The organism is Pseudomonas marginalis, assembly GCF_900105325.1.
In the GTDB taxonomy this organism is placed as follows: Bacteria; Pseudomonadota; Gammaproteobacteria; order Pseudomonadales; family Pseudomonadaceae; genus Aquipseudomonas; species Aquipseudomonas marginalis.
Map to the genome: position 1 here is coordinate 227048 of NZ_FNSU01000001.1, position 113784 is coordinate 340831.

Here is a 113784-nt window from a genome sequence, read left to right on the forward strand (position 1 = left end):
GGCACACTCGGCATTCCACGCTGCTGGGACAGTTCCTCTTCCAGTCGCCTATGCAGACGCGCAACTACAGCTCCATAGGTGTCTTGGCCCTGGGCGATTTTGTCCAAATCGCGCTCCAGCTCCCGCGTAAAATCGAGCTCCACAAAACTGAAGAAACCTTCCAGCTTGGCGATTGTTTCCTCACCAAGTGGGGCCGGTACCAGTTTGCGGCTTTTTTCCTCGATCAGGCCTTTGCTGGTGATGTTCTTCAAGATCGAGGCGAACGTACTGGGACGGCCAATACCGCGGCGCTCCATTTCCTTGATCAAACTGGCCTTCGTGTAGCGCGAAGGCGGCTGGGTTTTCTTCTGCAGCAGTTCTCCGTTGTGCACAGCGAGAATCTGTTTAGGTGAGAGTGCAGGCACTGGGTTGCTGGCTGTTGCATCTTCCTCATCGTCAGTGTCATCGCCTTTCAGCAGTTTTCGCCACCCGGGATGGAAGAGGGTTTCACCTGTTGCATTGAATCGCAGCGTCTTACCATTTGGGCCAACCGCGAGCAGTTTTACGGTACGCACATCGAACACTGCTGCTTCAAGCTGGCTGGCAAGAGCCCGGACCCATATCAACTTGTACAGGGCGAGCTCCTCGTCGTTTTCACCAGCCTTGGCATCAGCCCAATGCGTCGGTGTAATTGCGGGGTGGCCTTCCTGAGCACCTTCGGCGGACTTAAATGTACGTCGCACGTCCACAGCCTCCACCCCGATAGATCTGGCCACGGTTCTAATATCCCCCATGGCTTCGTCTGGAACGTTGGGGTTGTCCGTCCGGTGGTAGGTGATGACGCCTTGCTCGTACAACCGCTGGGCGACCTGCATGGTCTTATCCGGGTCCCATTTCAAGGCGTTGCTCGCCGCTTGCTGAAGCGTGGAAGAGATGAAAGGCGCAGGAGGGTTACGTTCGGCCTTGCGGTCGTCACAGGATTCGACAACGACATTGCGTGTGCTGGCAACTAGCTGCGCCAGATTCCCGTCCTGGACGTAGGGGAAATCCTTGGTCGCGAAGTCAGGCACGGGTTGCCAGTCTGCGTACCAGTCTCCCATAGGTCCCTGGAAGTTGAGCCGCACACCAAAGTAATTGATGACGCGGAAGGTGCGAATCTCGCGCTCGCGCAACACCACCAGGTAGACAGCCGGTGATTGGACTCGTCCCGCAGAAGTGGGTTTGCCCATGAGGCGGCGAAGCTCCTGTGTCACCAGGTAACCCACCAGACGGTCCAGTACACGCCGGCACTCTTGCGAGGCGACCCTGTTCAGGTCAATTTTGCGCGGGTTGGCCAGGGCTTCTTCAACACGCTTCAGAGTGATTTCGTTGAAGGTGATGCGTTGGTAGTCCTTGACGCCCAGCACCTGTTGGATATGCCAGCTGATGCTTTCGCCTTCACGATCCGGGTCTGTTGCAAGGTAGATTTCGGTGGCTTGTTTCGCTGCCGCCTTGATGTTCCCCACGGCCTTGGTGCTTTTATCCAGGATCTCATACACCGGCGTGTAATTTTTGCGTACGCCGGTGGTGATCATGTTTTCGTCCTGCCCTCGGGCCGGTAGGTCCCGGATGTGCCCACCACTGGCAACCACCTGCCAGTCTTCGCCTGGGCGCAGCTTCTTCATCATTGGCTGGAGCTTTTTCAGCTTACCTGGTGCCTCGATGATTAATAGCTTCATGGGGTGCCCTCTCAATTATCCAGAGTGGGACTCTCGCGTCAGGGGGGTAGGGCTTCAATGGGAAATGCTCAATGAGCAAGAAAGGGCTTTCAGCTGCTAGAGGTCGAGCGATAGCTGCTGTTCCTGGGCAAAGCCCTTTAGCCACGACGCGCGCATGGCGGGGTGATGGTAAGGGCAGTCATACACCCGTAGCCCTTTTCGGGCGGCCTCCGCACCGGCAATTTGCACAGCGGCGTGGGGGTTATTGAATTGCCGCCTATCTGTTGGCTTTAATTCTGGATGGGTTGACGCCATCGGAGGCGGTCCTCGAAGAGCTGATCAAACAGGCAGTAGCTACATAAGTTGATTTTGTTCGAAAAATTCTACAGATTGAAAATCAGTGCTTAAGTTTGCCGATATATGGGTTATTTAAATCAAAAAATTCACGGATTACGCGATTTTTTCAGATTGAATGGTTGGTTGTTCCGGCAAGTTTGGGGCCGGTTCGTCCGACCAAGCCGCGCTCCAAATCCACTCTATAAAGGCCTCTGTGGATTGCCCGCTTTGAACGCGCAGGCACTCTAGACTACCGTAGAGCTGTTCAGTGATCTCTCCATCATCGTCGAAGTCGACGCTGTATTCCGTATCCAGGCGAAACCCATCGAGTAGCTTGTCAAGAAATCGGCGAGCTTGCCAGGAATCGAGGTCGGTCTCCTCACGTCTGCCCATCTGATGCTCACCTTTGCGCCAGCCGAGTGGGGCCCATGATGCGCGGTTCAAATCCAAAGTAAGCCCGTAGTAGTCGGGTGCATTCACTTCACTTTCATCGAAGTAAGCCCAGTAAACACGACCTAAAACCGGATGCTCTGCAACTACGACAACGTACCCGGTTGGTTCCCTCAATTCTTCACCCATCGGTGCCTCTGCGACTTTGCAACTGTTCCAAAAACAGGTTAGGGGAAACGAGGAGCCGTATCCCCCACCACCGGCAGCCTCACGAATGGGGCCGAAAATTAAGCCCCAGGTTTTCAGAAGTTCGGAGGATCAGATTCTGGATATTCATCAGGACCTGGTGCCGGCTGCTGCTGCGATTTTGGTCCGTTGGACTGTTGCGAGTTCTGGCTCTGTGAAGGCGCTAGATTCACCATGGTCACGCGGTGTGGCAGCATGCCAATACGGCTGGCCTGAATTTTCAGGGCTTCGAATTCGCCCTGGTCGTTCTCCCAGCGGTCCATAACGGCGCGGCCGGAAACGATCACGCGCATGCCTTTCTGAAACAGCTGCGAATAGTGTTCCGCGTCCTTGTGCCACCATTCGACGTTTGCCCAGAATCCGCCACGGTCTTCATAACCGCCTTTACCGTCCGGAATCGAATTGTCGAAGTAGACGTTGATCCGCATGAGTCGACGTGGATCCTTGTTACCGTTGGGGAATTCTTTGAACTCCGGTGTCGAGCCGATGTTGCCTTCCCAGCCTTGTACTGGCGTACCCATGAGTGTTCTCCGAGGTTATTGGTGTTGCATTGGTTTGGTTAGCTGCTGCAAGCGAGCCATGTACACGGCCTCCGCCTGGCCCATTTTTTCTGCACATTCGGCGGCCTGTTTGGCGATGGAGTGGACCAAGCTCATCTGCATGTTTAACGTGATCCGCTGAAGCTCCATCGCATACAGGTCCTGCAGCATGGATTCCGGTGTTCTGGGGGAGCCCATCATGTCCGCCCAAACCCCAACGCCCATTCGGCGATCTGTCACCTGTTGCCATCTCAGAAATTGCGTCCCGGCTTGAGTGTTTTGCTCGGTGAGCCGAACAGGCACCAAGGTGAACGGATACCGTCGGGCTTGTTCCAGTACCCCCTGGGCAAGGGCTTTCAAACCCGACTCCTGATCTCGGCATAGCGCTGCAAATTGGGTCAGCTCCCCCTTACCTTTAAAAGGCTTTAAAAGGCCTTTTAGTGAGGCAGCCTGTTGCAGTTGCTGAAAGGCATCCTGTTGCAGTGGCCGAAAGGCAGTCTGTTGCAGTACTCCATCGTCGGATTTTTGCTGGCCCATGTGCTTCAACCCTCTTCGGCCTCATCGAAGTGATCTTCCACCTCGGTTTGTTGCTGGCCGCGAATGATGGGTGGAGCGAAGTTCGAACGGCGGGTGCCTTCCAGGATGTCCTGTGGCAGTTCTCCATAACGCTCGTACATTTTGCGGGCTGCATCAGCTTTGGCATTGTTGGCGGCGAAGTCATCGCGTGCAGCACCTGAGTATTTGTAGTTCTGGGCCAGTCCAAAAAGCCTCCTCAGTACCGCTGCCCCCTCATCTATCCAGGTTTCCATATCATGGCGCCCTACGAGGCCAACATGCTGGGCCAGTAAAATACGCCTGACTATTTCGTCGTAGTTGGTCAGCAGGAATACGGCCTGAAAGCCGAGAGGGTTGGAGATATAAAGTGGGAGGCTGACTGGCTGAATTGAAAGGTTCTCGCTGATGCTGATGGCCGGGGGCAGTGAGGCCATGGCAGTATCCAAGCGTTCTTCGATGGTTTTCAGTGCTTGCTTGGAATCGTTGATTTTCTCTTCAAGAAGAATCATCCACCAATCGGAGTACGGATCGTCCTGTTGGGCGCCGCGAGACATGCGATTGACGACACTACAAAAACCCGACAAGCCGATGATGCCAACTTTTAGATCGTTTTTTGGACGTCCCATCCAGATACGGGCGGCGTGGTGAGTGTGAAGGGTGAGCTTCACATCGCTACGCAGTGAACCGATGTTCAGCCGGAAATTATCAGCCATGGTGCAGTTTTTCCTTGAGGGGAGGAGTGACGTGCCCATGCTGCAATCTGGCTATAAGAGGCGCACCAACAAATCCATTACCCGATGGAAGGGGATTTGTTGATTTTTCTTTATATATGGAGAGATCAGGCCGCCCGCTTGGTTGAGTGCAGTTATCGATGACGGGTCCTGACATAGTGATGCGGGCCGCATAGCTCTGATATGCATAGTTCGATTGGCCACTGCCGATATTGGAACTCTGTCGAGCTATGCAGGCCGCATAGCTCTGATATGCATAGTTCGATTGGCCACTGCTGATATTGGAGCTCTGACGAGTTATGCGGGCCGCATAGCTCTAATATGCATAGTTCGATTGGCCACTGCTGATATTGGAGCTCTGATATGCATAGTTCGATTGGCCACTGCTGATATTGGAGCTCTGATATGCATAGTTCGATTGGCCACTGCCAATATTGGAACTCTGTCGAGCTATGCGGGCCGCATAGCTCGGCTTGCTGTCCATGCTGATACCTGGATCTGCCAAGTAGATTGGGGCCGAGCTAACTATCCGGGTTGTTATCATGGATGCGTACCCCGATTGGGTCTGAGCAGATGCAACATTCCGCTGAGTGTGTTTCTAGCGGTTTGTACCGACTCAGGACTGCGGGTTTCTGCAACCGTTTTAGCCGGTTGAGTGGCATTGGATGGAGGATTTGCAGCTCCCTGGCGTGAGGGGCTGGATCTTGCTTTGTCATCAGGATCCCAGTGGCTGTTGAAGTCTCCACGGACAGCCATGCCGACAAGTGTCATCAAATAGCCCAGCGGGTTTCGTATCCCTCCTGAGTCACAGCGGTGCACCCATTGTTTGATGAGCGCTGGCTTCAGCTCTTCTGGGACTTTTTGCAGCGCCACCACCGCGCTCTGTTTTTGATCAGCCGGTAGCCGATGCAGTGCATCGAGCAAATCGGCGGCCATGTCGGTCGAAGTCAGCGGTACATGTACAGAGCTTTTACAAACATCTTTGTGTGTATCTGTATACGTACTATATGAGTTCGGATGCCGAACTAAGTCCGAACCCATTGATTTTTGGCTGAGTTCGGCATCCGAACTCGGCTCAAAAGCGATTCGCTCGCCGCTGTGTCCACTGAGTTCGGCATCCGAACTCAGTGGCAACTGTGGTGTATTTTGCTGAGTTCGGACTCCGAACTCAGTCGCTTTTAGAGGTATTGGCGTGCGCGCCGTTGTCCAGGACTGGCTGTTCAAACGAGACTCGATGACGTCCAATCGGCTTGGTAAGCGCTGACCAACGTCTGGGTCGGCAGCGAATTCTTTCCAGGCAATCTGCGCGACTTCACGGATCACCTTGGTCTGATGCTCCATGGACTGCGCAAGTAGCTGTAAATAATCCTTATCGAATTCTATGGCTTCGGCTGGTGTGACCGATTCGTCATGAAGCAAGTAGACGTTACCTTGAACTTGTCCACTCAGGTCATTGCGCACACGGCGGCCCAGGCTAAGCCAGCGTGTAAGCCGTAGAGTGACCAATGCTTTTGATACGGTTTCTCGCGAGGCTGGCCTGCCGGGTTGCATGCCCAGATATGGCCGTAGTTGGTCATAGGTGGGGAACGCCGTAAGGCCGTCGTCATTGATCAGTAGCCGGAACACCTGCCAGGTGTTTCTTTCAAGCGGGGTCAGTCGGTCATCCAGAAGCAATCTGCGAGGCACCGTCTCGTGTGGGTTCCCGCTGAATATGATTCCGGAGTAGGGGGCAGAACCTTCGATCCCCGGAGGCGCCGACTCTTTTTTCTGAAGCAAGTGAGCTTCAAGGTGGCCCGAGGCCGAGTCTAAAAGCGTCGACAATGGGAGCCGAGACAACCTCATAGTACGGGATCACCTTCCGCCGGTGTCGCTGCAGGCTGAGCCAGTCGATGAGAAGACACCAGCTGTAGCTTTCTCGGGAGGCCCGTGCTTGTTGCAGGGGGATAAAGCCCCTCCTTTATCCAGGACTGAATGCGATGCCAGATGATTGCTAGACTGAGGTTCTCGGAGCTTTCATCTGCATGGGTGTCCTGGGGGGTGTTGAGCTCTTCGGCGACCAGCATGGCGATATCCAGCAAGGCGAGGCTGTCTTCAAGCTCAACCTGATGTTCCTGCATCAGGTGCGTCCATCTGTACCAAAGGTGAGCGTCCATCTCCTCACTGAATTCTCGCCACCGGCCTCGACGTGCCGTTACACCGATCATTAAGCGTTGAAGGGCTACGTCCTGGGGTGATAGCCCGAAGAACTGTTGCAGCATCTGAGTGGTCGCGCCTAGTCGAAGCGCACGTTCGATCGTGCGCACTTCTTCATCGGACCGCTGCGCCCCTATCAGCAGTTTTTTCACCATCTCTCCATCGATGGTGACGTTGCACCAAGAGACTGGAGTGTTGAGCAATAAGCTCAGGACTGACGGTTGTTGGAGCTGGGCCAGGATTTCAGGCTCCAAACCCATCTCGATGCAACGCCGAAGTTGGCCGTTGCGCATGTGATGAAGCACCTGAGACAGGATGGCTTCGTTGATTGGTATCTTGGACATGACGACTCCCCTCGTAGTGGTCCTGTTTTAGCTGGCTTGGTTCGCACTATCGCCGGCAGTTAACTTGACCTCTAAATCAATCAAACGCCTTGCGAGTCGAATTATTCGGAAGAGCTTCACCAGTGCGCCGTCGCTGAGGCGGCCTTCAGTCTCTGGGGGGTTGTCTTTCGTATAAGGCTGGCCAAGTAAGAGCTGCCCAAGCCCAGCTGCGAATTCGAAGTCGGTCAAAGCGTCGACCTGCAGATCTGGCTGCTCCTGAATCATTTTCAGAACGATGGCCACCGAACCGCTTAAAGACTGAAGAAGCGTCAACGTATGCTGGGCTGTAGCAGTGATTTCCACTTCTCCTTCCGCATCGGGGTGTCGATAGCTGAAACCCACGCCACCTTCGATATCGATAAATTGACCTGGTGCTTTTACCGAGCTGGCAATTTCACGAGCCAATTGCGCGATGTGCTGACGCAGGGTCATGGCATTGTCGATTTCACGCTCGATGTACCAAAGGTCAGATATGGGGTTGAGACCACCAGCTTGAACAGGGATGGCCACTAAGGCGTTGGATGCAAAGTCGGGTAATACTTCACCATCAAGCGCAGCGAGCTCCCGTTTCATCTTGTCGACTTTGGGGGAGCTTTTCACTGGACTTGCAATGTGCCCATCAATGCGCTTTTGGCGCTCTTGCGGGCTCATTTGCTCTTGAGGGGGAGGGGCCAGCTTATGTTGGCCAACTGGATGGGGAGGGCTCGCCGTGGTCAAAGTTGGCTTAGGCGTGCCCTCAGAAACATGAGTTGATGGTAATTGTGACGGGTTCTGATTTGACTCAATGCTATTGTTTTGGGGACTCGACTGAGGCAACCCCTCAAGTTGCGAGACAGGATGCTGAGGCATCTCAAGTACTGGTGTTGATCGGCGTAACTGGTCCTGGTTCTGAGTGATTTCCAGCAGTATTTTCTCGTAACCGAGATTTAACGGCTTTTTGAGCTGATCAATCAGCTCGTCCTGGAAGCGCTGGAACAGAAACTCCTCGGCGTCTCCCTCAAACTGGGAAAGGACATCTTGAAAAATCGTATCAAACTCTAGGTGCTGCCCTTGTTCTTGATAATTGCGCTCCCAGCACTGAAGTGCTGTCTTGCGCAGTGCAAGAAGCTTAGAAATTCGATCAACGCCGAGGCCGGAATATAGCACTGCCGGAATTGCTGGCAATAAGTACCGAAGAGTGTCCTGCATCCGACTGATGTGAGGTTGAGAAACAGGGTAGCCATCAGCTTTCAAACGTCGAGAAAGCTCACTTTGAGAAATAGCCTCACCAGACTCCTCCTCATACAAAGCTCTGGCCTTGTCGACGCCAATAGCCCGCTCAATGAACAGGAGTTGACCCTGCAGATCGTTTTCGGCCAGGTGCCCGGTGAGCGAGATGATCTCCCCACGAACGGTGTCCCATGGACGGAACAGGCAGTGGAACTTGAAGAACTTCTCGTCCCCGGTCTCACGGTACAGCTCGTTTAGAATGGCCAGGCGCGTGTTGCCACCGTTCCGGATCCGGTACTTCTCCTCACCAGGTTTGCGCGTGACGGGAGGGGGAGTGTCGAGACCTCGATTGCGTATGGACTCTTTAATTTCATCGTACTTCGGGTTTCGAGTTGTCCGTGGGTTCTCGTCATACGGCAATGTTTCATCGAGCGTCAACAGCATAGGGGTATCGACGATTGGATCGCTCATGCGCGCTGCTACTGGCGAATTCGATTGAAAGGCTGGCTGTTGCAGTTTCTCTTTCATAGTCTGAGCCAAAGACTGTTTCATACTCTGGCTCCAGGCAGCTCACAGGCTGGTGCTGCTGCCAAAAGTTGATCAATGATTTTTAGTGCACGATCAAGCGCCGCCTCAAGCTCGACTGAAGTCTCCAGGCGATGGACAATTTCCGAGTTCATTGAACGGGTGTTTTCACGCGCGCGCAGCGCGATCCGTTCACGCATCCCATCGGGAAGTCGGACGACGAATTTTTCTTCCAGCTGACGTTTTGGTTGGTTGCTCATGGTGGGCTCCGATGCCTTGGGTTTAAGGTTTGTGTTCAGCGACGTTTCAACTGATCAGTGAGTTGGGTGGGCAACCCCTTGATGATTAACGTGCTGGACGCCTCGTCGTACTCAATCTTGTCCCCTAGCAGGTGCGCTTCAAAACTGATGGACAAGCCTTCGGCACGGCCGGTGAACCGACGGAATTGGTTGAGAGTGCGTTTATCCATAGGGATTTCCGGTGACAGACCGTAGTCCTTGTTTCGGATGTGATCGAAGAACGCCTTGGGCCGATCTTCATCAATCAAGCCCGACAGCTCTTCAAGGCCCATGGGCTCGCCGAGCTTGGCCTGGCTGCTGGCGTAATCGACCAGGGTCTTGGTTTTTTCGCGGGCGGATTCGTCCGGCAGGTCTTCGCTTTCGACGAAGTCGCTGAAGGCCTTGAGCAGGGTGCGCGTCTCGCCCGGGCCGTCGACGCCTTCCTGGCAGCCGATGAAGTCGCGGAAGTATTCCGAGACCTTCTTGCCGTTCTTGCCTTTGATAAACGAGATGTACTGCTTGGACTGCTTGTTGTTCTGCCACTCGGACACGTTGATACGCGCTGCCAGGTGCAACTGGCCCAGGTCCAGATGGCGCGACGGGGTGACGTCCAGCTCGTCGGTTACCGCCACGCCTTCGCTGTGGTGCAGCAGGGCGATGGCGAGGTAGTCGGTCATGCCTTGCTGGTAGTGGGCAAACAGCACGTGGCCGCCGGTGGAGAGGTTGGACTCTTCCATCAGTTTTTGCAGATGTTCGACGGCGGTGCGGCTGAACGTGGTGAAATCCCGGCCACCCTCGAAATATTCCTTCAACCAGCCGCTGAACGGGTGCGCGCCGGATTCGGCGTGGAAGAAACCCCAGGCCTTGCCTTGTTTGGCGTTGTAGCTCTCGTTGAGGTCGGCAAGCATGTTCTCGATGGCGGCCGACTCGGCAAGCTCGGAGTCGCGGGCGTGGAGAACTGCAGGTGTGCCGTCGGGGTTTTTGTCGATCAGATGAACAATACAATGACGGATAGGCATTAGATTGCCTCCTGAGTGTGTTGGGTTTGAGCTCGATCGGCGCGGCGCATGCGAGCTTTGGCGTTGAGGGCCGCGCGGTAATCGCTTGCGGTCGACGATGTGTAGATTGATCCAAGGCCGGGCTTAGTAAACTGGATGTGGCCACCTTGAGTCCGCGACACAGTCCAACCATTGGCCCTGGCAAATTCCACCAGGTGGCGAAGGTTCTCGTGCTTTCCGCGTATGAGGTTGGTCGTCATAGCTCTGCGTCCTTGTCTGCTAAAACGTTCCCTGCCTGAATCGCGATGATTTCGGCCTGGTCACCCGGGAATTTGCTGCCGAGCTCATGCAGAAAATTACGAGTTGCCTCGCGCGAGCCAGGCACGCGGAACACGACGGTGCAGTGCTGCACTGGCGCGGGGTGTTGCAGGTGAGCCATGACCGACACTTTCAGTGAGCAGCTTTGGAGGTGCCGGGGGACCCAAACCGACCAGAAGTAACTTGATAACAAGGCGCCTGCGCACAGCAGTTCAACGGAGATGGTTGCGCTGAGCGTGTCGGCCAGCTCGACGTAGCCGAGCTTCTGAAATTCCAGCAGGTCCTCGCGCATGCTCACTGGGACCACGGTGCTGTGGTCACGAGTAAGACGGCCGACTGCTTGAGCTAGAGCATCAAGTTCTACTGGGTTGACGCCCGTTTTGTGGGCGTGAACCACGGCAGAGGCTTCGAAGACTTCACCGGCTTGAATGCTTGGAAAAAGCGCAGCGTTACTGTGCATCTGACGCCTCCCGAATCTCCTCGATGTCGTAGCTGTTGCAACTGGGACAAATCAGAATGTCCACTTCACCATTCAGAGCGGTTGGAGCAGGCACGCAGTGCTGGACTTGCTGCAATACATGATGTGAATCGCAGTTGCGGCACCAATGGGTGACGGCAACCGGAGCGAGGGGGCTCATAGGTGTGCTCCTTGCCAGCTACTGCTGGCACTGAGGTTTGCAAAGCGGGTTTGGTGCGCTATGAACGCCGTGCGAACGGTGCCTGTAGGACCGTTGCGAGCCTTGCCGATGATGATCTCGGCTATGCCTTTGTGTTCGGTCTGTGAGTGGTACACCTCGTCCCGGTAGACGAATATGATCAGGTCTGCGTCCTGTTCGATGGCGCCGCTATCACGCAGGTCTGCGTTGATCGGACGTTTGTTTGGGCGGCGCTCCAGCTCCCGGTTGAGCTGGGAGAGCGCTACCACCGGGCAATTCATCTCCTTCGCCAGGGCCTTGAGGCTTTGGGATATAGCGCTGATTTCGTTGGCCCTGTTTTCCTGACCTGGGCAGCGCATGAGCTGCAGGTAATCGATCAGGATCAAGCTCGGGTGTCCGAAGCGACGGGCTGCTCGACGAGATTTGGCCCTGATAACGGCAGGTGTGAGCGCTGATGAGTCGTCGATGACCAGCCGCTCGCCGTATGCATTGATACGCGAAACGGCTGCAGTCAGCTTCGGCCAGTCTTCGTCATCGAGCTTGCCCTTCAATAGCTTCCCAAGATCGATATGGCCAAGAATTGCCATCAACCGATAGAGCAGTGCTTTGGCCGGCATTTCCATGCTGAAGACTTGAACCGTACGATCAAGCTTTGCCTGCAGAGCCGTATCGATGAAGTTCAAGGCTAGGGACGTTTTTCCCATCGATGGACGTGCACCGAGAATGATCAGGTCGGCTTCTTGAAAACCCGACGTGAACTCGTCCAAATCTTCCAGGCCTGAAGGCACGCCGGTCACGGTGATATTGCCGTTGAAATGTTCGTCAATTTGCTCGACGACAGTAGTCAGGCACTGGTTGATGTCGACGAATTCAGATGCGCTCTTGCCTTCGCCAAGCGCGAACAGTTGTTGTTCAATGGTCTCTTGAACATCTTCCGCGTTGGCCAGTGGATCCGTGGCATCGCGAGAGCATTGGTAGCCAAGAGACATGAGTTGTCTGAGCCTGGAGCGATTACGCACGATGGATGCGTAATGCTCAATGTTGGCTACAGACGGCGTATTCTTGGCCAGCTCGCCCAGGTAGCTCAGCCCTCCGGCTTCGTCTGGATCCTCCAGCGCGTTGAAGACGATGACGATATCGAATGGAGCGGACTTGTCAGCAAGGCCGGCTATTGCCCGAAACAGCAACCGGTGGTCATGCCGAAAAAAGTCAGACGCATCCAGTTTGTCCGCGACGAGATCCCAGGTGTTGTTGTCGAGCAGTAGCCCACCTAACACACCTTGTTCAGCCTCAACGGAGTAGGGCGGTGAGAGGTCAAGGTGATTCATTTCCCGGACTCCTCGCCGATCTGGATAAAACCAGTGCCGTTGATTGCGCCCAGAGCTTTAACCATGTCGACTTCAACCTTCGCTGAATTGATCATGACCTGAGCAACCTCGGCGACGGCTTTGGCCCGGTCGATTTCCATAGGCTTGTCTGGATCCAGGAGGCCCTCAATCGCGACGAACAGATGATTACGTAGATCTTCAATCTTGTTCTTCATGTGCAACCTCCCGGATGGTGCGCTTGAGTTTGCTGATCGCTCGCATTGCGGATTTGAGCTCTTCTGGATAGCGATGGATGGTGTTGCGCCGCATGCGCTCCGCACGGGTGATCAGTTCCAGATTGCCGATGGCGATGTTGGATTTGTTTTCATCCTTGAAGCACACGCAATGAGTTGTGGGGGCAGGGCCAAAGTGTTCTTCCCAGAGCAGCACGTGCACGCCTTTCCAATCGACAGGGGGGTAACCGGTGTCGGTGATTTTTCTCTGGAGATAGCCGTCAGGAGTCGTGCGCAAGCTGCCAATAGGTAGCCAGTTCCCCGGTTTATTGCCCGTCTTAAACTGCGTCTGAGTCATACGGCCAGAGGAGGGGAGCCCCTTAAGGCCCTTATTCCATGGGACGGAACCCTTGGAGAAGCGGAATTCAGCGCCCAACTTGCCGTCAAGCCGGCCACAGAGACTACTGCGAAGAAACTCGGAGCTTTTGCTCAATCCCAGCCGTTTGGCTTTGGCATAGATCTGATAGACGCTGAGTCCCAATTCGGCGGCTAGGACCTGAGTCGGTTCATCGGGATAGCGGGCAATGAGCATGCGCTCTTCAGTCTCACTCCAAACATGGTGTTTATGAGCCGGGGCAAGCCCAAGTTGGGATCGGGCTTGTTCCAGCGCCGCTATGGCCAAAGGTGAAAGCGAATGAGTTCTCATTGGCTCCCCCCATGCCCAAGGGCTTCTCGTGACTGCTGTCCAACACCACGATGTAGCCTGGCATGCTTGCCCTGGTCCCATCCCGCTCGCAGAGACCGAGTGTCGTGACCTTTGGCTTCGATGGGTTTGATGATGAATTGCTTGAGGTTAGGGTGGTGCAATTCCAGGTAGGCCTGGATCTCCTGCGCCGTGGTTTCGTCTACCCCGCCTGCAAACTGGTTCACTTTCGATGCGACGGCATTCAGCCAACCCTCGGCAAAGAGTTGGCCCCGGTGACGCTTTGTCTTGAGTTGGCAGCGTTTCTGCTGAGCAACATGAGCTCGACGGGCTGCTACGAGTTGGTGATGCAGCGTTGAATAGGTGTGAGCGGCCAGCTCGGGCGAAATACCCTTCCCCAAAAACTTGAAGGACCAGCCTGCCAGCGGATGAAAATACGCCAAGTGGCTGCAGTCGAAGGCTTGGGAGCAGATTGTGGCCAGGTTGTGCAGCCAATCCTGCGGCGAACGCCGGGTCTTGGTGCCCACGCTGGCCTCTTCGATTGCATGAGCAACAACCTCGGTATGTTCGAGGTTGTACTGCTTCATCAAATGGCGCGCTTGGCGAAGTGCAATTTCCACTTCGTTGGGGGCAGCGCCTTGCGATTTGGCCAGCGCCATGAGTTTGGCGACCTTGCTGAGGACTTTTTGCTTGTCCATCATTCACCCCCTTCCTGTTGGTTACGGGGGGAGAGCGCCTCTGACCAAAGTCGCAGTGTTTCCTCTTCATCAGCAGAGAGGTGAATCCGGGAAAGACAATCCGCAACCTTCTGTTTCAAGGCATCAAGACGATCCTGAACACTTGAGCCGTCGTCGTAAGCAATCTCCTGCTCAACAGCTTGTACAAAGTCATTACGCACAGAGAGAACGATGCTTATCCAAAAAGCATTTGGGCTGGTCCAGCCAATTAGCTTTCGAGTTCGGTCTGGCGATAGGTAATCACGGAGCCTGAGATTGAACTCCCTAGGGGAATAACCATTACTGATAACCCCTGCACGATTGAGCGTCAGCGCTGTTTGAAGAATTTCTAGGAGAGGCTCCAGAGCCGCTGGCTCAGAGACAAAAGTTTTTAGATATGTTTCAGCTACCAGACGCTTGGCTTCGGCATATCGAGCTTGCTGACGCTGCTTGGCTTGGCTTTCGTCACGGCCGCGCTTTTCCTTCGCGTGTTTTATGTTCGAGTTCACGGACTCAATAAGCTTCGCAGCGTCCTGCAAAAGCTGACGCTGTTCAAAGCTCAACTGAGCGCCTATTCGACCTGCTAAGTGGCTACCGCTTGTCAGGGAGCGTATTTCTCGTGCGGATCCACTTAGCTTTGCTTGCAAGCTGCGCAATTGCTGAGCGCTGTAGTACTTGCCAACCTCTAGGATGACATCGGCAGTAATACTGCGGGCATCGGTGATGGAGGGCTTCGCCATTTCAACGATCCTCCCTCACCAACTTTGCTACCTTCTCCTCGGTCATGGCCTCAAAACGGTCCCGCCATTCTGGAAAGAGCTCTATGGCCAATTGGCGGATGACGACAAGGGCTGCAGGGGATATGCGGTTGGAAGGCTGCCGGTATTCCAGGCGATGTACTGGGAGGCCCTGGGATGCAGCGCTACGAAAGACCACAGCGGTGGGGATGATGCTTTCCAGAACGCTGATCTCGTCATTGTCCTGAAATATTTCCCGTACTGACTGCTCGATCATCTGCGCGTCGGTGGTTTGGTCGAGGTTGTTGACGACGATCCGCACGGGAGGAATTTTCATGCCCAGGCGCCCATAGGCGCGAAGGCCGTCTAACATCTGCATGGTTCCCCGGCTGAACTCCCGTGCAGCGAGCATGTTGGGTGGAAGTGGAGATATGACCAAATCAGAGGCTAGGACCACCATTTCGAGCATGGCCGATCTGGCGCCCTGAGTGTCAATCAGTACCAAGTCAAAATGATCTTTGAATGCGGGCATCAGGTTGGCGAGGCGCAACCGTCCGTCGGGAGCCTGCAGGAGGAGGCTGTTCAGCTGGTTGTTGATGTCATTGGAGATCACCAACGACAGGTTTGGAATCGCGGTGCTGGATATGATCTTGGCTGAGTCGGTGATATTGAACGCGAGCAGATCGTAGATGCCGCCTTGGGCTTCATCTACCAATTGGTAATACGAAGAAAGGGAGGGCTGAGCAGGATCCAGGTCGATAAGGAGTGTGCGAAGGCCCGCGTCCGCGCAGAATGCGCCGAGGTTGGCCTCAATAGTGGTTTTGCCTACGCCGCCCTTGGTCGAAACGACCGCAGTGATTTTCATGGTTTGGAGCCTCTAATGTGGGTTCATTAGAGGCTGCGAGGCCACGGAAATAGCTATGTGTAGCGAACACGATCCTGAGCTTTGAAGCACTAGAACCAATTGTCTTTTAACCAATTGGTCGTAGGTTCGAATCCCACACGACCCACCATTTTTGAGACCAGTTAACGCTGGAATCGAATCTTAAGATCAGAGGCCAAAAGCGCTGATCGAAGAAGGCGACTGAAAGGTCGCCTTTTTTTTACCGGGGTATAGCGCAGTCCGGTAGCGCGCCTGCTTTGGGAGCAGGATGTCAGGAGTTCGAATCCCCTTACCCCGACCATATTAAAAATCCTCGTATCGAAAGATACGGGGATTTTTTTTGCCTTAAATTATCTCAACTCCAACACAATACTAATGTGGAAGGGAGCAAGCCCCTCCCACATTGACCGAGTCCCACCAGGGACTCTGTTGTCAGTGAAGTTTCAGGCGCGGCTCAGTCCCGCGTCCAATCTTGCTGCCCAGCATCAGCATCGCCGTGCGGAAGAAGCCATACAGTGCCATCTGGTGCATGCGGTACAGCGACACATAGAACATCCGCGCCAGCCAGCCTTCCAGCATCACGCTTCCGGTCAGGTTGCCCATCAGGTTACCCACCGCCGAGAAACGCGACAGCGAGATCAGCGACCCATAGTCGGTGTACTTGTACGCCGGCAGGTCCTTGCCCTCGATACGCAGTTTCAATGACTTGGCCAGCAACGAGGCCTGTTGGTGCGCGGCCTGGGCCCGTGGCGGCACATTGCGGTCGGTGCCCGGTTGCGGGCACGCGGCGCAGTCGCCAAAGGCGAAGATGTTTTCATCACGGGTGGTTTGCAGCGTCGGCAGCACTTGCAGTTGATTGATGCGATTGGTTTCCAGGCCATCGATGTCCTTGAGGAAAGCCGGGGCACGAATCCCGGCGGCCCACACCTTGAGACTGGCAGGAATCACCTGGCCACTGCTGGTGATCAATGCGTCGGCGGTCACTTCGCTGACCGCTGAGTTGGTCAGCACCGTCACCCCGAGCTTTTCCAGGGTTTTATGCACAGGCCCGCCAATCCGCTCCGGCAAGGCAGGCAGTACACGAGGGCCGGCTTCGATCAGGGTGATGTGCATGTTTTCCGGCTTGATGCGGTCCAGGCCGTACGCCGCCAGTTCGTGGGCCGCGTTATGCAACTCTGCGGCCAGTTCGACGCCCGTTGCACCCGCACCGACGATGGCGACGCTGATCTTTTCCACCACATCGGTCTGCCCGGCATGGGCGCGCAGGTAGTGGTTGAGCAGCTGTTGGTGGAAACGCTCGGCCTGCTTGCGGGTATCGAGGAACAGGCAGTGCTGCGCCGCGCCCTCGGTGCCGAAATCGTTGGTGGTGCTGCCTACCGCAATCACCAGGCTGTCATAGCCCAGCACGCGTGCAGGCACCAATTCGCGGCCTTCTTCGTCGAGGGTGGCGGCCAGCTGGATTTTCTTCTGTTCGCGGTCGAGCCCGCTCATGCGCCCCAGTTGGAACTCGAAGTGGTTCCATTTGGCCTGGGCGACGTAATTGAGTTCGTCTTCCGAGGAGTTCAGTGAGCCGGCAGCGACTTCGTGCAGCAAAGGCTTCCAGATATGGGTGAGGTTGGCGTCCACCAGCGTGATGCTGGCGGTGCCGCGCTTGCCCAGAGTCTTACCCAGGCGGGTAGCCAACTCCAGGCCGCCGGCGCCGCCGCCGACGATAATAATACGATGGGTCATGGGGGTATCTCGCAAGGCTAAAGGAAATCGGAGCAGTTACCCCCGCGAGCGCCAGGCAGCTCATAGCGTCAGGTAACTCAAAAGGCGGCTGAGCAGGCCGAGCCCGATCACCACCACCAGCACCACACCAAGGAGCAGCCACGGCCGGAAAGGCTTGCGCTCGACTCGGTTCTGGGAGAGTTGCAGGTACTCTTCGACATGCTGTTGGTCGTCGGGGTTCAGGCGGCTGGTCATATAAGGCCTCGTCAGGTAGACGTTGCAAAAGGGCGCCACGTTACAGTGGGGGATCAGAGGCTGATGCCCACATCGAACACTATGCTGCGCCCCAGGTTGTTGCGCAAGAAATCCGGCGCGTCCGGGTGGGCGAACAGCACCCGGGCAAATGTCGGCCCCACCAGCGACAGCGAGCGCCAGCCCTGGCGCAAGTATTCGGTGGGTGGGGGGAAGTGGCTGTTGAGGTCGAGCACTTCGCGCTTGAGGCTGGTGAACGCGACGATATCCAATTCGCCCAGGTCCATCCCGCGCTCTTTGTAGTTATGGGCCTTCTTGCGCAACGTGGGCGCCAGGCGCAGCAGGAATTCATGGGCGGGGATACGCCGCGGCTTGGCTTCGCGCCGCACCAGCTGGCTCAGGGAGAATGCACTGCGTCGACGCAACAGCTCGTCACGCCATTCGTCGTTCAGGCGGCGCCCTTCATCGAGTACGAAAAACACCTCGAAACTGGCATCGCGAAACAGCACGTCGGGCGGTTCTTGCCCGGCGGGGTGAAACTCTTCGGCGCGGTAGGGCACATTCAAGCCTTGCAACAGGCGCTGGCAGACCCAACGCTCACGCTCCCATTTGCGGGCATTGGACAGGAACGCATTGGCTTGTTCGGCTGCTACGGTGAGCAGGCGCAAATAATCTGAGTCATCCATGCCTGCAGCTTAGCGTCCAAATGATGACCGCAGGAAGTCCTGCTGCAAAAGCCAGGGTGTAGACTGGCCTTTCAAGCGTAATTCCCCCGAATGAGGAGCGTGCAGTGAAGTGTCTGGTGGTGCTGTTGCTGAGTCTTTTGCCGGTATGGGCACAGGCTGTTGAAGTGGGCGAACGCCTCGCTCCCTGGACCTTGCTCGATCAATTCGACCAAGCCTATACCCTCGATAACCAGGCACGGATTCTGTTGGTGGCGCGCAGCATGGACGCGGCCAAGCTGGTCGACGCGGCGCTGCAAGGCCAACCTGCAGGCTACCTCGAAGCGCGGCATGCCGTGTTCGTCGCTGACATCCAGCGCATGCCTCGACTGATCGCCAAATTGTTTGCGGTGCCGGCCATGCGATCCTACAACTACCGCGTCATGCTGGACCGTGACGCACGTATCGCCCCGCGTTATCCCGCGGCGGCGGATAAAGTGCTGTGGCTGCAGTTGGATCACGGTACGTTGGTTTCTCAACATGAATACGGCACTGCTGCCGAACTGCGCCAGGCCCTGGAGCAGGTGAAGCCGTGATCAGTGCCGCAGTGCTGGCGCCCACAACCCTCGGCATCGGCTGGCTGTTGTATGCACCGGTGCTGCTATGGGCGATCCTGCGCTCGCCATGGGTGGAGTTGTTTGCCGACCGGCGGCGCCAGCATTTGTTGTTCGGTACGGTGTTCGCACTGTTCATGTTGTGGCTGGTACGACGGGATTTCGACACCGGTGTGTCCTAACACTTTATCGGTATGACCGCCGTAACCCTGCTGTTGGATTGGCCCCTGGCCATCGTCGGTGGTTTTGCCGCCCAGTTCGGGTTAATGCTGCTTGGACGCCAGGACCTGGCAGCCCTTGGCGTCAACGGCCTGCTGCTGATCGTGCTGCCGGTGCTGATCACCGAAGGCTGTGCGCTTGTGGTCGAGCGAGCGCAGCCGCGCAATCCCTTCGTGTATATCTTCTGCTCCGGTTTTTTTGCTGCCGCGTTGTCGGCCTTGTTTTGCCTGCTGCTGGGGCTGGGGTTGCTGTGGTTCGACGGTCGTTTTGCCATGCCTGAATGGCTGGAGGATTTCGTTGGCTACCTGTGGCTGATCATCTTCCCCGAAGCCTTTATCAACGGCATGGTGATCAGCGCCCTGGTGGTGTTTTGTCCGGAATGGCTGGAGACATTCAACCGCACACGCTACCTCTCGGCGCCCTGGAAGGATGACGAATCGCAGCGTTGACCCAGATCAAATCCCGCGCAGCCGAGCAGGCCCATGCTCTGCGAAATTTTCCTAGGCAAGGCGGGAGCACGAATCATGAGTGTGTACGAGTGGGCACGGCAGGAGTTGCGCAGAAGCCAGGATGCGGCACAGGAAATCGGTTTCGACCCGGGCTTGACCCTGCGCGCCATGCTCAGCGCGGTGGTGCAGCAGAGCAAGGGCGTACGCAGTTTCGAAGACCTGGCCGACGAGCTGCAATACCTCGCAGAAAACCTCGACGACCAGCAGGAATACGCCTTTATGCGGCCTTAGTGGCGCGGCGGCAAGTCTTCGGAAAACAGCTCGTCTTCGGCATCCGGCGCCACGGGAATCTTGTGTTCCTCGGCGGCCCACGCGCCCAGGTCGATGAGTTTGCAACGGTCCGAGCAGAACGGCCGGTTGGGGTAGGCTGCATTCCATTCCACGGGTGCACCGCAGGTTGGGCAGTCGACGGTCAAGGGTTGGCTCATGATCGGCCTCCACGCAAAGTAAGGTAAAAGTGGTGCAGTCGCTCGACCTCGCTGTGCAGCCAGGCGAGATCCTGGTCATTGACCAGCACGTCATCGGCATGGTTCAGGCGGTCTTCACGGCTGGACTGTGCCTTGAGAATTGCCTGAACCTGTTGTTCGCTGATGCCGTCGCGCTGCAGGGTACGCTGAATTTGCAGCGATTGCGGCACGTCGATCACCAGGATGCGCTGGGTCATGCTGTACTGGCCGGATTCGATCAGCAGCGGGGACACCAGGATCGCGTAAGGCGAGCGGGCGCGAGCCAGGTGACCGCGAAGCTCCTCGCCAATCAACGGGTGCAGCAAGGCTTCCAGCCAGCGGCGCTCTTCGGGCACCTCAAAGATCAGCTTGCGCAACGCGGCGCGGTCCAACTGGCCGTCGGGCTGCAATACGCCAGCACCAAAATGCTCGGCGATGCGGGCCAGCGCCGGCCGGCCGGGTTCGACCACCCAGCGCGCGGCGTGATCGGCGTCCACCAGGTCAATGCCCAGGTCGATAAAGTGCTGGGCTGCCGCACTTTTACCGCTGCCGATGCCACCGGTGAGGCCGAGAATCCAAGGTGTTGTAACAGGAGTGGTCATCTGAAACCGACAGACTGCAAATAGAAGTCGGTTATTTGACCACCCCAGAGCAATGCAATCCAGCCGGCAATTGCCAGATACGGACCAAACGGCATCGGCGTGGACGCCAGGGTCTTGCGCAGGCGCATCAGGATCAACCCGACAAACACCCCTACCAGCGACGACATCAACAGTGTCATCGGCAATATCTGCCAGCCGCCCCAGGCGCCGAGCAAGGCCAGCAACTTGAAATCACCGTGGCCCATGCCGTCTTTGCCGGTGACCAGCTTGAACAGCCAGAACACGCTCCACAGGCTCATGTAGCCGATCACGGTGCCCCATAGTGCGTCGGGTAATGTCGTCAGTAATCCAAAGCTGTTGACGATCAGCCCCAGCCACAGCAATGGCAGCACCAGCACATCAGGCAGCAACTGGTGGTCTGCGTCGATCAGGCTCATTGCCAGCAACCCCCAACTCAACACCAGCACCGCTGCGGCCTGCCAGCCAAAGCCGAAATGCCAGGCAACCCAGGCCGAGATCAACCCACAGGCGAGTTCCGTGAAAGGGTAGCGGGGGCTGATGGCTCCCTGGCAATGGGCGCAGCGCCCCCTGAGCATCAGGTAGCTGAGCAGTGGGATATTTTCCCACGGCCGGATTGGATGATCACAGTGTGGGCAGCATGAGTTGGGGTGCATCAGGTTGTAGGTCGGCCCGCCAGGTTCGGCAGGCAAGCCGAGCACTTCATGGGCCTGGTCACGCCATTCCCGTTCGAGCATTTTTGGCAGGCGCCAGACCAGCACGTTGAGGAAACTGCCGACGATCAGCCCCAGTACCAGCGCGATGGTGACAAAGGCCAATGGGTGCTCGTTCAACAGCAGGCTCAAAATGCACTCCCCAGCTGGAAGACCGGCAGGTACATGGCGATGACCAGCGCGCCGACGATGCCCCCCAGCACCACCATGATCAATGGCTCCATCAGGCTGGTGAGGTTGTCGACCTGGTTGTCCACGTCAGCCTCATAGTGGTTGGCGACCTTTTCCAGCATGTGTTCCAGGGTGCCTGACTCTTCGCCGATCGCCGTCAGTTGGATCGCCATGCCGGGAAACAGGCCGCTGTTGGCCATGGATTGATTCAGTTGCATGCCGTTGGATACATCGTGACGCATATGTTCGATTGCCTGTTTGAACGGGCCGTTTCCCACGGCGCCGGCGACTGAATCCAATGCCTGGACCAGTGGAACACCGGCGGCGAAGGTCGTGGAGAGCGTGCGGGCGTAGCGGGCCACGGCGGATTTTGTCAGCAGTTTGCCTGCCAGGGGCGCTTTCAACAAACCTGTGTCCAGCCAGTAGCGAAAGCCCGACGAAGCCCGATAGGCCTGGCGCAGCCCAGCGGCTCCCGCGACTATGCCCAATACCAGCATCCACCATGCGTGCTGCATGAACGCCGACAGGGCGATCACGTGCAAGGTAAATGCCGGCAGTTTGCCGTCGACTCCGGCGAACAGGGCCTGGAACTGCGGTACCACGTGGACCAGCAGTATGCCGGTGACCAGGCTGGCAACCACCAGGACAGCAATGGGGTAGGTCATGGCCTTTTTGATCCTGGCCTTGAGCTGTTCACTCTTTTCCCGGTGGATCGCCACCCTTTCCAGCAGTGTCTCAAGCGCCCCGGCCTGTTCGCCGGCGGCCACCAGGTTGCAGTACAACTCATCGAAATAACGCGGTTGTTTGCGTAATGCCTCAGCCAGGCTGCTGCCGGCGGCGATCGCCTGTTTAAGTCCCAGCACCTGCTCACGCACAGCGCGATTGTCGACGCCTTCGCTGATGATGTCGAAGGCTTGCAGGAGTGGAACCCCAGCCTTCAGCAACGTCGCCAGTTGGCGCGTGAGCAGCGTGATGTCAGCCGCTTTGACTGATGGGGTGAGGCTTGGCGGCAGCGGGGATTGCTTGCGCACACGACCGGGGCTGATCCCTTGCTGGCGCAGTTGTGCCTTGACCAGGGCAGCGTTGTGCCCCTTGGTTTGCCCGGACACCCTGCGCCCTTTGCGGTTGATGCCTTCCCAGGCGTAAGTCGTTGAAGCGTTGTCCATGTCGCGGTTCCGCATACAGGCTGTCGAAGATTTATAGCTTAGTCAGGTGACGGATTCGGGCATGCCGATGGCGCGGGATAAAAATGTCAGAATGTGCGTCTTGAGCGCGATTGGCCGCTTGCGGGTGAGTACACTGGCGCCGTTGCAAAAACGGGGTGCAGGACGCGCCTTGTCATGAGTTCTATTCTGGAGAGTGAATGTGATACGTCAGAAAGGCTTTACCTTGATCGAGTTGTTGATCGTCGTGGCAATCATCGGCATTTTGGCCACCATCGGCCTGCCCATGTACACCACCCACCAGGCCAAGGCCAAGTTCACTGCCGGCCTGGCTGAAATTGCCGCGTTGAAGGCTGGTTACGAAGACACCATGAACCAGGGCACCGTACCTACCGTGGCCTTGATCGGCGGCACCAGCCCTACGGCCAACTGCAAGATCGACGTGGCAGGCGATGTGGCCACGGGGGCGGGCTCCATCAGCTGCGAAATACTCGACGCACCGGCACCGGTGCTGGGCAAGACCATCACCCTGGTCCGCAGCGCCGCCGGCTGGAAGTGCGCGACGACCGCTGAAGCGAAATATGCCAGCAAGGGCTGCGGCGCCGACGGCGCATAACTGCTAAACCATCCACAGGGAAGTAGAGGTGGCCGATGGTGTTATCCGTACAGCAGCGAGGCGGTGTTTTCCTGGTAGCAGCGGTGTGCCTGTTGAGTGTCGGCATCTGTGCACCGTTCGGCGGGCATGATCTACAGCGTGTCATGCAAATTGCCATCGGGTTTTGCGCGGTGCTGTATGGGTTGTCGGTTACCTCCACTGAACCCTGGGTAGACAGGCCCACTGCCTGGGGCGTGGTGCTGGTTGTGGGGCTGGGCCTGCTGTCGTCGACGCTGGCCCATCAGCCCCTATGGGCGCTTACCGAAGTGGCGCTGTTTGTCAGCTGCGCGGCGATTGCCGTCGCCTTTGCCCTGCTTCGTCGTCACGGCGGCGAGCCTCTGGATCGCGTGCTGATCCTGGTTGTGGTGTTGCTGTGCCTGATCAAGTCGCTCCAGTATCTGTATGCCGGTACGCTGGCGTTCACCAGCGGCGAGCGCATGCTGGATCCTGACCGACTGCTCTCCGGCTTTTCCAACAAGCGTTTCTACGGACAGTTTCAGACATTTACCTTGCCATTGCTGGCGCTGCCTTTGCTGATACCCAATGTCTCCCGCGCCTTGCGGGGGATGGTGTTTGCGTTGCTGTGTGTCTGGTGGCTGATAGCAATCAGCGGCGGTACGCGGGGTACCTGGCTTGGCATGGGCGTGGCGGGCGTGGTGTTGGCGCTGCTTGGGCCATGGGGGCGTCGCTGGCTGGGCTGGCAATTGGTCGCGGTGTTGGTTGGGCTGTTACTGTATTGGCTGATATTCACGGGGCTGGCGGATTACCTGGGGATTGAACTCACCAGTGATGCCGCGGATCGCCTCACCACTTCGCTGTCGGGACGGGGCCCGATCTGGTGGCAGGCGTGGCATATGCTCGTCGAGCGACCGTGGCTTGGTTACGGACCGATGCATTTTGCCGATATTGCCAACAGGATTGCCGCTCATCCCCATCAGGCGATCCTGCAATGGGCCAGCGAGTGGGGTGTACCCTCGGCGCTGTGCGTGGCGGTGTTGGCATGGCGAGGCGGCTGGACCACCTTGGCTGTGCTACGCGAGCGAGCGCTGTCCGCCGCGCGGGTTGACCTGCTGCGCTTGTGCCTGTTTGCGGCGTTGGTGGGGACGCTGGTGCAGGCCATGGTCGATGGCGTGATCGTGATGCCCAACTCCCAGGTCTGGTTGGCGCTGGTGGTGGGCTGGCTGATGGCGCTGCATGAGTTGCGCGTGCCAGCAAGCGCTGTGCTGCCGTTGGCGCGGAACCTATGGAAAGCCTTGGGTGTGTTGGCCGTTGGTCTGTTGGTATTTATCGCGGTGCGCGATGTGCCTCACCTCCAACAAGCCCAGCAGCAGTACCAGGACCGCAAAGGTAATTACCTGCAACCACGCTTCTGGGCTCAGGGGGTGATTGCTCGTTGAAGGGTGCAAGTTGCCGGGCGCCCGATGCGGTGCTAGCTTTAGTCCACCGCCCGTGTAGCTCAGTTGGTAGAGCAGCGCACTCGTAACGCGAAGGTCGCAGGTTCGATTCCTGTCTCGGGCAAAAAGGCAATACTGTTTCAAAGGCAATGTTTTCAGATGATCCCAGAATGGTTCTGAAGGCCAGACGAGTTGGCACGTGTGCCGGCTCTTTTGTATCTGCGCAACCTTGATGACCCAGATGCATCCCCATTCCTCGATCTAAGAGAACGACATGACCACGACTGAAATGACCCAGGAAGTTCGGCATCAAGCAGCCCTCGAAAAATACCTTGAGGAATCGCCGCAGCTTAAAGAAGAGATCAAGGACCTGAGCGCCGATGATCAGCGCGACCAGATCCAGTGGGCGTTTGAGGACGAGGCCGAGAGCCAGGGCTTCCAGCCTTGGGAACTGACCCTCAAGTACACCTCGACGCCGGAAGAGTTCGAAGCGGCGCGGCTGGCCTTGCACAAAGAGGCGGCCGAGGTGCTGGGTGTCGAATGGGAAGAATACTGCGAGATGAACGACCTGGTCGTTTAGACGCAGCTTGTAGGAGCGAGCTTGCTCGCGAAAATCGCTAACGATGACGCGGGCTGCCTGGTTCCCTGCGGCGTTCTCAGGTTTTTCGCGAGCAAGCTCGCTCCTACAGTTAAGGTGCTCAGATACTGAGGCGCATCGACAAATCCACCGCCTTCACATCCTTGGTCATCGCACCAATGGAGATGTAGTCCACCCCCGTCTCTGCGATAGGCAGCAGGGTGCTTTCATTGATCCCGCCGCTGGCTTCCAGCTTGGCCTTGCCGCCGTTCAGGCGCACGGCTTCCCGCATGTCTTCCAGGCTCAATTCATCGAGCATGACGATGTCGGCGCCCGCCGCCAGCGCTTCGCGCAGTTCGTCCAGGCTCTCCACTTCAATTTCCACCGGCTTGCCGGGTGCGATCTTGTGGGCGGCGCTGATGGCCTGGGCAATCCCGCCGCTGGCAGCGATGTGGTTTTCCTTGATCAGGAAGGCGTCATACAAACCGATACGGTGGTTGTGGCAGCCACCGCAGGTCACCGCGTACTTCTGCGCGAGGCGCAGGCCGGGCAGGGTTTTTCGAGTGTCCAGCAGCTTGACCTGGGTGCTGGCGACAAAATCCGCCAGGAACCGGGCGCGTGTGGCGACCCCGGAGAGTAACTGCAGGAAGTTCAAGGCAGAGCGCTCGCCACTGAGCAGCGAACGCGCCGGCCCCTCCAGGTGGAACAGTGCCTGGTTGGGGCTGACGCGTTCGCCGTCGGCCACCTGCCAGTGCACGGCGACCCGTGGGTCCAGTTGGCGGAATACGGCATCCACCCACGCAGTGCCGGCGATGACGGCGGCGTCGCGGGTAATGATGGTGGCCGTGGCCAGCCGTTCGGCCGGGATCAACTGTGCGGTGATGTCGCCGCTGCCGATGTCTTCCAGGAGCGCGCGGCGCACGTTGGCTTCGATTTCGGCGGTGAGGTCGGCTAGACGGAGGTTCGGCATATCAGGCTCCACAAACAAAGTGTCCCGATTATAGGGGCAGCGTGCGTTTGAACCCAGGCTCACCACTCATTTACAGCGCAATGTCAGAGTTTGCTGGCGCAACGGCACTCATTTGCAAGATAATCTCGCGCCTTGCAATTGGCGTCATAGCTTTGACGTCCTGGTGATAACCGGTTATCCACAGCCTTATTGGGCCTGTACCCGATCTTTCCCCAACGCTTTACCGCCGTTTCAGGAGGCCAGGATGCACAATGACGGAAAGGTGGTGCCAATCAACAAGGCACAAGCCACGCCATCGCCGCTCGCGCGCCTGCCGGTGGTGCTGCTGCAGGTTCGCGACAAGGCGGCGCAGCAGTTGCAGCAGGGTTTACAGGAACTGTTCGATAACGCCGACGACACCTTGTTCGAAATGGCCGACAAGGCCCGCAACAACGTGGACCACCATATCTTCTTTGAAGCCATGCGCGACCTGCGCCTCAAGCGCAAGAATTTCGAGCGTGTGTTCATGGAGCGGCTGTTCGAAGCCTTTGGCAACCTGGGGCTGGCGGGCCGTGGTGAACTTCAGTTGGTGCCGGTGGTGTCCTATGACGCGGCCTCAGGCACGTCCAAGGATGACCTGGAAAAAGCCGTCGCGCTTGAAGCCATGCTGGGCCGGGTGCGCCACCGCGACGGCCTGGCGCTGTCGCAACTCACGGCACGCCTGAGTGTCTTGCTCGGCAATCGCCTGGACGACTGTGAAAACCCCCTGGGTCCGGCGCTGCTGTGCGAGTTTTTCCTGCGTGCCGGGCGTAGCCTGGGCGTGGAGATCCGCGTCAAGCTGATCATGCTCAAGCTGTTTGAAAAGTACGTACTCAGTGATGCTGACCAACTGTACGGTGAAGCCAATCAGCTGCTGGTCGCGACCGGCGTGTTGCCGGAACTCAAGGCCGCGCCGTCCCGCCGCCCCTGTGGCCGTGCCGCCCGTGATCATCAGCGTGAAGAGGTATTGCCGAGCACCGACCAACACGTCGACGAAAATGGCCAGCAAGCCTTCAGCGCCTTGCAGGCGCTGTTGACCGTCGTGCGTGGTAGCGTGTCGCCTACCCTTGAAGCCAGTGCCGAACCCCAGCCTATCGCCACCCGCGACCTGCTGCGGCTGTTATCCCACTTGCAGCAGTACGTCCCGGAGCCGGAAGCCGAGGATGATTTCGACCTGTGTAACCAACTCGAGCAGTTACTTACCCGTGTCAGCGTCAAGAGTGGCAAGTCGCGGGTGGTGGAGGATGCGGATGAAGATGTGATCAACCTGATCGCCCTGCTGTTCGAATTCATCCTCAATGACCGCGCAGTGCCGGACGCCTTCAAGGCCTTGATCGGCCGTCTGCAGATCCCGATGCTGAAAGTGGCGGTGCTGGACAAGAGTTTTTTCAGTCGCCCCGGTCATCCGGCGCGGCGCCTGTTGAATGAAATCGCTACCACCGCCATGGGCTGGAGTCCGGTCGATGACTTCCAGCGCGACAGCCTGTACCTGCGCATAGAGCAGGTGGTTCAGCGTTTACTCAATGATTTTGTTGAAGACCCGGCGATTTTTTCCCAATTGCTGACTGAATTCACTGCGTTCACCGCCGATGAGCGTCGTCGCAGCGAATTGCTTGAACAGCACACCCGCCATGCTGAAGAAGGGCGCGTGCGCACAGAAGCGGCGCGGGCACGGGTGGCCGAGGTACTGAATCGACGGATGCTGGGCAAGGTTTTGCCGCAGGCGGTGGTGCAGTTCCTGCAACAGGCCTGGAGCCAGGTGCTGTTGCTGGCCAGCCTCAAGCACGGCGAGCAGTCGGTGCAATGGCAAGCAGGGCTGCGCACCATGGATGAGCTGATCTGGAGTGTCAGCCTGCCGGCAGACACTGAAGCCGGGGTGCACTTGCTGGAGCAGTTGCCTGGGTTGCTCAAGGCACTGCGCGACGGTTTGACCAGCGCTGCATTCGACCCCTTCAGCACCCGTGATTTTTTTGTGCGCTTGCAGACCCTGCATGTCCGGCCGCCGGAGGGGGGCGATGGATGGCTCGAAGTGCGTGAACCCTTCGTGTTCAGCGTACTGCCGCTCGATCCCGTCGAGGGCCTGCCGGAGGATGATCCGGACCTGGCCAAGGTGCACCAATTGCGAGTCGGTGACTGGATCGTGTTCCAGCAGGGCCCGGCAGGCACCCTGCGGTGCAAGCTGACGGCGATCATGGCGCCGGCCAACACCTACGTTTTCGTCGGCCGTACCGGGCTCAAGGTTCTGGAGAAAAGTGCGGGCCAACTGGCAATGGCGCTCAAACGTGGCGCGCTGCATCACCTCGACGACGAGCCGCTGTTCGAGCGGGCGCTGGCGGCGGTGGTGGGCAAGCTGCGTCAACTCAATCGCGGCAAGTGATCGCAACCACGGGGTCGAACGCGGCATACTGGTCACACTTAGTCACGTTCAAGGATCCTGTATGCAGTTGGACCCCGCCAGCGGCTGGTGCCAGGGCATTCGCCATTGCCCTTCACCCAACTTCAACGAGCGCCCGGCAGGCGAAATCTCACTGTTGGTGGTGCATAACATCAGCCTGCCACCCGCGCAGTTCGCTACCGGCAAAGTGCAGGAGTTTTTCCAGAATCGCCTGGACGTCACGGAACATCCCTACTTTGAAGGGATTGCCGACCTACGGGTGTCTGCGCATTTTCTGATTGAGCGCGATGGCACCGTGACGCAGTTTGTGTCCTGTATAGACCGGGCCTGGCATGCCGGGGTCTCGTGCTTCGAAGGGCGTGAGACCTGCAATGACTTTTCCTTGGGGATAGAGCTTGAGGGCACGGATGATTTGCCGTTCACCAACCCCCAGTATGTATCGCTGATCGACCTGACACGGCAGTTGCTGGCAGCCTACCCAGGTATTACGCCGCAACGTATTTGTGGCCATAGCGACATCGCTCCGGGGCGCAAGACCGATCCCGGCCCCGCTTTTGATTGGGCGCGCTTTCGCAGCGCCCTGCAGGATGGAGGACACGCACGATGAGTTTTCTGGTGTTGGTGTTGGCCGTGTGGATCGAGAAGTTCTCGGCCCTGCGCCAGCGGTTGCAGCGTGATGGCGGCTGGTTGCGCGAATTGGCCAAGTTGGAGTCGAGCCCGCGCATGGGCAAGCAGCCGTGGCTGATTCTGGTCCTGCTGGTGTTGCTGCCGGTGGCGTTGCTGGCGTTGTTGCTGCTGGTGCTGGAACCGGTGGCCTATGGTTTGTTGGCGCTGCCGGTGCACTTGCTGGTGGTGATCTACAGCCTGGGCCGTGGCGATCTATTGGCTGGGCTGGGGCCATTTCGCGATGCCTGGCGCCGTGGTGACCTGCAGGCGGCCGAACATGTGGCCGAGCGTGACCTGAAGTTGGGCGCCGACAGCGGCGAGCAACTGTTGGAGCGCGTCCAGGGCCATCTGTTGTGGCAGGCCTACCAGAGCTTCTTTGCCGTGATTTTCTGGTACTTCCTGTTGGGGCCGGTCGCCGCGCTGGCCTATCGACTGCTGGCGCTCGCCAGTGAGCACAGCCAGAACCCTCTGGTGGCTGAGCGCGCCGGGCAGCTGCGTCACGCGTTCGACTGGCTGCCGGTGCGCCTGCTGGCGGCCAGTTTTGCGCTGGTGGGCAACTTCGTCGCGGTCAGCCGTGTCATGCTCCACGAGTTGCTGAGCTGGGACATCAGCGCCGCGCAATTGGTGGAAAAAGTCGGCCTGGTCGCCGCTGAAATCCAACCGCCCGTAGTGGGTGCAGACGGTATCAACAGCCTGGATCGCCTGTGGGAACTGCTGCTGCGTGCGGCGGTGCTGTGGTATGCCGGGTTTGCGATCTGGACCGTGCTCCCCTGATTCCTGTGGTGAGCGGGCTTGCCCCGCGACGGGCTGCGCAGCAGCCCCCTGCCACCCTCACTCGTTAACTTTACGTTACAAAACTCCCTTTCAAATTGAGCTATACAGACAGAGCGCCAAATAGTGGCTTTCTGCCGCCGCCCTGCGCCCGAATAAAAATAAAACAAAGAAAAGGGAGGTCACCTGTGAAGAGCTTGCTCTATCCCGCCGTCGCGCTGATGAACCGTCTTAGCTTCGGCCTGAAGTTCAGCCTGATCAGCGTGCTGTTCCTGCTGCCGATGCTGGCCACCAACTATTACCTGGTGCGTGATTCCTGGCGCGAATTCCAGGGCACCCGTGTCGAGCTGCAAAGCCTGGATTTGCTCGGCAGCAGCCTGGTCCTGCGCCGTGACCTGGAAACCCTCAATAACCAGGTGCAGATCAACGCAACGCTCGGTCAGTCCGGCAAGGCCGCTGACCTTGAGGGCAAGATCAGCGCCTTGGAGCAGAGCGTGCTCGCCCGTCTGCAAGGCCTCAACCCGATGGCTGCCGAACCTGAGCAAATCGCTGCCTTTGAAGGTAAGCGTGACGAACTGATCACGGCCTTCCAGGCCCAGCAACAGGAAAGCTCGCTGCAGAGCAAAAGTGCGTTGATCGGCAAGTTGCTCAACAAGGCACAGATGCTCAGCCAGATCATTGCCAGCCAGTCCGGCTTGAGCCGCGACCCCCAGAGTGACTTGCGCCAGCTCAGCGAGCTGATCACCAGTGTCACCCCGCAGGTCACCCAGACCCTGGGAGAAGGCCGGGCGATGGGGGCCTACTCCCTGGGCCAGGGTTTTCTCAACTCATCTTCCAGTACCCGCTTCGACGAACTGCTGCAACAGTTGGAAAAGCTCCAAGGCGAATACGCCTTGAAATTGCAGGACGTCCTGGGCTCCAGCAACGCCGCGCACGCGGCGCTCGACAGCCTGGCCAAGGCCAGCAACGCCAGCCTCAAGCACGGCAGTGAATTGTTTGAAGAGCAGGTGGTGATGGCCGAAACCCTTGACGCGCCGTGGCAGGGTTTCTATGACAGCGTCAGCCAATTGATGGAGCACACCTATCAGCTCGATGACGCCACCCTGACGTTCCTCGGGCAGCAGCTGGAGCAGCGCCTGGCGCAGAACCGTACGCACATGGTGGTGCTGGTCTCGGCGCTGACGGCGGTGTTTTTGCTGATCTTCTACCTGTATGCAGGGTTCTACGCGTCTACGCGCACCACGTTACGGCGCCTGGGGGCCATGATGGACAAGGTGGCCGCCGGCGACATGACCGTTACCTTTGTTGCCCAAAGCCGCGATGAGTTGGGCGACCTCGGCCAAGTGTTCAACGGCACCGTGGCGAAAATCCATGATTTGATCGAGCGCGTCGGGCATACCGTCAGCCAGGTCGAGTTGCAGGCCGGCCAAGTGGAAACGGTCTCGGCCCGGAGCAATCAGGCGGTCTCTGGCCAGCGCATGCAGATTGAGCAGGTGGCGACGGCCATGAACCAAATGTCCTCCACCGCCCAGGAAGTGGCGCGCAGTGCCGCGGCGGCGGTCAGCAGTGCCCACAGCGTCAACGATGAAACCGTCAATGGCCGTGGCCTGGTGCAATCCCAGCAGGGCAGCATTGCGCGGCTGGCCTCGGAGATCGACCAGTCGGTTAGGGTGATCAACCAGTTGGCCACCGACAGCCAGTCCATCAGCAGCGTCCTGGAGGTGATCAAGAGCATCGCCGAGCAGACCAACCTGCTGGCACTCAATGCGGCCATCGAGGCCGCACGGGCGGGTGAGCAGGGACGCGGCTTTGCCGTGGTGGCCGACGAGGTGCGAACCCTGGCCCGGCGGACCCAGCATTCCACCGAAGAAATCGAGCAAATGATCAGCCGCCTGCACAGCGGCGTGGCCGCAGCCGTGAAGGCCATGGGCACCAGCCATGAAATGGCCAGCGGCACTGTGGAACAGTCGGACAAGGTCCAGCAAGCCCTGGAAAATATCCTCGGTGCCGTGGGCATGATCGTCGATCAGAATCAGCAGATCGCCGCAGCGGTGGAGCAGCAGACCGCCGTCGCCCATGACATCGACCAGAATATCGTCGAAATCAATCGTGCCGGCGAGCATGCTGCCCAAGGCGCGCATCAGACTGAAGCGGCGAGCCGGCAGCTGTCGATACAGGTGATCGAGTTGAAGCAACTGATCGGGGCCTTTCGTGTGTAAGGCGGTGGTGTAGGATTGGTCTTGGGTTGGTGTAGTGCCTGTCCTGATTTCCTGAAGTACCTTTTTTGCGCGGGTGAATGAGTGAAAATTTGTGTCACTCAATCAAGGTCCAAGGGAGGCATGACAATGACCATTGCAGTCGGCGTCAAGGGGCACTGCGCCCATTGCGACATCACGTTCGAACTCAAGCCTTGGCAGTTAAATGCCATCGCCATTGAAGAACCCTTTGATTGCCCGTATTGCCAGCGCGTCCTGGAGCTGAACTGCCCCCGGCAGTTGCGACATTTCAAGGCGCTGGACCATTGGGCGCTGGTACGCCCGAGCATGGCCGTGCTGACGTGTGTGGTGCTGATCGTGGCGCTGGTGACGGAGTGGATTGGCCTGATCAGTGTGGTCGGGCAGCTCAACGTGTCATTGATGGTGCTGCTGGTGCACTTCCTGGTGCTGCGCTATGTCCGTCATCGGCAGCGAATGACCTTGAACCTGCAAGCGGTGACCCCGGTACTACCAATTGAACAGCTCGCACGCATTGCGTGTGCTCGCCTCGGCCAGCGCTAGGGGGCTGGTGCCCATGCGCTCGGCCAGGGCGGTGCAGATCGCCGGCAGGTGCTGCGGGCTGTTGCGCTGGCCCGGGTACATGGCCGGCGCCATGTCGGGGGCGTCGGTTTCCAGTACGACCGCGTTCAGCGGCAGCTGTGCCAGCACCTTATGCATGCGCAGGGCCTGGGGCCATGTGGCTGCGCCGCCCAGGCCGAGCTTGAACCCGAGCTTGATGTATTCGTGGGCTTCTTCCCGGCTGCCGGCAAACGCGTGGATGATGCCGCCCCGTGGCAGGCGGATGCGCTTGAGCGTGGCGATCACGGCCGCGTGGCTGCGGCGTACGTGGAGCAGCGCCGGCAGTTGGAAGTCCACCGCCAGTTTGAGCTGGGCTTCGAACAGGCCTTGCTGGCCTTCGCGATCCAGCTGTTCAACAAAGTAATCCAGGCCGATCTCACCTACCGCGCAGAGCTGTCGATGGCCGTGGAGGCGGGTCAACCAGTCTCCCAACTCCGTCAGGTCGGCGGGCTTGTGCTCATCAAGGTACACCGGATGCAGGCCAAAGGCCGCGAACAAGCCGGCATCCGCCTGCACCAGATCCCACAGCCGCTGCCAGTTCTGCTGATACACCCCCAACACCACCATGCGCCGCACGCCCAACTCACGGCTGTGGGCGAGGACTTCCCGGCGATCGCTGTCGAAGTCCGGGAAGTCCAGGTGGGTGTGGGTGTCGATCAGTTCCACGCTCAGGCCTCGTGGATACGCTGCTTGAAGGTCCGGCCGATGGCGTGCACGCCCGGTTGGTACTGTTCTTCTTCAATGGCGGCCAGGGCCAGGCGCAGGGCGGTGTCGGCAATCAGCTGATGTTGCTGGGCCATGGCGTTGACCGGCAGCGGCAGGAAGTCCAGCAACTGGGTGTCACCAAACGTGCCCAGGCGCAGCGGGCGTGACTTGAGCGGGAAGTCATGCAGTGCGTCGAACACGCCTTGCAGCAGCACGTAGGACGTGGTCACCAAGGCGTCAGGCAAGTGCCCCAGTTGATGCAGAAGTTGCTCCATCAGCTGTCGGCCACAGTCGCGGCTGAAGGCTTCGCCGTGTTCGACGATGACCTCGCCGGTGAAACCGTCAAGCGCTTCACGGAAACCGGCCGCACGCTCCTGGCTGATGCTCAGCTCGGGCCGCGCGCCAATCAGCACGATCTGCTTGGGCAACGGTTGCAGCAAGCTGCTGGTCAGTTGCTGGCAGGCCTGGCGGTCGTCGCTGACCACCGAGCAGAACTGGTCCGCCCCCATCACCCGGTCGATGGCAATCACCGGCAAACCCTTGGCTTGCAGCTCGCGGTAACTGTCATCGCTGGCCGGCAGGCAGCTGGCGACGAACAGCGCGTCGCAACGGCGGGCGCGGAACAGTTGCAGCAGTTGGCGCTCGCTCTCGGCTTCATCGTCTGAACTGGCGATCAGCAACTGATAGCCGCGGGCCCGTGCACCTTGCTCCAGCAGCTTGGCGATGCGTGCGTAACTGGGGTTTTCCAGATCCGGGAGGATGAACCCCAGGGTACGGGTATGCCGGCTGCGCAGCCCGGCGGCCTGGGGGTTGGGCGTAAAGCCATGGGCTTCAACCACGGCACGCACGCGCTCGACGGTCGCGCTGCTGATGCGTTGCTGTGCGGCTTTGCCATTGATGACATAGCTGGCGGTGGTCACGGACACACCGGCCAGACGTGCGATATCACTGAGTTTCAAACCGGGATTTCCTTGTTTTTTGGAGCTCGCCCCGACATTTTGTCCAATCGTAACCGATTCCTGCACACGACTAATGTCTCAGCTCAAGTGCCGAGTGGTCCTTCAAGGATGCGCAATTAACGCGTAACCTGCCATAAATTCTAGATTAAACGTTTCAGCCAGCGTATTTTTACGACGTTAGCCACTGAGTGCCTACTGCCAATTGACTACTCAGTCAGCTGTCCCGGAACACCATTACACTGTTTTATTCAAAACAATACCTAGTGCGTCCATCGCACTAACTAGGAGAACGGCATGCTTGAGCTCACTGTAGAGCAGATTTCCATGGGCCAGGTGGCTGTGGATAAATCTGCTGCCCTGCACCTGCTCGCTGACAAACTGGTGGCTGATGGGCTGGTCGCCGAGGGGTATCTCAGCGGCTTGCAAGCCCGTGAAGCCCAAGGCTCGACCTTTCTTGGCCAAGGTATTGCCATCCCCCATGGCACCCCCGAAACCCGCGACCAGGTGTTTTCCACTGGCGTGCGCCTGTTGCAGTTCCCCGAAGGCGTGGACTGGGGCGATGGGCAGATTGTGTACCTGGCCATTGGTATTGCCGCCAAATCCGACGAACACCTGCGCCTGCTGCAACTGCTCACCCGCGCCCTCGGTGAAACCGACCTGGGCCAGGCGCTGCGTCGCGCCGGCACGGCTGAAGCCTTGCTGAAACTGCTGCAGGGCGCACCCCAGGAGCTGGCGCTGGACGCGCAGATGATCAGCCTGGGCGTGTCTGCCGATGACTTCGAAGAGCTTGTCTGGAGAGGCGCACGCCTGCTGCGCCAGGCCGATTGCGTCAGCAATGGGTTTGCCGCAGTGCTGCAACAGGTCGATGCGTTGCCCCTGGGTGATGGCCTGTGGTGGCTGCACAGCGAGCAGACGGTCAAGCGCCCGGGCCTGGCGTTTGTTACGCCCGACAAGCCCATGCGCTATCTGGGCCAGCCCCTTAACGGCCTGTTCTGCCTGGCCAGCCTGGGTGAAGCCCATCAGGCCTTGCTTGAACGCTTGTGCGCCTTGTTGATTGAAGGCCGTGGCCAGGAATTGGGGCGCGCCACCAGCAGCCTCGCGGTGCTCGAAGTGCTCGGCGGTGAGCTGCCACCTGACTGGCCCAGCGCCCGCATCACCCTGGCTAACGCCCACGGCCTGCACGCACGGCCGGCGAAGATCCTCGCGCAATTGGCCAAAAGTTTTGAAGGCGACATCCGCGTGCGCATCGTTGACGGCCCGGTAGGCGCCGTGTCGGTGAAGAGCCTGAGCAAGCTGCTGAGCCTTGGCGCCCGGCGTGGCCAGGTGCTGGAATTTGTTGCTGAACCGACGATTGCCGGCGATGCGTTGCCCGCGCTGCTGGCCGCCGTCGAAGAGGGCCTGGGCGAAGAGGTCGAGCCACTGCCGACCGTGAGCGCACAGCCCGAAGCCCTTGATATTGCGCCAGTGATCAGCGCGCCACAGGCCGGCAGCCAGCTCCAGGCCATCGCCGCGGCGCCGGGCATTGCCATTGGCCCTGCACATATCCAGATTCAACAGGTGTTCGATTACCCCTTGCGCGGCGAGTCCTCGGCCATTGAGCGCCAGCGCCTGCAAGATGCCCTGGCCGATGTGCGCCGGGATATCCAGGGCCTGATCGAACGCAGCCAGGCCAAAGCCATCCGCGAGATTTTCATCACCCACCAGGAAATGCTCGACGACCCGGAACTCACCGACGAAGTCGACACCCGTCTCAAGCAAGGTGAAAGCGCACAAGCGGCGTGGATGAGCGTGATCGAAGCCGCCGCCAAGCAGCAGGAATCGTTGCAGGATGCCTTGCTTGCCGAGCGCGCCGCCGACCTGCGCGACATCGGTCGCCGGGTGCTGGCGCAATTGTGCGGCGTTGAAACCGCCCAGGAACCGAGCGAAGCCTACATCCTGGTGATGGACGAAGTCGGCCCTTCCGACGTCGCGCGCCTGGACCCGGCCCGCGTCGCCGGCATCCTCACCGCCCGCGGCGGCGCGACGGCCCACAGCGCTATTGTCGCGCGGGCCCTCGGCATCCCCGCGTTGGTAGGTGCCGGCCCGGCGGTATTGCTGCTGGCCGCCGGCACGCCGTTGTTGCTGGATGGCCAGCGCGGTCGCCTGCATGTAGACCCCGATGCAGCCACCCTGCAACGTGCCACCGTCGAGCGCGATACCCGTGAGCAACGCTTGCAGGCCGCCTCGGCCCAGCGCCACGAACCGGCGCTGACCCGTGATGGTCACGCCGTGGAAGTGTTCGCCAATATCGGCGAAAGCGCCGGTGTGGCCAGCGCCGTGGAGCAGGGCGCCGAAGGCATTGGTTTGCTGCGCACCGAACTGATTTTCATGGCCCACCCCCAAGCCCCGGACGAAGCCACCCAGGAAGCCGAGTACCGTCGTGTGCTTGACGGCCTCGGTGGCCGCCCGCTGGTGGTGCGCACCCTCGATGTGGGCGGCGACAAACCGCTGCCGTATTGGCCGATTGCCGAGGAAGAGAACCCCTTCCTCGGCGTACGCGGTATTCGCCTGACCCTGCAACGCCCGCAGATCATGGAAGCGCAATTGCGCGCACTGCTGCGCTCGGCGGATAACCGCCCGTTGCGCATCATGTTCCCCATGGTCGGCAGCGTGGATGAGTGGCGTGCCGCCCGCGACATGACCGAACGCCTGCGCCTGGAAATCCCGGTGGCCGACCTGCAACTGGGGATCATGATCGAAGTGCCGTCCGCCGCACTGTTGGCGCCGGTGCTGGCCAAGGAAGTGGACTTCTTCAGTGTCGGCACCAACGACCTGACCCAGTACACCCTGGCCATCGACCGTGGCCACCCGACCTTGTCGGCCCAGGCCGATGGCCTGCACCCGGCGGTATTGCAACTGATCGACATCACCGTGCGTGCGGCCCATGTCCATGGCAAATGGGTCGGCGTGTGCGGCGAACTGGCGGCGGACCCGCTGGCGGTGCCGGTGCTGGTCGGCCTGGGTGTGGATGAGTTGAGCGTGTCGGCCCGCAGCATTCCCGAAGTGAAGGCGCGGGTGCGTGAATTCAGTCTGAGCGAGGCCCAGGGCCTGGCGCAAAAAGCACTGGCGGTGGGTTCGCCCGCCGAAGTGCGTGCCCTTGTGGAGGCCGTGTAGATGGCAAGGATTCTGACCCTGACGCTGAACCCGGCGTTGGACCTGACGGTACGCCTGGCGCGCCTGGAACCGGGTGAAGTCAACCGCAGCGAAACCCTGCTCACCCATGCCGCCGGCAAGGGCGTGAATGTGGCGCAAGTCTTGGCCGACCTGGGCCATCAAGTGACCGTGGGCGGTTTTCTCGGCGAGGACAATCCCCAAGCCTTCGAGGCGCTGATTGCACAACGTGGTTTTGCCGACGCGTTTATCCGCGTGCCCGGCGAAACCCGCAGCAATATCAAGATTGCCGAGCAGGACGGCCGGGTCACCGACATCAATGCGCCGGGGCCGTTGGTCAGTGAGCAGGCGCAGCAAGCGTTGCTCGACCAATTGACGCGCATTGCGCCGGGCCATGATGCGGTGGTCGTCGCCGGCAGCTTGCCGTGTGGCGTCAGCCCGCAGTGGTTGCAGGGGCTGTTGGAACACCTGAAGCGTCTGGGCTTGAAAGTCGCCCTGGACACCAGCGGCGAGGCGCTGCGTGCCGGTCTCAAGGCGGCCCCGTGGTTGATCAAACCCAATACCGAAGAGCTCGCCGATGCCCTGGGCAATGCCACCAACGTCATCAGCCAACTGCATCAGCAGGGTGTTGAACATGTGGTCGTCTCCGACGGTGCCGCGGGCGTGAGCTGGTACAGCCGGGCCACCACCCTGCATGCCACGCCGCCCAAGGTGACGGTGGCCAGTACGGTAGGTGCCGGCGATTCGCTGCTGGCCGGGATGCTCCATGGTTTGCTTGAGTCTGAAGCGCCTGAACAAACCCTGCGTCGCGCCACGGCAATTGCCGCCATGGCGGTGACACAGATCGGTTTCGGCATCCGCGACGCCGCGCAGCTGGCGCGTCTTGAAAGCGGCGTCGCTGTACGCCCGCTGACAGAACAATAAGAGGGATTGTCATGAAGTTAGCCATTGTTACTGCCTGCCCCAACGGCATGGTCACCAGTGTGCTGTGCGCCCGCTTGTTGGACGCCGCCGCTCAACGCCAGGGCTGGAGCACCAGCGTCGAGGTGGTGGATGTACAGCGCCCGGAGCGCCAGTTGTCCCAGGCCACCATCGACGCCGCCGAATGGGTGTTGCTGGTCAGCAGCACGGCGGTGGATATGCAGCGGTTTGTCGGCAAGCGGGTGTTCCAGAGCACACCGGCCCAGGCGCTGGCGGATGTCGAGGCGGTGTTGCGCCGGGGCGCTGAAGAAGCCCAAGAGTATGTCGTCAGCCAGGCAGCGGCTGCGTCGAAGCATGCCCCGCGCATCGTCGCGATTACCGCATGCCCGACCGGCGTGGCCCATACCTTCATGGCCGCCGAAGCCTTGCAACAGACCGCCAAGCGCCTGGGCTATGACTTGCAGGTCGAGACCCAGGGCTCGGTCGGTGCGCGCACGCCGTTGAGCCCGGAGGCCATCGCCGAGGCCGACGTGGTCCTGCTGGCGGCCGATATCGAAGTCGCTACCGAGCGCTTCGCCGGCAAGAAGATCTACCGTTGCGGCACCGGTATTGCGCTCAAGCAATCCGAGGCGACCCTCAACAAAGCCCTGGCCGAAGGCGCAGTGGAAAGTGCGGCCAGCGGTACCGTGGCCAAGAAAGAAAAAACCGGCGTCTACAAACACCTGCTGACCGGTGTGTCGTTCATGTTGCCGATGGTGGTGGCGGGCGGTTTGCTGATCGCCTTGTCATTCGTGTTCGGCATCCATGCGTTTGAGCAGGAAGGCACGTTGGCGGCCGCGCTGAAAACCGTCGGCGACCGCGCCTTTATGCTGATGGTGCCGCTGCTGGCGGGTTATATCGCGTACTCGATTGCCGACCGTCCGGGCATTGCCCCCGGCATGATTGGTGGCCTGCTGGCGGGTACGCTGGGGGCCGGTTTTATCGGCGGGATCTTCGCCGGGTTTCTCGCCGGTTATTGCGTCAAGCTGATCACCCGTGTGGTGAAGTTGCCGCAGAGCCTGGAAGCACTCAAGCCGATCCTGATCATTCCGCTGCTGGCAAGCCTGTTCACGGGCCTGGCGATGATCTACCTGGTGGGACCGCCGGTGGCGCGCATGCTCACGGGCCTGACCGATTTTCTCGCGACCATGGGCACCACCAATGCGGTGCTGCTGGGCATCCTGTTGGGCGGCATGATGTGTGTCGACCTGGGCGGGCCGATCAACAAGGCGGCGTATGCGTTTTCCGTCGGCTTGCTGGCGGCACAGAGCGGCGCACCGATGGCCGCGACCATGGCGGCGGGCATGGTGCCGCCAATCGGCATGGGCATCGCCACGTTCCTGGCGCGACGCAAGTTCGCCCAGACCGAACGCGAGGCCGGCAAGGCCGCGATGATCCTGGGCATGTGCTTTATCTCCGAGGGCGCGATCCCGTTTGCCGCCAAGGACCCGCTGCGCGTGATCCCGGCCAGCATCGCCGGTGGCGCGTTGACCGGGGCGCTGTCGATGTACTTCGGCTGCAAACTGGCGGCGCCCCACGGCGGCCTGTTTGTGCTGGTGATCCCGAATGCGATGAACCATGCGCTGCTGTACCTGCTGGCAATCGTTGCCGGTAGCCTGCTGACCGGTTTGGTGTATGCGCTGATCAAGCGTCCGGAAGTGGTGGAGCTTGCTGTCGCACCGGTGTCATAAGCGCATGCTTTAGTGGCCCTTTTGATACTCAAGAGGGCACCTGCATGAGCCACTTCGATCTCGGCCGTCGCCGTGTGATGCAAGCCGTCGGCGCCGGTCTGCTGCTGCCGGGCCTGGCCCCGGCGGTGATCGCGTCGATCAAGGACCGGCCGCAACTCACCGACGGCGTGCAGTCCGGCGACCTGCTCGGTGATCGCGCGATGATCTGGAGCCGCAGCGACCGCCCGGCGCGCATGGTGGTGGAGTGGGACACCCGCAGCGTGTTCAGCAACCCGCGCAAATTCGTCTCGTCCCTGGCCGACAACCGCACCGACTTTACCGCCCGCGTCGAACTCACCGGGCTGCCCGCCGACCAGGCGATTTTCTACCGCGTGCACTTTGAGGACGCCCAGACCGGCGTCGCCAGCGAGCCGTGGTTCGGCCACCTGCGCAGCGTGCCGCAACAACGCCGCGACATCCGGTTTGTGTGGAGCGGCGACACCGTCGGCCAAGGCTTTGGCATCAACCCGGACATCGGCGGTATGCGCATCTACGAAGCCATGCGCCTGCGCCTGCCGGACTTCTTTATCCACAGCGGCGACACCATCTACGCCGACGGCCCGGTGCCCGCGCAGTTGCCCACCGAGGGCGGGCGCATCTGGCGCAATATCACCACCGAAGCCAAGAGCAAGGTCGCCGAAACCCTCGACGAGTATCGCGGCAACTACCGCTACAACCTGCTGGACGAAAACGTGCGTCGCTTCAATGCCGAGGTGCCGCAGATCTGGCAGTGGGATGACCATGAAGTGGTGAATAACTGGTCGCCCGGCAAGCAACTTGACGAGCGCTACCAGACCAAGGACATCAACACCTTGGTGAGCCGCGCACGCCAGGCCTGGCTTGAGTATTCACCCATGCGCCGGCAAAGCGCAGACGGCGGCGGGCGGATTTATCGCACGCTCAGTTATGGCCCGTTGCTGGATGTATTCGTGCTCGACATGCGCAGCTATCGCGGCCCCAACGATGACAACCTGGGCGGTGAAAAACCCTTCCTCGGCCGCGAGCAGTTGAACTGGCTCAAGCGCGAACTCAAGGTCTCCCAGGCGCAGTGGAAGGTGATCGCCGCCGACATGCCCATCGGCCTCGGCGTGCCCGACGGCGAAGTCAGCCCCGGCGTGCCGCGCTGGGAAGCCATCGCCAATAATGATCCAGGCCCGGCGCAAGGCCGCGAGCTGGAAATCGCCGAATTACTCGGCTTTCTGCGCGCGCAAAAGGTACGCAACCATGTGTGGTTGACGGCGGATGTGCATTACTGCGCGGCCCATCACTACCACCCGGATCGGGCGGCGTTCCAGGATTTCGAGCCGTTCTGGGAGTTTGTCGCCGGGCCTCTGAATGCGGGCAGCTTCGGTCCGAATCCCTTGGATAAAACCTTTGGCCCTGAGGTGGTGTTCGAGAAGGCCCCGCCTGCGCAGAACACCTCGCCGTTTGCCGGGTTTCAGTTTTTTGGCGAAGTGCAGATTGACGGGCAGACAGCGGAGTTGACCGTGATTTTGCGCGACCTGGATGGGGTCTCGGTATTCGAACAGAAGCTGCAACCGGTCTGACCTGAAATGCAATGCAAATGTGGGAGGGGGCTTGTCCTAAGCCAGTCAGTTAAGGAGGAACACTGTAACTGTGGTGAGCGGGCTTGCCCCGCGTTGGGCTGCGCAGCAGCCCCAAAACACAGCCCCGGACCTGCCTGGCACACTGCAGCGCTCTTATTGGGGCTGCTGCGCAGCCCAACGCGGGCGGTGCGACGATTCGACAAGCCCGCTCGCCACAGGTTACTGTTTGCCCGTTCTATCTCTTAACTGATCGGCATTAGGACAAGCCCCCTCCCACATTGGATCACATCAGTAGACATCCCGGCGGTAGCGCCCCTGTTCGATCAAGCGCTCCACTGCCTCACTCCCGAGGATGTCGACCAGCGCCTGGTCCACACCCGTCGCCATCCCCTGCAAGCTGCCGCACACATAAATCGCCGCGCCGTCCGCGAGCCATTTACGCAGGACATCGGCGGATTCACGCAGGCGATCCTGCACGTAGATTTTCTCCTCCTGATCCCGGGAAAACGCCAGGTCCAGCAGGGCCAGGTCACCACTGGCCAGCCAGCCTTGCAGCTCGTCCCGGCACAGGTAGTCGTGGGCGATGGTGCGTTCGCCGAACAGCAGCCAGTTGCGCTGCTGGCCATCGGCAATGCGCGCCTTGAGCAAGCTGCGCAAACCGGCCAGGCCGGTGCCGTTACCCAGCAGGATCAATGGCACCGGCGCCTCCGGCAGGTGGAAGCCACTGTTACGGCGCAAGCGCAGGCTGATCGCCGAACCAATGGCCGCATGCTCGGTGAGCCAGCCCGAGCCCACACCCAGGCTGCCGTCGGGGTGGCGTTCCTGGCTCACGATCAATTCCAGCAAGCCGTCGCTGGCGATCGAGGCGATGGAGTATTCGCGCATGCCCAGGGGCGCGAGCGCGTTCACCAGCGCTTGAGCGTGCAGGCCGACCAGGTGCGCCCGGTTGTCCGGCAGTTGGCGGGTCGCAAGGGCCTGGTTGAGTGTGTGTGGCAGGCCGTCGATCAGCACGCCGTCGGTGCCGATCAGCCCCAGGCCTTCGAGGAAGTGCTCGATGGCCCACGGGCAATTGCGCGGCAGGATTTCCACCAGGTCGCCGGCCAGCCAGTTTTGTTTCGATGGCGATGTGAGGCCCAGCAGGTAGACGTCCGAGCTGGCGCTGCCGGGGTTGAGCAGGGTGCGCTGGCTCAGCGTCCAGTTTTCATACTGGGCGGTCGGCCAGGCGGCGGCGGGTGCCTGGCCCGTCAGCTGTCCAAGCTGTTGTTGCCAGTGCAGCAGGGCGGCACTGTCGCCGCTGTCCACTTCCACCGGCGCGAACAGTGGGTTACCGCCCTGGTGGGTCAGCCAGAAATGCAGGCGCCGGGCAAAGCCACAGAAGTGTTGGTACTGGCGATCACCCAGGGCCAGTACCGAGTAGTTCAGGCCTTTGAGTGACAGATCCTGGCCGAGCACGCTGCGCTCGAAACTGCGGGCGCTGTCGGGCGCTTCGCCGTCGCCGAAGGTGCTGACTACGAACAGCGCATTTTCCGACTGGCGCAAGTCGTCCTGGCTGACACTGCCCAGAGGCTGCACCTTCACCGGCAGGCCGGCCGCCTGCAATTGCCCGGCGGTCTGCCAGGCCAGTTGCTCGGCAAACCCGCTCTGGCTGGCAAAGCCGATCAGCCAGGCCGGGGCATCACTGTGGTTGGCACTGAGGCCTTTGCGCGCGTCGCGCACCTGGCGCTTTTTGCGGCGACGGTCCAGGTACAGCAGCCAGCCGGTGATGAAGAACAGCGGCATGAGCAGCGAGCTGACAGTGAGGATAATGCGCCCCGCCAGGCCGAAATAACTGCCGGTGTGCAGCGCGTAGATGCTGGTGAGTAACTGCGACTTGAAAGTTTTGCCGGCGTACGTGTCATGGGATTTGACCTCGCCGGTGGCCGGGTCCAGGTTGATCTGGTTCAGTGCGCGGTCGTGGGGGGAGTCTTTGAGCAGGTAATAGACGATGGCGGGTTGCCCGGCGACGGCTGGCATGCGGATGTTATAGGCACTCAAGCCTGGGCCGGCGTTGCTGTAGATGCTGCTCCAGATCGCGTCGTAGTTGGCCACCGGTGCCGGGCCTGCGGGCGGTGGGCCGCGCTTGCGCATCCGTTCATTCTGCGGCGCGTCGGACAGCAGTTTGGTCAGGCCCTGGCTGTACCAGTCGTAGGACCAGGACAGGCCGGTCAGCGCCGCCAGCAGGTAGGCCAGCAGGCACCAGGTGCCGAACACCGAATGCAAATCCCAGTTGAAGCTGCGGCCCTTTTTGCGCCAGTCCAGCGTCAGCCAGGCACGCCAGTTGGCGACCTGGCGCGGCCAGCGCAGGTACAGGCCGGACAGGCAGAAGAACACCAGGATCAGCGTGCAGGCGCCGGTGATCTGCCGGCCGGTTTCGCCCATGGCCAGGAAGCGGTGCAGTTGCAGGATAAAACCGAGTACATCCTGGCCGACCGCGTCGCCCATGTAGTCGCCGGTGTAGGGGTCGAAATAGCGCATCTGGCCACGGCGCTCGCCCGGCGGCGGGGTGAAGAACACGCGGGCGGCATTGCCGCTTTCGCTTTCCACCCACAGCATGGACACGGCCTTGCCTTCGGTGGCTTCCAGCTTGCGCACCAGCTCGGCGGGCGGCAGCACGCCGGCTTCGCGTTTCTCCACGCTCAACACGCTCGGGTTGAGCGCCCGCAGAATCTCATCCTGAAACGAGACCGCAGCCCCGGTGATCCCCATCAAGGCCAGCACCAGCCCGGCAGTGATGCCGAAGAACCAGTGCAACTGGAACAGGGTTTTCTTCAACACGTCGGACCGCCTCGTCTATCTGAATATGTAGGGCACGGCGCGCATTATGCCGTGGGTTGTCGAGAAACATTCTGTTTGACATGCAAAAGCCCCACGCATCCGATGCGTGGGGCTTTGTGGGCTGCTGACCGTTTAGAAGTGGAAGCTTGTGGACAGCAGCGCCGTGCGGCCCGCCGCCTGGTTGGCGAAGTGCGAGGCGTAGGCTTTGTCGTAATAGGTCTTGTCTGTCAGGTTCTGCACGTTCAATTGCAGGTCGACGTTTTTGCTCAGCTTATAGCTGGCCATGGCGTCGTAGCGGGTGTAGGAGGGCACATACACGGTGTTGGCCGCATCGCCGTAAACCTGATCGACGTAGAACGCGCCACCGCCGATGGTCAGCTTCGGGGTCACGTTATAGGTGGTCCACAGGCTGAACGAGTTCTCCGGCGTGTTGGGCATTTGGTTGCCTTTGTTGGAACCGGCCTGGACGACGCCCTGGCGGTTGCCGTTTTTGCCTGGGTCAACCAGTTCGGCTTTCAGGTAGCTGTAGCCGGCGAATACTTGCCACTGTTCGGTGATCTTGCCGCTGGCGGACAGTTCCAGGCCATCGACCCGCGATTCGCCTGCCGTTTCGTAGGTGTTGGAGTCCACCAGGATGCGGGTGTTTTTCTTCTCGGTACGGAACACTGCGGCAGACAGGGACAGACGGTTGTGGAACAGGTCCCACTTGGTGCCCAGCTCGTAGTTGATGGTTTCTTCGGGCTTGAGGTCGCTGGTGTTGATGCCGGTAGGAATCGCATTGCTGTCGACTCCTTCGCCCACCAGTCCACCTGCCGGTGAGGCCGAGGTCGCGTAGGAGGTGTAGATGCTGCCGTTCTCCAAAGGCTTCCAGACCAGGCCGGCCTGCCAGTTGAAGAACTGGCTGTCGTCCTTGACCTTGCTGCGCGCCCTGACCGTCGAGGTTGGTACGGCGTTGGTGTTGGCTTCGGTGTCGAAGGTGTCGTAGCGCAGGCCGACGTTCAGCAGCCATTTCGGATCGAGTTCGATGGTGTCGAAGACGTAGGCGGCACGGCTGGTGGCCTTGGTGTTGGTGCCGTTGTAATTGCGCGCGATGCTGCCGGTCCAGGCGTCGTCCGGATTCGGGTTGCTCAGCGAGGTGCACTGTCCACCGCGGCCGCCGCCGGCCACGGTGCACGTCGGGTTGCTGTTCGGTGTGACGGTGTAACCGCTGACGCGGGTTTCTTCGCCGGTGAATTCCAGGCCGGTGGAGTAGCTGTGCTTGAAGCCAAGCGCCTGGAAATTGCCGAACAGATCTGTCTGGTTGGTGGTGGTCGTGGTGGTGGAGACGCGAGTGTTCGCGCGACGCCACACGGTGCCGAAACGGTTGACGTTGCGTTGGCTATCGTCCGGCTGCGTGAGCACGTAGTCCTGGCCGGTGCTGCCATGGCGCAGGGTGTTTTTCAGCGTCATGTCGTCGTTCAGGTCGTGCTCGATGGAGAACGTGCTGATGTCCGCGCGGGTCTTGCGGAAGTCGCGGTCCTTGAGACCGTAGAAGTTATTGCTGTCGCCGCCGTCGGTGGGTTTGTCGTGCACGTGAGTGGTGGCGGTCGAAGAGCTGTAGCCATACGGAATGCCCGAGTCCGGCAGGTCATTGCTTTCCATATGGTAGTAGCTGAGGTTGACGCGGGTCGGCGTGCCCAGGCCGAAGGTCAGCGATGGGGCCACGCCCCAGCGGTCGTAATTGACCGCGTCACGGCCAGCCACGTTCTGTTCGTGGCTCATCAGGTTCAGGCGGAACGCGGCGCTGTCGTCGAGGAACTGACGGTTCACGTCGAGTACATAGCGGCGGGTCTGGTCGGAACCGTAAGTGAAGCCGCCGTTGGTGAAGTCCCGGGCTTGCGGGGTCTTGCTCACCAGGTTGAGGCTGCCACCGGCCGAGCCACGACCGCCGAAGGAGGAGTTCGGGCCTTTGCTGACTTCGATGGACTCGATGTCGAAAATCTCACGGCTCTGGCCGCCGGTATCGCGCACGCCGTCCAGGTAGGTGTCGCCCTGGGCGTCGAAACCACGGATGAATGGACGGTCGCCCTGGGGGTTGCCGCCTTCGCCGGCGCCGAAGGTAATCCCCGGTACGGTGCGCAGGGCATCCTGCAGCGAGGTGGCGGCGGTGTCCTTGAGGACTTGTTGTGGCACCACGGTCACCGAGCGCGGCGTGTCCACCAGCGGCGCGGTGTATTTTTGCGACGAGGCTTTTTCGACCTGGTACGCGGTGTTGTCCTGTTCTTCGCCGGTGATGCTGGTGGCGCCGAGGGCGATGCTGTTGCGCTGGCCTTTTTGTTCAGTGTCTTCGGCCGCCTGCGCCAGATGGGCGACAGAGCTGGCGCTGAGCGCAACGCCGATGGCCGAAGCCAGCATACGGGGTGAGCCAACAGGTGTTTTTGTGGTGGTGCGCGACATGACGTGTCCTTTCCCCAAGGAGGTGAGGCGGCGGAATATAGGGCGAACAAGACTTTCTATCAATTGCGATACATTACTATTCGCACTGAATTTACATTCTTTACACTTTTGCCTTACGGTTTTTACGTTCTCGTTCGTCTCCGGCGTTTTACAGGGAGGATAAGAATCAATACCATTGGCGCCTCTTTGCCTACAGGTATTGCCCCATGCTGCTGCACATTCCCGGCCTGTTCTCTCGCGAGGAAGTGCAGCGCATCCGCCACGCCCTGGAAACCGCCGATTGGGCCGATGGCAAAATCACCGCCGGGCACCAGTCCGCCAAAGCCAAGCACAACCTGCAATTGCCCGAAGGCCACCCGCTGGCCAAGGAGATCGGCGCGGCAATGCTCGAACGGTTGTGGAAAAATCCTCTGTTTATGTCAGCGGCGTTACCGCACAAGGTCTTCCCGCCGCTGCTCAATTGCTACACGGCTGGTGGCAGCTTCGATTTCCATATCGACAATGCCGTGCGCCAGGCCAGGGGCAGCCATGAACGGGTGCGCACGGACCTGTCGTCCACGCTGTTCTTCAGCGACCCGGACGACTATGACGGCGGCGAACTGGAGATCCAGGACACTTTCGGCCTGCAGCGCGTGAAGTTGCCGGCCGGCGATATGGTGCTGTATCCAGGCTCCAGCCTGCACAAAGTCAACGCCGTGACCCGAGGTGCGCGCTATGCCGCGTTTTTCTGGACCCAAAGCCTGGTGCGTGAAGACAGCCAGCGTACGCTGCTGTTCGAGATGGACGGCGCCATCCAGCAATTGAGCCGTGATGTCCCCGACCACCCAGGGCTGATCCAGCTCACCGGCACCTATCACAACCTGTTGCGTCGCTGGGTCGAGGTCTGACATGGGCTTTTTATTGCGCCGCGAAGAAGTGCTCAACGTTGAGCAATTGCAGGGCATGCTCGACGACTCGCCGGTGCGTGCGGCCCAGGCGATTCTGATCGCGGCCAAGGAGGGCGTGGTGGATGCCCAGGCCTTGCTCGGGCAAATCCTGCTGGAAGGCCGCGGTATTGCGCGCGACGAAGCGCTGGCGCTGCGGTGGTTCCAGATTGCGGCGCGGGGCGGGCATTTAATGGCGCGCAATATGGCCGGGCGTTGCCTTGAGCATGGCTGGGGGTGTGCCATCGACGAAGCGGCGGCTGCGCGGGAATATCGTTTGGCGGCAGACGCGGGATTGGATTGGGGCCAGTACAACTATGCCAATCTGCTGGCGACGGGCCGGGGTGTTGCCGAGAACCCGCAGCACGCGCTGGCCCTGTATCGGCAAGCCGCAGAACAGGGGCATGCCAAGTCGATGAACCTGCTGGGGCGCTACCTGGAAGACGCTCAGGTTTGCCCGAGGGACCTGGAGGCGGCTGTGGAGTGGTATCGACGCTCAGCCGAGGCCGGGGATTTTCGCGGGCAGTTCAGTTACGCGGCGGTGTTGGCCGACAGGGGCCAGGTCGAGGCGGCGCTGGAGTGGTTGCGCAAGGCGCTGGCGGGCGGAAATCTCAAGTTCCTGCGAACAGCCCACAAGGCCTTGGCGGCGGCGAGTGATCCGCGGGTTCGAGCGCTGGCCGAGGCCTTCCGCCAACGGGCCGCGAGCCTTGCCTGAGGCATAAAAAAACCCATGACATGTCATGGGTTTCTTGTGCGCGGGCGTCTTACACGTAGAACGACTTCAACGGCGGAAAGCCATTGAACTCAACCGCGCTGTAGCTGGTGGTGTAGGCACCGGTCGACAGCCAGTACAAGCGATCACCGATCGCTAGGTTCAGCGGCAGGCCGTACTTGTAGTTTTCGTACATGATGTCGGCGCTGTCGCAGGTCGGGCCGGCGATGACCACTTCTTCCATCTCGCCTTTCTTCTCGGTCCAGATCGGGAACTTGATGGCTTCGTCCATGGTTTCGATCAGGCCGGAGAACTTGCCCACATCCGTGTACACCCAACGCTCGACGGCGGTACGGGATTTACGTGCAACCAATACCACTTCACTGACCAGGATGCCGGCGTTGGCGATCAGCGAACGGCCTGGCTCGAGGATGATTTCCGGCAGGTCATCGCCGAAGTCTTCCTTGAGGAAGCGGATGATTTCTTCGGCGTAGGTTTCCAGGCTGTTGGTGCGGGTGATGTAGTTGGCCGGGAAGCCGCCGCCCATGTTGATCAGCTTGAGGTGGATGCCGTCTTCTTCCTTCAGGCGCTCGAAGATCACCTTGACCTTGGCGATTGCCGCGTCCCACACGCTGATGTCGCGTTGCTGCGAGCCAACGTGGAACGAAATGCCGTAGGGCACCAGGCCGAGGTCACGAGCGAGGATCAGCAGGTCCATGGCCATGTCGGTCTGGCAGCCGAATTTGCGCGACAGAGGCCAGTCAGCCGTGGTCGAGCCTTCGGTGAGGATACGTACATACACTTTCGAACCCGGAGCGGCCTTGGCGATGTTGCGCAGGTCGGCTTCGGAGTCGGTGGAGAACAGGCGCACGCCCTTCTCGTAGAAGTAGCGGATGTCCTTGGATTTCTTGATGGTGTTGCCGTAGCTGATACGGTCGGCGCTGACGCCGCGGTCCATGACCTTGTCCAGCTCGTAGATCGAGGCGATATCGAAGCTCGAGCCTTTGTCTTTCAACAGGTCGATGATCTCGACGGCCGGGTTGGCCTTGACCGCGTAATACACCTTGGCGAATTCGAAACCGGCGCGCAGGTCATCGTAGGCCTGGCTGATCATCGCGGTGTCGATCACCACGAACGGGGTTTCCTGTTTGTCGGCGAACGCCTTCATTTTGTCAAAAGTGGCGCGCGCGAAATAATCTTCGACGTTGATCGACATGCTGGGAACTCCTAAGGGCAAACTAAATTGATCAATGGGTGCAAATGAACGTCCTCCGTATCCCCACTTTGGTTCGCCTACTTCCCAAGGCATGTCGCCGAAAGCAAAAAGGCCATGGGAATAGTCGCTTCCCTTGGCCTTGCTGTCTCGTCGTCAGTACTTGAGCCGGATGGATCGTTTCCAGCATGGACGTTCGGCGCGAACTTTAGGACGTGAGGGGCCATAGATCAACTAAAAATGTCGCGTTTTTGCACGCGTTCGTCGCGCGATGGCGTGCAGCTACTTATGTAACCGACAGGTGTGACGGATTGATGTTCCCCGCTGAGTGGTAATCGAGGCGATTTCCCTGACTCACCGAAGGGGAAATGTGGGAGGGGGCTTGCTCCCGATGGCGGTGTGTCAGTCACTTCATCTGTCACTGATCCACCGCTATCGGGAGCAAGCCCCCTCCCACATTTTTTACCGCGTTGTGTCAGGCCAGTGCGGTCTCGGCAGGCGACACGATGCTGGTCTTGCCTCCACGGGACTTACCGGAACTCAGGTACTCGGCAATCGACTCCTGGGTCACTTCACCCAGGAACACCCGTTCCGCATCCATCACCGGCAACCACGAGCGGTTGAACTCGTACATGCGCGACAACAGGATGCGCAAATGCTCGTCATACGCCGCCGTGGCGTTGAACTCGCGCAGGTACTGGCCGCAAGTGCCGGTCTGACGGTGCAGGTCGCGACGGCGTACATAGCCCAGCGCTTTGTTCTCGGCACAGGTGACGACCACATAACGGCGGTCGGTTTCGTCCATCAGCTCCAGGGCCTCGGCCACCGGAGTCTCTGGGCTCACCGATGGGGCGTTGTCCGCCGCATCTTCAGCCTTCACCAGCAACAGGCGCTTGAGGGTGCTGTCCTGGCCCACGAAGTTGCTGACGAACTCATCGGCTGGATGGGCCAGCAGGGTGTCCGGGTGGTCGATCTGCAGCAGCTTGCCAGCGCGGAAGATGGCGATCTTGTCACCCAGCTTGATGGCTTCGTCGATGTCGTGGCTGACCATGATCACGGTCTTGTTCAGCGCACGTTGCATCTCGAAGAACTCGTTCTGGATCATCTCGCGGTTGATCGGGTCGACCGCGCCGAACGGCTCATCCATCAGCAGCAGCGGGGCGTCGGCCGCCAGTGCGCGGATCACGCCGATCCGCTGTTGCTGGCCGCCCGACAGTTCACGCGGGTAGCGATGCAGGTACTGCTTGGGTTCCAGCTTGATCATGCTCATCAACTCGCGGGCGCGGTCGTGGCATTTCTGCTTGTCCCAACCGAGCAGCTTGGGCACGACCACGATGTTTTCCTCGATGGTCATGTTCGGGAACAGGCCGATCTGCTGGATCACATAGCCGATGTTGCGACGCAGGGTCACTTCATCGAGGTCGGTGGTGTCTTCGCCGTTGATCAGGATCTTGCCCGAGGTCGGCTTGATCAGGCGGTTGATCATTTTCAGCGTGGTGCTCTTGCCGCAGCCCGAAGGGCCAAGGAACACGCAAATCTCGCCTTCATTGACGGTCAGGCTTACGTCGTTCACGGCCGAAACAGTTTTGCCGTTGCTTTGAAAAGTCTTGGTCAGGTTTTGAAGTTCGATCATTTGAGCAGTCCTTTTGGAGTCAGCGAGCGTTGCAGCCATTGCAGAAGCAGGTCGGCGAAGATGGCCAGGAGACTGACCAGCACGGCGCCGACGATCAGCATCGACATGTCGCTGCGGCTGATGGAAGCCAGAATAAGTACACCCAGGCCACCGGCACCGATGGTGGCGGCGATGGTCATGACGCCGATGTTCATCACCACGGCGGTACGCACACCGGCGAGGATCACCGGCACGGCGATGGGCAACTCGACCATGCGCAGGCGCTGGCCGAAGGTCATGCCGATGCCTTTGGCGGCTTCGCGAATGCCCGGTTCAACGCCGGTGAGGGCCAGGTAGGTGTTACGCATGATCGGCAGCAGGGAGTAGAGGAACACGGCGGTGATCGCCGGCATCGGCCCCAGGCCCTGGCCAAACTTGGAGTAGAACGGCAGCAGCAGGCCGAACAGGGCGATGGACGGCACGGTCAGCAGCACCGTGGCGCTGGCTTGCAGGGGGCCGGCGAGGGTCGGGAAGCGGGTCATCAGCACGCCGAGGGGCACGCCGACGACAATCGCCAGGATCACCGCGATACCGACCAGGGTGATGTGCTGCCAGGTCAGGTGCAGGACCTGGGCCCAATCAAGATGGGAAAAGGCGTTCAGGAATTCCATGTCTTCTCCTTCTTAGTTGATCGGATGTTGGCGCAGGAAATCGGCGGCAACAGCGGAGGGGCTTTCATGGTCGACGTCGACCCGCGCGTTCAGCTGACGCATGGTTTCGTCGTCGAACAGATTGGCCAGCGGCTTGAGCTCAGCAGCCAATTGCGGGTGCTTGTCGAGGTATTCCTGACGTACCACCGGCGCGGCGGTGTAGTCCGGGAAGTAGTGCATGTCATCCGCCAGCAGCTTGAGCTTGAAGGCGTTCAGACGACCGTCAGTGGTGTAGACCAGGCCCGCAAACACCTGGCCATTACGCAGGGCGGTGTAGACCAGACCGGCGTCCATCTGCCGGGTGTTTTTGCGCGTGAGGTTCATGTCGTACAGCTTGACCATGCCGGCCAGGCCGTCGGAGCGGTTGGCGAACTCGGTGTCCAGGGCCACCAGGCGGTGTTCCTTGGTATCTGCCGCCATGGCCTTGGTGAGGTCGCTGATGCTGTTGATCTCGGGATGTTCTTCAGCGACTTTCTCCGGCAGTGCCAGGGCGTAGGTGTTACTGAAGCGCGACGGCGACAGCCAGACCAGGCCTTTTTTCGCGTCGAGTTCTTTCACTCGGGCGTAGGACTGTTCGCTGTCGAGCTTCTCATCGACATGGTTGTAGGCCACGAGCGACACGCCGGTGTATTCCCAGATCAGGTCCAGTTGCCCGCTTTCCTGGGCACTGCGCGCCAGGTTGCTGCCCAGGCCGCCGGTCACCCGGGTGTCATAGCCCTTGGTGCGCAGGTACTGGGAGGTGATTTCGGCCAGCAGGGTCTGTTCGGTGAACACCCGCGCGCCAATGCGGATCACGGGTTTTTCGGCAGCTTGCGCAAAACCTGCAAACAGCAGGACGCAGCTCAGTATCAAGGTGATTTTTTTCATGTGTATTCCTTTGCCAAGCCTTAAGACGGACGCAACCCGCGTTCCAGCCAGAGGCGGCTGGCCATGGTCACCAGGCCGTCGAGCAGCAACGCCAGCAACGCGGTGCATGCGGCACCCAGCAGCAATTGCGGCTGATTGTTCAGGGCGATGCCGGGGAAAATCAGGCTGCCCAGGCTGTTGGCACCAATCAGGAACGCCAGCGGCGCGGTACCCACGTTGATCGCCAGGGCCACGCGCACACCGCCGATGATGATTGGCACGGCGTTGGGCAATTCGACGCGAAACAGCACCTGCCGCGGGGTCATGCCGATGCCGGTGGCGGCTTCTTTCAACGAGCCTTGAACGTTTTTGAGGCCTTCGTAGGTGTTGCGCACGATGGGCAACAAGGAGGCGAGGAACAGCGCGAAGATGGCCGGGCCACTGCCGATGCCGAGGACGCCGAGGGCGATGGCCAGTACGGCCAGGGGCGGGACGGTGTTGCCGATGTTGAAGATCTGCATGAAGCGTTCTGCGCGCCCGACCATGTTTGGTCGGCTAAGCAGGATACCGGCGGGGATGCCCACGACGAGGGCGGCCAGCATGGAGACTAGAACCAGGATCAAATGAGCTTGCAGGTAAAACAACAAATCGTCGCGGTACAGTTCGATCGTGTTGATGCCGATCCAGTGGACCAGCAGGGCCAGGAGAGCGACGACAACCACTCCTCCTATCAGCCCTTTGCCATAGCGAATAGCCACAGGCGGACTCCTTTTTTCTTTTGTCGGCGAACACATTTCCGAGCGGCAGTGCCATTCCTGGCTGTCGGCAAATGTGGTCGCGAAAAGCAGCTCGCCAATACCGGCAACGCGGTATCAAATCGAGCCATGAGCGCAGCCTCGTCAGGCTAACTTGCTGATTTATCAGCCCCTGTTCCGAGTGCGGTAGCAGGGGAGTGGACGTCTCTACCTTTTAAAAGGTTCCATACTTGGCAGCATTTAGCCACCCCCAATGGGGTGAACGGTGGTCCGGCACCTGCGGTTTGCGCTATACTCGCCGCCCTTTTTTGACTCACCTGCCAGGCGATTTCCCATGACCCACCAGGCCGCCGAAGTCGCGAAACGCCGCACTTTCGCCATTATTTCCCACCCCGATGCCGGTAAAACCACCATCACCGAGAAGCTCCTGCTGATGGGCAAGGCGATCGCAGTGGCCGGCACGGTGAAATCGCGCAAATCCGACCGCCATGCCACCTCTGACTGGATGGAAATGGAAAAACAACGGGGTATTTCCATTACCACGTCGGTCATGCAGTTCCCGTATCGCGACCACATGGTCAACCTGCTCGACACCCCGGGCCACGAAGACTTCTCCGAAGACACCTACCGCACCCTGACCGCGGTGGACTCGGCACTGATGGTCCTCGACGGCGGTAAGGGCGTCGAGCCGCGTACCATCGCGCTGATGGACGTATGCCGGCTGCGTGATACGCCGATTGTCAGCTTCATCAACAAACTCGACCGTGATATCCGCGACCCGATCGAATTGCTGGATGAAATCGAAGCCGTCCTGAAGATCAAGGCTGCGCCGATCACCTGGCCGATCGGTTGCTACCGCGACTTCAAGGGCGTGTACCACCTGGCCGATGACTACATCATTGTCTACACCGCCGGCCATGGTCACGAACGTACCGATGTGAAAATCATCGAGAAGCTCGACTCCGACGAAGCCCGCGCCCACCTGGGTGACGAGTACGACCGCTTTGTCGACCAACTGGAACTGGTGCAGGGCGCCTGTCACGAGTTCAACCAGCAGGAATTCCTCGACGGCCAGCTGACCCCGGTGTTCTTCGGGACCGCCCTGGGCAACTTCGGTGTCGACCATGTGCTCGACGCTGTCGTGAACTGGGCGCCAAAGCCCCTTGCCCGTGTCGCCAACGAGCGCACCGTGGAACCGGTGGAAGAGAAATTCACCGGCTTCGTGTTCAAGATCCAGGCGAACATGGACCCCAAGCACCGCGACCGTATTGCCTTCATGCGCATCTGCTCGGGCAAGTACGAAAAAGGCATGAAGATGCGTCACGTGCGCACCGGCAAGGACGTGCGCATCGGCGACGCCCTGACGTTCTTCTCCTCCGAGCGTGAACAGCTCGAAGAGGCCTACGCCGGCGACATCATCGGCCTGCACAACCACGGCACCATCCAGATCGGCGACACCTTCACCGAAGGCGAAGCGCTGGGCTTCACCGGTATCCCGCACTTCGCCCCGGAACTGTTCCGCCGCGTGCGCCTGCGTGACCCGCTGAAATCCAAGCAATTGCGCCAAGGCCTGCAGCAACTGGCGGAAGAGGGCGCCACCCAGGTGTTCTTCCCCGAGCGCAGCAACGACATCATCCTCGGCGCCGTGGGTGTGCTGCAGTTCGATGTGGTCGCCAGCCGCTTGAAAGAGGAATACAAGGTCGAATGCTCCTACGAGCCGATCACCGTGTACTCCGCGCGCTGGATCGATTGCAGCGATAAGAAGAAGTTGGAAGAGTTCTCCAACAAGGCTGTGGAAAACCTTGCAGTCGACGGCGGTGGTCACCTGACCTACCTGGCCCCGACCCGGGTCAACCTGGCGCTGATGGAAGAGCGCTGGCCGGATGTGAAATTCCGCGCGACCCGCGAGCACCACTAAGGTCTGAGCGCCGAAAACAAAATGTGGTAGGGGGGCTCGCCCCCTCCCCACATTTTTTTCTCCACCAGCCGTTAGATTGGCGAGAACCCGGCATCGGGTCTAGCGTTTATCTACCGACTGCAAAGGAGATCACCGTGCGAAATGCTCAACGCGTCATTCCCCTGGTGTTGCTGGCCGTCCTGGGGCTGACGTCCCTTCCGGCACTGGCGGGCGCAGGAGCGCCGCAGTGGAAAGACACCGGCCCGGTCACCAAGAAAAAGCAGAACGAGGTCAACTCCGGCAGTTGGCAACCCCAGGCCCAGCCTGCGCCCAAGGAAGATGCAGAAAACCCCTATAACGAAGGGGAAGACAGCGAAACCTATGACGACGGCGACAGTTAATCGTGGCCAAAAGAAAGCCCCTCCCACCAGGCTGATGCGCAACCTGACGGGAAGGGCTGTAGAACGCTGTATCACTGCTTACACATTTTTAATCTGATGTTCCGTAGCAGCTGCCGAGCCTTGGCGAGGCTGCGTTCGCGGTCTGTCTGACATACCGCTGACGCAGACTCGCCAAGGCTCGGCAGCTGCTACGTGGCAGATGTTTTACTCAAGCAACGAACTGCTCCGCGTAGTGGCAAGCCACCTGACGGTTATCCAGCGCGCGCAACTGCGGTTCCTCGCTGCTGCAACGTGCCGTCGCATACGGGCAACGCTTGTGGAACGCGCAGCCAGGCGGCGGGTTCAGTGGGTTGGGCAACTCGCCAACGATTTTGATCTTCGGTTTGTTCGGATCCGGATGAATGGTCGGGGTGGCCGAGAGGAGCGCCTGGGTGTACGGATGCAGGGGGCGGGCGTAGATGTCTTCCTTGGGGCCCACTTCCACCGGGCGACCGAGGTACATCACCATCACATCGTCGGCGACGTGCTGCACCACCGCCAGGTTGTGGGAGATGAACACGTAGGCGGTGTTGAATTCCTGCTGCAGGTCCATGAACAGGTTGAGCACCTGGGCCTGGATCGACACGTCCAGCGCCGAGGTGGGTTCATCCGCCACCAGCACTTTCGGTTGCAGCATCATCGCGCGCGCCAGGGCAATGCGCTGACGCTGGCCACCGGAGAACATGTGCGGGTAGCGCTGGTAATGCTCAGGGCGCAGGCCCACTTGCTTCATCATCGCCTGCACTTTCTCGCGGCGTTCGGCGGCGGACAGGTTGGTGTTGATCAGCAGCGGCTCGCCCAGTTGATCACCAACCTTCTGGCGTGGGTTCAACGAGGCATACGGGCTCTGGAACACCATCTGCACGTCTTTGCGCAATTGCTTGCGCTGGGCCTTGTCGGCACCGGCGACTTCCTGGCCGGCGATTTTCAACGAGCCCGAGGATGGCTCTTCAATCAGCGTCAGCGCACGGGCCAGGGTGGATTTGCCGCAACCTGACTCGCCTACAACCGCGAGGGTCTTGCCGGCTTCCAGTTCAAACGACACACCATTAAGCGCGCGTACCAGCGCATGGCCCTTGAACAGGCCACGGGACACTTCGTAATGCCGGGTCAGGTCGCGGGCGGTAAGAACGACGACCATTACGCCACCTCCTGGTTCAAGGGGTAGAAGCAGCGCGCAAGGCTGTTGCTTTTCGGATCAAGGCCGGGCCGCTGGGCACGGCAGCTTTCCTGCACATACGGGCAGCGTGGCGACAGCAGGCAACCCTGCGGGCGGTCATAGCGGCCGGGCACGATACCTGGCAGCGTGGCCAGGCGCGTGGCGCCGAGGCTGTGCTCGGGGATCGCCTTGAGCAGCGCTTCGCTGTACGGGTGCGCCGGGATATCGAACAACTGCGGCACCTGGCCGACTTCCACGGCTTGTCCGGCGTACATCACGCACACGCGCTGGGCGGTTTCAGCCACCACTGCCAGGTCGTGGGTGATCAGTACCAGGCCCATGTTCTGCTCTTTTTGCAGGGCCAGGAGCAGGTCCATGATCTGCGCTTGAATGGTGACGTCCAATGCCGTGGTCGGTTCGTCGGCGATCAGCAACTTCGGCTCGCCGGCAATCGCCATGGCGATTGCCACACGCTGGCTCATACCGCCGGACAACTGGTGCGGGTAGGCGTCCATACGGCTGGCGGCGCCTGGGATCTCGACTTTTTCCAACAGCTCGATGGCGCGCTTGCGGGCTTGCTTGCCGGACATTTTCAGGTGCAGGCGCAGCACTTCTTCGATCTGGAAACCCACGGTGTAGCTAGGGTTCAGCGCGGTCATCGGGTCCTGGAACACCATCGCCAGGTCTTTGCCGACGATCTGGCGGCGCTGGCGGTTGCTCAGCTTGAGCATGTCCTTGCCGTCGAAGTTCAGGGCGTCGGCGGTTACGATGCCAGGGTGCTCGATCAGCCCCATCAGCGCCATCATGGTCACGGATTTACCCGAGCCCGACTCGCCAACGATGGCCAGGACTTCGCCCTTGTCGACGGCAATATCGAGGCCATCGACCACCGGCACGGCGGTCTTGTCGCCGAAGCGGACGTTGAGATTCTTGATTTCTAACAGTGACATGGGAATCTCCTCAGGCGGCGTTCTTGAGTTTCGGGTCCAGCGCGTCGCGCAGGCCGTCACCCATCAAGTTGATTGCCAGCACGCTGAGCAAAATGGTCAGGCCAGGCAGGCTCACCACCCACCAGGCGCGTTCGATGTAGTCACGGGCCGAAGCCAGCATGGTGCCCCACTCGGGGGTTGGCGGTTGTACGCCAAGGCCAAGGAAGCCCAGGGCCGCGGCATCGAGGATCGCCGAAGAGAAACTCAGGGTCGCCTGCACGATCAGCGGTGCCATGCAGTTAGGCAGAACGGTGATGAACATCAGGCGGGGCAGGCCGGCACCGGCGAGGCGGGCGGCAGTCACGTAGTCACGGTTCAGCTCGCCCATCACCGCAGCGCGGGTCAGACGTACGTAGGAAGGCAGCGACACGATGGCGATGGCGATCACGGTGTTGATCAGGCCAGGGCCGAGGATCGCGACAATGGCGACAGCCAGCAGCAGCGAGGGCAGGGCCAGCATGATGTCCATCAGGCGCATGATGGTCGGCCCGAGCAGGCGCGGGAAGAAGCCGGCGAACAGGCCCAGCAGGATGCCCGGGATCAGCGACATCACTACCGACGACAAGCCGATCAGCAACGAGAGGCGCGAGCCCTGGATCAGACGCGAGAGCAGGTCGCGGCCCAGCTCATCGGTGCCGAGCAGGAACTGGATCTGCCCGCCTTCCAGCCACGACGGCGGGGTCAACAGGAAATCGCGGTATTGCTCGCTCGGGTTATGCGGCGCTACCCAGGGGGCGAAGATCGCGCAGAACACGATCAGCAACATGAACAGCAGGCCGGCAACCGCGCCCTTGTTCTTGGAAAAGGCTTGCCAGAATTCTTTGTACGGCGACGGGTACAGCAGGCTTTGATCGACTGCTGACACTTGAGTAGGTGTGGTCATGGTCATGATCTCAGCGCTGGTGACGGATGCGTGGGTTGGCGAAGCCGTAGAGGATGTCCACCACGAAGTTCACCAGGATCACCAGACAGGCGATCAGCAGGATGCCGTTTTGCACCACCGGGTAGTCTCGCGCGCCGATGGCCTCGATCAGCCATTTGCCGATGCCGGGCCACGAGAAGATGGTTTCGGTCAGCACCGCACCGGCAAGCAGGGTGCCGACTTGCAGGCCGACCACGGTGAGTACCGGGATCAGCGCGTTACGCAGGCCGTGCACGAACACCACGCGCGCCGGCGACAGGCCTTTGGCCTTGGCGGTGCGGATGTAGTCTTCGCGCAGCACCTCGAGCATGGATGAACGGGTCATCCGCGCGATCACTGCCAACGGGATGGTGCCGAGCACGATGGCCGGCAGGATCAGGTGGTGCAGCGCATCCCAGAACGCGTCCGGCTCGTCGGCCAGCAGGGTGTCGATCAGCATGAAGCCGGTGCGCGGCTCGATGTCGTAGAGCAGGTCTATTCGCCCGGAAACCGGGGTCCAGCCCAGGCTCACCGAGAAGAACATGATCAGGATCAGGCCCCACCAGAAGATCGGCATCGAATAGCCCGCCAGGGAGATGCCCATCACCCCATGGTCGAACAGGGATCCTCGCTTGAGTGCCGCGATCACCCCGGCCAACAGGCCCAGGATGCCGGCGAACAACAGGGCGGCCATGGACAGTTCCAGGGTCGCCGGGAAGAGGGCGGTGAACTCGGTCCACACGCTGGTGCGGGTACGCAGGGATTCGCCAAGGTCGCCGTGGGCGAGCTTGCCGACGTAGTCCAGGTATTGCGCGTACAGCGGCTTGTTAAGGCCAAGGCGTTCCATTGCCTGTGCGTGCATCTCGGGGTCGACGCGCCGCTCGCCCATCATGACTTCGACAGGGTCGCCAGGGATCATGCGTATCAACGCAAACGTGAGCAACGTGATGCCGAAAAACGTGGGGATCAATAACCCCAGTCGGCGGGCAATAAAACTAAACATCTTGTGGTGTACCTCAATCAGCCGGTTAGGCAGGTTCGGCACCGTCCTGGTGGGCGGTGCCGAGCGTTTCTCTTATTTACTTCACCTGGGTGGTGGCGAAGTTATTGTTCGTCAGAGGGCTTTGGGTATAACCCTCGACGTTCTTGCGCATGGCGGTGAACATTTTCGGGTACGCCATGGGAATCCACGGTTGGTCCTTGTCGAAAACCTCCAGGGCTTGTTGATAGAGTGCGGCCCGCTGCTGGGGTTCAGCGTCGGCGCGGGCCTTATCGATCAAGTCCTGAAACTCTTTGTTACACCAGCGGGCGTAGTTTTCGCCGTTTTTCGCTGCATCGCAACTCAGGTTCGGCGTAAGGAAGTTATCCGGATCGCCGTTGTCACCGGCCCAGCCGGCGGAAACCATGTCGTGCTCGCCGGCTTTGGCGCGCTTGAGCATCTCGCCCCATTCCATGACCTTGATGTTCACTTTCAGGCCGATCTGCGCCAGATCCGCCTGCATGCGCTGGGCGCCGAGCATCGGGTTGGGGTTGGTCGGGCCACCGCCGTTACGGGTAAACAGGGTGAACTCGGTGCCTTCCGGTACACCGGCTTCCTTGAGCAGGGCACGGGCCTTGTCCAGGTCGCGTTCAGGGTTTTTCAGCTTATCGTTGAAGCCCAGCAGGGTCGGCGGATACGGCCCGGTGGCGTCCACGGCGTTGCCTTTGCCATACAGGGATTCGTTGTAGCCTTTCTTGTCGAACGCGATGTTGATCGCGTGACGCACCCGCGCGTCGCTCATGTACTTGTGGGTGGTGTTCAGGGCGGTGTATGCGGTGGTCATCGCCGCCAGTTCGGCGACCTTCAGGTTTGGGTCTTTCTTGATGCTGGGAAGGTCGTCGGGCTTGGGATACAGCGCGATCTGGCATTCGTTGGCCTTGAGCTTCTGCAGGCGCACGTTGTTGTCGACCGCAATGGCCAGGATCAACGGATCGGCCGGAGGCTTGCCACGGAAGTACTCCGGGTTGGCCTTGAAGCGCACCTGAGCGTCCTTCTGGTAGCGTGTGAAAATGAACGGGCCGGTGCCGATCGGCTTGCTGTTGAGCTCTTCGGTCTTGCCGGCGGCGAGTAGCTTGTCGGCGTACTCGGCGGAGTGGATGGCGGTGAACGGCATCGCGACATCGGCCAGGAACGGTGCCTCAGGGCGGGTCAGAGTGAAGACCACGGTATGGTCATCGGTCTTCTCCACGCTCTTGAGCAGTTCCTTGAAGCCCATGCTTTCAAAGTACGGGTAGCCCACGCTGGATTTGTTGTGCCACGGGTGTTTCGGGTCCAGTTGGCGCTGGAAGCTCCAGAGCACGTCGTCGGCATTCATGTTGCGCGTGGGTTTGAAGTAGTCGGTGGTGTGGAACTTGACGTCGTCGCGCAGATGAAAGGTATAGGTCAGGCCGTCGTCACTGATTTCCCAGGAAGTGGCGAGCGCTGGCACGATCTCGGTGGTGCCGGGCTTGAAGTCCACCAGGCGGTTGAACATGGTTTCCGCGGCGGCGTCGGCGGTGACGGCGGTGGTGTACAGGACCGGGTCAAAACCCTCCGGGCTGGCTTCGGTGCAGACCACCAGGGGTTTGGCCGATACGCCGATAGCCACGCTTAACAGCGCAGCGGCAACGGCAGCTTGTAGCGGGAGCATTTTCATTCAGAGCCCTCTGCAATCGATGGGACCAGACAAGCGTAGACGGCAGGCTCGTCCTGAGCCTGCCGTCTACCTGGTGCTAGTTAAAGAATGTTGAACGGGATGGTGGTGACCAGACGGAACTCTTTGATGCTGCCGTCGGACTGGAACTCGCTGCCGCGGTGCTCAACGTAGGTTGCTCGCACAGTGGTGGCCTTGAGCGCGCCGCTCTGGATCGCATAAGAGGCGCCTACACCGTATTCCTGGTGTTTTTCGCCGTCTTGTTTCTGGATGCCGTCGTAGGCGAACTTGGCACGGCCATTGTTGCCGGTGTAGTGGGTACCGTCGATGTCCCAGCCGCGGGCCGAGTAGGCGTTGAACTTCAAGCCTGGCACACCGTATTCGGCCATGTTGATGGCGTAGGCGATCTGGAAGGACTTCTCGTTCGGGCCGTTGAAGTCCGAGGTCAGGGAGTTGGCCAGGTAGATGCCGTTGGTTTCGTGCAGGTAGTCGAAGTACTCGTTGCCGTTCACTTGCTGGTACGCGAAGGTCAGGCTGTGTGCCTGGTGAGCCAGGCCCAGGGACAGGGAGTAGGTATCGTTGTCGATTTCCCCCATCTCTTTTTTGCCTTCATCGACAGTTTTGTAGTAGTTGAAACCGGTGGTCAGTGCCAGTTGCTGGGCGTCGCCCAACTCGTGGGTTGCGCCGAAGTAGTACTGGTTCCAGAAGTCTTTTACGTTGGCGGCGAAGAAGCTGGTTTTCAGGCTTTTCAACGGCTGGTAGTTCACGCCCAGGGTCGATACCTTGTCGGTTTCCTGGGTGCCGTTGCCGTATTCGCTACGGAATTTCGACAGGCTTTGTTCGGTACGTGGCGAAACGCGATCGAAGATACCGCCCTGGAACGACAGGTTGCTGAACTCTTCGCTATTGAAGCTCACACCTTCGAAGCTCGATGGCAAAGCACGGTTGCCGATGGTGTCGACGATGCCGCTGCTGAAGTTCTGGCGACCTGCGGTCAAGGTTGTGTTGGACACGCGGAACTGCACGTTGGCCAGGCCTAGTTTGCTCCATTGATCGACTGCATCACCGTCGGAATCGGCCAGGGTGCGGTTGGAACCGCCTTTGATATCACGCTTGCTGCGGTCCAGGACCAGGGCGTTGTACACCGCCAATTCGGTCTTGACGCCTACAGTGCCCTGGGTGAAGCCCGAGCTGGCGTTGATGATGGTGCCCTGTACCCAGTTGGTGCGGTTACGGTCGGTACGGGTTACGCCGTGTTTCTCGTATTCGAAGGTGCCGCCACGGTATTTGCTTTCATGGGAGTACCAGTTACGGGTGGTGCCGCCCAGGCTGAAATCTTCGACAAAACCTTTGGCCTCGCTTTGGGCGCTGGTCCCGGCCAGGGTGGTTGGAACAAAATCCTGGCTTGCGGATTCAGCATAGGCGGTGGCCGTGATGCTGCTGATGGCCAAGGCCAGAAGCGCTGTGCTGCTCAGTTTCATGGGTTGAAGCTCCTTTGGTTCTCTTTTTAATGCCGGTCTTTTTTGGTGATCCGGCTATTGGGTGTGTAACTCGATCAAGCTGTTGCAAACGTTTGCTGTAGGAAAAATCCCAACAAAAGGCTGCGCGTTTGCGAGAGAGCTAACTTCGCTCCCTGCAATCCGGTTATTTTCTTATGGGGTAATGCTGACGCCCGAGAACACGTTGCGGCCGAACGGGCTTACTTTGAAGCCTTCGACTTTGGCGCTTAACGGCTGGTTGACCGTCGAGTGGGCGACAGGTGTGATCGGCACCTGCTGCTTGAGCAGTTGTTGCGCCTGTTTGTACAGAACAGTCCTTTGTTCGCGGTCGGTCACGACCTTGGCTTGCTTGATCAGCTTGTCGTACGCCGGGTCACACCACATGGAGTAGTTGTTCCCGCCGATGGCGTCGCAGCTGTAGAGGGTGCCCAGCCAGTTGTCCGGATCGCCGTTGTCGCCGGTCCAGCCGATCAGGCTGACATCGTGCTCACCGTTCTTGGTGCGCTTGATGTATTCGCCCCACTCGTAGCTGACGATCTTGACCTTGAGGCCGATCCTGGCCCAGTCGCTTTGCAGCATCTCGGCCATCAGCTTGGCGTTGGGGTTGTACGGCCGTTGCACCGGCATCGCCCACAGGGTGATCTCGGTACCTTCCTTCACGCCGGCGGCCTTGAGCAGTTCCTTGGCTTTTTCCGGGTTGTAGGCGGCGTCCTTGATGCTGTCGTCGTAGGACCATTGGGTCGGCGGCATGGCATTGACTGCCAACTGCCCCGCGCCCTGGTACACGGCGTTCAAGATGCTCTGCTTGTTCACCGCCATGTCCAGCGCCTGGCGCACTTCGAGCTGGTCGAACGGCTTGTGGCGCACGTTGTAGGCGATGTAACCCAAGTTGAAGCCCGGCTTGGTCAGCAGTTGCAGGTTCGGGTCGGCCTTGAGCGCGTCGACGTCGGCCGGGCGCGGGTGCAGGGTGACCTGGCATTCGCCGGCCTTGAGTTTTTGCACGCGTACCGAGGCGTCGGTGTTGATGGCAAAAATCAGTTGGTCCAGCTTGACCTTGCTCGGGTCCCAGTACTGTTTGTTGCCCACATAACGGATCTGCGAGTCTTTCTGATAGCGCTGGAAGACAAAGGGACCAGTGCCGATCGGCTTCTGGTTGATGTCGCTGGGCTTGCCTTCCTTGAGCAACTGCTCGGCGTATTCGGCCGACAGGATGGCGGCAAAGCTCATGGCGATGTTCTGCACGAACGCAGCGTCGACCGAGTTCAGCGTCATCACCACGGTATGCGGGTCGGTTTTCTCGACCTTGGCGATGTTCTTGTTCAGGCTCATCCCGTTGAAATACGGAAACTCGGTGGGGTAGGCCTTGCGAAACGGGTGGTCGGGGTCAAGCATGCGATTGAAGGTGAACAGCACGTCGTCGGCGTTGAAATCCCGCGTCGGCTTGAATTCCTTGTTGCTGTGGAATTTCACCCCTTCACGCAGGTGAAAGGTGTAGGTCAGGCCGTCTTCGGAAATATCCCACTTGGTCGCCAGTCCAGGTACGACGTTGGTCGCTCCCTTTTCAAACTCAACCAGGCGGTTGTACAGCGGCTCGGCCACATCGTTATCGGTGGCGGTGGTGTACTGCGCGGTGTCGAACCCTGCCGGGCTGCCTTCAGAGCAGAACACCAGGCTCTTCTTGTCGGCCGCCTGGCCCATCGTGGCTACAGCTAGCAGGCTGGTGCCAAAAATTGCGGATAGAACGGTGGTATGGCGCATGACGATCCCGATCCTTGTTTGTAGTTGTCATCAGCAAGCAATCACCCTGGCGTAGTGCCAGGGGGACATTACTGATCCCACACACAGCAAGTGCCTTTCCCAGGTTGGAGCCTCTGCTGTCCTACGACGGTATGGGTCGCGGACTGCGCAGTAAATGCGCCAAATTGGACTGACCTTGTAGGCAAAAGAGCTACTTGTCGCAGTTCGCAGCTGTAGGAAGCGGCGATTGCGAGCGTGGTCTATTTCCTACGGTCGAGGCGGATGCAATAACGGCGACGTTATGAAACGTCGCCGTCATTGGTCCTTACTTGCCGCTTACGCTCACGCCATAGAAGGAGTTCAGACCAAACGGGCTGATCTTGAAGTCCTGTACGGTGTTGCGCATGGGTTGATACACCGTCGAGTGCGCGATAGGTGTCATCGGGACTGCATCTTTGAGGATATGTTGCGCCTGCTTATACAGCTCGGTGCGTTTGGCGACGTCCGACGTAGCCTTGGCTTCTTTCACGACGCCGTCGAATTTCTTGTCGCACCACTTGGAGAAGTTGTTACCGGCCAGGGAGTCGCAGCCGAACAGCACGTTCAGCCAGTTGTCCGGGTCACCATTGTCGCCGCTCCAGCCAATGATCATGGCCTGGTTCTCGCCGCCTTTGGAGCGCTTGATGTACTCGCCCCACTCGTAGCTGGTGATCTTGACCTTCAGGCCGATCTTGGACCAGTCGTTTTGCAGCATTTCAGCCATCAGCTTGGCGTTCGGGTTGTACGGACGCTGAACCGGCATCGCCCACAGAACGATCTCGGTACCTTCCTTGACACCCGCTTCCTTGAGCAGCGCCTTGGCTTTCTCGGGATCGTACTTGGCGTCCTTGATGGTGGTGTCGTAGGACCATTGGGTTGGCGGCATGGCGTTGACCGCCAGTTGGCCTGCACCCTGGTAGACGGAGTCGATGATCTGCTGCTTGTTCACCGACATGTCCAGCGCCTGGCGTACGCGCAGGTCAGCCAGTGGGTTGGGCTGGTCGCTGCCCTTGACCTTGTCCATGACGTTGTAGGCGACATAGCCCAGGTTGAAGCCGGCCTGGTGCGGCAGTTTCAGGTCCTTGTCTTCACCCAGCGCCTTGAGGTCGGCCGGACGTGGGAACAAGGTGATCTGGCACTCGTTTTTCTTCAGCTTCTGGATACGCACCGATGGATCGGTGGTGATGGCGAAGATCAGGTTATCGATCTTCACGTCCTCAGGTTTCCAGTAGTCCTTGTTACCGGTGTAGCGAATGTTCGAGTCTTTCTGGTAGCTCTTGAATACGAACGGGCCAGTGCCGATTGGCTTCTGGTTGATGTCCTGAGGCGTGCCATTCTTCAGCAACTGGGCGGCATATTCGGCCGACTGGATCGACGCGAAGCTCATCGCCAGGTTCTGGATGAACGCGGCGTCCACGGTGCCAAGGGTGAACTTGACGGTGTGGGCATCGACCTTCTCGATGTTCTTGATGTTGGTGTCCATCCCCATGTCCGTGAAGTACGGGAACTCGGTGGGGTAGGCCTTACGGAATGGATCGTCTTTGTTGATCATCCGGTTGAAGGTGAACAGGACGTCGTCAGCCGAGAATTCACGAGTCGGCTTGAAGTACGGGGTGGTATGGAACTTGACGCCTTCGCGCAGGTGGAAGGTGTAGGTCAGGCCATCCGGGGACACGTCCCAGCTGGTGGCCAGGCCAGGAACAACGGCGGTGCCGCCTCGTTCAAACTGGCTCAGGCGGTTGAACATGGTTTCGGCCGAGGCATCGAAGTCTGTTCCGGTGGTGTACTGGCCTGGGTCGAAACCGGCCGGGCTCCCTTCGGAGCAGAACACCAGGTTAGTCGCCGCTTGGGCGAATGGGGCCGCGGCCATAAGGCCAGCGCTCACTAATAACGGAAGGACTGCGTGTTTAAGCATGTTGGCCTCATGATTTGTTGTCATTTTTGGTGGTGAGGGCGACCTCGTGAGTCGGCCTGCGGATACTTACGCAGGCGCCATACCCATTGCAAGATGCTGAACCGTTGCAAGGCGGAAAGAGTGGTACGAACGTACAGGAATGTCGCAATTATGAAAGTTTTGACATATTTGAGCTTATTTATAGGTTTTTTTCGGTGCAGGAGGTGCACCAGGAAGGGTCAACCGAGGCGTCTGGCGCACTCGGTTGGGGCATTGCTGTTACTTATCTAGACTCACGCCGTAGAACGGTGTCAGCCCAAAGGGGCTGATCTTGAAGTCCTTCACTTCCTTGCGCAGGGGTTGGAAAACCGTCGAGTTCGCAATTGGCGTTATAGGTACTTGTTCCTTAAGAATTTTTTGTGCCTGTTGATACCACTTGATGCGTTGTTCGCGGTCACTGCTGACCTTGGCCTGCTGCACCAGTTTGTCGTAGGCCGGGTTACACCATTTGGCGTAGTTGCTGCCCTTGACCGCGGCACAACTGTAGAGCACGCCGAGCCAGTTATCCGGGTCGCCGTTGTCGCCGGTCCAACCATAAATCATCGCATCGTGCTCGCCATTTTTGGCGCGCTTGATGTATTCGCCCCACTCATAGCTGACGATATTGGCCTTGATGCCGACTTTTTCCCAATCCTGCTGGATCATCTGGGCCGACATGCGCGCGTTCGGGTTGGAAGCGCGCTGGACGGTCATTGCCCACAGGTTGATGGTGGTGCCCGGTGCAACCCCTGCTTCTTTTAGTAGCGCGCGGGCCTTGGTCGGATCGTGCGGGGCATCCTTGATGGAGGGGTCATAAGACCACTGCGCCGGTGGCAGTGCGTTCTGCGCCAATTGTCCGGCGCCCTGGTACACCGCCTTGATGATCGCCGGCTTGTCGATGGCCATGTCCAGGGCCTGGCGGACCTTGAGCTGGTCCAGCGGTGGGTGGGTCACGTTGTAGGCCAGGAAGCCCAGGTTGAAACCGGCTTGCTGCAGCACGCTCAGGTTGGGGTCCTGCTTCATCACCTCGATATCCGACGGGCGCGGGTAGCCGCTGACCTGGCATTCGCCGGCCTTGAGTTTTTGCAGGCGCGACGCAGCGTCCGGGGTGATGGCGAACACCAGGTTGTCGAGTTTCACATCCTCGGGCTTCCAGTACTGTTTATTGGCCACGTAGCGAATCTGCGAGTCCTTCTGGTAGCGCTTGAACACAAACGGCCCGGTGCCCACCGGCTTCTGGTTGATGTCTTCGGCCTTGCCTTCTTTCATTAGCTGGGCGGCATACTCGGCCGATTGCACGGAGGCGAAACTCATGGCCAGGTTCTGCACGAACGAGGCATCGACGTTGTTCAGGTTGAAACGCACGGTGTGCCCGTCGAGTTTGTCGACGCTCTTGATCGTGGTGTTCAGGCCCATGTCGGTGAAGTACGGCGATTCGGAAGGGTAGGCCTTGCGGAACGGGCTCTCGGCATCCAGCAGGCGATTGAAGGTAAACAGCACGTCATCCGCATTGAAGTCGCGGGTCGGCGTGAAGAAATCGGTGGTGTGGAACTTGACCCCGTCGCGCAGGTGGAAGGTGTAGGTCAGACCATCCTTGGACACCTCCCAGCTTGTGGCCAGGCCCGGTTCGACTTCAGTGCCGCCACGCTTGAATTGGGTCAGGCGGTTGAACACGGTTTCGGCGGACGCATCGAAGTCGGTGCCGCTGGTGTACTGGCTGGGGTCGAAGCCGGCGGGGCTGGCTTCGGAGCAGTAGACCAGGGTACTGGCCGCGTGGGCCGTCGGCATGAAGGCGAGCAGGCCGGCGGCGAGAAGCAGTGGTTTGAAGGCGATTCTTTCCATGGAGACCTCTGAAGTGGCAGTGAGGTAACGCTGCCCGAACGAAAACGGCGGTAACCGAGGTTACCGCCGTTCTGGTTTTTGAGGTAGCCGCAGGGCTAGTTCTGGTCGGTGATAATCGACGTCCTCAGGGTGAATGGCGCGCTTTTATCGATGGCGTATGGATTTGCCGCTTCTTCCAGGTCGTTGCTTTCTCGAATGTGGAACGTTCGCCCCGTGGCGGCGGCGGTATTGGGAATGGGGGCAGCATCTTTGTCCAGATCGAGCAATGTCATTTGGGCTCCGACGGTGACCTGCGCCTCTTTAGTTGTCGGGTCATAGGTGACGATGTAATGGGTGTCCTTGCCTTTGAAACCGACGTGTTCTTGGAGTTGATTCATTTTCAGCTCCACCGATGCTGGGGCGACACTGCCCTGATGAGCGACTTCGGATATGCGCGAGCGCATGTTCGCGTCGGGGATTGCCTCCTCGAACTGCTGCAAGCGCCTACGCAGTGTTTCGCCATCGGCAGTTCCTGTGGCATCCAGTTCAAAAGTGGTGTGCCCTTCGGGCTGCTTTATCCGAACGGTATAACGGTCACGGTTCAGGTCTTTTATAAAGTTTGGCGAATAGTCAGTTGAGCCATATTCGTTGGGTTGCGCCCTTTCGTCGGGGAAAACTTCGAAGTTGTTTTCCTCGACGGTCCAGGACACCGTGAGTTTTCTTTTGAGGACTCCCGCCTCTTCAAGGTTGTTCACCGATTGCTGGTAGGCAGTGTTGCTGTTGTATTTAAAGATCTCATCAAACTTATCGGCACCACTGGTCTTGGGGTCGCCCAGGATTTCGAAGCCGTCTGAAAGTTTTGGCTCTACTTTGAGGTCGTTGCTGGGGTTCGGCGAAGGCTCGCGCTGCCACGGCCACTTGGCTCCGCCATCGGTTTTCATGCGGACCCAGTCGCCCTCGCCGTTAGCGTGCACCGTCATTACCGGCTTACCCGTACCGGGGTCAATGATCTGTACATAGTCATTGCTCCGTTTGAAGTCGCCTTTTATCTCAAACACCTGGCGAATACCTGTCTCGTCGGTATAGCGAATAAACCATTGGTCCAGGCCGGTTGTTGCATCCTTGACCTGGTAAATGCCCTTCGCGTTGCGTACGGCCCTTTCAATGAGCTGCTCACCGTTCGGTACACCATATTGGGTAATGTTGCCCGCTTGGCTGGGCTGCAGGCGGTTACTGCCAGGCAGGGCTCGTGGGCGTTCAATCCACGGGGACTCGTCTGGGGTGGGCGTGAGCGGTTTTTCTCCAGGGGGAATGAAGGGGTCTTCAGCCGAGCCACTGGCGCCCACCGAGAACAGCGTATTCAGCAAGCCATCGAATGCCTTCGATGCACCGTCATTGCGTTCGGCCAGGGTATCGCCGGAGGCTTGTTTTTCCGCCCCAAGCGCCAATTCGGTCAACCCGGTAGCCACAGCGGCGACGGCCACCGGGGCGGCAATAGGCGCCAGCTTTGCCAGCAGGCCCGCCGCCACGGTGATGTCGTTAAGCCAAGTGTCCCGCGTCACCTCGCTGTTGGACTTGATCATTACGTCGGCATCACTGGTCATGCGCTCTTTACTGGCGGACGTCATCGCAGAGAAGACGTCACCCTTGAGGTGTGAGCCGTCACCATTGAACGTCGGGTCTGTCAGTTTTCCATTGGCGAGTTTTTCGAAAGTGCTGTCCAGACCTTCGGTTTTGCTGCCCACGTTGGTAAACCACAATACGGGCATAAACACTTTCGCCAGTTTTTCAATAGTGCCGGGCTCGTGGTCCTGGCGGGCGATCAGTGGGAAATGAGTCATCAAGGATTCGCGCTTTTTCGGGTCCTTGGTTTGGTCGATCACCCATTGATCCAGTTTTTCCAGGGAATCGAACCGCAGAAATGCGGGTTCCGAGCCAGGGATGTAGAGGACCTGGCGGCCACCGTCGGCAGCGCTGAAGCGCACAATATCGTTGGACAAGAAGCCTTTGATATTGAAGGCGTGGGCCTGGACCGCACCTTTTACAGGGGCCTCGGCCTTGAGCTGTTCGACGTTGATCGGTGCATTTTCGTCGAGCGGAAGATTGGACGCCGCGCCCATGACCAAGCGGTAGTCCTCCCGCGTGAACCGATGCTCGGGCGCTTGCAGCGCTTGCTCGGCCGGCTGCCTGGCGGCGGCTGTCTTCAGTTGTTTTCGGGCCTGGTAGGCAAACTCGCCTTTGATCGCCGTCTGGTAGTCATTGCTGTGGGTGTTCCAGAAGTCGTCGATTTTTTGTGTCATGACCGATTGGAAGTCGGTTTTCCAACTCGTATGCATAAGCACCGAAGGGGCCAGCGGGAATTGGTTATGCGCACCGTACCCCCCGGTTTCACTTTTACCGGGGCCGTCTATATATAAACCGGCTTGCGAGTCCAGATTGCCGGGGACCCAGTCGTTTTCAGAGAAGTTTTTCAGCAGTGCATCCGGCAGGCGCAGAGAGGCGGTCGGCTCCTCGCCCTTATGCTCCCAGCCGGTAGCTGTTGAAGCGCTTTGCGAGCCATTGAAACGGTTCAAGTAAAGTGTATCGGCATCCACATGTTTGCCCGTCAGGTTGAAAATGACGGACTCCGCCCATTGTTTTGCTTGTGCACGTACGTTTGGCAGTGTCTCGGCAACCTCCACTGCCAGATGCTTGTAGGCCAATGCCTGAGGTGCATGGGTGTAGAACGTTTCGGCACTGAGCTTGAGTTGTTCAAGGGCTTGCGCCGAGCGCTGGTTGGCGGGGCGTACGGGATCATCCGGCGGGATGGGGTCGAAGGCTTTGTTGTGTTCCAGTCGCCTGATTTGTGTCCGCGCCTCGGCCAGTGATGTGGGAAGGCGCTCACCCTGGAAGTTGGCTACCAGCCCTGCGCGTACTTGAATGTAGTCTTCGCCAAAGCGTACCTGCAACTTCTCAACAGTTCCCGGCGCAATGATTTTGGCCGCCTCAAGAAGCGGGCGGCTGACTTGGCCCCAACCGGAGTTGTCCGTGAGGGAGAACGTTTTCATGTTTCCGTCCGCCATGGCAGTCAGAGTGCCTGTGCGGGGGTTGACGGTTAAAAGCGTGTTCTGGTCGATCTTCTGGTCGCGCATCCAACCTTGAACCACTGGGTGCTGCAACTGCGCCCGATAGACTTCGAGCCACTGGCCCAAATTGCTCTCGGGGGGGACTTTTATAAGGTTCATCACGGAATCCCGGGAAACACAGAAACAAGAACGCCGATTTGATTGATGATGTTCGTGCGAGCAAACACATCTAAAAAACCGGCGTTCTTATGCGTGATATTAATACTTTCCTTCCTTTTTGGGAGGGCTTTTCTGTCGTCACGATCAAGCCCGATGGTGACGCTCTAAAGATCGATCTGATTCCCCACGCCACCCGATTCCCTTCCTGCGGCGGCTGCCAAAAACCTTGTTCAACCACTCATGAGTATTGCGAGCGAACCGTTCGTGATCTGCCCATTCTCGGTCGCGCGGTGTGCCTCAGCATTTTGCTCAGGCGTGTTGGCTGCCGCGACTGTGGAAAACGCATGGAGGCCGTCAGTTGGCTGGATCGCTATGCCCGCATGACGCGCCGCTTGGCCGAGGCGGTCATTCAGGCCTGCGAGCGCCTTCCCACCCTGCACGTGGCCCAGATGTTTGGACTGCATTGGGACACTGTTCGGTTGCTGGAGCGTCGAGCCTTGCAGGCGGTGTTGAGTGAGTTGCCGAAGGCGCAACCACGACGCCTGATCATGGACGAGTTCGCGTTATTCAAAGGTCATCGTTACGCCAGCGTTGTGCTGGATGCCGATACACGACGAGTGCTGTGGATCGGTGAAGGCCGTAGCCGAGCGGCAGTCAGGCCGTTCTTCGAGGAACTGGGGCCGGAGGGCTGCGCTCGAATCGAAGCGGTGGCGATGGACATGAATACTGCTTTTGATCTGGAGGTTCGCCAGCATTGCCCGAAAGCGCGAGTGGTCTACGACCTTTTCCATGTGGTGGCCAAATATGGCCGAGAGGTGATTGATCGGGTCCGCGTCGACGAAGCTAATCGGCTGCGTCATAACAAGCCGGCTCGCAAGGTCATCAAGCAGGCACGATGGCTGTTGCTGCGTAACCCACAGAACCTGAAAACGCCGGAACAACAGGTCCATTTGCAGGATTTATTGGAGGCCAACCAATCGCTGATGACAGTTTATTTGATGAAGGCTGAACTCAAAACGCTCTGGACACCGAGCACTGCCTGGACCTGGAGATCGGCCTGGAAGCAATGGCTGCGCCATGCATATGAAAGCGAAATACCGGCTCTGATCCAGTTTGCCAAACGGCTAAAGGGTTATTGGCGGGGCATCGTCAGTCGGGTTCGCTGGCCGATGCACACCGGTCAGTTGGAAGGAATAAACAATCGAATAAAGGTCATCAAACGGATGGCGTACGGTTACCGGGATAGCGAATTCTTCTTCATGAAGATCAAGAGCGTCTTTCCCGGTAATCCGTGATGAACCTTTTATAAGCCCGGGATTGTTGCCCAGTACTTTGCTTTGCACCGCTGCCAGGTATTCGTTAAGCAGCGCTGTTTCGTGAGGGGAGGTGGACGGGCCAGGCGTATCTTGTGACGCCCGCGTGACGGCTGATTCGCTGTTGTTTATCGGCCCGCTTGAAACAGGGTCGATGTATTGCCGAATAGGGGAGGTGGTTTTGCTTGAAGGTGCGTACATGGTTTCAGTTCTCGTGAAGTGAATAAGTACTGCCACAGCACTCCCTGTTAGCGTGGGCACTCTTTGCGTAACGAAAACCGGGTGCTTGATTCCGCCGAATATGCCGCTGGATATGACGAGGTCGTGTGGAACAAGCGCAAAAAAAGGCGCAAGCCGTGAGGGCTGCGCCTTTGTTTTGTCGAAACCGGGGTTATTGCAACACTTCGATCACCCCATCGGCACTCATGCTCACCTGGCTGGTACCGGCTTCTACTTCTGGTGCCGGCGCCGAATCCATCATGGCGGCTTTCATCATCATCCCTCCACGTGCATAGGGCTGTGGATAACCATTGGTGTTGAAGTTCAGGTTGACGATCTTGTAGCCCTTGCCGCCCAGCGCATCGGTGGCCAGTTGCGCGCGTGCTTTAAACGCGGCGACCGCGTCCTTGAGCAGGGCGTCTTCGCTGGCCTTGCGCGTGGTGTCGGCGATGGCGAAGTCCATGTTTTCCATTTTCAGGGTATTGAGCAACTCGCCGGTGAGTTTGGACAGCGCCGGGAAGTCCGCGCTTTCCAGGCGCAGTTCGGCGCGCTCGCGCCAGCCGGTGATCTTCTGGTTCTTGTTGTCGTAGATCGGGTAGCTGTTACGGCTGCCCTGGCGCAAGATCACGCCTTGGACTTCGCGCGCCTGGCCCAGGGCCGTGTTCATGGTGGTGGTGATTTCGGCGGCGAGCTTGGCCGGGTCGGTGTTCTGGGACTCGGTGTAGAGGGTGACGATCATCTTGTCGCGGGCCACTTCCTGGCTGACCTCGGCGCGCAGGGAAATCTGGTTGTAATTCAGTGCATCGGCGGCCAGTGCCGGAAGGCTGGCCAGGGCGCTGGCGCTGAGGGTGAGAACAACTGCACTGCGAGTGAAACGAGACATGGAAGCTCCTTAGGGTGTTCGTATCGGTATGACTGTAGACGGTGGTGTCGGGTTCTTCGGGTTTACGAATTAGAAAAAAAGCTTCAAGCGGCAAGCTGCAAGTTAGCGGCGAAGAGGTTTCTTGCAGCTTTTGACTTGGGGCTTGCTGCTGCGGCGCCCATGCGTCAAAGAGCCACACACCCAATGCCCGAGGCGCCGCTTCGTTTATACTCCTGCCGATCCGCCTGCAGCGCTCATCGGGAGAGCTCATGCTCGCCGCCGTAAAACTGACTTCCGCCACCCGCCAGAACCTCTGGCGCCTGACGTTCATTCGTACCCTGGTACTGGCCGCGCAGGCTGGTTCGGTCGGGCTCGCCTATTGGTTCGACCTGCTGCCGCTGCCGTGGCTGCAATTGGGCGTGACCTTGGGTTTCTCCATCGTGCTGTGTGTGTTTACCGCCATTCGGTTGCGCACCACCTGGCCGGTGACGGAGCTGGAATACGCCCTGCAATTGGCCTGCGACCTCTTTATCCACAGTGTGTTGCTGTATTTTTCCGGCGGTTCCACCAACCCGTTCGTGTCTTATTACCTGGTGCCACTGACCATCGCTGCGGTGACCTTGCCGTGGCGCTACTCGGTGGTGCTGTCGGGTATCGCCCTGACCCTGTACACCCTGCTGCTGGCGCGGTTCTATCCGTTGCAAACGTTCCCCATCGCCCGCGAAAACCTGCAGATCTACGGGATGTGGCTGAGCTTTGCCCTGTCTGCCGCCGTGATCACTTTTTTTGCTGCGCGCATGGCCGAAGAGCTGCGCCGCCAGGAAGAACTGCGCGCCATTCGCCGCGAAGAAGGCCTGCGTGACCAGCAACTGCTCGCCGTCGCCACCCAGGCTGCTGGTGCGGCTCACGAATTGGGCACGCCGCTGGCGACCATGAGCGTGCTGCTCAACGAAATGACCCAGGACCATCACGACCCGGCGCTGCAAGAGGATCTCGGCGTGCTGCGCGAACAGGTCAAGCAATGCAAGCAAACCTTGCAGCAACTGGTACGCGCGGCTGAAGCCAATCGCCGCCTGGCGGTCGAGATGCAGGACGTGACCCAGTGGCTCGACGAAGCCCTGAACCGCTGGCACCTGATGCGCCCCGAAGCCAGCTACCGTTTCCATCTGCTGGGGCAGGGGACCGTGCCGCGCCTGGCGCCACCGCCGGACCTGACTCAAGCTTTGCTCAACCTGCTGAACAACGCCGCCGACGCCTGCCCCGAAGGCCTGGAAGTCCGGCTGGATTGGGATGTGGATGACCTGACGATCAGCATTCGCGACCATGGTGCAGGCGTGCCGCTGGCCATCGCCGAGCAGATCGGCAAACCTTTCTTTACCACCAAGGGCAAAGGCTTCGGCCTGGGCCTGTTTTTGAGCAAGGCCAGCGTGACCCGCGCGGGCGGCTCAGTGAAGCTCTATAGTCATGAGGAAGGCGGTACGCTCACCGAGCTGCGCCTGCCCCGTGTCGCACGAGGAGATATCGATGAGTGACGAGATCCAAGTCGAAGGCGAAGAACTGCCGCACCTGTTGCTGGTAGATGATGACGCCACGTTTACCCGCGTGATGGCGCGCGCCATGAGCCGTCGCGGTTTTCGCGTGAGCACTGCCGGCTCCGCCGAAGAAGGCCTGGCCATCGCCCAGGCCGACTTGCCGGACTACGCCGCGCTCGACCTGAAAATGGATGGCGACTCCGGCCTGGTGCTGTTGCCCAAGCTGCTGGAACTCGACCCGGAAATGCGTGTGGTGATCCTCACCGGTTACTCCAGCATCGCCACTGCCGTCGAAGCCATCAAGCGCGGTGCCTGCAACTACCTGTGCAAGCCGGCGGATGCCGATGACGTACTGGCTGCGTTGCTGTCCGAGCACGCCGACCTCGACACCCTGGTGCCGGAAAACCCGATGTCGGTGGACCGCCTGCAGTGGGAACACATCCAGCGCGTCCTCACCGAACACGAAGGCAATATCTCCGCCACTGCGCGCGCCCTGGGCATGCACCGGCGCACCCTGCAACGCAAACTGCAGAAGCGTCCGGTACGCCGCTGAACCTAAGCTGAACAGCCTGCTTCAGGCCGCACGGAACCCTGAACCGATCACCTATGATCGGTTCAAACGCCTGCCTTCCTCCCTACGAGCCTGAACGATGAATCAGAACGCTGAGTACTCTGCGGTCAATGACGCTGTGCGTGGGCAATTTTTTCGCCGAACCTGGGCGATGATCACGCCTTATTGGCGAAGTGAAGAGAAGGGCAAGGCCTGGTTGTTGCTCGCCGTGGTGATTGGCCTGTCGCTGTTCAGCGTGGCCATTTCCGTGTGGCTCAACCACTGGTACAAGGACTTCTACAACGCCCTGGAAAACAAGGACACCGCCGCCTTCTGGCAACAGATCGTTTACTTCTGCGGTATCGCCACGGTGGCGATTCTCGGCGCGGTCTACCGTCTCTACCTCACTCAGATGCTGACCATTCGCTGGCGTGCATGGCTCACCGAAAAGTATTTTGCCCGCTGGCTTGGCAACAAGAACTACTACCAGCTGGAGCAGGGCGGCTACACCGATAACCCGGACCAGCGGATTTCCGAAGACCTCAACAGCTTTACCCTGAACACCCTGAGTCTTGGCCTTGGGCTGCTGCGCAATGTGGTCAGCCTGGTGTCGTTCTCCATCATCCTGTGGGGCGTGTCGGGCAGTATTGAAGTGTTCGGTATCACCATCCCCGGCTACATGTTCTGGTGTGCATTGGTCTATGCCGGTGTCGGCAGTTGGCTGACCCATCTGATCGGTCGTCGTTTGATCGGCTTGAGCAACCAGCAGCAACGCTTCGAAGCGGACTTGCGTTTCTCCATGGTGCGGGTGCGGGAGAATGCCGAGAGCATCGCCCTGTACAACGGCGAACCTAATGAGCATCAGCGGTTGAGCGCGCGGTTCGGGAAGGTCTGGCATAACTACTGGGACATCATGAAGGTGTCCAAGCGCCTGACGTTCTTCACTGCCGGCTATGAACAGATTGCGATCGTCTTTGCGTTTATCGTGGCTGCCCCGCGCTACTTTTCCGGCAAGATCGAACTGGGCGAACTGATGCAAATCAACTCGGCGTTCGGCAACGTGCAGGGCAACTTCAGCTGGTTTATCAGCGCGTACGCCGACCTGGCCGGCTGGCGCGCGACCAGCGATCGTCTACTGAGTTTTCAGCAGGCCATGCGTGAAAACGAGCAACGCCCAGCTGCCATCGACGTCAGCGCAGAGGGCGAGCGTCTTGTGGTGCAAGGGCTGGGCTTGAACCTGGTGGATGGTCGCCACCTGCTGACCGACGCCAACATGATCGTTGAGCCGGGCCAGCGCGTCATGCTCAGCGGCCGTTCCGGCAGCGGCAAAAGTACCTTGCTGCGCGCCATGGGACATCTCTGGCCGGCTGGTCACGGCAGCATTCGCCTGCCGGCCAGGCGTTACCTGTTCCTGCCGCAGAAGCCCTATCTGCCGATCGGCACACTCAAGGCGGTGTTGAGTTATCCACAGGACGACAGCGTCTATTCGGCAGAACGTTATGCACAGGTCCTGGAAACCTGTCGCCTGCCGCACCTGGTGGGTCGCCTGGATGAAGCCAACCATTGGCAACGCATGCTCTCGCCCGGCGAGCAACAGCGCTTGGCCTTTGCCCGAGCCTTGTTGTTCGCGCCGCAATGGCTCTATATGGACGAAGCGACATCGGCCATGGATGAAGAGGATGAGGCGACGTTGTATCAGGCGTTGATTGATGAATTGCCTGGGTTGAGCATTGTCAGCGTCGGCCATCGCAGCAGCCTCAAGCGCTTCCATGGGCGGCATGTGCGGATCGAGGGTGGGTGGCTTCAAGAGCAACCTGTGGCCTGAGGCCGGACATTGGTCAATGTGGGAGAGGGCAAGCCCCCCTCCCGCAAGAGCGAGGCCAACAAAAAGCCCGGTTGATCAGCGATCAACCGGGCTTTTCTATTGCTTGAAAATAACTTACTTCTTCAAGCCGTAATGCTCATCCAGCATGCCTGGGGCGTTTGGCGTTTTTGGCGCGTAGTCCCGTGGCGGCTCCTGGTTTTCCCGGGGGGAGTCAGGCGTTCCCGTGGAGTTTGCGGTGCATCGGAATGCAGCGCGGCCAGCAGGCGCTGGCGGGTGATGTCGTCGAGGGCCAGGCGGTTTGCGCCATCGGCGAGGTGATCCTGTACTTCCTGGTAGCTCTGGGTGAGTTTCTTGACCAGGGTCGCGGTGCTGTTGAAGTGGGTAACAACCTCGTTCTGATAACTGTCAAAACGTTCCTGAATGTCATCCAACTGACGCTGCGTGCGGTTAGGCGCGGCATTCGGCAGCAGGCGGGCAACCAGGAATCCAATGGCGACACCGGCAACCAAGGCGAGAGTCGGCAACAACCAAACTAAGAGCGAGTGTTCCACGAGTCCTTCCTCTATAAACGGCTTTGCTTTACGTTAACGGCTCAAACCTGCGCTGTATACCGCGATTAAGCTCGCAATGATGCCATGCACAGACTTTTAGCTAGACGAGTCGACCCTTTGAGAGGTCACGGAGTTCATTCCTTGCTCATGCGTGAAACCCCCGTTTTGATCGATGGCCCGGTAGGCCAATTGGAAGCCCTGTACCTGGATCACCCCGAGCCACGTGGCCTGGCGCTGATCTGCCACCCTAATCCGGTGCAGGGCGGGACCATGCTCAATAAAGTCGTTTCGACTCTGCAACGCACGGCTCGCGATGCCGGGTTGATTACTTTGCGTTTCAATTACCGTGGCGTCGGCGCGAGTGCCGGCACCCACGACATGAGCACCGGTGAAGTGGACGATGCCGAAGCGGCTGCCACCTGGCTGCGTGAAAAGCACCCCGACCTGCCGATCACCCTGCTCGGTTTTTCCTTTGGCGGCTACGTGGCGGCCAGCCTCGGCGGCCGCCTGGAAGCCAAAGGCGAAAAGCTCGCGCACCTGTTCATGGTCGCCGCGGCGGTGATGCGCCTGCGCGATACCGATGTGCTGCCCCACAGCTGCCCGTTGACCCTGATCCAGCCGGAAACCGACGAAGTGGTCGACCCGCAAACCGTCTACGACTGGTCCGCCGCCTTGAAACGCCCCCATGAGCTGCTGAAAGTGGCAGAATGCGGGCACTTTTTTCATGGCAAGCTCACCGATCTCAAGGATCTGGTGCTGCCGCGCCTCTCGAATTGATAGCAGTCTGATAAGCGATTACCCATGACGACTCGTACCCGTATCCTCACCGGCATCACCACCACCGGCACGCCGCACCTGGGCAACTACGCTGGTGCGATCCGCCCGGCGATCCTGGCCAGCCAGGATGCCAATGCCGACTCCTTCTACTTCCTGGCCGACTACCACGCCCTGATCAAATGCGATGACCCGCAGCGCATCCAGCGCTCGCGTATGGAAATCGCCGCGACCTGGCTGGCCGGTGGCCTGGATGTGAACCGGGTGACCTTCTATCGTCAGTCCGACATCCCGGAAATCCCCGAGCTGACCTGGCTGCTGACCTGCGTCGCCGCCAAGGGGCTGCTCAACCGCGCCCATGCCTACAAGGCCTCGGTGGACAAGAACGTGGAGACCGGCGAAGACCCGGATGCGGGCATCACCATGGGCCTGTACAGCTACCCGGTGCTGATGGCGGCGGACATCCTGATGTTCAACGCGCACAAAGTGCCGGTGGGCCGCGACCAGATCCAGCACGTGGAAATGGCCCGCGACATCGGCCAGCGCTTCAATCACCTGTTCGGCAACGGTAAAGAATTCTTCACCATGCCCGAGGCGTTGATCGAGGAAAGCGTTGCCACCTTGCCGGGCCTGGATGGCCGCAAGATGTCCAAGAGCTACGACAACACCATCCCGTTGTTCACCAGCGCCAAGGACATGAAAGACGCCATCTCGCGCATCGTCACCGACTCGCGCGCCCCTGGCGAAGCCAAGGACCCGGATAACTCACACCTGTTCACCCTGTACCAGGCGTTTGCGAGCAAGGCCCAGGAAGAAGAATTCCGCGCCGAACTGCTGCAAGGCCTGGGCTGGGGCGAGGCGAAGAACCGTCTGTTCCAGCTGCTTGATGGTCAGCTCGGCGAAGCGCGCGAGCGTTACCACCAGTTGATGTCGCGCCCTTCGGACATGGAAGACCTGTTGCAGGTCGGCGCCAGGAAAGCCCGTGCCGTCGCCGCGCCATTCCTGGCCGAGTTGCGTGAAGCGGTGGGCCTGCGTTCGTTCGTCGAACAGGCAGCAGCGCCGGTCGCGGTCAAGAAGAAGGCCGCGAAGGCCGCGCGTTTCGTGAGCTTCCGTGAAGACGACGGCAGCTTCCGCTTCCGCTTGTTGGCCGCCGATGGCGAGCAATTGCTGCTGTCGCGCAATTTTGCCGATGGTAAAGCGGCCGGCGCAGTCACCAAGCAACTGCAAAGTGGTGCTGCGCTGGACGTACGCAGCGAGGCCCTGAGCTTCAGCGTATGGCTGGACGGTGCCGCAGTGGCCGACAGCGCCGAGTTCACCGATGCCGCATCCCGTGATGCCGCCATTGCAGCCCTGCGCATTGCGTTGACCCCAATCGAGGATTAACCCGACCAAGGGTTGATTGCCATTATCCAGGGCCGTCGTTACAGTGACGGCCCGTTTTTGTTGCCTTGCTAACGAAATTATGACGCCCCTAGAACGATACCAAGCTGATCTGAAACGCCCTGAATTCTTCCATGACGCGGCCCAGGAAACGGCGGTGCGTCATTTGCAGCGCCTGTACGACGACCTGGTTGCGGCCTCGCAAAGCAAGCCGGGGATGCTCAGCAAGCTGTTCGGCAAGAAAGACCACACGCCGGTCAAGGGCCTGTATTTCTGGGGCGGCGTGGGCCGGGGCAAGACCTACCTGGTCGATACGTTCTTTGAAGCGCTGCCGTTCAAGGAAAAGGTACGGACACACTTCCACCGCTTCATGAAGCGCGTGCACGAAGAGATGAAGACCTTGCCGGGCGAGAAAAACCCGCTGACCATCATCGCCAAGCGTTTCTCCGATGAAGCGCGGGTCATTTGCTTCGATGAGTTCTTCGTCTCCGATATCACCGATGCCATGATCCTCGGCACCCTGATGGAAGAGCTGTTCAAGAACGGCGTGACCCTGGTCGCGACCTCGAACATCGTGCCCGACGGCCTGTACAAGGACGGCCTGCAGCGCGCGCGCTTCCTGCCGGCCATTGCGCTGATCAAGCAGAACACCGAGATCGTCAACGTCGACAGCGGCGTCGACTACCGTCTGCGTCACCTCGAACAGGCGGAGTTGTTCCATTTTCCGCTGAACGAAGCGGCGCACGAAAGCCTGCGCAAAAGCTTCCGCGCCCTCACGCCGGAATGCACCCAGGCGGTGGAAAACGACAAGCTGATGATCGAGAACCGCGAAATCATCGCCCTGCGTACCTGCGATGACGTGGCCTGGTTCGAATTCCGCCAACTGTGCGACGGCCCACGCAGTCAGAACGACTACATCGAACTGGGCAAGATCTTCCACGCAGTGATCCTCAGCGGCGTGGAGCAGATGAGCGTCACCACCGACGACATCGCACGACGGTTTATCAACATGGTCGACGAGTTCTACGACCGTAACGTCAAGTTGATCATCTCGGCCGAAGTCGAGCTCAAGGATCTTTATACCGGTGGCCGCTTGAATTTCGAGTTCCAACGCACCCTGAGCCGCTTGCTGGAAATGCAGTCCCACGAGTTCCTGTCGCGCGGTCACAAACCTTAAGATCAATGCAGATCAAATGTGGGAGGGGGCTTGCTCCCGATCGCGGAGTGTCAGTCACTGTAGAAGTTGACAGATCCATCGCAATCGGGAGCAAGCCCCCTCCCACATTTACCCTGTGTATACCCCTATTTTATGCGGCTTGCTGAAACTGTTGCCGATATTGGTTCGGTGACAGCTCCGTGTGCTGCCTGAACAACCGCGCAAAGAAACTCGCATCGTCGTAACCCACCTCATAACTGATGGTCTTGATGCTCTTGCGGCTGCCCGAGAGCAGGCCCTTGGCCGTCTCGATACGCAGCCGTTGCAGGTAATGCAGCGGCTTGTCGCCGGTGGCGGTCTGGAAGCGGCGCATGAAGTTGCGGATGCTCATGCCGTGTTCCCGGGCGACGTCTTCGAAGCGGAATTTGTCGGCGAAGTGCTCTTCGAGCCAATGCTGGATCTGCAGGATGATCACGTCCTGGTGCAGCTTCTGGCCGCCAAAACCGATACGTCCCGGCGAGTAGCTGCGCTGCACTTCGTAGAGGATGTCGCGGGCCACGGCCTGGGCGATGTTGGCGCCGCAGAAGCGTTCGATCAGGTAGATATACAGGTCGCACGCCGAGGTGGTGCCGCCGGCGCAATACAGGTTGTCGGCGTCGGTGAGGTGCTTGTCCTGGTTGAGCTGGACCTTGGGGAAGCGTTCGCCGAACGCGTTGAAGAAACGCCAGTAGGTGGTCGCCTCCTTGCCATCGAGCAGGCCGGCTTCGGCCAGCCAGAACACCCCGGTGGCTTCGCCGCAGAGTACCGCGCCCCGTGCATGCTGTTCGCGCAGCCACGGCAGCACTTGCGGGTAGCGCGCGCACAGGGCATCGAAGTCATCCCAGAAGGCTGGTAGCACGATAATGTCGGCGTCTTCCAGGCCGCCGTCCACCGGCATGATCACGTCACTGAAGCTGCGCACCGATTTTCCGTCGGGGCTCACCAGGCGTGTTTCGAACGCTGGGGTCAGGCCCAGGCCTTGCTGTTTGCCATAACGCAGGCTGGCGAGATGGAAGAAGTCCTTGGCCTGCATCAGGGTCGAAGCGAATACCCGATCAATGGCCAAAATGCTGACGCGCCGCAATGGCGTGGAGATTTGGTTAGACATAATTTCATTTATTCTTATAGGGGAAAGTGGTCACCAGACGGCTGGATCGTCTTATTTTTTGTCGCATGTGTCCAGTGTCCTGTGACGCCATCGGGGCATAGGCTCTGTGGGCTCGTCCTTGTCCGACAATCCACGCAGGTGACCCATGATTCCGAGAACCTTGTTCAGCCCGGAGCACGAACTCTTCCGCCAGAGCGTGCGCACCTTTCTTGAAAAAGACGCTGCACCGTTTCACGGGCAATGGGAGAAGCAGGGCTACATCGACCGTAACCTGTGGAGCAAGGCGGGGGAGGCGGGGATGTTGTGTTCCCATCTGCCGGAGGAATACGGCGGGCTGGGCGCGGACTTTCTCTACAGCGCAGTAGTGATCGAAGAGATCAGTCGCCTGGGCCTGACCGGCATCGGCTTTTCCCTGCATTCGGACATTGTCGCGCCCTACATCCTGCATTACGGCAGTGAAGCGCTGAAGCACAAGTACCTGCCCAAGTTGATCTCTGGTGAGATGGTCACGGCCATCGCCATGACCGAGCCGGGTGCCGGGTCCGACTTGCAAGGGGTCAAGACCACCGCGGTGCTGGACGGTGATGAGTATGTGATCAATGGCTCCAAGACCTTTATCACCAACGGGTACTTGGCTGAGCTGGTGATCGTGGTCGCCAAGACCGATCCCAAGGCCGGTGCCAAGGGCACCAGCCTGTTTCTGGTGGAGTCCGATACGCCCGGCTTCGCCAAGGGCAAGCGCCTGGAGAAGGTCGGCATGAAGGCCCAGGACACCTCGGAGCTGTTCTTCCAGGACGTGCGGGTGCCCAAGGAAAACCTGCTGGGCCAGGCCGGCATGGGCTTCGCCTACTTGATGCAGGAATTGCCCCAGGAGCGTCTGACTGTCGCGATTGGCGCGCTGTCGTCTGCCGAGGCGGCGTTGCAGTGGACCCTGGAATACACCCGTGAGCGCAAGGCGTTCGGCAAGGCGATTGCCGACTTCCAGAACACCCGTTTCAAGCTGGCGGAGATGGCCACGGAGATTCAGATCGGCCGCGTATTCGTCGACAAATGCATGGCGCTGCACCTGGAAGGCAAGCTGGATGTGCCCACTGCCGCGATGGCCAAGTACTGGGCCACGGACCTGCAATGCAAGGTGCTGGATGAGTGCGTGCAGTTGCACGGCGGCTACGGCTTCATGTGGGAATACCCGATTGCGCGGGCGTGGGCGGATGCGCGGGTGCAGCGGATTTATGCGGGGACCAACGAGATCATGAAGGAGATCATTGCGCGGGCGCTTTGATTTTTGCTGGTCTTGAATGCGTCATCGGGGGCAGGCCCCCGATAGCGCTCTACAGATCAATCAAGGCGCAGGATTCGGATGATCCTTCTGAATCGCCTCAATCCCTTCCAGTACTTCCTTCGACAGCTTCAGATCAGCACTGGCGATGTTGCTGTCCAGTTGCTCCAGGTTCGTGGCGCCAATAATGTTGCTGGTCACGAACGGCTGTTGTGTCACAAACGCCAATGCCATCTGCGCCGGATCCAGGCCATGCTCCCGCGCCAGTGCCACATAACGGCTGCACGCCGCCTCCGACTGCGGGTTGAAGTAGCGGCTGAAGCGGCTGTACTCGGTCAGGCGCGCCTTGGCCGGGCGTGCGCCACCTTCGTACTTGCCACTGAGCATGCCGAACGCCAGGGGCGAGTAAGCCAGCAGGCCGCATTGCTCACGGATGGCCACTTCGGCCAAGCCCACTTCAAAGCTGCGGTTGAGCAGGTTGTAGGGGTTCTGGATCGATACCGCGCGGGTCCAGCCACGGGCTTCGGCCAGGGCCAGGAATTTCATGGTGCCCCACGGGGTTTCATTGGACAGGCCGATATGGCGGATCTTACCGGCCTTGACCTGCTCGTCCAGGGCTTCGAGGGTTTCCTCCAGCGGGGTGAGGTCGTCTTCGTCCTTGTGCTTGTAGCTCAGTTGGCCGAAGAAGTTGGTGCTGCGCTCCGGCCAGTGCAATTGGTAGAGGTCGATCCAGTCGGTTTGCAGGCGCTTGAGACTGGCGTCCAGTGCCTCGACGATGTGCTTGCGGTTGTGGCGCAGGTGGCCATCGCGGATGTAGTCGATAGTGTTGCCGGGGCCGGCGATCTTGCTGGCGAGGATCCAGTCGCCGCGGTCGCCGCGGCTTTTGAAGTAATTGCCGATATAGCGTTCGGTGGTGGCATAGGTGTCGGCCTTGGGCGGCACCGGGTACATTTCCGCGGTATCGAGGAAGTTGATCCCCGCCGCCTTGGCCCGTTCGATCTGCGCGAAGGCCTCTGCCTCGCTGTTCTGCTCGCCCCACGTCATGGTGCCCAGGGCTATCGCGCTCACGTTCAGATCCGTACGGCCCAGCTGTCGATAATCCATCGGGTACTCCTTCAGGGAAAACAATCATAAAAGCAGGTTGAATTTTTTTTCGCAATCTGCATAATTGCCCACCTCTTTCTGCAGTGGAAGTGATGCGCCGCCTGCCGAAGAATCTTGCCGTTGAACGGACGCGCCGACCCGAGCCCCCGATAGCGTCTGTATCCGGCTGCCTTTGACTTGTCAAAGTAAGCACTATTCAGTAAGATCCGCCGTCTAATTTACAGGGCGGCCCCTGAGGCTATTAAAGAATGACAACTTTTACTGCAAAACCGGAAACAGTTCAGCGCGACTGGTTTGTCGTCGACGCCGCTGGTCAGACCCTGGGTCGTCTGGCCACTGAAGTCGCCAGCCGTCTGCGTGGCAAGCACAAGCCTGAGTACACCCCTCACGTTGACACCGGTGACTACATCGTGATCATCAACGCTGAGCAGGTACGTGTTACCGGCAACAAAGCGCAAGACAAAATGTACTACCGTCACTCCGGTTTCCCAGGCGGTATCAAGTCTTCCAACTTTGAAGGCCTGATCTCCAAGAAGCCTGAAGCCCCGATCGAAATCGCGGTCAAAGGCATGCTGCCGAAGGGCCCACTGGGTCGCGATATGTTTCGCAAGCTGAAAGTCTATGCGGGCGCTGTACACCCTCATGCTGCTCAGCAGCCCCAAGAACTGAAGTTTTAACGGAATAGTTCATTATGTCGGCGACTCAAAATTACGGCACTGGCCGTCGCAAAACCGCAACCGCACGCGTTTTCCTGCGTCCGGGCACTGGTAACATCTCGATCAACAACCGCACTCTGGACAACTTCTTCGGTCGCGAAACTGCCCGCATGGTAGTTCGTCAGCCGCTGGAATTGACCGAGACTGTTGAAAAGTTCGACATCTACGTCACCGTTATCGGTGGCGGTGTAAGTGGTCAAGCTGGCGCAATCCGCCACGGTATCACTCGCGCTCTGATGCAGTACGACGAAACCCTGCGTGGCGCTCTGCGCAAAGCTGGCTTCGTGACTCGTGATGCCCGTGAAGTTGAACGTAAGAAAGTCGGTCTGCGTAAAGCGCGTAAGCGTCCGCAGTACTCGAAGCGTTAATTCGCTTTACGTTCCACAAAAACGCCCAGCCTCCTTACGGAGCTGGGCGTTTTTTATTGCCTGCGATTTATGCACATTTTTCACCGTGACAACTTGCCACATCCGTAGACCCCCTATACTACAAGGCCTGGAGGCGGAGCCCCGGGCAATTCCCTTGTCAGACGTGGGGCTTTTCATTACCATTCGGCAAAATTTTTATAAGTTCAGATTTAATACTTAGTAGACGCCTGATTTAACAGGCCAAAAAGCTGATGGGAGAGGACTGAATGAGCAATGACGGCGTGAATGCAGGCCGGCGTCGCTTCTTGGTAGCAGCCACATCCGTGGTGGGTGCTGCAGGAGCGGTGGGGGCTGCGGTCCCGTTCGTGGGGTCATGGTTTCCCAGTGCCAAGGCGAAAGCCGCAGGTGCACCGGTGAAGGTGAATATCAGCAAGATCGAACCAGGCCAGCAGATGATTGCTGAGTGGCGCGGCCAGCCGGTATTCATTGTTCGTCGTACGGAGGAAATCCTGGGAAATCTGAAAAAGATCGAAGGCCAGCTGTCTGACCCCAAATCTGAGAAATCCGACCAACCCGCCTACGCCAAAAACGAAGCACGTTCGATCAAGCCAGAGATTCTGCTGCTGGTCGGCCTGTGTACCCACTTGGGATGCTCACCCACCTTCCGCCCGGAAGTTGCCCCAGTCGATCTGGGTAAAGACTGGGTCGGTGGTTATTTCTGCCCCTGCCACGGCTCCCACTACGATCTGGCGGGTCGCGTCTACAAGTCCCAGCCCGCTCCCTTGAACCTGCCCGTGCCTCCGCATACCTACGAAACTGACGACCTCATTGTCATTGGCCTCGATAAGGAGAACGCGTGATGAGCAAGTTCATGGATTGGGTCGATGCACGCTTCCCCGCTACTAAAATGTGGGAAGACCATCTCAGCAAGTATTACGCCCCGAAGAACTTCAACTTCTTCTACTTCTTTGGCTCCCTGGCACTGCTGGTGCTGGTCAACCAGATCGTCACCGGTGTCTGGCTGACGATGAGCTACACCCCGTCGGCGGAGGAGGCGTTTGCTTCCGTCGAATACATCATGCGTGACGTCGAGTACGGCTCGATCCTGCGCCTGCTGCACTCCACCGGCGCTTCAGCGTTCTTTATCGTGGTCTACCTGCACATGTTCCGTGGCTTGCTCTACGGTTCGTACCAGAAGCCCCGCGAGCTGGTGTGGGTGTTCGGCATGCTGATCTACCTGGCGCTGATGGCGGAAGCCTTCATGGGCTACCTGCTGCCATGGGGCCAGATGTCGTACTGGGGCGCGCAGGTGATCATCTCGCTGTTCGGTGCCATTCCGGTCATCGGCAACGACCTGACCCAGTGGATCCGTGGTGACTACCTGATCTCCGGTATCACCCTGAACCGCTTCTTCGCCCTGCACGTCGTGGCGCTGCCGATTGTGATCCTGGGCCTGGTGGTGCTGCACATCCTGGCGCTGCACGAAGTGGGTTCCAACAACCCGGACGGCGTTGACATCAAGAAGCACAAGGACGAGAACGGCATCCCGCTGGATGGCATCCCGTTCCACCCGTACTACACCGTGAAAGACATTGTCGGCGTGGTCGTGTTCCTCTTCGTGTTCTGCTCGATCGTGTTCTTTTTCCCGGAGATGGGTGGTTATTTCCTCGAGAAGCCGAACTTCGAACAGGCGAACGCCTTCAAGACACCTGAGCACATTGCCCCGGTCTGGTACTTCACGCCGTTCTACGCGATCTTGCGGGCGATCCCCGACAAACTCATGGGCGTCATCGCCATGGGCGCGGCCATTGCGGTGCTGTTCGTGTTGCCGTGGCTCGACCGAAGCCCGGTCAAGTCCATGCGCTACAAAGGCTGGCTGAGCAAAATCTGGCTGTGGGTGTTCTGCATAGCATTCGTGATTCTGGGCGTGTTGGGCGTATTGGCGCCGACCCCTGAGCGTACGCTGCTGTCGCAGGTCTGCACCTTCCTGTACTTCGCCTACTTCATTCTGATGCCGTTCTACACCCGGCTCGAGAAGACCAAACCGGTTCCGGAAAGGGTGACTGGCTGATGAAAAAATTATTCGTTGCATTGATGCTTGCGGCGCTGCCGCTACTGTCCTTCGCTGCCGAACACGGCGGCCCGGAACTGGAAAAAGTCGATATCGACGTGTCTGACAAGACGGCTATGCAAGACGGCGCGCGTACGTTCGCCAACTACTGCATGGGCTGCCACAGCGCCAAGTTCCAGCGTTACGAGCGGGTGGCCGATGACCTCGGTATCCCCCATGAAATGATGCTGGAGAAGCTGGTGTTCACCGGTGCCAAGATCGGCGACCACATGAATATCGGCATGAAGCCTGCCGACGCCAAGACCTGGTTCGGCGCAGCACCGCCTGACTTGACGCTGGTGGCACGTGTACGCGGCACCGACTGGCTCTACGGCTACCTGAAATCCTTCTACGAGGACCCGGCGCGCCCTTATGGCGTGAACAACCGTGTGTTCCCGAACGTCGGCATGCCTAACGTTCTGGTCGGCCTGCAAGGCAAGCAAGTGGTAGGATGCAAGCAGGTTCAGGTCGTCGAAGACGGCAAGAAGCAATATGATCCGTTGACCGGGACGCCTTTGACTCATGAAGCGTGCGATCAACTGAAGATAGAAACCCCTGGTTCGTTGACTGACGAGCAGTTTGACGAGAAGGTCAAGAATCTGGTGACCTTCCTGGCCTATTCGGCCAACCCCGTCAAACTGCAACACCAGCGCATCGGGACGTATGTCTTGCTGTACCTGGCTTTCTTCTTCGTATTCGCTTATCTGCTTAAACGCGAATACTGGAAGGATGTGCATTGATCCAACCGTAAGCAATTGCTGTTAATCTTGCGCGCCCAGCGGCATCTCTAACCCGTAGCGACCTGGACTTTCCAGAGGCTGCAGAGATGCTTTCTGGGCGCGCTCGTTTTTGAGCTTTCCATAATTTCAACAAGCGAGGAGGACCGCCATGGGCGTGACCAATCGGTTGGCCTGTTACTCCGACCCCGCCGACCACTATTCCCACCGAGTACGCATCGTACTCGCAGAGAAGGGTGTCAGCGCCGAGATCATCAGTGTGGAGGTGGGTCGTCATCCGCCGAAACTGATCGAAGTGAACCCTTACGGCAGCTTGCCCACCCTGGTCGATCGTGACCTGGCGTTGTGGGAGTCAACCGTGGTGATGGAATATCTGGATGAGCGTTACCCGCATCCGCCTTTGCTGCCGGTGTATCCGGTGGCCCGTGCCAACAGCCGCCTGCTGATCCATCGGATCCAGCGAGATTGGTGCGGGCTGGTGGATTTGATCCTGGATACCCGCAGCAAAGAAGCCGCTCGGGTGCAGGCGCGCAAGGAATTGCGCGAGAGCCTGACCGGTGTTTCGCCGTTGTTCGCTGATAAACCTTTTTTCCTCAGTGAGGAACAAAGCTTGGTGGATTGCTGCCTATTACCCATACTCTGGCGCTTGCCGATTCTGGGCATTGAACTGCCACGGCCGGCCAAGCCGTTGCTTGATTACATGGAGCGCCAGTTTGCGCGTGAGGCTTTCCAGGCAAGTCTGTCTGGTGTCGAACGCGATATGCGCTAAGGCTTAAGGAGCCGTTGATGAACTCCAGTCGACCTTACCTGGTCCGCGCGCTCTATGAGTGGATTGTGGATAACGATTGCACCCCGCACATGCTGGTCAATTCCGAGTTTCCTGCGGTTCAGGTACCGCAGGGGTTTGCCAGTGACGGGCAGATTGTGTTGAACGTATCACCCAGTGCCGTGCGCCACCTGCACATGGACAATGAAGCGGTAAGCTTCGAAGGGCGTTTCGGCGGTGTGCCGCACACGCTGTACGTGCCGATTGGCGCTATCCTCGGCATCTATGCCCGGGAGAACGGCCAAGGCATGGTGTTCGATCTGGAGTCGCCTTTCGAGGACGACGAAGTGATTGAAGAGGAAGACGGCGATGATGTGCCGCCACCGGATAGCGAGCCACCGCGTCCAAGCGGTCGGCCGAGTCTGAAAGTGGTGAAGTAAGCGGCGTTCGCCTTCGGGTGCGCTGGAAAAATGCCTCGATCCGTATCGAGGCATTTTTTTGCACGCAGGATATGAGTGAAAGTCGCGACTGAACGGTGATCGTACAACCACCATGGGCTATGATGCCTCTTTACCCAACCGAGATAGATGACTCCAAATGGAAAACGCCAGCACCGCCCCTCGTCTTCCCCGCAAGCGCCGCAGCCTTGCCCAGGAATTGGTCACGGTGTTGTCCGAGCAGATCCGCGACGGCCAACTCAAGCGTGGCGACAAGCTGCCCACCGAATCGGCGATCATGGACGCCCATGGCGTCAGCCGCACCGTGGTCCGCGAAGCCATCTCCCGCTTGCAGGCGGCGGGGCAGGTGGAAACCCGTCATGGTATCGGCACCTTTGTGCTCGACACGCCGAGCCCGAGCGGCTTTCGAATCGACCCGGCTACGGTAGTCACTTTGCGTGACGTGCTGGCGATTCTCGAACTGCGTATCAGCCTGGAAGTGGAATCTGCCGGGCTGGCCGCACTGCGCCGTAGCGATGAACAGCTGGCCGCCATGCGCGCGGCCCTCGATGCCCTGAATGAAAGCGCGGCGCACGCCGGTGATGCAGTGGCCTCGGACTTCGCATTCCACCTGGAAATTGCGTTGTCCACCGGCAACCGCTACTTCACCGACATCATGACCCACCTGGGCACCAGCATCATCCCGCGTACGCGCCTGAACTCGGCACGCCTGGCCCATGATGACCACCAGCACTACATGGGGCGCCTGAGCCGCGAACACGAAGAAATTTATGAGGCGATTGCCCGCCAGGATTCGGATGCGGCGAGGGCGGCGATGCGCTTGCACCTGACCAATAGCCGTGAGCGGCTGCGCCATGCTCATGAAGAGGCTGAAAGGGCAGGCTGATCGTCAGCAGGTGGCTTATGTGCCGTTCAGCGTTTTCTATGACGTTTGCATTGATTGGATGTAGGACGCTAACGAGTCCAGTGTCGCTTTCTTCGCCACGTCATCAGGAAGGTTCAACTGAAGCGCCTTCACGGACGTGTCAATCACACGACGCCTTTCGTTCTCGTCAGCAATCAGCTCGGCCAAAGGCATATCGGGATCAAAGTCTTGATCTTTATTGTCCCGATGGGCTTCGAAACTGGAGGCCAGTAGGCCGAAAATTTCATCAGTGGTTTTCATGACGCACCTCTCTCATCAACCTTAGTAAAAGAAGCAAAAATCAAGCACAGACCGGAGCTGGCGCAACGTTAGGGTCCTTGATATTCAGTCGCATTGATTTTCCTGGGGTCCGTTCCCTTGTCGGCCTATGGTGCGGTGGCCTGACGCCTCAGGCATCAGGAGTGCTGCAACAAATCGCCTCAGGAGCCAATTTCTAAGCCCCCTGAGGTGTGTTATCCGCCCTTGATGAACGGTACATAACTGTTAGAACTCACAGTATCGACAGGCGGTACCGCTCAAGCCGGCGTATTCGGCTTGTAATCCTTGAGCAACAAATACGTACTCCACCCCCACCAATCATTGGTCCAGTGCTTGTCGTTGAGGTCATTCACGTCCTTGCGACGCAGCACCTTGTCTCCCTCCATCTTGAACAGCGGCGAAAAGTTATTCGCCGGGTTCTGCGCGGCATTCAGATCCGGCACATACAGCGGTGCCTTGAAGTTGGCCGGGGAGGGCGCAACGCCACTGATGAAGGTTTCGAAGATCTCATCAGCGGATGCCTGAACGGCGCGTTTGACCTGTGCCCGATTGGCTGCGTCGATACTGTCGAAATAGCGTTTGTCGCCATAGGCATGCCACTCGTCACCCATGGCATTGCGCACCTTGAGCCCGAACTTGCTGTCTTCATCGTGCATGAAGCGGCTGATCAGCGAGCCCAGTTCGCCCGGAGTGACGACCGCCGCCAGCTGTTTGCGCGGCACGCGCAGGTGGCCGGCAGAAAATAGATCGGTCAAGAAGTGATCGGCAAAGCCGTTCATGGCGTAGGCCAGTTCCAATGCCTGATCGGTACCGGTCTGGTGGGCCACTACAGCCTGTTGCAAGGCGGCTGTATGCCCCGCCAGGTAGGCCGCCATCGCCCATTCGCCGAAGTGGTCGGCGTTGTCCGCCGCCAGCTTCAGGTAGCGTCCAAGTGGGATCAATGCCGACACCGCGCTGCCGCCACCGGTGATGCGGTTCCATTCCTCGGACAATGTATCACCCAGGGCATCATAGGCTTCATGGGCTTGCTTGCCGTCCTTGATCGCCTGGTTGACCGCGTTGATCTCTTTTTGCATCACCGCCAGGATCTTCGGCGCTTCGTCCCGCGAGGCCGGTAGCACGGCCAGTGAGTTGAACGCGGCGCTGAAACGTTGCATACGATCGGCAGGTGAGGTGCCCTCGTTGATGGGCTGGCCGGGGATACCATAAAAGTCACCGCCCAGGGCGATCACTTGGCCGTAGGTGAGTGCCAACCCGTTGGGCAGGTGCAGTTCGACTTGCCGCGCGGGGATTGCCGGGGCGTCCTTGCTGAAGCGCAACAGCGTATCGTCGCCGATGGCGGTGTGTTCGCCGCCTTCGAAGCGCAGGGTAGGTGGTTTTTTTGCGGGTGCTGCGAGTTCAGGACCTGACATGTTAGCTCCTTGCTATGTCGTAGGAATCTTCCTTGATTGCTGTATGTATATACAGTAATACCGAGCATAGAGGAATAATTTCCTACGTCAAGAACACCGCTGCCCAAGCCTTTCAACTCCCTCAAGTGCACAACGCCGATGAATTGCAGTTGACGAAATTATTTATAGTTGTACGATGACGTACGACATCAACAAAACCAACAACCTTTCAATAGAAAGTCTTCGCCCAGGGTGTTCGAATAATGAATCCACAAGAACTGAAGTCCATCCTCTCCCACGGTCTGCTGTCTTTCCCGGTGACCGATTTCAACGCCCAGGGTGACTTCCACCAGGCGGGCTACATCAAGCGCCTGGAATGGCTGGCCCCCTACGGCGCCACTGCTTTGTTCGCAGCGGGCGGCACCGGTGAGTTTTTCTCCCTCGCCGCCAGCGAATATTCCCAAGTGATCAAGACCGCCGTTGATACCTGCGCTACCAGCGTGCCGATCCTCGCCGGGGTCGGTGGTTCGACCCGCCAGGCCATCGAGTACGCGCAAGAAGCCGAGCGCCTGGGCGCCAAAGGCCTGCTGCTGCTGCCGCACTACCTCACCGAAGCCAGCCAGGATGGCGTTGCCGCCCACGTTGAAGCGGTGTGCAAATCGGTCAAGATCGGTGTGGTGGTCTACAACCGCAACGTGTGCCGCCTGACCGCTCCGCTGCTGGAACGTCTGGCCGAGCGCTGCCCGAACCTGATCGGCTACAAGGATGGCCTGGGTGACATCGAGTTGATGGTGTCGATCCGCCGCCGTCTGGGCGATCGTTTCAGCTACCTCGGCGGCCTGCCGACCGCAGAGGTCTACGCCGCTGCCTACAAGGCCCTGGGCGTACCGGTGTACTCCTCGGCGGTGTTCAACTTCATCCCGAAAACCGCGATGGATTTCTACCACGCCATTGCCAAGGACGATCACGCCACCGTCGCCAAGATCATCGACGACTTCTTCCTGCCGTACCTGGACATCCGTAACCGCAAGGCCGGTTATGCCGTGAGCATCGTCAAGGCGGGTGCAAAAATCGTCGGCTATGACGCAGGCCCTGTGCGCACGCCGCTGACCGATCTGCTGCCGGAAGAATACGAAGCCCTGGCCGCGCTGATCGACAAGCAAGGTCCGCAATAAATTATCCACAAGGCCGCTGAGCAATCAGCGGCCTTTTGCGTCAGGAGAAGATTCGTGTCCCAAGTAAAGCGTTTTGAGAACTACATCAACGGTGAATGGGTTGCCGGCGCCGACTACTGCGTCAACCTCAACCCGTCGGAGTTGTCCGATGTCATTGGTGAATACGCCAAGGCCGACGTCACCCAGGTCAACGCCGCCATCGACGCCGCCCGTGCCGCATTCCCGGCCTGGTCCACTTCCGGGATCCAGGCTCGCCACGATGCCCTGGATAAAGTCGGCAGCGAAATCCTCGCCCGTCGCGAAGAACTCGGCACCCTGTTGGCCCGTGAAGAAGGCAAAACCCTGCCGGAAGCCATCGGCGAAGTGACCCGCGCCGGTAACATCTTCAAGTTCTTCGCCGGTGAATGCCTGCGGTTGTCCGGCGACTACGTGCCGTCGGTACGCCCGGGCGTCAACGTGGAAGTCACCCGTGAAGCCCTCGGCGTGGTCGGCCTGATCACCCCGTGGAACTTCCCGATCGCCATTCCCGCCTGGAAAATCGCCCCGGCCCTGGCCTACGGCAACTGCGTGGTGATCAAGCCGGCTGAACTGGTACCGGGCTGCGCCTGGGCCCTGGCGGAGATCATCTCCCGGGCCGGTTTCCCTGCCGGTGTGTTCAACCTGGTAATGGGCAGCGGCCGTGTGGTGGGCGATGTGCTGGTCAACAGCCCGAAAGTCGACGGCATCAGCTTCACCGGCTCCGTCGGTGTGGGTCGCCAGATCGCTGTCAGCTGCGTATCGCGCCAAGCCAAAGTGCAGTTGGAAATGGGCGGCAAGAACCCGCAGATCATTCTCGACGACGCCGATCTCAAGCAGGCCGTCGAGTTGTCGGTACAGAGCGCGTTCTACTCCACCGGCCAGCGTTGCACGGCGTCCAGCCGCCTGATCGTCACCGCCGGTATCCACGACCAGTTCGTCGCGGCCATGGCCGAGCGCATGAAGTCGATCAAGGTCGGCCACGCGCTGAAAAGCGGCACCGACATCGGCCCGGTGGTTTCCCAGGCTCAACTGGACCAGGACATGAAGTACATCGACATCGGCCAAAGCGAAGGCGCGCGGCTGGTGAGCGGTGGCGGCCTGGTCACCTGCGACACCGAAGGCTACTACCTGGCGCCAACGCTGTTTGCCGACAGCGAAGCCGCCATGCGTATCAGCCGTGAAGAGATCTTCGGCCCGGTCGCCAACGTCGTGCGCGTGGCGGACTACGAGGCGGCACTGGCCATGGCCAACGACACCGAGTTCGGTTTGTCGGCGGGCATTGCCACCACGTCGTTGAAGTACGCCAACCACTTCAAGCGCCACTCCCAGGCGGGGATGGTGATGGTCAACCTGCCGACCGCAGGTGTGGATTACCACGTTCCATTCGGTGGCCGTAAAGGCTCGTCCTATGGCTCGCGGGAGCAAGGTCGCTATGCCCAGGAGTTCTACACCGTGGTGAAAACCAGCTACATCGGTTCGTAATACGCAACACCCAGTGGGGGCCGGAGGCCTGCCGGTCCCCACGACAAAAAACAGAAAACCATTACCCGCAAAAAAAATAATTAGTGGGAGTACTTCTACATGCAAGCGACCAAGCCGACCCATGTCCGCTATTTGATCCTGCTCATGCTGTTCCTGGTGACCACGATCAACTATGCCGACCGGGCCACCATTGCAATCGCGGGCTCCAGCCTGCAAAAAGACCTCGGCATCGACGCGGTCACCCTCGGTTATATCTTCTCCGCATTCGGTTGGGCCTACGTGGCCGGGCAAATCCCCGGCGGCTGGCTGCTGGACCGATTCGGCTCGAAAAAAGTCTATGCCCTGAGCATCTTCACCTGGTCACTGTTCACCGTGCTGCAAGGCTATGTCGGTGAGTTCGGTGTCTCCACCGCAGTGGTTGCGCTGTTCATGCTGCGCTTCATGGTGGGCCTGGCCGAGGCGCCGTCCTTCCCGGGCAACGCGCGCATTGTTGCCGCCTGGTTCCCGACCGCCGAGCGCGGTACGGCCTCGGCGATCTTCAATTCGGCGCAGTACTTCGCCACGGTGTTGTTCGCGCCGCTGATGGGCTGGATCGTCTACCGCTTCGGCTGGCAGCACGTGTTTATCGTGATGGGCGTGATCGGCATCGTGTTCTCGCTGATCTGGCTGAAAGTTATCCACAGCCCGCGCCAGCACCCGATGATCAACGAAGCCGAGCTCAATCACATCGCCGCCAATGGCGCGATGGTCGATATGGATCAGGACAAGGGCAAGGGTAAGAAAACCGACGGTCCGAAGTGGGATTACATCCGTCAGTTGCTGACCAACCGCATGATGCTTGGCGTGTACCTGGGCCAGTACTGCATCAACGGCATCACCTACTTCTTCCTGACCTGGTTCCCGGTGTACCTGGTGCAGGATCGCGGCATGACCATCCTCAAGGCCGGTTTCATCGCCTCGTTGCCGGCGATCTGCGGGTTTATCGGTGGCGTGCTGGGCGGGGTGATTTCCGACTACCTGCTGCGCAAAGGCCATTCGCTGACGTTCGCCCGCAAGGCGCCGATCATTGCCGGCCTGCTGGTCTCCAGCAGCATCATCGCGTGTAACTACGTTGACGTTGAGTGGATGGTGGTGGGCTTCATGGCCTTGGCCTTCTTCGGCAAGGGCGTCGGCGCACTGGGCTGGGCGGTCGTGTCCGACACCTCGCCGAAACAAATCGCCGGTCTCAGTGGCGGCTTGTTCAACACCTTCGGTAACCTCGCGTCGATCACCACGCCGATTGTCATCGGCTACATCATCAGCACCACCGGCTCGTTCAAGTGGGCCCTGGTGTTTGTCGGCGCCAACGCGCTGGTGGCGGTGTTCAGCTATCTGGTCATCGTCGGCCCGATCAAGCGTGTAGTACTCAAAGAGCCGCCAAGCAAGGGGCCTGAGTTGACCAACCTAACCGAAGCGCATTCCTGAGAGGCCCCGTGATGCAGTTGATTGAACATGCCGACTCGCCGCGCTCCATCCGCCTGCACGAGCGCGACAACGTAGTGATCGTGGTCAACGACCAGGGCGTACCGGCCGGGACCGAGTTCCCGGACGGCCTGGTGACCGTGGATTTCATCCCCCAGAGCCACAAAGTGACCCTGGAAGACATCCCCGAAGGCGGTCAGATTATTCGCTACGGACAGACCATCGGTTACGCCCTGGCGCCGATTCCGCGCGGCAGTTGGGTCCAGGAAGATCAACTGCGCATGCCCACCGCGCCACCGCTGGACAGCTTGCCGCTGTCCACCGAGGTGCCTGAAGCCCAGGCACCGTTGGAGGGGTTTACCTTCGAGGGCTATCGCAACGCCGACGGTACCGTGGGCACGCGCAATATCCTCGGCATCACCACCACGGTGCAGTGTGTGACGGGCGTGCTGGACCATGCGGTCAAGCGCATCAAGGACGAATTGCTGCCCAAGTACCCTCACGTCGATGACGTGGTGGCGCTGACCCACAGCTACGGCTGCGGGGTAGCGATCACCGCGACGGATGCCTACATCCCGATCCGTACCGTGCGTAACCTGGCGCGCAACCCGAACCTGGGCGGCGAAGCCCTGGTGATCAGCCTGGGCTGCGAGAAATTGCAGGCCGGGCAGGTGATGCATGACAACGACAGCTCCGTCGACCTCAGCGAGCCGTGGCTGTATCGGTTGCAGGATTCCAGCCATGGCTTTACCGAGATGATCGAGCAGATCATGGACTTGGCCGAAGTGCGCCTGAAGAAGCTCGACCAGCGTCGCCGGGAAACCGTGCCGGCGTCCGAGTTGATCCTGGGCATGCAGTGCGGCGGCAGTGATGCGTTTTCCGGCATCACCGCCAACCCGGCGCTGGGCTATGCCTCGGATTTGTTGCTGCGGGCCGGGGCGACGGTGATGTTTTCCGAAGTCACCGAAGTGCGGGATGCCATTTACCTGCTGACTTCGCGCGCAGAGACGAAGGAAGTTGCCGAAGAGTTGGTCAGGGAAATGGACTGGTACGACCGTTACCTGGCCAAGGGTGAAGCGGATCGCAGTGCCAACACCACGCCAGGAAACAAGAAGGGTGGGCTGTCGAACATTGTCGAGAAGTCCCTGGGCTCCATCGTCAAGTCCGGCAGCAGCGCGATCAACGGCGTGCTGGGCCCGGGCGAGCGCTTCAAGAGCAAGGGCCTGATCTTCTGCGCGACACCGGCCAGTGATTTTGTCTGCGGCACCCTGCAACTGGCGGCGGGGATGAACCTGCATGTGTTCACCACCGGGCGTGGTACCCCTTACGGGCTGGCGATGGCCCCGGTGGTGAAGGTCTCGACGCGTACGGAGCTGGCGCAGCGCTGGCCGGACCTCATCGATATCGACGCCGGGCGCATTGCCACCGGGCGCGCGACCATCGAGGAGTTGGGCTGGGAGTTGTTCCACTTCTACCTGGACGTGGCCAGCGGTAAGAAGCAGACCTGGGCGGAACATCACAAGCTGCATAACGACATCACCTTGTTCAACCCGGCGCCGATTACCTGATTGTGGTGAGCGGGCTTGCCCCGCGCTGGGTGGCGAAGCCGCCCTAAACTCAGGACTTTCAACTCTAACTGAAGGAACTCAGTGCCTGAGATGGGGCGGCTTCGCCACCCAGCGCGGGGCAAGCCCGCTCACTACAGGGATCTGGACCAGACTAACCGGGTTGTAGTGGCTTATCATTAGCCACCTGACGACGCTCACCAAGGTTCTCCCCGGCATGCTGGCTATTTTCCTCACCACCCTCACCATCACTGCGCCGGTATTCGCCATGCTGTTCCTGGGTGTGCTGCTCAAGCGCATCAACTGGATCAACGACAACTTTATCCACACGGCTTCGTCCCTGGTGTTCAACGTCACCATGCCGGCGCTGCTGTTCCTCGGCATCCTCCACGCCGACCTGCACTCGGCGCTCAAGCCGGGGTTGCTGATCTATTTTGCCGTCGCCACGCTGCTGAGCTTTGCCCTGGCCTGGGGCTGGGCGATTTTTCGCTGCAAGCGTGAAGACCGAGGCATCTACACCCAGGGCGCGTTTCGCGGCAATAACGGAGTGATCGGCCTGGCCCTGGCGGCCAGCATGTACGGCGACTACGGCATTTCCCTCGGCGCGATCCTCGCGGCGCTGGTGATCCTGTTCTACAACACCCTGTCGACCATTGTGCTGGCGGTGTACAGCCCGGTGATCAAGTCCGACCCGTGGAGCATCTGCAAAAGTGTGGTAGCCAATCCGCTGATCATCAGCGTGATCGTGGCGGCGCCGTTCGCGTATTTTCAGATTGGCCTGCCGGGCTGGCTGGAAAAATCCATGCAGTACCTGGCGGACACCACCTTGCCGCTGGCATTGATCTGCATTGGCGGCACCCTGTCCCTGGCGGCGCTGCGCAAGAGCGGCAATATGGCGCTGAGCGCGAGCTTGATGAAGATGGTCTGGCTGCCGGTGGTCGCGACCCTGGGCGCGTGGCTGCTGGGCTTTCGCGGGCCGGAGTTGGGGATCCTGTTCCTGTACTTCGGTGCGCCGACCGCCGCGGCGAGCTTCGTGATGGCCAGGGCGGCCGAGGGCAATCATGAACTGGCGGCGGCGATTATCGTGATCACCACGCTGATGGCGGCAGTGACCACGAATATCGGGATTTTCGTGTTGCAGGCGGGTGGCTGGATCTAGCCTTCTTTCTGATAGGTGTCGATGACTTCCTGCGCCGCCCGAAACGCATCAATCGCCGCCGGTACGCCGGCATACACCGCGCAATGCAGCAGCGCTTCGCGAATTTCCTCCACAGTACAGCCATTGTTCAACGCGCCACGCACGTGGCCCTTGAGCTCCTGGGGGCACTTGAGTGCGGTGAGGGCGGCGAGGGTGATCAGGCTGCGCGTCTTCAGCGGCAAGCCTTCGCGGGTCCACACGCTGCCCCAGGCATGTTCGTTGACGAAGTCCTGCAGCGGCTGGGTGAATTCGGTGGCGTTGCCCAGGGCGCGGTCGACGAACACATCGCCCATCACCTGGCGACGCATTTCAACCCCGGGCTTTTTCTGATCGGTCATTGCGATTCCCTCTTGTGTTGGCGGCGCCAGGCTCGCAGCGTGCTGAACAACAGGAAAGCCACCAGCACTGGCAGGACGTAATACAGCATCAGTTGTTCAAGCTTGTTGGCCAGGGGCATGCCGGTGGTGAACGACATCACGTGCAGCCCATACGCCAGGTACAGGCCCAGCAGTACCAGGCCTTCGGCGCGGGTGACGCGGTAGCCGGTATAAAACACCGGCAGGCACAGCACCACCACGCCGAGCATCACCGGCAGGTCAAAGTCCAGGGCGTTGGGCGACACCGACAGCGGCGAAGGCGCGAGCAACGCGGTCAGCCCCAGTACGCCCAGCAGGTTGAACAGGTTGCTGCCGATCACGTTGCCCACGGCAATTTCCCGCTGGCCGCGCAGGGCGGCAATCAGTGAGGTGGCCAGGCAGGGCAGTGACGTGCCGACGCCGATCAGCGTAAGGCCGATGATGCGCTCCGACAGGCCCAGGTCAGCCGCCACATCCACCGCCGCGCCGAGCAGCAAGTGCCCGGCCAGCACGAGGATCAACAACCCGCCGAGCATCTGCAGCACACTGCTCAGCCACGGCGCCCGGGCGACGGTATCCAGGGTGCGCGGGCGGCGCGAATGGCGGGTCTGGTAATGCAGCACGCCGAGGTAGGCCAGCAGGGCAATCAGCAGCAGCAGGCCATCGACCGGCGTCAGTTCTTCATTGGCCGCCAGGGTAAACACCAGCAGTCCGGCGAGGATCATCACCGGAATATCCAGGCGCACCAGCTGCCGTGAGACGCGCAGGGGGATGATCAGCGCCGACAGGCCCAGGGTCACGAGGATGTTGAAGATGCTGCTGCCGATCACGCTGCCCACGGCAATGTCGGTATTGCCGGCCAGGGTGGCCTGCAGGCTGACGGTCATCTGGGGCGCGCTGCTGCCGAAGGCGACGACCGTAAGACCGATGATCAGCGGCCGCACCTTGAGGCTGGCGGCCAGGCGCACGGCGGCGCGCACCAGGATCTCGGCGCCGAGGATCAGCAGCACCAGGCCGCTGACCAGTTCGAGCAGGCTCCAGGGCGAGAGGGCGGTTAATCCGAAAATGACCAGGGCTCCGTCTTCAATTGCTCAGGGCTTGCACGCGAACCCGCGCAGTGCCGCTGCCCAGCATACCCAGTTGCTCGGCCGCCTTGCGTGATAGATCGATCAAGCGCCCACGGGTATGCGGGCCGCGATCGTTGATGCGGACCACGACGGATTTGTCGTTGTCGAGATTGGTGACCTTGACCTGGGTGCCGAAGGGCAGTCGCCGGTGGGCGGCGGTCAGGGCGTTCTGGTTGAAGGGTTCACCGCTGGCGGTTTTCTTGCCATGGTGCCTGGCGCCGTAATAAGAGGCGGTGCCGGTTTCGTCGTAGCCGTTGGGGTCGATGAGGCCGCTGGCGCAGCCGGCCAGCAGTGAGAACAGAGCCCATAGGCCTAATAGACGCTTCATTATCAAGGTGCCCCCATCACAAATGTGGGAGGGGGCTTGCCCCGGTACAAACCGGGGACATCGTTTACATTTCTAACCGGGGACATGGTTTACAGGCTAATACGCATGATCAGGAGGTAACTGATCATGCCCTGGAACCAAGAGTCCCCCATGAATCAAAGAATCAAGCTGGTAGCTGATTGGCTTTCTGGCAACTTCACCAAAAGCCAGTTGGCACGCCGCTTTGACGTTAGCCGACCTACCGTCGATAAGTGGATTGCCCGGCACGACGGCGATTTGAGGTCTTTATCCGAACTGTCCCGGCGACCTCACAACAGCCCAAATAAAACCGACGACGAGATTTTGGCCCGTGTAGTCGCGATGAAGGAGGCTCACGATAAATGGGGGCCGAAAAAGCTTCTCGAGCTATTACGGCTGGAAGATCCCTCCGTCACCTGGCCCTCTCCAAGTACGGCCGGTCAATGGCTTGACCGACTTGGGCTCGTCAAAAAGCGGCGCTTCAAACGCCGACACAGCATTTCCCACGCACAAATGCGAAAGGCCGACGAACCTAACAAGACGTGGTGTGCTGACTACAAAGGGCAGTTCAAGATGCTTAATGCTCAGATGTGCTTCCCTTTGACCGTCACAGACCATGCGTCGCGGCTGATTTTAGCGTGCAGGGCCCATCCCAAGATCATGACCCAGCCTGTAAAACAGGCCTTTGAGAGGCTTTTTCAGGAGTACGGCATGCCGGAAGTTATCCGTTCGGACAACGGGGTACCGTTCGCCTCTCCTGGCCTGGCAAGAATATCCACACTGGCAGTTTGGTGGATTCGGCTGGGTATTTATCCCGAGCGAACCATGCCGGGAAGACCCGCCCAGAATGGTCGCCATGAACGAATGCACCGTAGCTTGAAACTTGAGTTGCCCTTAGGGAAAAACTTAGTCGAGCAGCAGCTTTTGCTGGAGCATTTCAGGCATGAGTTTAATTACGTACGCCCTCACGAAGCGCTCGGCATGAAACGTCCAGGAGACTTGTATGTGCCGTCCACCCGAATTTATCCAGGATGCTTGCCCGATGTGGAATATCCGGCAGAAATGAAAGTTCGAAGCGTCAGGCAGGACGGATCGATCAAGTGGAACGGCAAGTTGGTATTTATCAGCGAGGCGCTGTCCGGGGAAAGGATAGGGCTCAAAGAAGCTGAAGATGAAGCTTGGGATTTGTACCTGTGTGATTATCCCTTGGGGAGGCTTGGACGAGGTATGACCCGCGTCCAGGCCTCAAATGTGTAAACGATGTCCCCGGTTTCAGATGTAAACGATGTCTACGGTTCTACACCCCGATAGCGGTGATTCAGTCAAAACAGCAGTGACTGACACTCTGCTATCGGGGGCAAGCCCCCTCCCACAGGGAGTCCGAGTCAGGCATGAAGTCTCGCCCGGACCATTCATCGCAATCAGCCTTCGAGCTTGCTTTTCAGCAGTTCGTTCACCTGTTGCGGGTTGGCCTTGCCTTTGGAGGCTTTCATCGCCTGGCCGACAAAGAAACCGAACATCTTGCCGCGCTTGGCTTCGTCTGCCGCACGGTACTGTTCGACCTGCTCGGCGTTGGCCGCCAGCATTTCATCCAGCACGGCCGAGATGGCGCCGCTGTCGGTGACTTGCTTGAGACCGCGTTTCTCGATGATCTCGTCGGCGCTGCCTTCACCGCTGGCCATGGCTTCGAACACGGTCTTGGCGATTTTGCCGGAGATGGTGTTGTCCTTGATGCGCAGCAGCATGCCGCCCAATTGCTCGGCCGACACCGGTGCTTCGTCGATCTCCAGGCCCTGTTTGTTCAGCAGGCTGCCCAGCTCGACCATCACCCAGTTGGCCGCCAGCTTGGCGTCACCGGCAATGCTCACGACCTTTTCGAAGTAGTCGGCTTGCTCACGGCTCGAAGCCAGCACGCTGGCATCGTAGATCGACAGGCCGAACTGCGCCTGGAAGCGCTCGCGTTTTTGCGGCGGCAACTCCGGCAGGGTGGCGCGGATGTCATTGAGGAACGAATCCTCAAGCACCACCGGTAACAGGTCCGGATCGGGGAAGTAACGGTAGTCGTTGGCTTCCTCTTTGCTGCGCATGGCGCGGGTTTCGTCTTTGTTCGGGTCGTACAGGCGCGTTTGCTGGATCACCTTGCCGCCGTCCTCGATCAATTCGATCTGGCGCCGCACTTCGGTGTTGATCGCTTTCTCGATAAAGCGGAACGAGTTGACGTTCTTGATCTCGCAGCGAGTGCCGTACTCGGCCTGGCCTTTTGGCCGCACCGACACGTTGCAGTCGCAACGCAGCGAGCCTTCGGCCATGTTGCCGTCACAGATGCCCAGGTAACGCACCAGCGCGTGGATGGTCTTGACGTAGGCCACGGCTTCCTTGGCGCTGCGCATGTCCGGCTCGGACACGATCTCCAGCAGCGGGGTGCCGGCACGGTTCAGGTCGATACCGGTGGCACCGTTGAACTCTTCGTGCAGGCTCTTGCCGGCGTCTTCTTCCAGGTGCGCACGGGTGACGCCGACACGCTTGATGGTGCCGTCTTCCAGCGGGATGTCCAGGTAGCCCTTGCCGACGATCGGCAATTCCATCTGGCTGATCTGGTAGCCCTTGGGCAGGTCCGGGTAGAAGTAGTTCTTGCGCGCGAACACGTTGTGCTGGCCGATCTCGGCGTCAATCGCCAGGCCGAACATCACCGCCATGCGCACGGCTTCCTGGTTCAGCACCGGCAGTACGCCAGGCATGCCCAGGTCTACCAGGCTGGCCTGGGTGTTGGGCTCGGAGCCGAACGTGGTGGCGCTACCGGAGAAAATCTTCGATTGGGTGGCGAGCTGGGTATGAATCTCCAGCCCGATCACAACTTCCCATTGCATAGTGTTCTCCTCAGAAGCCGGTAGGGGTGCGAGTGTGCCAGTCGGTGTTCAACTGGTACTGGTGCGCCACATTGAGCAGGCGGCCTTCCTGGAAGTACGGGGCGAGCAATTGCACGCCCACCGGCAGGCCATCGACGAAACCGGCAGGCATGGACAAGCCCGGCAGGCCCGCGAGGTTGGCGGTGATGGTGTAGAGGTCTTCCAGGTACTCGGCAATCGGGTCGCCGGTCTTGGCGCCGATCTTCCAGGCCGGGTTCGGCGTGGTTGGGCCGAGGATCACGTCGACTTCTTCAAAGGCAGCCATGAAGTCGTTCTTGATCAGGCGTCGGATCTTTTGCGCCTTGAGGTAGTACGCGTCGTAATAGCCGGCGGACAGGGCGTAGGCACCGACCATGATCCGGCGTTGCACTTCGGCACCGAAGCCTTCGCCACGGGAGCGTTTGTACAGGTCGGTCAGGTCCTTCGGGTTCTCGCAGCGGTAGCCGAAGCGCACGCCGTCGAAACGCGACAGGTTGGAAGAGGCTTCTGCCGGCGCGATCACGTAGTAGGCAGGAATCGCATGCTGGTTGTTCGGCAGGCTGATTTCCTTGATCACGGCGCCGAGCTTTTCCAGCTCCTTGACGCTGTTGTGCACCAATTCGGCAATGCACGGGTCGAGACCGGCGCTGAAGTATTCCTTCGGCACGCCGATGCGCAGGCCCTTGAGCGAAGCATTGAGGCTGGCGCTGTAGTCCGGCACCGGTTCATCGATGCTGGTGGAGTCCTGGGCGTCGAAGCCTGCCATGCCTTGTAACAAAATCGCGCAGTCTTCGGCCGTGCGGGCCAGTGGGCCGCCCTGATCGAGGCTGGAGGCGTAGGCGATCATGCCCCAGCGGGAAACCCGACCGTAGGTCGGCTTCAGGCCGGTGAGGTTGGTGAAGGCCGCCGGCTGGCGGATCGAGCCGCCGGTGTCGGTGGCCGTGGCGGCTGGCAGGAAGCGCGCGGCAACGGCCGCAGCCGAACCACCGGATGAACCGCCGGGCACGTGTTCCAGGTTCCATGGGTTCTTCACCGCGCCGTAGTAGCTCGACTCGTTGGCCGACCCCATGGCGAATTCGTCCATGTTGGTCTTGCCCAGGGTCACGGCCCCGGCAGCGGCCAGCTTGGCGACCACGGTGGCGTCGTAGGGCGCCTTGAAGTTGTCGAGCATCTTCGAGCCGCAGCTGGTGCGCACGCCCTGGGTGCAGAACAGGTCCTTGTGGGCGATCGGTGCGCCCAGCAGGGCACCGTTTTCACCGTTGGCGCGGCGTACATCCGCGGCCTTGGCCTGGCTCAGGGCCAGCTCTTCGGTGAGGCTGATGAAGCTGTTGACCTTGGGGTCCAGCTCGGCGATGCGCGCAAGCAGGGTCTTGGTCAGCTCTTCGGAGGAAAACTTTTTGTCGGCGAGACCGCGGGCGATCTCGGCCAGAGTCATGTGATGCATGAAAGGCTCTTTCCCTTTAGTCGATGACTTTCGGAACCAGGTACAGGCCGTTTTCGACCGCTGGCGCGATGGACTGGTAGGCCTCGCGATTATTGCGCTCGGTCACGACGTCTGCGCGCAGGCGCTGGCTGGCTTCCAGCGGGTGAGCCAGGGGCTCGATGCCGTCGGTATTCACGGCCTGCATTTGGTCAACCAGCCCGAGAATGCTGTTCAGGGCTGCGGTGGTCTGTGGAAGATCGGCTTCATTCAGGCCAAGCGAGGCCAGATGAGCGATTTTTTCCACGTCGGAGCGTTCAAGCGCCATGGGAATCTCCAGTGGAAAACAGAACGGAGGCTGTCCGTGTGTTAGATTGTCGGAACACTACCGCATTTCTACGGTCTTACGGCCGCGATTGTGGGGGTTGGTGCACAGAAAGTCGGCCAATTTAGCACATTGGCGCCTTGCCCAAAATCCCTGTCGTTGTTAGAGTTTGCCGCACTTTTTTACCCACGCGTTGCCTAGGGTCCTTTCCCCATGTTCAAGAAACTGCGTGGCATGTTTTCCAGCGATCTTTCCATTGACCTGGGCACTGCCAACACCCTTATTTACGTGCGCGAGCGCGGTATCGTCCTGAATGAGCCGTCGGTTGTGGCCATTCGGACCCATGGTAATCAGAAAAGTGTCGTTGCCGTCGGCACCGAGGCCAAGCGCATGCTCGGCCGAACACCAGGCAATATTGCTGCCATTCGTCCGATGAAAGACGGCGTGATCGCCGACTTCAGCGTCTGCGAAAAGATGCTGCAGTACTTCATCAACAAGGTTCACGAAAACAGTTTCCTGCAGCCCAGCCCTCGTGTGCTGATCTGTGTTCCGTGCAAATCCACCCAGGTGGAGCGTCGTGCCATCCGTGAATCGGCCCTTGGCGCCGGTGCCCGCGAAGTGTTCCTGATCGAAGAGCCGATGGCTGCTGCGATCGGTGCCGGCCTGCCGGTTGAAGAAGCGCGCGGTTCGATGGTGGTGGATATCGGTGGTGGTACCACTGAAATCGCCCTGATTTCTCTGAACGGTGTGGTGTATGCCGAATCCGTACGTGTAGGCGGCGACCGTTTCGACGAAGCGATCATCACTTATGTACGTCGCAACTACGGCAGCCTGATCGGCGAATCCACCGCCGAGCGCATCAAGCAGGAAATCGGTACCGCTTACCCGGGCGGCGAAGTTCGCGAAGTCGATGTTCGCGGTCGCAACCTGGCCGAAGGCGTTCCACGTGCCTTCACCCTGAACTCCAATGAAGTGCTGGAAGCTCTGCAAGAGTCCCTGGCCACCATCGTTCAGGCTGTGAAGAGCGCCCTGGAGCAATCGCCGCCGGAGCTGGCTTCTGACATCGCCGAGCGAGGCCTGGTGCTGACCGGTGGTGGCGCCCTGTTGCGCGACCTCGACAAGCTGCTGGCCCAGGAAACCGGCCTGCCGGTGATCGTCGCCGAAGACCCGCTGACCTGCGTTGCCCGTGGCGGTGGTCGTGCACTGGAAATGATGGATAAACACACCATGGACCTGCTCTCCAGCGAATAAGATCGTTGGTTGCACCATGTTTCGCCCGCAGGCAGCACTTTGCAGTGCTGCCTGTTGGCGTTTATCTTCTTCAATCTGCATCCAGGCCGGTTAGATGCCGTATGAATAAAGAGAACATTTGCCTGGGAGGAGCGGCCTATTAAACCGCTTTTCGCCAAAGGCCCCTCATTGGGCGTGCGCTTATTGGTGCTGGTCGTGCTTTCGGTCGCATTGATGGTGGTCGATGCCCGCTTTGCGCTGCTCAAGCCGGTGCGTAGCCAAATGTCGCTGGTGTTGATGCAGACCTACTGGATCACCGACCTGCCGCAACGTCTCTACCAGGGCGTGGCCAGCCAATTTGGCAGCCGCACCGAACTGGTTGCCGAGAACGAAAAACTCAAGACCGAAAACCTGCTGTTGCAGGGGCGCATGCAAAAGCTGGCAGCCCTCACCGAGCAGAACGTTCGGCTGCGCGAGTTGCTTAACTCTTCTGCGTTGGTCAACGAAAAGGTCGAAGTGGCCGAGTTGATCGGCATGGACCCCAACCCCTTTACCCATCGCATCATCATCAACAAGGGTGAGCGCGACGGTGTGGTCCTTGGTCAGCCGGTACTGGATGCTCGGGGACTGATGGGGCAGGTCGTCGAGCTGATGCCCTACACCTCGCGGGTCCTGCTGCTGACGGACACCACCCACAGCATTCCGGTGCAGGTCAACCGTAACGGCTTGCGCGCGATTGCCAGCGGTACCGGTAACCCTGAGCGCCTGGAATTACGTCACGTCGCGGATACGGCCGACATCAAGGAAGGCGACCTGCTGGTCAGCTCCGGCCTGGGCCAGCGGTTCCCGGCAGGCTATCCGGTGGCAACGGTCAAGGAAGTGATCCACGATTCCGGCCAGCCCTTCGCCATTGTGCGTGCCGTGCCCACTGCCGCCCTGAACCGCAGCCGCTACCTGTTGCTGGTGTTCAGCGACAACCGTACTCCGGAAGAACGCGCCAACGACGCCGCCCAGGCCCAGGAAGCGGAAGACAAGAAGAACGGCACCGCGCCGATCATTCCTGCGACCGTGCCCAAGCCTCAGTCGACTACCCCCGTTGTACCGGCGGCAACTCCGGCAGCTACTGCGCCTGTGGCCACACCGGTCAAGCCTGCGGTCCATAGCGTGCACCCGGTGAAACCGACTGCAGCGAAACCGCCGGCCACCACGCCTGCCACTACGACGCCCGCTGCGAAGCCTCCAGCCGCAGCCCCGGCCACCACACGGCAGAGGGAGGAATAATGGCCGGTACTCATTCGAGCAATGGCTGGATCGTCTGGCTGACATTCGCCATCGGCTTGCTGCTCAGCGTTTCGCCGCTGCCGCAGTTCATGGAGATCCTGCGTCCGCTGTGGCTGGCATTGCTGCTGGCATTCTGGTCGCTGAACCTGCCGCATAAAGTGGGCATGGTCACGGCCATGTTCCTGGGCTTGGCGGAAGATGTGCTGTATGGCACCTTGCTGGGCCAGAACGCGTTGATCCTGACCCTGATCACCTTCCTGGTGCTGTCGTTGCAGCAGCGCCTGCGCATGTTCCCGATGTGGCAGCAATGCCTGGTGATCCTGGTGATCTTCGGCCTGGCGCAGTTGGTACAGTTGTGGCTCAGTGCCTTGACCGGCAACCGCCAGCCAACCCTGGCGCTGGTGTTGCCGGCCCTGGTCAGTGCGCTGTTGTGGCCGTGGATCAGCTTCGGCCTGCGTGGGTTACGTCGTCGCTATAAAATCAATTGAATGGATTGCGAGGCTCTGCCTGGTTATCGAACCCTACAGGGAGAGTCTGCAATGAATTCGCTATATCTGGCCTCGGGCTCCCCGAGGCGGCGTGAACTGCTGACCCAGATCGGTGTGCCTTTCACCGTGGTCAGCGCCGCCATTGATGAAACCCCTCTTACAAACGAAACCCCTGTTTCCTACGTCGAGCGTCTCGCTCGAGGTAAGGCCGCAGCGGGTTTTGCTGCGCTCGGGCAACGCTCGGCCGCCTGCGTCCTGGGCGCCGATACCGCAGTGATCGTGGACGGCAAGATCCTCGGCAAGCCCGTAGACCAAGCCGATGCGTTGGCGATGTTGATGGCACTGGCGGGGCGTGAACATGAAGTTCTGACTGCGATTGCCCTGACTGACGGCCAGCGCTGTGAAACCCGATGTGTAAGCAGTCGTGTACTTTTCCGTGGGATTTCTGTCGAGGAGGCTACAAGCTACTGGCACAGCGGCGAACCCCAGGACAAGGCGGGCGGCTATGCTATCCAAGGGCTTGGCTCGGTGTTTGTGGCCGGGCTCAATGGCAGCTATTCCGCCGTGGTAGGCCTGCCGGTGTGCGAAACCGCGCAACTGCTTGCCCAATTCGGCATACCCTGTTGGCAAAACCTTACCGCGCGCTGAACGCGTTACTCCAGCGCCCAGCCTTACAGCGATCGGTCACTATTGTGAAAACGCCTGAACGAGACCCAGCCATGAGTGAAGAGATTCTGATCAATATCACGCCGATGGAATCGCGCGTGGCGGTGGTAGAGAACGGTGTTCTGCAAGAAGTGCATGTCGAGCGCACCCAGAAACGCGGGATCGTCGGCAATATCTACAAGGGCAAGGTGGTGCGGGTGTTGCCGGGGATGCAGGCGGCATTTGTCGATATCGGCCTGGACCGGGCAGCATTTATCCACGCCTCGGAGATTTCCCTGCGCGAAGGGCCGGCGGTGGAAAGCATCAGTGCCTTGGTGCATGAAGGGCAGAGCCTGGTGGTGCAAGTCACCAAGGACCCCATCGGCTCCAAGGGCGCACGCCTGACCACTCAACTGTCGATTCCGTCGCGCTACCTGGTGTATATGCCGCGCACCGCCCATGTCGGCATTTCCCTGAAAATTGAAGACGAAGCCGAGCGCGAGCGCCTGAAAAAGGTGGTCAGCGATTGCGTGGCCGCTGAAGGTATCAAGGAAGCGGGCGGCTTTATCCTGCGCACCGCAGCCGAGGGCGCCGGTGCCGACGAAATCCTCATGGACATTCGCTACCTGCGGCGCCTGTGGGACCAGATCGGCGCACAGATCAAGACCATTGGCGCGCCGAGTGTGATCTACGAAGACCTGGGCCTGGCCCTGCGTACCTTGCGCGACCTGGTCAGCCCCAAGATCGAGAAAATTCGCATCGACTCGCGGGAAACCTTCCAGCGCACCACGCAATTTGTTGCCGAGCTGATGCCGGAAATTGCCGATCGCCTGGAGCATTATCCTGGCGAACGGCCGATCTTCGACCTGTATGGCGTCGAGGACGAAATCCAGAAAGCCCTGGAGCGCAAGGTGCCGCTCAAGTCCGGTGGCTACCTGGTGGTGGACCCGGCGGAAGCGATGACCACCATCGACGTCAACACCGGCGCGTTCGTAGGCCATCGCAACCTTGAAGAGACCATCTTCAAGACCAATCTCGAAGCGGCCACGGCGATTGCTCGTCAACTGCGCCTGCGTAACCTGGGCGGCATCATCATCATCGACTTCATCGACATGGAAGATGAAGAGCACCAGCGCCAGGTGCTGCGCACGCTCGAAAAACAGCTGGAGCGCGATCACGCCAAGACCAATATCATCGGCATCACCGAGCTTGGCCTGGTGCAGATGACCCGCAAGCGCACCCGCGAGAGCCTGGAGCAGGTGCTGTGCGAGCCCTGCAGCAGTTGCCAGGGCCGCGGTAAGTTGAAGACTCCGGAAACGGTTTGCTACGAGATTTTCCGGGAAATCCTCCGAGAGGCACGGGCCTACCAGGCCGAAGGTTATAGAGTGCTTGCCAACCAGAAAGTGGTCGACCGCCTGCTGGATGAAGAGTCCGGTAACGTGGCTGAGCTGGAGGGGTTTATCGGGCGTACGATTCGCTTCCAGGTCGAAACCATGTATTCCCAGGAACAATATGACGTGGTGCTGCTCTGATCCCCATTCGCTTTCTTTTTACGCGACTCGCAGACCTTGATCTGCAGTCCGACTACTGCCTTGAGGGTCGCCTGACATGGAGCGTCTGACACGCTTTTTTGCCGCTTTGACCCGTTGGGGCCTTGGGCTGTGCGCCTTGCTGCTGGTGTTGGCGGCGGTGTATGTGAGCCTGGGGCGTGAATTGACCCCGCTGGTGGCCGAATACCGCGCGGAAATCGAAGCCAAGGCCCAGGCTGCGGTGGACATGCCTGTGCACATCGGCAGCCTTGAAGGCCGCTGGAGCGGTTTTGCGCCCGTGTTGCTGGCCCACGACGTAATGGTCGGCGAGGGCAGCAGTGCCTTGCGCCTGGACCAGGTCGAAGTGGTGCCGGACATGTGGGCCAGCCTGACGGCGCGCGAAGTGCGTATTGCGCACCTGGAAGTCAGTGGCCTGCAACTGAGCGCCAAGGAAGACAAGGACGGCCATTGGGCGCTGCAAGGCTTGCCGATACAGGACGACCAGCCGCTGGACCCGGAGCAATTGCTCAAGCGCATGCAGATGGTCAAGCGCGTATCGCTGCTCGACAGCCAGGTCACCCTGCAACCGTTCGACCAGGCGCCGCTGACCCTGACGTATGTGGGCTTGAGCCTGCACACGGGCGTCACCCGCCAGCGCCTGGACGCTCGCCTGACCTTGCCCGACGGCCAGCCCCTGGCCCTGAGCCTGCGCAGCCGCATTCGCGCGAGCCAGTGGAAGGACGCGGAAGTCGAGGCCTACCTGAGCCTGCCGCAGAGCGACTGGGCCAAGTGGATCCCCGCCAGGCTGACCCAGCAGTGGAAACTCACGCAGTTCAAGGCCGGCGGTGAGTTCTGGCTGAACTGGGGTAAAGGCACGGTGCAAAGTGCGGTCGTGCGCCTCAACTCGCCGCAGGTGAAGGGCAGCTACGCCGAACGCAAGCCGGTGCATATCGAAAACCTCGCACTCACGGCCTATCTGCAACGCAGCGATACCGGCTTGAAGGTGTTGTTTGATTCCCTGGCGATGAACCTGGGCGAGACCCGATGGGAATCGCGCCTGCAATTGCAACAGACCCTGGCGACCGACAAGGACCAGGAAGCCTGGAAGCTGCAGGCTGACCGCCTTGACCTGACCCCCATCACACCGTTGCTCAACGCCCTGGCGCCGCTGCCGGAAGGTGTCGCCAAGACCGTCGAGCACCTGAAGGCCACCGGCCTGCTGCGTAATGTGCTGGTGGATTTCCGTCCTCAAGACACCACCGATCAAAAAGTCAGCTTTGCCGCCAACCTGGAACGGGTCGGGTTTGACGCCTACTTCGGTGCGCCGGCCGCACGCAACGTTTCCGGCAGCATCAGCGGCGACCTGGGCCAGGGCGAGTTGCGCATGGACAGCAAGGATTTTTCCCTGCACCTCGATCCGATTTTCGCCAAGCCCTGGCAATACCTCCAGGCCAATGCACGCCTGACGTGGAAGTTGG

The 113784-nt window shown here is 59.7% G+C and carries 103 protein-coding genes, 2 tRNA genes and 3 pseudogenes (2 of these 108 only partly in view); 50 read left to right on the forward strand and 58 right to left on the reverse strand.

The window, feature by feature from the left end; genetic code table 11:
• From topA to BLW22_RS01255, 19 genes are all read right to left on the reverse strand, one after another.
• A protein-coding gene (topA, locus tag BLW22_RS01160) for a type I DNA topoisomerase (RefSeq protein ID WP_074843822.1) crosses the window boundary here: on the reverse strand, positions 1–1697 show its 5' portion. It extends 202 nt beyond the left edge of the window; the window shows 1697 of its 1899 coding nt (coding positions 1–1697); its start codon is at positions 1695–1697; the stop codon falls past the left edge of the window.
• A gap of 96 nt (positions 1698–1793) precedes the next feature.
• Positions 1794–1991, reverse strand: a complete 198-nt coding sequence (locus BLW22_RS01165; RefSeq protein ID WP_074843824.1) for a CrpP family ICE-associated protein — start codon at positions 1989–1991, stop codon at positions 1794–1796.
• A gap of 135 nt (positions 1992–2126) precedes the next feature.
• Positions 2127–2591 carry a hypothetical protein gene (locus BLW22_RS01170; protein WP_074843825.1) on the reverse strand — a complete coding sequence of 155 codons (465 nt, stop codon included), beginning with the start codon at positions 2589–2591 and terminating at the stop codon, positions 2127–2129.
• 113 nt (positions 2592–2704) lie between these two features.
• Positions 2705–3169: a single-stranded DNA-binding protein gene (locus BLW22_RS01175; RefSeq protein ID WP_074843826.1), complete on the reverse strand. Its 465-nt coding sequence runs from the start codon at positions 3167–3169 to the stop codon at positions 2705–2707.
• Between the two features lie 15 nt (positions 3170–3184).
• On the reverse strand, positions 3185–3724 hold the full coding sequence (locus BLW22_RS01180; protein WP_074843827.1) for a DUF3158 family protein: 540 nt from the start codon (positions 3722–3724) through the stop codon (positions 3185–3187).
• 5 nt (positions 3725–3729) lie between these two features.
• Positions 3730–4455: a PFL_4669 family integrating conjugative element protein gene (locus tag BLW22_RS01185; RefSeq protein WP_074843829.1), complete on the reverse strand. Its 726-nt coding sequence runs from the start codon at positions 4453–4455 to the stop codon at positions 3730–3732.
• A gap of 558 nt (positions 4456–5013) precedes the next feature.
• On the reverse strand, positions 5014–6315 hold the full coding sequence (locus tag BLW22_RS01190) for an STY4528 family pathogenicity island replication protein (protein WP_074843831.1): 1302 nt from the start codon (positions 6313–6315) through the stop codon (positions 5014–5016).
• Positions 6312–7010: a DUF2857 domain-containing protein gene (locus BLW22_RS01195; RefSeq protein WP_074843833.1), complete on the reverse strand. Its 699-nt coding sequence runs from the start codon at positions 7008–7010 to the stop codon at positions 6312–6314. Before BLW22_RS01195 ends, BLW22_RS01190 begins: the two co-directional genes overlap by 4 nt.
• 27 nt (positions 7011–7037) lie before the next feature.
• On the reverse strand, positions 7038–8810 hold the full coding sequence (locus tag BLW22_RS01200; protein ID WP_074843835.1) for a ParB family protein: 1773 nt from the start codon (positions 8808–8810) through the stop codon (positions 7038–7040).
• Positions 8807–9043 (reverse strand): Arc family DNA-binding protein, encoded by a 237-nt coding sequence (locus BLW22_RS01205; RefSeq protein ID WP_074843837.1) that lies wholly within the window; start codon positions 9041–9043, stop codon positions 8807–8809. The genes BLW22_RS01200 and BLW22_RS01205 overlap by 4 nt, the downstream gene beginning before the upstream one ends.
• A 35-nt stretch (positions 9044–9078) precedes the next feature.
• Complete coding sequence (yejK, locus tag BLW22_RS01210; RefSeq protein WP_074843839.1) at positions 9079–10080, reverse strand: nucleoid-associated protein YejK; 1002 nt, start codon at positions 10078–10080, stop codon at positions 9079–9081.
• Positions 10080–10319, reverse strand: a complete 240-nt coding sequence (locus BLW22_RS01215; protein ID WP_074843841.1) for a type II toxin-antitoxin system HicA family toxin — start codon at positions 10317–10319, stop codon at positions 10080–10082. Before BLW22_RS01215 ends, yejK begins: the two co-directional genes overlap by 1 nt.
• Entirely contained in the window at positions 10316–10837 is a 522-nt protein-coding gene (locus tag BLW22_RS01220) for a hypothetical protein (protein WP_027606767.1), read from the reverse strand. The genes BLW22_RS01215 and BLW22_RS01220 overlap by 4 nt, the downstream gene beginning before the upstream one ends.
• A gap of 174 nt (positions 10838–11011) precedes the next feature.
• Positions 11012–12361 carry a replicative DNA helicase gene (dnaB, locus tag BLW22_RS01230; protein WP_074843845.1) on the reverse strand — a complete coding sequence of 450 codons (1350 nt, stop codon included), beginning with the start codon at positions 12359–12361 and terminating at the stop codon, positions 11012–11014.
• Positions 12358–12576 carry a hypothetical protein gene (locus tag BLW22_RS01235; protein WP_033901912.1) on the reverse strand — a complete coding sequence of 73 codons (219 nt, stop codon included), beginning with the start codon at positions 12574–12576 and terminating at the stop codon, positions 12358–12360. The genes dnaB and BLW22_RS01235 overlap by 4 nt, the downstream gene beginning before the upstream one ends.
• On the reverse strand, positions 12560–13279 hold the full coding sequence (locus BLW22_RS01240; RefSeq protein WP_074843847.1) for an HNH endonuclease signature motif containing protein: 720 nt from the start codon (positions 13277–13279) through the stop codon (positions 12560–12562). Before BLW22_RS01240 ends, BLW22_RS01235 begins: the two co-directional genes overlap by 17 nt.
• Positions 13276–13974, reverse strand: a complete 699-nt coding sequence (locus tag BLW22_RS01245) for a DUF2786 domain-containing protein (protein ID WP_174562731.1) — start codon at positions 13972–13974, stop codon at positions 13276–13278. The genes BLW22_RS01240 and BLW22_RS01245 overlap by 4 nt, the downstream gene beginning before the upstream one ends.
• Positions 13974–14732: a hypothetical protein gene (locus tag BLW22_RS01250; RefSeq protein WP_074843849.1), complete on the reverse strand. Its 759-nt coding sequence runs from the start codon at positions 14730–14732 to the stop codon at positions 13974–13976. The genes BLW22_RS01245 and BLW22_RS01250 overlap by 1 nt, the downstream gene beginning before the upstream one ends.
• 1 nt (position 14733) lies before the next feature.
• Positions 14734–15594, reverse strand: coding sequence for a ParA family protein (locus tag BLW22_RS01255; RefSeq protein WP_033901916.1), 861 nt, complete (start codon positions 15592–15594; stop codon positions 14734–14736).
• 242 nt (positions 15595–15836) lie between these two features.
• Between BLW22_RS01255 and BLW22_RS01260 the strand changes: the two genes are divergently transcribed.
• A tRNA-Pro gene (locus BLW22_RS01260) sits at positions 15837–15913 on the forward strand.
• A 131-nt stretch (positions 15914–16044) separates the two neighbouring features.
• Here the strand turns inward: BLW22_RS01260 and BLW22_RS01265 are convergent.
• Genes BLW22_RS01265 through BLW22_RS01275 form a run of 3 tightly spaced genes read right to left on the reverse strand, consistent with a single transcriptional unit; the run spans position 16045 to position 18260 of the window.
• Complete coding sequence (locus BLW22_RS01265) at positions 16045–17343, reverse strand: NAD(P)/FAD-dependent oxidoreductase (protein WP_065924079.1); 1299 nt, start codon at positions 17341–17343, stop codon at positions 16045–16047.
• Between the two features lie 60 nt (positions 17344–17403).
• Positions 17404–17577, reverse strand: a complete 174-nt coding sequence (locus BLW22_RS01270; protein WP_016976295.1) for a DUF3094 family protein — start codon at positions 17575–17577, stop codon at positions 17404–17406.
• A 53-nt stretch (positions 17578–17630) separates the two neighbouring features.
• Entirely contained in the window at positions 17631–18260 is a 630-nt protein-coding gene (locus BLW22_RS01275; RefSeq protein ID WP_027604891.1) for a DUF1780 domain-containing protein, read from the reverse strand.
• 104 nt (positions 18261–18364) lie between these two features.
• Between BLW22_RS01275 and BLW22_RS01280 the strand changes: the two genes are divergently transcribed.
• The 3 genes and pseudogenes from BLW22_RS01280 (at position 18365) to BLW22_RS01290 (ending at position 19809) form a co-directional block, all read left to right on the forward strand.
• Positions 18365–18832: an FAD/FMN-containing dehydrogenase gene (locus tag BLW22_RS01280; RefSeq protein WP_074843851.1), complete on the forward strand. Its 468-nt coding sequence runs from the start codon at positions 18365–18367 to the stop codon at positions 18830–18832.
• A pseudogene (locus BLW22_RS01285) lies at positions 18829–19518 on the forward strand (energy-coupling factor ABC transporter permease). The gene BLW22_RS01280 and the pseudogene BLW22_RS01285 overlap by 4 nt, the downstream one beginning before the upstream one ends.
• A gap of 75 nt (positions 19519–19593) precedes the next feature.
• Positions 19594–19809: a hypothetical protein gene (locus BLW22_RS01290; protein ID WP_003171680.1), complete on the forward strand. Its 216-nt coding sequence runs from the start codon at positions 19594–19596 to the stop codon at positions 19807–19809.
• On the opposite strand, the gene yacG is transcribed toward BLW22_RS01290, so the two are convergent.
• The 4 genes from yacG to BLW22_RS01310 are packed head-to-tail and all read right to left on the reverse strand — an operon-like array spanning position 19806 to position 22694.
• A complete protein-coding gene (gene yacG / locus BLW22_RS01295; RefSeq protein ID WP_065924082.1) occupies positions 19806–20006 on the reverse strand; it encodes a DNA gyrase inhibitor YacG in 201 nt (66 codons plus the stop codon). The two genes, BLW22_RS01290 and yacG, sit on opposite strands and share 4 nt — an antisense overlap.
• On the reverse strand, positions 20003–20626 hold the full coding sequence (gene coaE / locus BLW22_RS01300) for a dephospho-CoA kinase (RefSeq protein ID WP_074843853.1): 624 nt from the start codon (positions 20624–20626) through the stop codon (positions 20003–20005). Before coaE ends, yacG begins: the two co-directional genes overlap by 4 nt.
• The gene (locus tag BLW22_RS01305; protein ID WP_074843856.1) at positions 20623–21489 is read right to left on the reverse strand and encodes a prepilin peptidase; all 867 of its coding nucleotides are present in this window, start codon (positions 21487–21489) and stop codon (positions 20623–20625) included. The genes coaE and BLW22_RS01305 overlap by 4 nt, the downstream gene beginning before the upstream one ends.
• Positions 21486–22694: a type II secretion system F family protein gene (locus BLW22_RS01310; RefSeq protein ID WP_074843858.1), complete on the reverse strand. Its 1209-nt coding sequence runs from the start codon at positions 22692–22694 to the stop codon at positions 21486–21488. The genes BLW22_RS01305 and BLW22_RS01310 overlap by 4 nt, the downstream gene beginning before the upstream one ends.
• 202 nt (positions 22695–22896) lie before the next feature.
• Here BLW22_RS01310 and BLW22_RS01315 point away from each other — a divergent pair, with 202 nt between their 5' ends.
• The 5 genes and pseudogenes from BLW22_RS01315 to BLW22_RS35645 form a co-directional block, all read left to right on the forward strand.
• Positions 22897–23307: a pilin gene (locus tag BLW22_RS01315; protein WP_065924109.1), complete on the forward strand. Its 411-nt coding sequence runs from the start codon at positions 22897–22899 to the stop codon at positions 23305–23307.
• 35 nt (positions 23308–23342) lie between these two features.
• Complete coding sequence (locus BLW22_RS01320; protein ID WP_065948452.1) at positions 23343–24743, forward strand: O-antigen ligase family protein; 1401 nt, start codon at positions 23343–23345, stop codon at positions 24741–24743.
• Between the two features lie 48 nt (positions 24744–24791).
• Positions 24792–24864, forward strand: a tRNA-Thr gene (locus tag BLW22_RS01325).
• 150 nt (positions 24865–25014) lie between these two features.
• Positions 25015–25320 carry a DUF6388 family protein gene (locus BLW22_RS01330; RefSeq protein WP_027604882.1) on the forward strand — a complete coding sequence of 102 codons (306 nt, stop codon included), beginning with the start codon at positions 25015–25017 and terminating at the stop codon, positions 25318–25320.
• 21 nt (positions 25321–25341) lie between these two features.
• Positions 25342–25431: pseudogene (locus BLW22_RS35645) on the forward strand (outer membrane lipoprotein carrier protein LolA); the annotation flags it as partial.
• 7 nt (positions 25432–25438) lie between these two features.
• On the opposite strand, the gene nadC reads toward BLW22_RS35645, so the two are convergent.
• Positions 25439–26287, reverse strand: coding sequence for a carboxylating nicotinate-nucleotide diphosphorylase (gene nadC, locus BLW22_RS01335; RefSeq protein ID WP_027604881.1), 849 nt, complete (start codon positions 26285–26287; stop codon positions 25439–25441).
• A 244-nt stretch (positions 26288–26531) separates the two neighbouring features.
• Between nadC and BLW22_RS01340 the strand changes: the two genes are divergently transcribed.
• The 5 genes from BLW22_RS01340 (at position 26532) to BLW22_RS01360 (ending at position 32914) form a co-directional block, all read left to right on the forward strand.
• Positions 26532–28682, forward strand: a complete 2151-nt coding sequence (locus tag BLW22_RS01340) for a DUF1631 domain-containing protein (protein ID WP_065948451.1) — start codon at positions 26532–26534, stop codon at positions 28680–28682.
• 61 nt (positions 28683–28743) lie between these two features.
• Positions 28744–29307, forward strand: a complete 564-nt coding sequence (gene ampD, locus BLW22_RS01345; RefSeq protein WP_065924088.1) for a 1,6-anhydro-N-acetylmuramyl-L-alanine amidase AmpD — start codon at positions 28744–28746, stop codon at positions 29305–29307.
• Positions 29304–30140, forward strand: a complete 837-nt coding sequence (gene ampE, locus BLW22_RS01350; RefSeq protein WP_074843859.1) for a regulatory signaling modulator protein AmpE — start codon at positions 29304–29306, stop codon at positions 30138–30140. The genes ampD and ampE overlap by 4 nt, the downstream gene beginning before the upstream one ends.
• Before the next feature lie 1511 nt (positions 30141–31651).
• The gene (locus tag BLW22_RS35770; protein WP_370671242.1) at positions 31652–32356 is read left to right on the forward strand and encodes a methyl-accepting chemotaxis protein; all 705 of its coding nucleotides are present in this window, start codon (positions 31652–31654) and stop codon (positions 32354–32356) included.
• Positions 32357–32482: 126 nt separating this feature from the next.
• Positions 32483–32914: a hypothetical protein gene (locus BLW22_RS01360; RefSeq protein WP_074843864.1), complete on the forward strand. Its 432-nt coding sequence runs from the start codon at positions 32483–32485 to the stop codon at positions 32912–32914.
• Here the strand turns inward: BLW22_RS01360 and BLW22_RS01365 are convergent.
• Complete coding sequence (locus BLW22_RS01365) at positions 32861–33637, reverse strand: TatD family hydrolase (protein ID WP_065924092.1); 777 nt, start codon at positions 33635–33637, stop codon at positions 32861–32863. The two genes, BLW22_RS01360 and BLW22_RS01365, sit on opposite strands and share 54 nt — an antisense overlap.
• Before the next feature lie 2 nt (positions 33638–33639).
• Entirely contained in the window at positions 33640–34635 is a 996-nt protein-coding gene (cra, locus tag BLW22_RS01370) for a catabolite repressor/activator (protein WP_065924093.1), read from the reverse strand.
• A 294-nt stretch (positions 34636–34929) separates the two neighbouring features.
• On the opposite strand from cra, the gene ptsP reads away from it, so the two are divergent.
• From ptsP to BLW22_RS01390, 4 genes are read left to right on the forward strand one after another with little or no spacing between them, the layout of a single operon-like run.
• Positions 34930–37788 (forward strand): phosphoenolpyruvate--protein phosphotransferase, encoded by a 2859-nt coding sequence (gene ptsP, locus BLW22_RS01375; RefSeq protein ID WP_074843867.1) that lies wholly within the window; start codon positions 34930–34932, stop codon positions 37786–37788.
• Positions 37789–38709, forward strand: coding sequence for a 1-phosphofructokinase (gene pfkB / locus BLW22_RS01380; RefSeq protein ID WP_065924095.1), 921 nt, complete (start codon positions 37789–37791; stop codon positions 38707–38709).
• 11 nt (positions 38710–38720) lie between these two features.
• The gene (locus BLW22_RS01385; RefSeq protein ID WP_074843869.1) at positions 38721–40436 is read left to right on the forward strand and encodes a PTS fructose-like transporter subunit IIB; all 1716 of its coding nucleotides are present in this window, start codon (positions 38721–38723) and stop codon (positions 40434–40436) included.
• Positions 40437–40480: 44 nt separating this feature from the next.
• Positions 40481–42022 (forward strand): alkaline phosphatase D family protein, encoded by a 1542-nt coding sequence (locus BLW22_RS01390; RefSeq protein WP_074843871.1) that lies wholly within the window; start codon positions 40481–40483, stop codon positions 42020–42022.
• A 288-nt stretch (positions 42023–42310) separates the two neighbouring features.
• On the opposite strand, the gene BLW22_RS01395 is transcribed toward BLW22_RS01390, so the two are convergent.
• Positions 42311–44836, reverse strand: a complete 2526-nt coding sequence (locus tag BLW22_RS01395; RefSeq protein ID WP_074843873.1) for a PepSY domain-containing protein — start codon at positions 44834–44836, stop codon at positions 42311–42313.
• A gap of 132 nt (positions 44837–44968) precedes the next feature.
• On the reverse strand, positions 44969–47272 hold the full coding sequence (locus BLW22_RS01400; protein WP_074843875.1) for a TonB-dependent receptor: 2304 nt from the start codon (positions 47270–47272) through the stop codon (positions 44969–44971).
• Between the two features lie 206 nt (positions 47273–47478).
• On the opposite strand from BLW22_RS01400, the gene BLW22_RS01405 reads away from it, so the two are divergent.
• Both BLW22_RS01405 and BLW22_RS01410 read left to right on the forward strand, forming a co-directional pair.
• Complete coding sequence (locus BLW22_RS01405; RefSeq protein ID WP_065947104.1) at positions 47479–48159, forward strand: Fe2+-dependent dioxygenase; 681 nt, start codon at positions 47479–47481, stop codon at positions 48157–48159.
• Between the two features lies 1 nt (position 48160).
• Entirely contained in the window at positions 48161–48910 is a 750-nt protein-coding gene (locus tag BLW22_RS01410) for a tetratricopeptide repeat protein (protein WP_074843877.1), read from the forward strand.
• Positions 48911–48959: 49 nt separating this feature from the next.
• On the opposite strand, the gene BLW22_RS01415 is transcribed toward BLW22_RS01410, so the two are convergent.
• The 5 genes from BLW22_RS01415 to BLW22_RS01435 all read right to left on the reverse strand — a co-directional run bounded on the left by BLW22_RS01415 (position 48960) and on the right by BLW22_RS01435 (position 54046).
• Entirely contained in the window at positions 48960–50123 is a 1164-nt protein-coding gene (locus BLW22_RS01415) for a type III PLP-dependent enzyme (protein WP_014716890.1), read from the reverse strand.
• Positions 50124–50595: 472 nt separating this feature from the next.
• Positions 50596–51753 (reverse strand): osmoprotectant ABC transporter ATP-binding protein OsmV, encoded by a 1158-nt coding sequence (locus tag BLW22_RS01420; protein WP_053131666.1) that lies wholly within the window; start codon positions 51751–51753, stop codon positions 50596–50598.
• Positions 51750–52403 carry an ABC transporter permease gene (locus BLW22_RS01425; protein WP_027604864.1) on the reverse strand — a complete coding sequence of 218 codons (654 nt, stop codon included), beginning with the start codon at positions 52401–52403 and terminating at the stop codon, positions 51750–51752. The genes BLW22_RS01420 and BLW22_RS01425 overlap by 4 nt, the downstream gene beginning before the upstream one ends.
• Positions 52404–52415: 12 nt before the next feature.
• The gene (locus BLW22_RS01430) at positions 52416–53309 is read right to left on the reverse strand and encodes a glycine betaine ABC transporter substrate-binding protein (RefSeq protein ID WP_074843879.1); all 894 of its coding nucleotides are present in this window, start codon (positions 53307–53309) and stop codon (positions 52416–52418) included.
• 20 nt (positions 53310–53329) lie between these two features.
• A complete protein-coding gene (locus BLW22_RS01435; RefSeq protein WP_027604862.1) occupies positions 53330–54046 on the reverse strand; it encodes an ABC transporter permease in 717 nt (238 codons plus the stop codon).
• Between the two features lie 331 nt (positions 54047–54377).
• On the opposite strand from BLW22_RS01435, the gene BLW22_RS01440 reads away from it, so the two are divergent.
• Both BLW22_RS01440 and BLW22_RS01445 read left to right on the forward strand, forming a co-directional pair.
• Entirely contained in the window at positions 54378–55961 is a 1584-nt protein-coding gene (locus BLW22_RS01440; RefSeq protein WP_053131660.1) for a peptide chain release factor 3, read from the forward strand.
• 134 nt (positions 55962–56095) lie between these two features.
• Positions 56096–56341 (forward strand): hypothetical protein, encoded by a 246-nt coding sequence (locus BLW22_RS01445; protein WP_065924323.1) that lies wholly within the window; start codon positions 56096–56098, stop codon positions 56339–56341.
• Positions 56342–56549: 208 nt separating this feature from the next.
• On the opposite strand, the gene BLW22_RS01450 is transcribed toward BLW22_RS01445, so the two are convergent.
• The 10 genes from BLW22_RS01450 to BLW22_RS01495 all read right to left on the reverse strand — a co-directional run bounded on the left by BLW22_RS01450 (position 56550) and on the right by BLW22_RS01495 (position 72354).
• Positions 56550–57521, reverse strand: a complete 972-nt coding sequence (locus BLW22_RS01450) for a peptide ABC transporter ATP-binding protein (RefSeq protein ID WP_074843881.1) — start codon at positions 57519–57521, stop codon at positions 56550–56552.
• On the reverse strand, positions 57521–58489 hold the full coding sequence (locus BLW22_RS01455; RefSeq protein WP_065938502.1) for an ABC transporter ATP-binding protein: 969 nt from the start codon (positions 58487–58489) through the stop codon (positions 57521–57523). The genes BLW22_RS01450 and BLW22_RS01455 overlap by 1 nt, the downstream gene beginning before the upstream one ends.
• A 10-nt stretch (positions 58490–58499) precedes the next feature.
• Positions 58500–59411 (reverse strand): ABC transporter permease subunit, encoded by a 912-nt coding sequence (locus BLW22_RS01460; RefSeq protein ID WP_027604858.1) that lies wholly within the window; start codon positions 59409–59411, stop codon positions 58500–58502.
• Positions 59412–59421: 10 nt separating this feature from the next.
• Entirely contained in the window at positions 59422–60432 is a 1011-nt protein-coding gene (locus tag BLW22_RS01465) for an ABC transporter permease subunit (protein ID WP_003215992.1), read from the reverse strand.
• Positions 60433–60508: 76 nt separating this feature from the next.
• Positions 60509–62104, reverse strand: a complete 1596-nt coding sequence (locus BLW22_RS01470) for an ABC transporter substrate-binding protein (protein ID WP_027604857.1) — start codon at positions 62102–62104, stop codon at positions 60509–60511.
• A gap of 80 nt (positions 62105–62184) precedes the next feature.
• A complete protein-coding gene (locus BLW22_RS01475) occupies positions 62185–63582 on the reverse strand; it encodes an OprD family outer membrane porin (protein WP_065947107.1) in 1398 nt (465 codons plus the stop codon).
• Positions 63583–63753: 171 nt separating this feature from the next.
• Positions 63754–65298, reverse strand: coding sequence for an ABC transporter substrate-binding protein (locus tag BLW22_RS01480; protein WP_370671244.1), 1545 nt, complete (start codon positions 65296–65298; stop codon positions 63754–63756).
• Between the two features lie 364 nt (positions 65299–65662).
• Entirely contained in the window at positions 65663–67291 is a 1629-nt protein-coding gene (locus tag BLW22_RS01485) for an ABC transporter substrate-binding protein (protein ID WP_027604854.1), read from the reverse strand.
• A gap of 258 nt (positions 67292–67549) precedes the next feature.
• Positions 67550–69151, reverse strand: a complete 1602-nt coding sequence (locus BLW22_RS01490) for an ABC transporter substrate-binding protein (RefSeq protein ID WP_074843883.1) — start codon at positions 69149–69151, stop codon at positions 67550–67552.
• A gap of 95 nt (positions 69152–69246) precedes the next feature.
• Positions 69247–72354: a dermonecrotic toxin domain-containing protein gene (locus BLW22_RS01495; protein WP_074843885.1), complete on the reverse strand. Its 3108-nt coding sequence runs from the start codon at positions 72352–72354 to the stop codon at positions 69247–69249.
• A gap of 89 nt (positions 72355–72443) precedes the next feature.
• On the opposite strand from BLW22_RS01495, the gene BLW22_RS01500 reads away from it, so the two are divergent.
• The gene (locus BLW22_RS01500; RefSeq protein WP_083381310.1) at positions 72444–73649 is read left to right on the forward strand and encodes an ISL3 family transposase; all 1206 of its coding nucleotides are present in this window, start codon (positions 72444–72446) and stop codon (positions 73647–73649) included.
• A 409-nt stretch (positions 73650–74058) separates the two neighbouring features.
• Here BLW22_RS01500 and BLW22_RS01505 read toward each other — a convergent pair whose 3' ends face one another.
• On the reverse strand, positions 74059–74769 hold the full coding sequence (locus BLW22_RS01505; RefSeq protein ID WP_065924316.1) for an SIMPL domain-containing protein: 711 nt from the start codon (positions 74767–74769) through the stop codon (positions 74059–74061).
• A 248-nt stretch (positions 74770–75017) separates the two neighbouring features.
• On the opposite strand from BLW22_RS01505, the gene BLW22_RS01510 reads away from it, so the two are divergent.
• The 3 genes from BLW22_RS01510 (at position 75018) to BLW22_RS01520 (ending at position 78655) form a co-directional block, all read left to right on the forward strand.
• Positions 75018–76280 (forward strand): ATP-binding protein, encoded by a 1263-nt coding sequence (locus BLW22_RS01510; protein WP_027604851.1) that lies wholly within the window; start codon positions 75018–75020, stop codon positions 76278–76280.
• On the forward strand, positions 76273–76833 hold the full coding sequence (locus tag BLW22_RS01515; RefSeq protein ID WP_010565532.1) for a response regulator transcription factor: 561 nt from the start codon (positions 76273–76275) through the stop codon (positions 76831–76833). Before BLW22_RS01510 ends, BLW22_RS01515 begins: the two co-directional genes overlap by 8 nt.
• Positions 76834–76930: 97 nt before the next feature.
• Positions 76931–78655 carry an ABC transporter ATP-binding protein/permease gene (locus tag BLW22_RS01520; protein WP_065924315.1) on the forward strand — a complete coding sequence of 575 codons (1725 nt, stop codon included), beginning with the start codon at positions 76931–76933 and terminating at the stop codon, positions 78653–78655.
• Positions 78656–78769: 114 nt separating this feature from the next.
• On the opposite strand, the pseudogene BLW22_RS01525 reads toward BLW22_RS01520, so the two are convergent.
• Positions 78770–79206 (reverse strand): annotated as a pseudogene (locus BLW22_RS01525) (Z-ring associated ZapG family protein).
• A gap of 147 nt (positions 79207–79353) precedes the next feature.
• Between BLW22_RS01525 and BLW22_RS01530 the strand changes: the two are divergent.
• The 3 genes from BLW22_RS01530 (at position 79354) to zapE (ending at position 82537) form a co-directional block, all read left to right on the forward strand.
• Positions 79354–79983, forward strand: coding sequence for an alpha/beta hydrolase (locus tag BLW22_RS01530; protein ID WP_065924314.1), 630 nt, complete (start codon positions 79354–79356; stop codon positions 79981–79983).
• Positions 79984–80007: 24 nt separating this feature from the next.
• Positions 80008–81363, forward strand: a complete 1356-nt coding sequence (locus BLW22_RS01535; protein ID WP_074843891.1) for a tryptophan--tRNA ligase — start codon at positions 80008–80010, stop codon at positions 81361–81363.
• 79 nt (positions 81364–81442) lie between these two features.
• Complete coding sequence (gene zapE / locus BLW22_RS01540; RefSeq protein WP_053131627.1) at positions 81443–82537, forward strand: cell division protein ZapE; 1095 nt, start codon at positions 81443–81445, stop codon at positions 82535–82537.
• Positions 82538–82667: 130 nt separating this feature from the next.
• Here the strand turns inward: zapE and BLW22_RS01545 are convergent, their stop codons facing one another.
• Complete coding sequence (locus tag BLW22_RS01545; RefSeq protein ID WP_169899207.1) at positions 82668–83588, reverse strand: GlxA family transcriptional regulator; 921 nt, start codon at positions 83586–83588, stop codon at positions 82668–82670.
• 220 nt (positions 83589–83808) lie between these two features.
• Here BLW22_RS01545 and BLW22_RS01550 point away from each other — a divergent pair, with 220 nt between their 5' ends.
• On the forward strand, positions 83809–84945 hold the full coding sequence (locus tag BLW22_RS01550) for an acyl-CoA dehydrogenase family protein (protein ID WP_065924312.1): 1137 nt from the start codon (positions 83809–83811) through the stop codon (positions 84943–84945).
• 60 nt (positions 84946–85005) lie between these two features.
• On the opposite strand, the gene BLW22_RS01555 is transcribed toward BLW22_RS01550, so the two are convergent.
• Complete coding sequence (locus tag BLW22_RS01555; protein ID WP_065924311.1) at positions 85006–86046, reverse strand: NADP(H)-dependent aldo-keto reductase; 1041 nt, start codon at positions 86044–86046, stop codon at positions 85006–85008.
• A gap of 248 nt (positions 86047–86294) precedes the next feature.
• Here BLW22_RS01555 and rplM point away from each other — a divergent pair, with 248 nt between their 5' ends.
• The 8 genes from rplM to BLW22_RS01595 all read left to right on the forward strand — a co-directional run bounded on the left by rplM (position 86295) and on the right by BLW22_RS01595 (position 92087).
• Complete coding sequence (gene rplM / locus BLW22_RS01560) at positions 86295–86723, forward strand: 50S ribosomal protein L13 (protein ID WP_003171742.1); 429 nt, start codon at positions 86295–86297, stop codon at positions 86721–86723.
• A 14-nt stretch (positions 86724–86737) separates the two neighbouring features.
• Positions 86738–87130: a 30S ribosomal protein S9 gene (gene rpsI / locus BLW22_RS01565; RefSeq protein ID WP_003171743.1), complete on the forward strand. Its 393-nt coding sequence runs from the start codon at positions 86738–86740 to the stop codon at positions 87128–87130.
• Between the two features lie 266 nt (positions 87131–87396).
• On the forward strand, positions 87397–87990 hold the full coding sequence (petA, locus tag BLW22_RS01570) for a ubiquinol-cytochrome c reductase iron-sulfur subunit (protein ID WP_027604843.1): 594 nt from the start codon (positions 87397–87399) through the stop codon (positions 87988–87990).
• A complete protein-coding gene (locus BLW22_RS01575; RefSeq protein ID WP_003171746.1) occupies positions 87990–89201 on the forward strand; it encodes a cytochrome b in 1212 nt (403 codons plus the stop codon). Before petA ends, BLW22_RS01575 begins: the two co-directional genes overlap by 1 nt.
• Positions 89201–89980, forward strand: coding sequence for a cytochrome c1 (locus BLW22_RS01580; protein ID WP_074843894.1), 780 nt, complete (start codon positions 89201–89203; stop codon positions 89978–89980). Before BLW22_RS01575 ends, BLW22_RS01580 begins: the two co-directional genes overlap by 1 nt.
• A 148-nt stretch (positions 89981–90128) precedes the next feature.
• Entirely contained in the window at positions 90129–90746 is a 618-nt protein-coding gene (locus BLW22_RS01585; protein WP_027604841.1) for a glutathione S-transferase N-terminal domain-containing protein, read from the forward strand.
• Positions 90747–90763: 17 nt separating this feature from the next.
• On the forward strand, positions 90764–91183 hold the full coding sequence (locus BLW22_RS01590) for a ClpXP protease specificity-enhancing factor (RefSeq protein WP_065924310.1): 420 nt from the start codon (positions 90764–90766) through the stop codon (positions 91181–91183).
• A gap of 157 nt (positions 91184–91340) precedes the next feature.
• Positions 91341–92087: a FadR/GntR family transcriptional regulator gene (locus tag BLW22_RS01595; RefSeq protein WP_027604839.1), complete on the forward strand. Its 747-nt coding sequence runs from the start codon at positions 91341–91343 to the stop codon at positions 92085–92087.
• Positions 92088–92123: 36 nt separating this feature from the next.
• On the opposite strand, the gene BLW22_RS01600 is transcribed toward BLW22_RS01595, so the two are convergent.
• Complete coding sequence (locus tag BLW22_RS01600; RefSeq protein ID WP_065924309.1) at positions 92124–92366, reverse strand: hypothetical protein; 243 nt, start codon at positions 92364–92366, stop codon at positions 92124–92126.
• A 275-nt stretch (positions 92367–92641) separates the two neighbouring features.
• On the reverse strand, positions 92642–93796 hold the full coding sequence (locus BLW22_RS01605; RefSeq protein WP_074843896.1) for a phospholipase: 1155 nt from the start codon (positions 93794–93796) through the stop codon (positions 92642–92644).
• A 242-nt stretch (positions 93797–94038) separates the two neighbouring features.
• Between BLW22_RS01605 and kdgD the strand changes: the two genes are divergently transcribed.
• From kdgD to BLW22_RS01630, 5 genes are all read left to right on the forward strand, one after another.
• Positions 94039–94950 carry a 5-dehydro-4-deoxyglucarate dehydratase gene (kdgD, locus tag BLW22_RS01610; protein WP_027604837.1) on the forward strand — a complete coding sequence of 304 codons (912 nt, stop codon included), beginning with the start codon at positions 94039–94041 and terminating at the stop codon, positions 94948–94950.
• Between the two features lie 54 nt (positions 94951–95004).
• On the forward strand, positions 95005–96450 hold the full coding sequence (locus BLW22_RS01615; protein ID WP_027604836.1) for an aldehyde dehydrogenase family protein: 1446 nt from the start codon (positions 95005–95007) through the stop codon (positions 96448–96450).
• 99 nt (positions 96451–96549) lie between these two features.
• Positions 96550–97914 (forward strand): MFS transporter, encoded by a 1365-nt coding sequence (locus BLW22_RS01620; RefSeq protein WP_027604835.1) that lies wholly within the window; start codon positions 96550–96552, stop codon positions 97912–97914.
• An 11-nt stretch (positions 97915–97925) separates the two neighbouring features.
• Positions 97926–99479 carry a galactarate dehydratase gene (gene garD / locus BLW22_RS01625; RefSeq protein WP_065924307.1) on the forward strand — a complete coding sequence of 518 codons (1554 nt, stop codon included), beginning with the start codon at positions 97926–97928 and terminating at the stop codon, positions 99477–99479.
• Between the two features lie 214 nt (positions 99480–99693).
• Positions 99694–100635 (forward strand): AEC family transporter, encoded by a 942-nt coding sequence (locus tag BLW22_RS01630; RefSeq protein WP_027604833.1) that lies wholly within the window; start codon positions 99694–99696, stop codon positions 100633–100635.
• Here the strand turns inward: BLW22_RS01630 and BLW22_RS01635 are convergent.
• The 3 genes from BLW22_RS01635 to BLW22_RS01645 are packed head-to-tail and all read right to left on the reverse strand — an operon-like array spanning position 100632 to position 102485.
• Positions 100632–101012, reverse strand: a complete 381-nt coding sequence (locus tag BLW22_RS01635; protein ID WP_065924306.1) for a carboxymuconolactone decarboxylase family protein — start codon at positions 101010–101012, stop codon at positions 100632–100634. The genes BLW22_RS01630 and BLW22_RS01635 overlap by 4 nt on opposite strands.
• Positions 101009–102055, reverse strand: a complete 1047-nt coding sequence (locus BLW22_RS01640; RefSeq protein ID WP_065924305.1) for a calcium/sodium antiporter — start codon at positions 102053–102055, stop codon at positions 101009–101011. Before BLW22_RS01640 ends, BLW22_RS01635 begins: the two co-directional genes overlap by 4 nt.
• A 58-nt stretch (positions 102056–102113) precedes the next feature.
• Entirely contained in the window at positions 102114–102485 is a 372-nt protein-coding gene (locus BLW22_RS01645) for a septal ring lytic transglycosylase RlpA family protein (protein WP_065924304.1), read from the reverse strand.
• A gap of 126 nt (positions 102486–102611) precedes the next feature.
• Between BLW22_RS01645 and BLW22_RS01650 the strand changes: the two genes are divergently transcribed.
• Positions 102612–103760: an integrase core domain-containing protein gene (locus BLW22_RS01650; protein ID WP_065924691.1), complete on the forward strand. Its 1149-nt coding sequence runs from the start codon at positions 102612–102614 to the stop codon at positions 103758–103760.
• Positions 103761–103924: 164 nt separating this feature from the next.
• Here the strand turns inward: BLW22_RS01650 and gatB are convergent, their stop codons facing one another.
• The 3 genes from gatB to gatC are packed head-to-tail and all read right to left on the reverse strand — an operon-like array spanning position 103925 to position 107136.
• Positions 103925–105370, reverse strand: a complete 1446-nt coding sequence (gene gatB, locus BLW22_RS01655) for an Asp-tRNA(Asn)/Glu-tRNA(Gln) amidotransferase subunit GatB (protein ID WP_065924303.1) — start codon at positions 105368–105370, stop codon at positions 103925–103927.
• A 10-nt stretch (positions 105371–105380) separates the two neighbouring features.
• Complete coding sequence (gatA, locus tag BLW22_RS01660; protein ID WP_074843898.1) at positions 105381–106832, reverse strand: Asp-tRNA(Asn)/Glu-tRNA(Gln) amidotransferase subunit GatA; 1452 nt, start codon at positions 106830–106832, stop codon at positions 105381–105383.
• A gap of 16 nt (positions 106833–106848) precedes the next feature.
• Complete coding sequence (gatC, locus tag BLW22_RS01665) at positions 106849–107136, reverse strand: Asp-tRNA(Asn)/Glu-tRNA(Gln) amidotransferase subunit GatC (protein WP_003171764.1); 288 nt, start codon at positions 107134–107136, stop codon at positions 106849–106851.
• 210 nt (positions 107137–107346) lie between these two features.
• On the opposite strand from gatC, the gene mreB reads away from it, so the two are divergent.
• The 6 genes from mreB to BLW22_RS01695 form a co-directional block, all read left to right on the forward strand.
• Positions 107347–108384 carry a rod shape-determining protein MreB gene (mreB, locus tag BLW22_RS01670; RefSeq protein ID WP_002555108.1) on the forward strand — a complete coding sequence of 346 codons (1038 nt, stop codon included), beginning with the start codon at positions 107347–107349 and terminating at the stop codon, positions 108382–108384.
• Positions 108385–108522: 138 nt separating this feature from the next.
• On the forward strand, positions 108523–109644 hold the full coding sequence (gene mreC, locus BLW22_RS01675) for a rod shape-determining protein MreC (RefSeq protein WP_074843900.1): 1122 nt from the start codon (positions 108523–108525) through the stop codon (positions 109642–109644).
• Positions 109644–110132 carry a rod shape-determining protein MreD gene (mreD, locus tag BLW22_RS01680; protein ID WP_027604826.1) on the forward strand — a complete coding sequence of 163 codons (489 nt, stop codon included), beginning with the start codon at positions 109644–109646 and terminating at the stop codon, positions 110130–110132. The genes mreC and mreD overlap by 1 nt, the downstream gene beginning before the upstream one ends.
• A 51-nt stretch (positions 110133–110183) precedes the next feature.
• Positions 110184–110780 carry a Maf family protein gene (locus BLW22_RS01685; RefSeq protein WP_027604825.1) on the forward strand — a complete coding sequence of 199 codons (597 nt, stop codon included), beginning with the start codon at positions 110184–110186 and terminating at the stop codon, positions 110778–110780.
• A 71-nt stretch (positions 110781–110851) separates the two neighbouring features.
• Positions 110852–112309 carry a ribonuclease G gene (gene rng, locus BLW22_RS01690; protein ID WP_010213134.1) on the forward strand — a complete coding sequence of 486 codons (1458 nt, stop codon included), beginning with the start codon at positions 110852–110854 and terminating at the stop codon, positions 112307–112309.
• A gap of 76 nt (positions 112310–112385) precedes the next feature.
• Positions 112386–113784, forward strand: partial view of a YhdP family protein gene (locus BLW22_RS01695; protein WP_074843902.1) — the 5' portion only. It continues 2417 nt past the right edge of the window; only the first 1399 of its 3816 coding nucleotides appear in the window; the start codon lies at positions 112386–112388; the stop codon falls past the right edge of the window.

Coding starts and splice junctions, on each gene's coding strand:
- BLW22_RS01290 (WP_003171680.1), top strand. CDS start 19,594: ATGAGTGTGTACGAGTGGGCACGGCAGGAGTTGCGCAGAAGCCAGGAT.
- BLW22_RS01165 (WP_074843824.1), bottom strand. CDS start 1,991: ATGGCGTCAACCCATCCAGAATTAAAGCCAACAGATAGGCGGCAATTC.
- BLW22_RS01505 (WP_065924316.1), bottom strand. CDS start 74,769: ATGTCTCGTTTCACTCGCAGTGCAGTTGTTCTCACCCTCAGCGCCAGC.
- BLW22_RS01590 (WP_065924310.1), top strand. CDS start 90,764: ATGAACTCCAGTCGACCTTACCTGGTCCGCGCGCTCTATGAGTGGATT.
- BLW22_RS01485 (WP_027604854.1), bottom strand. CDS start 67,291: ATGCTTAAACACGCAGTCCTTCCGTTATTAGTGAGCGCTGGCCTTATG.
- BLW22_RS01515 (WP_010565532.1), top strand. CDS start 76,273: ATGAGTGACGAGATCCAAGTCGAAGGCGAAGAACTGCCGCACCTGTTG.
- BLW22_RS01205 (WP_074843837.1), bottom strand. CDS start 9,043: ATGAGCAACCAACCAAAACGTCAGCTGGAAGAAAAATTCGTCGTCCGA.
- BLW22_RS01545 (WP_169899207.1), bottom strand. CDS start 83,588: ATGCAGGCCAAGGACTTCTTCCATCTCGCCAGCCTGCGTTATGGCAAA.
- BLW22_RS35770 (WP_370671242.1), top strand. CDS start 31,652: ATGTCCTCCACCGCCCAGGAAGTGGCGCGCAGTGCCGCGGCGGCGGTC.
- nadC (WP_027604881.1), bottom strand. CDS start 26,287: ATGCCGAACCTCCGTCTAGCCGACCTCACCGCCGAAATCGAAGCCAAC.
- BLW22_RS01245 (WP_174562731.1), bottom strand. CDS start 13,974: ATGGACAAGCAAAAAGTCCTCAGCAAGGTCGCCAAACTCATGGCGCTG.
- BLW22_RS01195 (WP_074843833.1), bottom strand. CDS start 7,010: ATGTCCAAGATACCAATCAACGAAGCCATCCTGTCTCAGGTGCTTCAT.
- mreD (WP_027604826.1), top strand. CDS start 109,644: ATGGCCGGTACTCATTCGAGCAATGGCTGGATCGTCTGGCTGACATTC.
- BLW22_RS01170 (WP_074843825.1), bottom strand. CDS start 2,591: ATGGGTGAAGAATTGAGGGAACCAACCGGGTACGTTGTCGTAGTTGCA.
- rplM (WP_003171742.1), top strand. CDS start 86,295: ATGACAACTTTTACTGCAAAACCGGAAACAGTTCAGCGCGACTGGTTT.
- BLW22_RS01630 (WP_027604833.1), top strand. CDS start 99,694: ATGCTGGCTATTTTCCTCACCACCCTCACCATCACTGCGCCGGTATTC.
- BLW22_RS01585 (WP_027604841.1), top strand. CDS start 90,129: ATGGGCGTGACCAATCGGTTGGCCTGTTACTCCGACCCCGCCGACCAC.
- BLW22_RS01465 (WP_003215992.1), bottom strand. CDS start 60,432: ATGTTTAGTTTTATTGCCCGCCGACTGGGGTTATTGATCCCCACGTTT.
- gatC (WP_003171764.1), bottom strand. CDS start 107,136: ATGGCGCTTGAACGCTCCGACGTGGAAAAAATCGCTCATCTGGCCTCG.
- rpsI (WP_003171743.1), top strand. CDS start 86,738: ATGTCGGCGACTCAAAATTACGGCACTGGCCGTCGCAAAACCGCAACC.
- garD (WP_065924307.1), top strand. CDS start 97,926: ATGCAGTTGATTGAACATGCCGACTCGCCGCGCTCCATCCGCCTGCAC.
- BLW22_RS01385 (WP_074843869.1), top strand. CDS start 38,721: ATGAAGTTAGCCATTGTTACTGCCTGCCCCAACGGCATGGTCACCAGT.
- BLW22_RS01190 (WP_074843831.1), bottom strand. CDS start 6,315: ATGAGGTTGTCTCGGCTCCCATTGTCGACGCTTTTAGACTCGGCCTCG.
- BLW22_RS01255 (WP_033901916.1), bottom strand. CDS start 15,594: ATGAAAATCACTGCGGTCGTTTCGACCAAGGGCGGCGTAGGCAAAACC.
- gatB (WP_065924303.1), bottom strand. CDS start 105,370: ATGCAATGGGAAGTTGTGATCGGGCTGGAGATTCATACCCAGCTCGCC.
- BLW22_RS01605 (WP_074843896.1), bottom strand. CDS start 93,796: ATGTCAGGTCCTGAACTCGCAGCACCCGCAAAAAAACCACCTACCCTG.
- BLW22_RS01480 (WP_370671244.1), bottom strand. CDS start 65,298: ATGGGCCAGGCGGCCGACAAGAAGAGCCTGGTGTTCTGCTCTGAAGGC.
- BLW22_RS01520 (WP_065924315.1), top strand. CDS start 76,931: ATGAATCAGAACGCTGAGTACTCTGCGGTCAATGACGCTGTGCGTGGG.
- BLW22_RS01600 (WP_065924309.1), bottom strand. CDS start 92,366: ATGAAAACCACTGATGAAATTTTCGGCCTACTGGCCTCCAGTTTCGAA.
- BLW22_RS01550 (WP_065924312.1), top strand. CDS start 83,809: ATGATTCCGAGAACCTTGTTCAGCCCGGAGCACGAACTCTTCCGCCAG.
- BLW22_RS01440 (WP_053131660.1), top strand. CDS start 54,378: ATGACCCACCAGGCCGCCGAAGTCGCGAAACGCCGCACTTTCGCCATT.
- rng (WP_010213134.1), top strand. CDS start 110,852: ATGAGTGAAGAGATTCTGATCAATATCACGCCGATGGAATCGCGCGTG.
- BLW22_RS01430 (WP_074843879.1), bottom strand. CDS start 53,309: ATGAAAAAAATCACCTTGATACTGAGCTGCGTCCTGCTGTTTGCAGGT.
- BLW22_RS01275 (WP_027604891.1), bottom strand. CDS start 18,260: ATGGATGACTCAGATTATTTGCGCCTGCTCACCGTAGCAGCCGAACAA.
- BLW22_RS01460 (WP_027604858.1), bottom strand. CDS start 59,411: ATGACCACACCTACTCAAGTGTCAGCAGTCGATCAAAGCCTGCTGTAC.
- BLW22_RS01270 (WP_016976295.1), bottom strand. CDS start 17,577: ATGACCAGCCGCCTGAACCCCGACGACCAACAGCATGTCGAAGAGTAC.
- BLW22_RS01180 (WP_074843827.1), bottom strand. CDS start 3,724: ATGGGCCAGCAAAAATCCGACGATGGAGTACTGCAACAGACTGCCTTT.
- BLW22_RS01510 (WP_027604851.1), top strand. CDS start 75,018: ATGCTCGCCGCCGTAAAACTGACTTCCGCCACCCGCCAGAACCTCTGG.
- BLW22_RS01555 (WP_065924311.1), bottom strand. CDS start 86,046: ATGGATTATCGACAGCTGGGCCGTACGGATCTGAACGTGAGCGCGATA.
- BLW22_RS01320 (WP_065948452.1), top strand. CDS start 23,343: ATGGTGTTATCCGTACAGCAGCGAGGCGGTGTTTTCCTGGTAGCAGCG.
- BLW22_RS01455 (WP_065938502.1), bottom strand. CDS start 58,489: ATGTCACTGTTAGAAATCAAGAATCTCAACGTCCGCTTCGGCGACAAG.
- BLW22_RS01685 (WP_027604825.1), top strand. CDS start 110,184: ATGAATTCGCTATATCTGGCCTCGGGCTCCCCGAGGCGGCGTGAACTG.
- kdgD (WP_027604837.1), top strand. CDS start 94,039: ATGAATCCACAAGAACTGAAGTCCATCCTCTCCCACGGTCTGCTGTCT.
- BLW22_RS01200 (WP_074843835.1), bottom strand. CDS start 8,810: ATGAAACAGTCTTTGGCTCAGACTATGAAAGAGAAACTGCAACAGCCA.
- BLW22_RS01235 (WP_033901912.1), bottom strand. CDS start 12,576: ATGAAGAACAAGATTGAAGATCTACGTAATCATCTGTTCGTCGCGATT.
- BLW22_RS01450 (WP_074843881.1), bottom strand. CDS start 57,521: ATGGTCGTCGTTCTTACCGCCCGCGACCTGACCCGGCATTACGAAGTG.
- BLW22_RS01645 (WP_065924304.1), bottom strand. CDS start 102,485: ATGAAGCGTCTATTAGGCCTATGGGCTCTGTTCTCACTGCTGGCCGGC.
- ptsP (WP_074843867.1), top strand. CDS start 34,930: ATGCTTGAGCTCACTGTAGAGCAGATTTCCATGGGCCAGGTGGCTGTG.
- gatA (WP_074843898.1), bottom strand. CDS start 106,832: ATGCATCACATGACTCTGGCCGAGATCGCCCGCGGTCTCGCCGACAAA.
- BLW22_RS01405 (WP_065947104.1), top strand. CDS start 47,479: ATGCTGCTGCACATTCCCGGCCTGTTCTCTCGCGAGGAAGTGCAGCGC.
- BLW22_RS01265 (WP_065924079.1), bottom strand. CDS start 17,343: ATGACCCATCGTATTATTATCGTCGGCGGCGGCGCCGGCGGCCTGGAG.
- pfkB (WP_065924095.1), top strand. CDS start 37,789: ATGGCAAGGATTCTGACCCTGACGCTGAACCCGGCGTTGGACCTGACG.
- BLW22_RS01310 (WP_074843858.1), bottom strand. CDS start 22,694: ATGGACAACGCTTCAACGACTTACGCCTGGGAAGGCATCAACCGCAAA.
- yacG (WP_065924082.1), bottom strand. CDS start 20,006: ATGAGCCAACCCTTGACCGTCGACTGCCCAACCTGCGGTGCACCCGTG.
- BLW22_RS01220 (WP_027606767.1), bottom strand. CDS start 10,837: ATGCACAGTAACGCTGCGCTTTTTCCAAGCATTCAAGCCGGTGAAGTC.
- BLW22_RS01175 (WP_074843826.1), bottom strand. CDS start 3,169: ATGGGTACGCCAGTACAAGGCTGGGAAGGCAACATCGGCTCGACACCG.
- BLW22_RS01215 (WP_074843841.1), bottom strand. CDS start 10,319: ATGACGACCAACCTCATACGCGGAAAGCACGAGAACCTTCGCCACCTG.
- petA (WP_027604843.1), top strand. CDS start 87,397: ATGAGCAATGACGGCGTGAATGCAGGCCGGCGTCGCTTCTTGGTAGCA.
- mreB (WP_002555108.1), top strand. CDS start 107,347: ATGTTCAAGAAACTGCGTGGCATGTTTTCCAGCGATCTTTCCATTGAC.
- BLW22_RS01250 (WP_074843849.1), bottom strand. CDS start 14,732: ATGGCGAAGCCCTCCATCACCGATGCCCGCAGTATTACTGCCGATGTC.
- dnaB (WP_074843845.1), bottom strand. CDS start 12,361: ATGAATCACCTTGACCTCTCACCGCCCTACTCCGTTGAGGCTGAACAA.
- BLW22_RS01425 (WP_027604864.1), bottom strand. CDS start 52,403: ATGGAATTCCTGAACGCCTTTTCCCATCTTGATTGGGCCCAGGTCCTG.
- BLW22_RS01470 (WP_027604857.1), bottom strand. CDS start 62,104: ATGAAAATGCTCCCGCTACAAGCTGCCGTTGCCGCTGCGCTGTTAAGC.
- BLW22_RS01650 (WP_065924691.1), top strand. CDS start 102,612: ATGCCCTGGAACCAAGAGTCCCCCATGAATCAAAGAATCAAGCTGGTA.
- BLW22_RS01535 (WP_074843891.1), top strand. CDS start 80,008: ATGACGACTCGTACCCGTATCCTCACCGGCATCACCACCACCGGCACG.
- BLW22_RS01185 (WP_074843829.1), bottom strand. CDS start 4,455: ATGGCTGATAATTTCCGGCTGAACATCGGTTCACTGCGTAGCGATGTG.
- BLW22_RS01330 (WP_027604882.1), top strand. CDS start 25,015: ATGACCACGACTGAAATGACCCAGGAAGTTCGGCATCAAGCAGCCCTC.
- BLW22_RS01390 (WP_074843871.1), top strand. CDS start 40,481: ATGAGCCACTTCGATCTCGGCCGTCGCCGTGTGATGCAAGCCGTCGGC.
- yejK (WP_074843839.1), bottom strand. CDS start 10,080: ATGCCTATCCGTCATTGTATTGTTCATCTGATCGACAAAAACCCCGAC.
- BLW22_RS01580 (WP_074843894.1), top strand. CDS start 89,201: ATGAAAAAATTATTCGTTGCATTGATGCTTGCGGCGCTGCCGCTACTG.
- BLW22_RS01360 (WP_074843864.1), top strand. CDS start 32,483: ATGACCATTGCAGTCGGCGTCAAGGGGCACTGCGCCCATTGCGACATC.
- BLW22_RS01340 (WP_065948451.1), top strand. CDS start 26,532: ATGCACAATGACGGAAAGGTGGTGCCAATCAACAAGGCACAAGCCACG.
- BLW22_RS01410 (WP_074843877.1), top strand. CDS start 48,161: ATGGGCTTTTTATTGCGCCGCGAAGAAGTGCTCAACGTTGAGCAATTG.
- BLW22_RS01620 (WP_027604835.1), top strand. CDS start 96,550: ATGCAAGCGACCAAGCCGACCCATGTCCGCTATTTGATCCTGCTCATG.
- BLW22_RS01420 (WP_053131666.1), bottom strand. CDS start 51,753: ATGATCGAACTTCAAAACCTGACCAAGACTTTTCAAAGCAACGGCAAA.
- BLW22_RS01575 (WP_003171746.1), top strand. CDS start 87,990: ATGAGCAAGTTCATGGATTGGGTCGATGCACGCTTCCCCGCTACTAAA.
- coaE (WP_074843853.1), bottom strand. CDS start 20,626: ATGACCACTCCTGTTACAACACCTTGGATTCTCGGCCTCACCGGTGGC.
- zapE (WP_053131627.1), top strand. CDS start 81,443: ATGACGCCCCTAGAACGATACCAAGCTGATCTGAAACGCCCTGAATTC.
- BLW22_RS01490 (WP_074843883.1), bottom strand. CDS start 69,151: ATGGAAAGAATCGCCTTCAAACCACTGCTTCTCGCCGCCGGCCTGCTC.
- ampE (WP_074843859.1), top strand. CDS start 29,304: ATGAGTTTTCTGGTGTTGGTGTTGGCCGTGTGGATCGAGAAGTTCTCG.
- BLW22_RS01635 (WP_065924306.1), bottom strand. CDS start 101,012: ATGACCGATCAGAAAAAGCCCGGGGTTGAAATGCGTCGCCAGGTGATG.
- BLW22_RS01475 (WP_065947107.1), bottom strand. CDS start 63,582: ATGAAACTGAGCAGCACAGCGCTTCTGGCCTTGGCCATCAGCAGCATC.
- BLW22_RS01500 (WP_083381310.1), top strand. CDS start 72,444: ATGCGTGATATTAATACTTTCCTTCCTTTTTGGGAGGGCTTTTCTGTC.
- BLW22_RS01240 (WP_074843847.1), bottom strand. CDS start 13,279: ATGAGAACTCATTCGCTTTCACCTTTGGCCATAGCGGCGCTGGAACAA.
- BLW22_RS01415 (WP_014716890.1), bottom strand. CDS start 50,123: ATGTCGATCAACGTCGAAGATTATTTCGCGCGCGCCACTTTTGACAAA.
- BLW22_RS01530 (WP_065924314.1), top strand. CDS start 79,354: ATGCGTGAAACCCCCGTTTTGATCGATGGCCCGGTAGGCCAATTGGAA.
- BLW22_RS01495 (WP_074843885.1), bottom strand. CDS start 72,354: ATGAACCTTATAAAAGTCCCCCCCGAGAGCAATTTGGGCCAGTGGCTC.
- ampD (WP_065924088.1), top strand. CDS start 28,744: ATGCAGTTGGACCCCGCCAGCGGCTGGTGCCAGGGCATTCGCCATTGC.
- BLW22_RS01400 (WP_074843875.1), bottom strand. CDS start 47,272: ATGTCGCGCACCACCACAAAAACACCTGTTGGCTCACCCCGTATGCTG.
- BLW22_RS01595 (WP_027604839.1), top strand. CDS start 91,341: ATGGAAAACGCCAGCACCGCCCCTCGTCTTCCCCGCAAGCGCCGCAGC.